Here is a 111,976-nt window from a genome sequence, read left to right on the forward strand (position 1 = left end):
GGTAGACCAACACCACGCCGGGCACGCTGAAGTTCCAGTAAGCCTCGGCGACGCCATTCACCGGATAACCGACGCCGCTATAGCCCTCCATGCTGCCCTGATTACCGAACAGCAGGGCGGCGGCGTAAGCGCCGGCGCCGCGGGGCTTGTCGGGCCAGATGGCGCGCGGCACCCAGAATGCGGCCGCCGAGACATAGGTCGCGCCCCACAGATGACCCTGGACGGTCGGCACCAGCGCCGCGACCGCGAGATCCGTGTCGCGATCGCGATTCTCCCGCTCTTGCGCGGACATCGCAAAAGCGGTGTCCGGATCGAATTGCGTCAGGGAGGAAAAGTCGACCTCGCCCTGGTTGCCGCTGCGCCGGATCTCGCCAAGCACGCCGAGCAGCAACAGGGCGGCGAGGCCAGCCAGCAGCGCACCTGTTTTGGGGAGCTTGTGATTGTGATAGATCCAGACGGCAAGCAGCATCGCGACCGGCGCGAAAAGCCCGGACCGGCTTCCCGTGGCGACGAACTGCATGACTGCCGCCAGCGCGAAGGCCGCGATGAACAGCGGCTTGCCCAACGTCTGCGGGCGATAGGCATACCACAGGATGAGGATGATCGGCAGAAAGGCGTTGAGCACCAGATAATGGCCGACTTCGGTCCGCATCCCGAAGCGGCCGCCCGCCAGCGTCGACATGTGCGCGACGATCCCGCCCTGCAACTGGAGGAACAGCAGAACGATCGCGAGACCCACACAGAACAGCAGGGCGATCTTCCACCCCTCGATGCGCAGCGGGGGGGACATGCGAGGCCGCTTCCCTTTCCGTGCCACCAGCGCAAAGCCGGCATAGGCACTGACGATACCCAGCAGCTGGAGGAGGCTGAGCTTTACCCGGGCTTCCATGACATGCGTGTCGGACCAGCCGACCAGCAGTGGATGATTCAGCGCCGTGATATCCGGAAACCACATGGCGACGGGCGCGAGCAGAGCCTCCGGACGGCCAAGTATCTCGAAGAGGATCATGACCGTTGCGGTGAGGACAAGCGGGTGCAGCCAGCCGACAGGCGTGCCGGCGAAGCGGCGCACCAGGAAGGGCAGGAGCATCAGGGCCTGGGTCAGGAAGTGCGCGAAGGCGATGGTCAGGGCGAGTGCGGGAAAAGCGATGCTCTGTCCGGCAGGCGCGGCGAGTGCGGGCAGCATCCGCCAGAAGATGAAATAGATCATCACGAGAAGCCGCGCCGTGTTGGAAATCGGCACGAACGGATTCTGCATGGGCGCATGTGCTGCCGCCCCCGGCATGGCCGGCATGGCGAGGCTCGTCATGCGCTCCGCACCGCCGGTTTGGCGATGCTCCAGGCCGCAAGGTCGAGGCCGGTCAGTGCCGCGAGGGCGGCGTTGTCAGCGGCGAGCCGGCCCCGCAGGGACTCGATCGCGCGCGCGTCTTCCGCCGGCATCCCGCGAGACGTGCGGTACTGAAGCGCACCATATCCGCGCTTGAGGACATCCCGGAGCGCAGCGGGCGGGCGTATCCGCGCGTTGAGATAGCGCGCCGTCGCCTGCAGCCGCGACATGCGGATGCTCTCGGTGCGATTGCGCGCGGCCTTCTCCATCCGTGGCATCGTCGAGGGATCGAGGCCCAGCCAGTCCAGCAGACCGTCCACCGTGCCATTCGGATCCCTGACCATGTCCTCCATGACCAGCAGCTTCAGCCGGTCCGGGCCGAGCGCTTCGAGCCATGGGGCGACGTGGAGGATGTAGCGGCTGTACGTCACCTCGCGCTCGAGCACATAGGCGCTGCCCGGGTGCCTGCACCAGTCCGGCATCAGGGGCGTGCCAGAATCCATCAGTTCCAGATAACGCGCAAAGGACAAGCCCGGGCGCAGCCGCGCGAGATTGTTCAGCGTATATTGGAAGGAGCTGTACACCCGCATCGCCGGCTCGCGCAGGACGATGATGGCGCGCGCGTCTGCCATCCCCGAGATGACGTCCCGTGCCATAGGATCGAAGACATAATGGGTGGTGCCTTCCATCCGGATCGGGGCGTCCGCGTCGGCGGGGGCGAACAGTGTCTGATAGGCCTCCAGGCCGTCCGCCGCCGCATTGGGCCGCCGGGACAGGGGATGGGCGGGATCCGTTAGGAAGAAGGGCTCCTTGACGCGGCTTCCGCGCACGTCGGGATGCCGGGCAAGCCAGTCGAAAAGCGAGCTGGTGCCGCATTTGGGCGCGCCCAGGATGAACAGGTTGGGCCTCATCTCGACGCTCCCTCTCGCCGCGCTCGCGCCGCGATGTCCCGGAACAGGCCGGCATAAGCCGCGCCGATCCGGGTCGCGGAGAAATCCTGCGCGCGCGCTTCGCCTGCGTTTCCGAGGCGAATGCGCAGGGCGGGATCGTCGACGAGGCGCTGAAGGGCAGCGGCGAGGGCCTCTGCATCGCCCGGCGGCACGAGCAGGCCGTTCCGACCGTCCGTGATGATTTCCGCCGGGCCGTGCGGGCAATCCGTCGACACCACCGGCATGCCCATCGCCATGGCTTCGACAAGGACATTGCCGAACCCTTCCCACCGCGAGGAGAGGACGAAGATGTCGGCCTGCCGCATGTGGATGAACGGGTCGCGTTGAAAACCGAGGAACGTCACCCGATCGGCGATCCCGAGCTCTCTCGCCATGTTTTCCAGGGTCGCGCGCAGCTCGCCCTGACCGAGCACGTTCAGCTGGATGCCTTCTCCCCGCAACTGCGCGAAAGCCTGCAGGAGCGTGGGATAATCCTTCTGCCGGGTCAGGCGCCCGCAGGCGAGAATGGTGCATACCGGCCCCGGCGCATGACGCGGCCAGGCCAGCGCGGACGCCATCTGCGCCGGCAGAGGCAAGCCCACATTTGGAACCACATCGATCTTCTGCGCGAGCTCCGGCACGATGCGTCGCAGCTCATCCGCAACGCCCTGCGACAGGGAGATGACGCCATCGAAAGCCGGGAAACGCCGCCGGATGAGCGCCAGCTCGAGCCGATCGCGCAAGGCAGCGTCCTGCTCGTGCGAGACGGCGAGGGAGTTCTGGATGGACAGCACGGCCGCCGGGCGATGCCGTGCCCGGCGCAACGCGGCGAGTGCGGACAGAGCAGGGCTGACCATGACCGGGCAGACGACATCGGGCCGCCGCCGGTCGATCAGGTCCGCCAGGGGCCTTGAAGCGCGCACGAGCCGCAAGGTCGAGGAATTGATCCGGCCGGTATCGAGCACGACCACCTCCGCGCCCTCCGGCAGGAACTCGGCATAGCTGCCGGGCCCACGCGCGACGGCATAGACCGGCCTGATGCCGGCCGCGAGCAGCCCGGGCGCGAGACGCACCGCGTTCATCTCCGCCCCGCCGCCGCCAAGCTGCGGAAGGAAGAACAGAACCTCGAAGGGGGTGGGTTGGTGGTTCATGGGGTGATTGCTGCCGTTAGCGGGCGAGGCCCAGGTAAAGCTGACGCCAGGCCTGTGCGACCTGAGCGGAGGAGAAGCGGGCTTCGGCTGTCGCGCGCCCCGCCCGGCCCATGGCCGTGCGCCTGTCGGGATCAGCGGCAAGCACGCGGAGCGCCTGCGCGAGGCCCTGCCAGTCGTCGGCACCGGTCACCAGGCCAGCGCCGGTCCGCAAGAGCATCTCGTGCGCCGAAGACACATCGACGGACACGACCGGAGTGCCGCAGGCCATCGCCTCGATCATGCAGCGGGCCAGGCCCTCGCGCTCCGAAGCGACCAGGACGATGTCGGCGGCCGCAAGCCAGTCGGCGACATCGGGCCTGAAGCCATGGAACAGGACGCGCTCCGAAAAGCCAAGCTCCTCCACCACCGCGGCGCAGGTCCGGGCGTAAAGCTCGGTTTCGGGCGCAAAGTCGCCGACCATGTGAAAGCGGACCGGAAGATCCAGCAGTTGCGGAGCGACGAGCCTTATCACTTCAAGCTGGCGCTTCTTTGCGAACACACCGGCCGCCATAACGATGGCGATCTCGCCCGGAGCGATGCCCAGCTTTGCTCGCAAGGCTTTCCGTTCCTGAACGGTGGGGGGACTGAACGCGTCGAGATCCACGATGCTACCGATCGTGTGGCGCCGATCCTGGGCAATCGGGAGCCGGTCGCCCACGAAGCGGGCCATGTCGTCCGAAAGGGTCACCAGCGCATCCAGCTTGCGCACGGCGCGATGCCAGTGGTCAGGATACTGTTCCTCGGGTGGCTTGGTATCGCGGAGCGTGAAAGCGAGGGGGCGGCGGGTCATTTGCGCGACCGGTCTCAATATGCGCAGCGCGCGGATATCGTTTGCATGCAGGACGTCCGCACGCCGGGCAGGCGCCACCGCGCGGGCAGTCGTCAAGCCGAGTTGCCACAGTCGACGGGAAGGCCGCGCTTCTTCATCGAACGCGAAAAGCTTCACCTCGGCCCGACCCGCGCGCCACCTTGCGGTCCGCGCGGTCTCGCGATTGGTGAGCAGGGTCCAGCGGAAATCGTTAGCCAGCGCTTCGAAGATGCGGGTGGCACTCTCCATGCCGCCGTTGGACCCGCGGCCGGATTGATACGCCGCGAACAGGATGTGGGGGGAACTCACGTCTTGCGGTCCGTTGTTCGGGATCAGATCCCGGCTTCATCCGGGCGCCGCAACACCGCGATGCTCACCTTGTATGGGCGGAACAACCAGAGGAACCGGTGGGCTCGGGAACGCCATTTCTTCGGGTGATAGAAAGGAAAGAGCGATTTCAGGAAGTTCTTCAGAAGGAGGGACATCTCCGCCTTGGATCGCAGGGATTCCTGGAGATAAGTCATCGACGAGACGATCTCTCCCTCCACGAGCGACAGTTCGGGAAACATCATGGCGATCTGCGCGGGGCTTGGCCGCAGACCGGTGTCGATCGGATCCTTATGGTGCGGGTAGCTATAGGGCACCGTTGCGATCAGATAGCCGCCGGGCGGAACGATGAGGCCACAGGCGCGCGAGAAGACAAGCGGGTCCGTCAGATGTTCGAGGATATTGCAGCAGAGCACCACGCTCGCACCCTCGGCCGCGATCTTCTCCCGGAAGGCCTCGGACAGCACGTCGCCGACCAGATCGACGCCGGGTGCCGCCTTCATGTCGCAATGAATGAACCGGAATCCCTTGGCTTCAAGGGGAGCAATCAGGGACTCGTGCACATGCGGCTGCATGACCCTGCGGAAATAGTCAGTGGACGATCCGATGTTTAGTATCGTCCGTTCGCCGACATTCGGGAGCGCTTCGATCAGAGCGCGGACACGGTCTGCTTCTTCCGGGCGCATGTCAGTGGTGCCCTTCCGGCGCTACAGTTCCGGGCATTGGCGGGCTGGCGTCCAGCACGACATTGAAGTTGTTGCGGCGCACGCTCATGGCGCGATGCGCAAGCCGCTGGAGGGGCGGCACAGGACTCAGGGCTTTCACCAGCCTCGATCCCGTCGGCATGGGGACCAACCGAACCTGGATATCCCGGTAGCCGGCGCGCTTTGCCAGATTGCCGAAATTCAGCGGAGTCCACGTATGAAGATGCTGGTAGTCATTCTCGCGCCACGACCGGTGCATCCTCGCGGTCGGCATCTCGCAGGGAACCACAAGCCGAATGAGCCCGTTCGGCTTCACCACCCGGGCAATGGCCACAAGCACGTCCAACGGATAATCCACATGCTCGATGGCATGGAAACTGATGGCCAGATCGAAGCTGCCGGGCGCCAGTTCATCCAGTGAGGAAACCACGTCAATTCCCCGTGATCGGGCAACTTCCGCGGCAGATTCGCCAATTTCCACACCGGCGCGGTAGGAGGCCGGCAGGCGTTCCAATATTCCGCCCGTGCCGCAGCCGAAATCGACCGTGCGCGCATCGGGGCGGGCGACATCGCCGAACAGGGTGGCGCGTTGCATCTGCACCCTGTCGGTCGCCGCTTCGCCGCGCTGTGCGAGAAAGTGATCCCCACCTTCGCCGGAATAATGTGCGTTCGTCATATCCATTCCCTTTCAGACCGGTGGTCCTTCAGGCCGCTGATCGGAAGCAGGCCCTGAGCACCAGCCAGCTGGCGCCCCAGATGATTACGGCAGAAATCGCTTGCGCCATCGCGGCCCCGACCATGCCGAGGGACGGCACGGCGACGATCAGGGTCAGCAGGAAGGCGCCGATCGCCCATAGGTAGATACCCAGCAGCCGCGTCGGAGAAATGAAGGCCTGGACGAAGCCGCCAAATGTGGCAGCCGAGAGCATGATGGTCGAGCCGATGACCAGGACCAGGAGCGCTGGCCCGCCAGCGGCGAATTCCGGACCGAAGGCCAGCCCCAGGAAAAAGCTGCCGAGCAGCCAGGTCCCCAGAATGATGACGCTGCCTGGCACGAGACCCATCAGGGCCAGCCGGGTCAGCAATGCGCGGGCGCGTGCCAGGTCTCCGGTTGCGGCCAGGCGAGAGGTCTCGGTGAAGGTCGCGCTGGAGATCGCGGCGATCACCTTGCTCATCGGCCCCACGACCTGACGGAGCACGCCGTAAACCCCGACTACGGCCGTGCTCCAGAAATAGCCGAGGACGAAAACGTCCATGCGCGTGCGCAGGCTGTTGATGGTCGAGGTGCCCCAGGTGGTCCAACTGTAGCTGATGAACTCCGCCATCATGGGGCTGCGCTGCAGGTCCTCGAGCCTGAAAGAGGGCAGGACACCGTTTCTCCGCAGGAGGCGAAAGCCCAGGAAAAAATGGAGGAGGTTGGTCAGGGCCAGATTGGCAGCGAAGGCGACCAGATAATGTTCCAGCGGCGCATCGTTCATGAAGAGAAGGCCCGAGGCGATCAGGTTCAGCGCGGCGCCGATCACCTGCAAGAGACTGACCTTCCCGAACGCATCGAACAGCCGAAACACGCCGTTCATGGCGGATATTCCCGAGAGAAACACGGTGAGCGTATAGGCTAGCAGGTAGGGCAGATAAGGCTTGAGCGCCGGATTGAGCGACACGAACCACGGCAGGGCGATCAGCGCGATGATGCCTCCGGCCGCACCAGCCAGAAGATCCAGCGCGATCGCGATTCCGGTCACGATGTTCAGCCGCTCCGGCATGCCATCGGACATCGCCTGCGTACATAGCCTGATGCAGGACTGCTGAGTGCCGAAGGAAACAAATCCGCCCAGGAATGCGACATAAGCCTGAATGAGGGTGAGAACCCCAAGGCCTTCCGCGCCGAGAGCCCGTGCATTCAGCCAGACGGTTGCGAAAGTGATCAGCGTGGCGGAGCCAGTGCCTCCGAGCAGTATGAGCAGATTGCGGCGGATCGTGCGGACGAGCGTCTCAACGGTCATTTGCGGTGTGGCCGGAGGCGTTCTCAGGCATTCTGCACCTCCATGATCCCGGCGAAATAGGCCACTGTGCGCGCCAGTCCTTCGTCCAGTGGGACGCCCGGTTCCCACTGCAGGGCCCGTCGGGCGAGGCCGATGTCCGGGCAGCGCTGGGTCGGGTCGTCCTGGGGCAGGGGATGGAAGGAAAGGGTGGAGCGGGAATTGGTGAGGGCGATCACTTTCTCGGCAAGCTCGATCATGGTGAACTCGCCCGGATTGCCGAGATTGACCGGGCCGGTGAAACCCTCGGGACTGTCCATGAGCCGCAGGAAGCCTTCGACCAGATCGTCCACATAGCAGAAGGAGCGGGTCTGGGTGCCGTCACCGTAGATGGTGATGTCCTGCCCGCGCAGGGCCTGCACGATGAAGTTCGAGACCACCCGCCCGTCATTGGGGTGCATGCGCGGGCCATAAGTGTTGAAGATGCGCGCGACCTTGATGTCGAGTCCGAGCTGGCGATGATAATCGAAGAACAGCGTCTCCGCGCAGCGCTTGCCTTCGTCATAGCAGGAGCGGATGCCGACCGAATTCACATTGCCCCAGTAATCTTCGCGCTGGGGATGGACGGTGGGGTCGCCATAGACTTCCGAGGTCGAGGCCTGGAAGATCCGGCAGCCGAGGCGCTTGGCCAGCCCCAGCATGTTGATGGCGCCATGGACGGACGTCTTCGTCGTCTGCACGGGGTCATGCTGGTAATGGATGGGCGCGGCGGGGCAGGCGAGATTGTAGATCTCGTCCACTTCCACATAGAGCGGGAAAGTGACGTCGTGCCGCAGGAACTCGAAGCGGGGATTGGCATGGAGATGCTCGATGTTCCGCTTGGTGCCGGTGAACAGATTGTCGACGCACAGCACCTCGTCGCCCCGTTCCAGCAGCCGGTCGATAAGATGCGAGCCGAGGAAACCGGCGCCGCCGGTCACGAGGATGCGCTTGCGGGAATCGTAAAGGCGTTTCTGGGACATGGCCTGCTCTTTGGTGCGGAGGATGATTGCGTGCGTGGGACGGCGCGGTCGCCGGGGGGCGAGCGCGACGGTCGTGACAATGACGGCCGGTCAGCAGGCGTTCAGCGGCCGATGCCTTCGTAGGCGCGGAAGCCGGCCGCGATCGCGTCTCCCGGCTCATAGATATTGCGAAGGTCGGCCATCAGCGGGGTGGCCATCGTGTCCGCCAGCCGCTTGAGATCCAGGGCGCGGAACTCGTTCCATTCGGTGAGGATCAGGAGGCAATCCGCCCCCGCCGCGGCGGCATAGGGATCATCGAACCAGGCCACGCCCGGGAGCATGGCCGCTCCTTCCTTGCGGCCGTGCGGGTCGACGATGCGCACCGATGCGCCCGCGCCGACGAGGGCCGGCACGATGGTGAGCGACGGCGCGTCGCGCATGTCGTCCGTTCCCGGCTTGAAGGTTACGCCCAGCACCGCCACCGTCTTGCCGTTCACCGAACCGCCGCACAGGTCGAGCACCTTGTCGATCATCCGCCGCTTGGTCAGGTCATTCACCGCGATCACCGTCTCGGTGATCCGCTGCGGGACGCCATGTTCCTGACCGATACGAGCGAGCGCCGAGGTGTCCTTGGGGAAGCAGGAGCCGCCATAGCCCGGCCCGGCATGGAGGAACTTGTTGCCGATCCGGCCGTCCAGGCCCATGCCCCGGGACACGGCTTTCACGTCCGCGCCGACCCGCTCGCAGAGCGCGGCGATCTCGTTGATGAAACTGATCTTCGCGGCCAGAAAGGCATTGGCGGCATATTTGATCATCTCGGCGGATTCGAGGTCGGTATAGACGATCGGGAAATCGCGCAGATAAAGGGGTCGGTAGATGTCGCCCATGATCGCCTGGGCCCGCTCGCTCTCCACGCCGACGACCACCCGATCGGGCTTCATGAAGTCCTCGATGGCGGCGCCCTCGCGAAGGAACTCCGGATTGGATGCCACGTCGAACGCGGCTTGCGGGTTCGCGGCGCGGATCGCTGCCTCGACCTTGCGGTTCGTCCCGACGGGAACGGTGGACTTGGTGACCACCACGGCATAGCCGGTCAGGGCACGCGCGATGTCCTGCGCCGCAGCCATCACATAAGTGAGGTCGGCATGGCCATCGCCGCGCCGGGTGGGGGTGCCCACCGCGATGAAGACGGCATCGGCGCCGTCCACCGCCTCATCGAGAGCCGTGGTGAAGCGCAGCCGCCCGGCGGCGACATTGCGGGCCATGACGGCATCGAGGCCAGGCTCGTAGATGGGGACTTCCCCATTCTCCAGCATGGCGATCTTTTCAGGAACCCGGTCCACGCAGACGACGTCGTGGCCGAAATCGGAGAAACATACCCCGGAAACGAGACCGACATATCCCGTTCCGATCATCGCAATTTTCATGTCTTACCCTTGTCGTGAAATTCGATGGCTTCCCGGCACCGGTCCGCCACGCCGCGCGGCGCAGCGTTCATCGGACCGGGCACGGAGCCGGTGCTGGAGAAACATGTCGTGGGGCGCTCCCGGGCAGGAGAGCCGGGCAGCGGGCTGCCGGAGGGATCGTCCGCCCCACGGGGGCGGTCTGGCAGGCGGAAAGTTCAGTCCCCGGAGGACGGGGGTTCGCCGAACTCGCCTTGCAATTGCTCAAGCTCGGCCTTGATCGCTTCATATTCGGTCATCTTGCGCTCGATGAAGCGGACCGCGAGGTTCGCGCGATGCGCGATCCCCTCGGGAGTCAGCACGTAGACGTAACCGAGCTTATTCTTCGACGCCTTGAAGTTGGCGAGCTTGACATGGCCTTTGTCGAGCAGGGCGCGAACGCAGTAATTGACCGCGCCGAGGCTGACACCCAGTTCCTCGGCGATCTCGCGTTGCGAAGCATCCGGCCGCTTCTCGATAAGGCGGAGAATCCGGAACTGCGCTTCGTCGCGTTGACGATCGGCTTTGCTATTTGGCATGGTGCGGATCAGCCAGGAGCGGAGCAAAGCTACCGCACGGCGGGTGAATGAGACCCTTCCGCAATCTGTTCGTAAAGCGAGCAGGCTGAGCCCTCTCGTTCATGCGTGAACGCTAATCGATTCGCGCGGATTCGGAAAGCCCTTTTTCGCTTGAGCGACATTTTCTGTCAGGCTGCCTCCCGTTTGCGGTCCTTGCGGTCGCGCGAGCCGGGAAAGGCGCCATACGTTGCGTCGCCAAAGCAAATTGCGGAAAGGGAGTCAGCGCCCCGTCCAGGTCGGCGGCCGTTTCTCGATGAAGGCGGACATGCCCTCGGCCTTGTCCTGCGTCGAGGCGAGCAACTGGAACAGGCGCCGCTCGTTCACAAGCCCTTGCGAAAGCGAGGTTTCGAAGGCGACATTGACCAGTTCCTTGTTCGCGATCGCCGCGAGCGGCGGCATGGCGGCGATGGCCTTCGCCGTCGACAGCGCCTCGCCCAGCAGATCGGCCGCCGGCACCACGCGGGCCACGAGACCGGCGCGCTCGGCTTCAGCCGCGTCCATGCGGCGGCCAGTCAGGCACATTTCCATCGCCTTGGCCTTGCCCAGCGCGCGCGTGAGGCGCTGCGAGCCGCCCATGCCCGGCGCGACGCCGAGCGTGATTTCCGGCTGGCCGAATTTCGCGGTGTCGGCGGCAATGATGAAGTCCGCCATCATTGCAAGCTCGCATCCGCCGCCGAGCGCGAAGCCGGCGACGGCGGCGATCCAGGGCTTGCGCGTCGCGCAAACGCGCGTGCTCCACTCCGCATAGAGTTCCGCAGAATACATGTCCGGGCCGGACTTGTCGGCCATCTCCTTGATGTCCGCGCCGGCTGCGAAGGCCTTCTCGCTGCCCGTGACGACCAGGCAGCGCTGCCCGGGATCGGCATCATAAGCCGCCATGACGTCGATCAGGTCGGCGAGAACCTGGCTGTTCAGGGCATTGAGGGCCTGCGGGCGATTGAGCGTGACCAGCGTGACAGCGTCGTGTCGTTCCACAATGATCGTTTCGTAGCTCATGACTGCATCTCCCTTGGTGGCATGGGCGACCATTTCCTACCGACGAGCAACTGACCGGTCTTGCCCGCCGATGCAAGGAATGGATCGGCAAGGCCGGGGCGGCAAGCCCGGGAATGGATGAGCCGCCGCTGTCCTTGCCCTTGATGGCCGGACCGCGAACGAGCGCCGCCCGGCCAGCCATGAGCCCGAGGAGGCGCCTCGTTACAGGATATATTTGGAGAGGTCAGTGTCCTTCGCGATGCCGGAAAGCTGGCGCTCGACATAATCGGCATCGATGCGGATGTTCTCCCCTGCGCGGCTGTCCGCCTCGAAGCTGACATCCTCGAACAGCTTTTCCATCACCGTCTGCAGGCGGCGGGCGCCGATATTCTCGACCTGCTCGTTCACGCTGGCGGCGATCCGTGCGATGGCCCGGATACCGTCCGGCGCAAGGTCGACCGTGACGCCCTCCGTCGCCAGCAACGCGGCATATTGCTCGGGCAGCGAGGCCTTGGTGTCGGAGAGGATCGCGATGAAATCCTCTTCGGTCAGGCCCTTCAGCTCGACACGGATGGGGAGGCGGCCCTGCAATTCCGGCAGGAGATCGCTCGGCTTGGCGACGTGGAAAGCGCCGGACGCGATGAACAGGATATGGTCCGTCTTGAGCGGGCCATATTTGGTGGCGACCGTCGTACCCTCGATGAGCGGCAGCAGGTCCCGCTGCACGCCCTCGCGGCTCACCGATCCGCCGCGTACGTCGCTGACCGCGATCTTGTCGATCTCGTCGAGGAACACGATGCCGTTCTGCTCGGCCGAGGCGATGGCGACGCGAGCGACGTCATCCTGGTCGAGGCGCTTGTCCTGCTCCTCCTCGACCAGCTTGTCCCAGGCATCGGCCACGCGCATCTTGCGGCGCTTGCGCTGCTGCTGGCCCAGCGCCTTGGACATCATGTCCGAGAGATTGATCATGCCGACATTGCCGCCCATGCCGGGGATTTCCATCGGCATGGAGGGGCTGTCGGCGACCTCGACCTCGACTTCCACGTCGTTCATCTGGTTGCTCTCGATGCGCTGGCGGAAGGAGAGGCGCGTGGCCTCGCTTGCTTCCTTGCCGGTGAGGGCATCGAGCAGGCGGGCCATCGCCGCTTCGGACGCGGCGTCGCGCACGGCCTCCCGGCGGCGCTCGCGCTCCAGGCGGACAGCTTCCTCGACGAGATCGCGCACGATCTGCTCGACGTCGCGGCCGACATAGCCGACCTCGGTGAACTTGGTGGCTTCGACCTTGATGAACGGCGCATCCGCCAGCTTGGCGAGCCGCCGGCTGATCTCGGTCTTGCCGCAGCCGGTGGGGCCGATCATCAGGATGTTCTTGGGCGTGACCTCGTCGCGCAGTTCGGGGGGCAGCTTCTGCCGGCGCCAGCGGTTGCGCAGGGCGACGGCCACGGCGCGCTTGGCGTCGGCCTGACCGATGATGTGGGAATCGAGCGCCGCGACGATGGCTTTGGGCGTGAGATTGTCGTTCATGTCTGTCTCTTGTCTGTCGTCATCCGACGGGTGCGGGGGGCGGGGCGGGGATCGCGAAGGCGGCGTCGCCCGGCCCGAAAGCCCGCGCACGGGGGAAGGAGGGAGGGGTCAGGTGGTGCTGTCCAGCGTCTCGATGGTCAGGCTGCCATTGGTGTAAACGCAGATGTCGGCGGCGATGCCCATGGCCTTGCGCGCCAGCGTCTCGGCATCCGGCTCATATTCCTTGAGCGCGCGGGCAGCGGCGAGCGCGTAGTTTCCGCCCGATCCGATGGCGGCGATGCCTTCGACGGGCTCGAGCACGTCGCCATTGCCGGTGAGGATCAGCGTCGTCTCCTTGTCCGCGACGATCATCATTGCCTCGAGATTGCGCAGGTAGCGGTCGGTCCGCCAGTCCTTGGCCAGCTCCACGGCCGAGCGCATGAGCTGGCCGCCATGGCGCTCCAGCTTGCTTTCCAGCCGCTCGAAGAGCGTGAAGGCATCGGCGGTGGCGCCCGCGAACCCGCCGATGACGCTGCCGTCATGCAGGCGGCGCACCTTGCGGGCGTTGGGCTTCATCACTGTCTGGCCCATCGAGACCTGGCCGTCGCCGATGACGACGACCTTGCCGGAAGAGCGGACGGAGAGGATGGTGGTGCCATGCCAGACCGGCATGGCGCGGTGGTCGGAAGCGGTCATGGTCGGCGATATGGGTGAGTGATCGCTCCAGCGCAAGCGGCCGGGTATCCGCGTTTGATTGCCGTGCCCGGCGACCCGGGGATATCGGGGCCAGCGAAATCGAGAGAGACGCTTCGAAGGGGATGACAGGCGCGCGCCCGCACCTTATGGGCCCCGGCCATGCCGCCCGCCGATCCCAATGCGCCTCTGCGCCCCCTGCCGTTCCTGATCTTCAGTTCCCGCTGGCTCCAGCTCCCGCTCTACCTCGGGCTGATCGTGGCGCAGTGCGTCTATGTGTTCCTGTTCCTGAAGGAATTGTGGCACCTGATCCTCCACGCCTTCGAGTTCACCGAGCAGCAGATCATGCTGGTCGTGCTCGGGCTGATCGACGTGGTGATGATCTCCAACCTGCTCATCATGGTGATCGTGGGCGGTTACGAAACCTTCGTCTCGCGGCTCGGCCTGCAGGGCCATCGCGACCAGCCGGAATGGCTCAGCCATGTCAATGCCGGCATCCTCAAGGTGAAGCTGGCGATGGCGATCATCGGCATTTCGTCGATCCACCTGCTGCGGACGTTCATCGAGGCCAATGCCATCGGAACCGCCAATGCACGGGTCACGCCGGAGGGCGTGATGTGGCAGACGATCATCCATGGCATGTTCATCGTCTCGGCGATCGGCATCGCCTATGTCGACCGGATGACCCAGCACAAACACTGAGACGCGACGCGGGGAGAGAGGAACGCTCTTCGCGAATCTTCTACTCAGGCAGGCGCCAGGACAGCCGGACGTCTGTGTTCGCCGCGCTTTCGATGACCAGCCGGTCGGCGGGCACCTGACGCAGGACCAGCGCATCGCGCACCGCTTCGGCCCGGCCGTTGCGGCCCGCGACGACGATGGTGAGCGCCTGCCTGCGCCCGGCCCAGCCTGCGAGATCGAGGTTGCGCGTGCCGGCTTCATCCGGCTCGTCGCCCGAGAAGCTGATGGCCGGGAGCGGAGCGGGCGGCGGGATAAGCGCCAGCGTCCAGTCGGGGATGTCGATCGTGGCGCGCCGCTCCAGCTCCCGATAGAGATCGAGCCCCGCGCCGGCCATCGGCTTAGCAACCGCCGTCGCCCGGCGATTCCCTTGATCGACTGTCACATCCTCGCGCGTGACCCCGGCGACGAGTGCCAGCCGGTCGGCGGCGAGGCTGGCGCTGCGATTGAGTGCCTGCGCCCGATCCCGCGCCTGGGCGGCCGCGACCTGGGCGGTCTCGGCATTTCCGGTGCCCACCCGCACCTGATCGATGTTGACGTCGAGATCCCGGCGCAGCCGCTCGTCGAGACTTTCGCGGACCTTCTTGTCGGCGTCGGTCGTGTACTCGGCGGTGAACACGGTCGCGACGACCTTCATGGGATGGGAGCGGAAATCGGTCTCAAGGTCGCTGATCCGCGCGGTGCTGGGAAACTGGCGCTGGATCGCATCGCGGATCTGGCGCTGGGCAAGCGTTTCCCAGGCGATCTGCCGGAGCGTGAGCGCCAGCGGCACGGCGAGCGCGGTCATGCCGACGATCACGAGGATGCTCTGCAGTCGGGTGTGCGCGGGCGAAAGATGCGATCCGAAGCCATAGAGCCGGGCCATGAAGGCGGCGGTGAGGGCAATGGCGACGAAGTTGGTCATGAAGAGAAGAAACGCACCGCCGGCGATGGTCCAGTTCTTCATCGCCAGGCCGAAGCCGACCACCGCGAGCGGTGGCATGAGGGCGATGGCGATGGCCACGCCAACCACCGTTTCCCCCCGTCCCCGGATCAGTGCGTAGCTGCCCGCAAGGGATGAGAGGACCGCAACCAGCAAATCGAACAGATTGGGTTGAGTGCGAATCGCGATCTCGTTGGTCACGGTCTGCAGCGGTGATAGCGAGACGAATATGGCGGACAGGAGGATGGCGATAAGGGAGCCAGCGGCCAGAGCCAGACCGGCCCGCCGCATCTCATAGAAATCGAAGGTTGCGAGGGAAAAGCCCAGCCCGATGATCGGCATCATCAGTGGCGAGATCAGCATGGCGCCGATCAGGACCGCGCTGGAGGGCAGGAGCAGCCCGAGGATGGATATACCCGCCGCGATGACCACCATGAAAGCATAGCGGGATGACCAGCCGGCTTCCCCGGCGATCCGCTGCACAATCGCGTCATGCTCGACCGTCGTGATTGCCCGCTCGCGCCACCATGCCCACAGGGGGTTGGTCGAAGTGGCATAGATGTTTGACATGCGGGAGAGGCTCCTTGCGGACAATTTTGGCATTCCTCTAGCAGTGGGGGCGGACATTTTGCCAGTGCAGGCATCGAGGCGCTGCCAATGGGGGGCATGCCAGACACTGCGCATGCAGAGCCGAGGACCCGCTTGACATGGCGAACGTCTCTCGCCAAAGCGCTCGCTCCCGCGGTCAAGCGCCGGGCGCGTAGCTCAGTGGTAGAGCACACCCTTCACACGGGTGGGGTCGTAGGTTCAATCCCTACCGCGCCCACCACTTTTCTTCCTGAAGCATATCCGGTTGGAACAGTGGTGCGATGAGCGACGGCGGATCGCCGCCCTTCCAGCCTGAACGCGTGCTTACGCCTGAAATCTCCGCTATCGCTCTCGCGAACCTCAGCGGCAGGACAGGAGAACTCATGCCCGACGACGTGCGACAGGCCCTTGAGCGGTTCCAGCGTTTCGTGGAGCGGTTTCCCGCCGGCAGCGTGATCGACCAGCAGAGCGGGTTTTCGGTCGCGGATGGCATGCTGCTCGCCGGTGAGATCGAGATGAACGCCCGACGTTGGCGGGAGCCGGACGAGAACCCGATCGACTGAAGCAGTCCGTCGCACCTGTCTGCACGGCTTCCCGCGTCGTTGCGCCTGACGCGGCGTCGTGCCATCACCGCCTGCACATTCCTTCCGGTCCATGAGGTTTCCATGCGTCGAATGCTCCTTGCCCTCGCGTTCACGCTCAGCAGTGCCTCGATGGCGCAGGCACAGGGCGTGCCGGCGGTGAAGGAAATCCTCATGCGCTCGGTCGCCGTGCCGACCGTGGAGGGGCGAGGCAAGGTGCCTGAACTCGCCGAATATTATGCGGGTGTGCTCAGGTCCGCAGGCTTTGCGGCGGGTGACCTTGCGTTCGTGCCGATGGGCGAAACCGGCTATTTTACGGCGACCTTGCGGGGCAAGCGCAGCGACAAGCCGACGATCCTGCTCGGACATATGGACGTGGTCGAGGCGAAGGCTGCGGACTGGGAGCGCGATCCCTTCGTGCCCGTGGAAGAGAATGGCTATATCTTCGGCCGGGGCGCCGAGGACAATAAATATGACGTCGCGATGATGGTGGCCACCATGGCGCGGCTGAAGCAGGAAAAGTTCCGCCCCGCGCAGGACATCGTGCTGGTGCTCACCGGCGACGAGGAAACGCAGATGGCGACGACGCGTGCGGCTGCCCAGGCCTATCGCCATGCGGGGCTGGTGCTGAACGGGGATGCCGGCGGCACGCTGATCGAAGAGGACCGGCGGCCCGGCATGGTCTTCCTGCAGGCGGGCGAGAAAAGCTATGTCGACTTTTCCGTCACCATGACCGATCCGGGCGGCCACTCGAGCGCACCGACCGCCACCAACCCGATCTACCGGATGGCGCGCGCGCTGGCCCGGCTGGACGCGTTCCGCTTCCCTGCGATGCAGAACGAACTGACGCGGGCCGTTCTGGCGGCGCGGGTGCCTGTCGAGGCGCCGGAGACCAGGGCTGCGATCGAGGCCTTTCTTGCGGACCCGAGCGATACGGCGGCGGCTGACCTGCTGTCGGCGCGGCCCGAACTGATCGGGCAGATCCGCACAACCTGCATCGCCACCATGATTGAGGGCGGCCATGCGCCCAATGCCCTGCCGCAGACAGCCAGGGCCAATGTGAATTGCCGTGTGTTCCCCGGCGTGGCGATTGAGACGGTCCACAAGACCCTCGTCGATGTGCTGGCCGAGCCTGCGATGGAGGTGACGGTGAGCGACGACGCCACGGCATCGGATGCGTCCCCGTTGCGGCCCGACGTCATGAAGGCGCTGACGGCGGCGGCAGGCCGCCGCTTCCCGGGCGTTCCGGTCGTCCCGGTGATGTCGGCGGGGGCGACGGACAGCCTGCACTTCCGGGCGCTGGGTATCCCGAGCTACGGCGTCGGCAGCCTCGCCATGCGCACCAGCGACAGTTTCGCGCATGGCCTCAACGAGCGGGTGCCCGTGGACGGCATGGAGAGCGCGCTCGTTTACTGGCACGACCTGCTGACCGCGCTGACGAAATGACGGTCGGGCCGTGCCCGCGTCGCGGCCGGAGCGAGACAGCGAGGCGAGCGCGACGATGCGAGGGATGAGCCCGGGGGGCGGGACATGAGCCGGCGTTACGATGCCGTCATCATCGGCGCCGGGCACAACGGACTCGTCTGCGCTTATTATCTGGCACGCGCCGGCCTTTCCGTGCGGATCGTGGAACGGCGTGGCGTGGTCGGCGGTGCGGCGGTGACGGAGGAATTCCATCCCGGTTTCCGCAATTCCGTGGCCAGCTACACGGTGGGCCTGCTCCAGCCCAGGGTGATCGCCGACATGGGGCTGGTGGCGCGCGGCTATCGCGTGGTGGAGCGGCCGATCTCCAATTTCCTGCCTCAGGAGGATGGCCGCTATCTCAAAGTGGGCGGCGGCCTCGCACGCACCCAAGCCGAGTTCGGCAAATTCTCGGCCAGGGATGCCGCGGCTCTGCCCGGCTATCAGGCGATGCTGGAAGGCGTCGCGCAGGTCATGCGGGACATGGCGCTGCGGCCGCCGCCCAATGTCGGCGGCGGATGGCGCGCGCTGGTGGACGCTGCGGTGCAGGGGCGTCGGCTGTCCGGCCTGGGACTGGCCCGGCAGCGGGACCTGCTGGCGCTGTTCACCCGGTCGGCGCGCGACATCCTCGACGAATGGTTCGACAGCGACGCGGTGAAAGCCGCATTCGGCTTCGACTCCGTCGTCGGCAACTATGCCTCGCCCGATACGCCGGGCAGCGCCTATGTCCTGCTGCATCATGTGTTCGGCGAGGTGAATGGCCAGAAGGGCGCCTGGGGCCATGTGATCGGCGGGATGGGGCGGATCACCCAGCTCATGGCAGAGGCTTGCCGCGAGGCGGGGGTGGAGATCAGCGTTGAAAGCCCCGTCGAGCGCGTGCTGGTCGAGAGCGACGGAAGGGGCGGCGAACGGATCGCCGGCGTGCGGCTGGAGGGCGGCGCGGAGATCCCGGCGAGGCGCGTCATCAGCAATGCCGGGCCGGCCCTGCTCTATAACCGGCTGATGGACCCGGGCGACCTGCCGCTCGATTTCGCGCGACGGATGAAGTGCTTCAGGACCGCCTCGGGCACGTTCCGGATGAATGTCGCGCTGTCTGCCCTGCCGCGCTTCGCCGCCTTGCCGGAGGAAGGCGAGCATCATCGCAGCGGCATCATCCTGGCGCCCACGCTCGATTACATGGACCGGGCCTTTGCGGACGCGCGGGCACATGGCTGGGCGCGCCGGCCGATCGTGGAGATGCTCATCCCTTCGACGGTGGACGATAGTCTCGCCCCGCCCGGCGCTCATGTCGCGAGCCTTTTCTGCCAGCAGTTCGCGCCGGTGCTGCCGGACGGGCGCCGATGGGACGATCCCGCCGAGGAGCAGGGCGCGATCGATGCCATCTTCGGGGTGATCGAGGCCTTCGCGCCCGGCTTCCGCGCATCGGTCCTCGGCCATGATGCGTTGTCCCCGCTGGGGCTGGAGCGCAGGCTCGGGCTCGTCGGCGGTGATATCATGCATGGCGTCATGTCGCTGGACCAGCTCTGGGCCGCGCGCCCTGTGCTGGGCCATGGCAATTATCGCGGGCCGGTGCGCGGTCTCTACATGTGCGGAGCAGGCACGCATCCCGGTGGCGGCGTCACCGGCGCGCCCGGCCACAACTGCGCCCGCGAAGTGCTGCGCGATGGCCGCATGCGCCGCTGGCGGTCCGGGGCCTGAACGTGACCGTTAGCTGGCGGGCCCAGCGCCCATGGTCGGGGTTTCGTCTGCGCCGAGGCCGATGAGGGCGGCAGGGCTGGACAGGCTGGTTCGGGCAGCCGTGGCGAGACCGATGGCCCAGGCGGACGGGGAGGAGCCACGAGAGGCGCGAGGGCTGTATGACGGCGCCGTGATGCCCGTCCAACATGGCGCTGCAGTCTGGAAGATTACAAAGATGACGATACGTCCGTGTCATCTTCCGCTTCCGTGAACTTCGCGGCGCCGCAAATCAGGCGGACGCCAGAGCCCGTCCCGGCAAGCCTTTGCGGCCTGACCGGACAATGAAGGTCCTCCAATGAGAAACAGCCGTGCCTGCACCTGTCGCTCTCGACGGAAGCAGGCGTCCGGCAGGGCTGCCATGGCAGAGGGGGTGTAGGACAGGGGGAAATGGAGGGAGGTAGAGGGGCGGGGGAGGGTCAAATAAACAGGCGCGCTATTGCCACCTATGGTGGGATACGCCAGCATGACAAGGTGAACAGATACCGGACCGCACTTACTGTCTTACTTGTGGGCCTGGTGACGGGGTGCAGCCGCGCGCCACAGACCTATGCTGCAGATTGTCCAATCCCGCTTCCACATTGGGGACGGGAAAAGGATGGCGTCGGTCATCTCATGATGGTGCAGCCGGTCTACCTAACTTCGGACGGCTCGATACTTTGGAATAAGACGATTATCTCGGATGACACGCTCCGGCGCTACATGATGCAGATGAGCGCCATGAAACCGCAGCCGCAGGTCGTTCTTGATGTCGCCCCTTCTGCTGCCTGCAGCCGTGTAGCGGCCGTCCGCGCGATAATGGATGCCGCTCCGATGTGCAAAGGACCATATTCGCTCTGCAGCGAAGGGTGGAACTGGGAACAATGGCCCGAATTTGGGATATTGGCCTGCTGCCGGTTTGGTGGACACCGAGATAGGCTCATTTAGGCTACCCCAGCTTCTCGCTCGAAGTCGATAGGGCTGAGGTAACCCAGGGTCGAGTGACGCCGGGTCGGATTGTAGAAGCACTCGATGTAATCGAACACGTCCGCCTTCGCCTGCGCCCTCGTGCGGTAGACCTTTTTCCCGATCCGCTCGGTCTTGAGCGAGGAGAAGAAGCTTTCCATCGCGGCGTTATCCCAGACGTTGCCGGACCTGCTCATCGAACAGGTGACGCCGTTGTCGGCCATGAGCCGCTGGAACTGCTCGCTGGTATATTGGCTACCCTGGTCCGAGTGATGCAGCAGGGCATCGGGCTTTCCGCGTCGCCAGATCGCCATGATGAGCGCATCGGTAACGAGCTGGGCGGTCATCGTGTCGCTCATCGACCAGCCCACCACCCTGCGCGAGAACAGGTCGATGACGGCGGCCACGTAGAGCCATCCTTCGGCAGTCCAGACGTAGGTAAAATCTGCCACCCACTTCTGGTTGGGCCTGTCGGCCGTGAACTGGCGACCCAGAACGTTGCCGGCGATGACCGAGCGTTCGCCCTGATCCTTGGGCAGTCCACGGCGGCGTGGCCTGGCCCGCAGCCCTTGCGCTCGCATGAGCCGTTCGACCCGATGCAGACCGCAGGAGATGCCTTCGGCGAGCAGGTCGTGCCAGACACGCCGGGCGCCATAGGTGCGATAGCTGCCAACATGGCTGGCCCTGACCCTCGAGCCGATCACCTCGTCGTCGCGGGCACGCTGTGACGGCGCCCGGGTGAGCCAGGCATGGAAGCCGCTCCGCGAGACACCGAGCGCCCCGCACATCCATGCCACCGGCCAGATCCCTCGGTGCTTCGCGATGAAGGCGAACCTCATATCGAGTCCTTCGCGAAGTAGGCGGCGGCTTTTTTTAGAATGTCGCGCTCTGCCTTCAGCTTGGCCACTTCCCGGCGCAGACGGTCGATCTCCAACTGCTCCGGCTTCATCTGACCCTGCCCGGGAAGGCATGGCCAGGATCAGCGGCCAACTCCTTTACCCATTTGCGCAGCAGGTTCTCGTGCACATCCAGATCGCGGGCCGCCTGCGCAACTGCCACACCGCGCTCACGGACCAACCTTACCGCCTCAAGCTTGAACTCGCGGCTGAACTTCCTTCGTTGCATTGTGGGCCTCCGATAGGTGAAAACACCCTATCTCGGTGTCCACCAAACCGGCAGCAGGCCATATGACCTGCTTCCGTATGGCGCCAAACACTGATTTAGTTCGCACATGAGTGATATCGCCACGCGCTAGGACGAACTCGCGGAGACCTTCCTTGCCATGGCCCAACAGGCCTCAGTGCGCCGTGCTTCCGCGCTTATGAGGCTAAGTCCTAGTGGCTCGAATGATCGCTTTCCGCATCGTCTCCCGCTTTCTGGATCACAGCGTCGGCAATCACCCGGTCGCCGTTGGAGAAAATGAAGGTGAAGCTCATCTTGCCCGCCTCCAGCGCCGTGGGATTGATGGACCAGAGCATGATATGCTTGCCGCCCGGCGCCAGGCTGACGGTGGAGCGGGCAGGGATTTCCATATTCTCGATCCGGCGCATGGAGGCCATGCCATCCTGAGTCACGCTTTCGTGGATCTCGAGCCGGACCGCCTGCTCGGTCATCACGCCGCGCAGGACGATCGGCTCGTTGCCGGCGTGGATCTTGAAATAGGCCGCCGATGGAGCCTGCGGATTGGGGTTCAGCCGGACATAACCGCCATCCACATAGACCGCGGGCGGTGCCTCGCAGCCGGCCAGTGCCAGAGGCATCGCCATTGCCGCCATCGCCAAGAAGCCCGCGCGCATTCTCTCTCTCCTGCTGTCCCGACCCGTAACGCTGTGCTTCATCTATGCTGCGCCATGCCTTGTGCCAAGCGAAAGCCGCCCTATATCCGCCAGCGAAACACGGTTCCCGGGTCGGCGCCATGCGCGGCACGGGACGTGTAGACCGCTGAACACATTTGGGGTTGAAGAGGGCTGATATGGGTAAGGTTATCGGGATCGATCTGGGCACGACGAACAGCTGCGTCGCCGTGATGGATGGTGGAAAGCCGAAAGTGATCGAAAATGCGGAAGGCGCGCGGACCACGCCTTCCATCGTCGCCTTCGCCAAGGATGGCGAGCGACTCATCGGCCAGCCGGCCAAGCGGCAGGCCGTGACCAATCCGGACAACACGATCTATGCCGTGAAGCGCCTCATCGGCCGCCGGTTCGACGATCCCATGACCAAGAAGGACATGGAGCTGGTCCCCTATTCGATCGCGAAGGGGCCGAATGGCGACGCATGGGTCGCTGCGGGCGGCAAGGAGTACAGCCCGTCGCAGATCAGCGCGTTCATCCTCCAGAAGATGAAGGAAACCGCCGAGGCCTATCTGGGCGAGACGGTCACGCAGGCGGTCATCACCGTGCCGGCCTATTTCAACGACGCCCAGCGCCAGGCGACCAAGGACGCCGGCCAGATCGCGGGCCTTGAAGTGCTGCGCATCATCAACGAGCCGACCGCGGCCGCGCTGGCCTATGGCCTTGAGAAGAGCGACGGCAAGACGATCGCCGTCTACGACCTTGGCGGCGGCACGTTCGACATCTCGATCCTCGAGATCGGCGACGGCGTGTTCGAAGTGAAGTCCACCAATGGCGACACGTTCCTGGGCGGCGAGGACTTCGACTCCAAGCTGGTCGAATATCTGGCCGAGGGCTTCCAGAAGGACGAGGGCATCGACCTCACCAAGGACAAGCTCGCACTGCAGCGCCTGAAGGAAGCGGCCGAGAAGGCCAAGATCGAGCTTTCCAGCGCGCAGACCACCGAAGTGAACCTGCCCTTCATCACGGCGGACCAGAACGGTCCCAAGCATCTGGTGAAGACCATCACGCGCGCCGATCTGGAGCGTCTGGTGGCCGACCTCATCAAGCGCACGATGGAGCCCTGCAAGAAGGCGCTGGCCGATGCCGGCGTGAGCGCGAGCGAGATCAGCGAAGTGGTGCTGGTGGGCGGCATGACCCGCATGCCCAAGGTGCGCGAGGCCGTGAAGGAATTCTTCGGCAAGGAGCCGCACACGGGCGTGAACCCCGATGAAGTCGTGGCCATGGGCGCCGCCATTCAGGCGGGCGTGCTGCAGGGCGACGTCAAGGACGTGCTGCTGCTCGACGTGACCCCGCTGAGCCTCGGCATCGAGACGCTGGGCGGCGTGTTCACCCGGATGATCGATCGCAACACCACGATCCCCGCGAAGAAGAGCCAGGTCTACTCGACCGCTGACGACAATCAGCAGGCGGTGACCATCCGCGTCTTCCAGGGCGAGCGCGAAATGGCGGCGGACAACAAGCTGCTCGGCCAGTTCGATCTGGTCGGCATTCCCCCGGCGCCGCGTGGCGTGCCGCAGATCGAAGTCACCTTCGACATCGACGCGAACGGCATCGTCAACGTGTCGGCGAAGGACAAGGGCACCGGCAAGGAGCAGCAGATCAAGATCCAGGCGTCGGGCGGCCTGTCCGACACGGATATCGACCAGATGGTCCGGGATGCCGAGAAGTTCGCCGAGGAAGACAAGAAGCGTCGTGAGGCGGCCGAGGCGAAGAACAATGCCGAGAGCCTGATCCACACCACCGAACGCCAGATCGCCGAACATGGCGACAAGGTCGACGCGGCGCTCAAGGGCGAGATCGAGGCAGCCGTCGCGGCCGCGAAGAGCGCGGTCGAGAGCGGTGACGTCGAGGCCATGAAGACCAAGACGCAGGAGCTTGCGCAGGTCTCGATGAAGCTCGGCCAGGCGATCTACGAGAAGGAGCAGGCCGCGGCCGCTTCCCCGGGCGCCGAAGGCCCCGCGCAGAGCGACGGCGACGATGTCGTCGACGCGGAGTTCTCCGAAGTCGACGAAGACAACAAGGCATAAGAACGAAACATGGAACCGGCCGGCGCATATGATGCCGGCCGGTTCCTGACTTGGGGTCGCTTCGGGGCATGAGTAGCGAAATCGATTATTACGAACTGCTCGAGGTCGAGCGGACGGCGGACGCGGGCACGCTCAAGGCCGCCTATCGCAAGATGGCGATGAAATATCACCCGGACCGTAACCCCGGGTGCCAGGACAGCGAAGCCAAGTTCAAGGCGATCAACGAAGCTTATGATTGCCTGAAGGACGACCAGAAGCGCGCGGCCTATGATCGCGTCGGCCATGAGGCCTATCGCCAGCATATGGGCGGCGGGGGCGGCGGCGCCGGCGGATTTGGCGGCGGCGCGGGCTTCTCCGATTTCAGTGATATTTTCGACACGATCTTCGGCGGCGGTTTCGGCGGCGGCGGGCGTCAGCAGACACGGCGCGGTGCGGATCTGCGCTATGACCTGGAGATCAGCCTCGAAGACGCTTTCCACGGCCGCGAGACGACGATCAACATCGACGTGTCGGCGCAGTGCGATGCGTGCGACGGCAGTGGCGCGGAACCCGGCACGAGCGCCGAAACCTGCCCGACCTGCGCCGGCCACGGCAAGGTGCGCGCGCAGCAGGGCTTCTTCGTCATCGAGCGGACCTGCCCGAGCTGCCACGGCGCGGGCCAGCGCATCAAGTCACCCTGCCGCACCTGCCGTGGCGAAGGACGCGTGGACAAGGCGCGCTCGCTCGACGTCAAGGTGCCGGCCGGCGTGGACGAAGGCACGCGCATCCGCCTTTCAGGGCAAGGCGAGGCAGGACCGCGCGGCGCACCGGCGGGCGACCTCTACATCTTCCTGCATGTGAAGCGGCACCCGATCTTCGAGCGGGAGGGCACGAACCTGTTCTGCCGCGTGCCGATCAGCTTCACCATGGCCGCGCTGGGCGGCGCGATCACCGTGCCAGGGCTCGATGGCGTCGAGCATGAAGTCAGGATCCCGGCCGGCATCCAGTCCGGCAAGCAGCTGCGCCAGCGCGGCGCGGGCATGCCCGTGCTCAACGGGCGCGGTCGCGGCGATCTCGTCATGCAGATCGAAGTCGAGACGCCGACGCGACTCTCTGCCCGCCAGAAGGAGCTGCTGGAGGAATTCCGCGCGACCGAGACGGGCGAGGAATGTCCGCAATCGAGCAGTTTCTTCAGCAAGATCAAGGAAGTCTGGAGCGACTTGACCGACTGATCGCAGCGTCGGCGCGGCATTGCCTTTCAGGGAGATGCCGCGCTGTCGTTCGATCACTGCGGCCAGGATCGGCGACCTTGAAGCGTTTTATCGAGGCAGCGTGACCCGCGCGCCGTCGGGCGTGTCGCTCGCGACCAGATCGGCAATCGCCCGGCCCACGACATCCGGCGTCTTGAGCGTGGCCGGATCCTCGCCCGGATAGGCGCGGGCGCGCATGACCGTGCGGGTTGGGCCCGGGTCGACGATATGGGTGCGGATGGCGCTCACATTGCGCACTTCCTGTCCGTAAGCCGCGATGAGCACGTCCAGCGCGGCCTTAGATGCGCCATAAGCGCCCCAGTAAGCCCGGGGCGCGGCAGCGGCCACACCGGTCGACAGCCCGATGACACGCGCGTCGCTGCTTGCCCGCAGCATCGGATCGAACGCGGCGATGAGTGCTTGGGGCACGGCGACGTTCAGGGTGAGCTGCCGTGCGAATTCCTTGGCGTCGATCGCGGGCACCGCCGCGAGCGTGCCGAGCGTGGCGGCATTGAGCACGAGGATATCGAGTGCCGGCCAGCGGCCGCTCACGGCCTGCGCCAGCCGACCGATGCTCTCGCCGTCGGTGAGGTCCAGCGGCGCGATGGTCGCGCTGCCGCCCTCGGCATGGATGCGCTCTTCCACGGCTTCGAGGTCCTGCCCGGTGCGGGCGACCAGCACGACATGAGCGCCATCATGCGCCAGCGCGAGGGCCGTGGCAGCCCCGATGCCCCGGCTCGCGCCGGTCACAAGGGCGATCCGCCCGGCGAGGGGGCGGGTATCGGTCTGTTCTGTCATGAAGATTCGCTCCGGTTCAGACCACGCGCTCGTGGAGCAGTTCGAGTTGGTCCACCTCGGCCTGATCGTCGAAATCGGTCAGGGTCGTGGGATAATCGCCCGTGAAGCAGGCATCGCAATATTGCGGGCTCTCGCTGTTGCGATTGCTCTCGCCGATGGCGCGGTAAAGGCCCTCGATGGAGACGAAAGCAAGGCTCTCGGCATGAATGAAGGCGCACATCTGCGCCACGTCCATCTTGTGCGCCAGCAGCTTGCCGCGCTCGGGCGTGTCGACGCCGTAGAAGCAGCTATGCCGCGTCGGCGGACTGGCGATGCGCATATGCACTTCCTTCGCGCCGGCCTCGCGCATCATCTGCACGATCTTGAGGCTCGTCGTGCCGCGGACGATGGAATCGTCGATCAACACGATCCGTTTGCCGTCGATCAAGGCCCTGTTCGCATTATGCTTTAGCTTGACGCCCAGATGCCGGACCTTGTCGCCCGGCTGGATGAAGGTGCGGCCGATATAATGCGAGCGGATGATGCCCAGTTCGAACGGGATGCCCGATTGCTGGGCATAGCCGATCGCGGCGGGCACGCCGCTGTCCGGCACGGGAATGACGAGATCCGCATTCACCGGGCTCTCGATGGCGAGCTGCGCGCCGATGCCCTTGCGGACCGAATAGACGCTGTTGCCGTCCATGATGGAATCGGGACGCGAGAAATAGACATGCTCGAAGATGCAGGGGCGCGGTCGCAGCGAATCCCCGAAGGGTCGGTGCGAGCGGATTTCGCCGCCCTGCGCCACCACGATCAGTTCGCCCGGCTCGACCTGGCGAATGAACTCGGCGCCGACCACATCGAACGCCACGGTCTCGGACGCAAAGATGATTGCCTCGCCCAGCCGGCCCATGACCAGCGGACGGATGCCCAGCGGATCGCGGCAGGCGATCAGCCCCTCGCGGGTGAGGCAGATGAGCGAATAGGCGCCTTCGACCTGCTTCAGGGCATCGATGAAGCGATCGAGCAGCGTGCGGTAGCGCGACTTGGCGAGAAGGTGGATGATGACTTCCGTGTCGCTGGTCGACTGGAAGATGGCGCCTTCGCGCACCAGCCGCTTGCGCAGGTTCATCGCATTGGAGATGTTGCCATTGTGGGCAATGGCAAAGCCGCCCGACGCCAGCTCGGCATAGAGCGGCTGCACATTGCGCAGGGCCGTCTCGCCAGTGGTGGAATATCGCACATGGCCGCAGGCAACACCCCCGGCCAACTTGCGGATGATCTCGTCATTGTCGAAATTGCCGGCGACATGGCCCATGGCCCGGTGCGTGTGGAACTCGAAGCCGTCCCAGCTTGTGATGCCGGCGGCTTCCTGCCCGCGGTGCTGGAGGGCGTGAAGCCCCAGCGCGACCATGGCGGAAGCGCCTTCAGCGCCATGAACACCGAAGATGCCGCACTCCTCGCGCAGCTTGTCGTCGTCGAACGGATGGGTGGTCAGCATGGGGGTACTCGTTGCCAACGGGAGAGGCCGCGGCGGCGCGACTCTCTTCGAACGGCCATATAGGGAGCATGGAGCCCTTTGTCGCCCCATTGTAATAAAATAATGCAGCCGATCCGTGCGGATACGCGTCGAGCCGGGCCATTTACGGCGCGGGAAGCAGCGTTTCCGGGAGCTGGTGGCCCGGCCGCTGACCACGGATCTCGTTTGAACCGAAACCGGCGCGGACGCTCTGGCCAGCCCGCACCGACCATTCTAAAGGGGCCGGATGCACGCCTTCGCCAACCCACGCCGATTCCTGGCCATCGCGATGCCCCTGACGCCCTGGTGCTTCTGGGGCGGGATCGCGTTGATCCTCGCCGGATGCTGGGCCGGCCTGTTCCAGGCTCCGGCGGACTATCTGCAGGGCGAGAGCTTCCGCATCATCTATATCCATGTGCCCACCGCCTGGCTGGGCATGGGCGGCTGGAGCGGCATGACCATCGCGGCGATCATGCAGCTGGTCTGGCGGCACCCGCTCGCCGGGGTCGCCGGACGGGCCATCGCCGTGCCGGGGGCCGTGGCGACGGCGCTGTGCCTTGCCACCGGATCGATCTGGGGCCGGCCGACCTGGGGAACATGGTGGGAATGGGACGGACGCATGACCTCCATGCTCCTGCTGCTCTTTCTCTATATCGGCTATATCGCTCTGGCCCGATCCAGCGCGGATCGCGGCGATGCGGGCGGGGTGAGCCGGGTCACGGCCATCTATGCGCTGGTCGGCGCGCTCAACCTGCCGATCATCCATTATTCGGTGGTCTGGTGGAACAGCCTGCATCAGGGGCGGAGCATCACTCTGTCCGGCAGCAGCATTGCAGGTTCGATGCTCTGGCCGCTGGGCCTGACAGTGCTCGGCTTCACGGCCTGGTTCGCGGCGATCGTGCTGCTGCGCATGCGCGCGATCCTCGCCGAGAACCGCATAGAGGCGCGGCTGCGCCGCATGTCCCGGAGTTGACGGCATGAATCCCTGGCCTTTCATCATCGCCGCTTATGGGCTGACGGCGCTAGCCCTCATCGGCACCAGCCTCTGGGCGTGGCTGTCCGCGCGCCGGCTCGAAGCCCGGGCCGCGCAGCTCTCGGGACGGGGAGAATAGCCATGGTCGCGATCGCATCGAACCGGCGCGGGCCGAAACGCAAGCATCAGCGGTTGGTGCTGGTGCTGCTGGCGCTTGCCGCCATGGTCGCCGGCGTGCTGCTGGCGATGTCCGCGCTGCGCGACCAGGCGGCTTATTTCTATACCCCGGCCGAGGCCCGCGCCGCCACGGTCGAGCCCGGCAAGGCGATCCGGCTGGGCGGCATGGTCGAGGCCGGCAGCCTGCAGCGCGACAAGGACGGCGTGACCGTCCACTTCAGGCTGACGGACGGAGAGGCGAGCGTGCCGGCCACGTTCAGCGGAATCACGCCCGAACTGTTCCGCGAGGGCTCCGGCGCAGTGGCGGAAGGCGCGTTCGATGCGCAGGGCGTGTTCCGCGCCACCAACATCCTCGCCAAGCATGACGAACGCTACATGCCGCGCGAGATGGAAGGCATCAGCTACAATCCCGAAACCCATGAGGCGAAGGCCGACAGTGCGGCCGCCGGCAAGGGCGACGCGGGCCAGCCATGATCGCCGAGACGGGCCTTGCCGCACTGTGGCTCGCGGCCACGCTGGCGGGCGTGCAGCTGCTGCTGGCCTGGGCCGTGGTGGCGCGGGGCAATGAGGATGCGCGCCGACTGATCCGGCCCGTCGCGGTGGCGCAGGGCGTGCTCGCCTGCCTCGCCATGGCGTTGCTCATCATCCTGTTCCTGCGGTCCGACATGTCGGTCTATCTGGTGGCGGCGAACAGCCACTCGATGAAGCCGTTCATCTACAAGTTCGCCGGCGCCTGGGGGAATCACGAGGGCTCGATGCTGCTCTGGGTCGCGGTGATGAGCGCCTCCGGGGCGGCGGTGGCGCTGTTCGAGCGCGCGCTCGACCGGGCCACCCATTATGCCACGCTCGGCGCGCAGGCGGCGATCAGCCTTGGCTTCTATGCCTTCCTGCTGCTGGCCTCCAATCCCTTCACGCGGCTCGATCCGCCAGCCGTGCAAGGGCAGGGGCTCAATCCGCTGTTGCAGGACCCCGGCCTCGCTTTCCATCCGCCGACGCTCTATTTCGGCTATGTCGGGCTCTCGGTGGCGTTCTCCTTCGCGGTGGGCGCGCTGCTGACGCATCAGGTCAATGCCCGTTTCGCCCGTGCCGTCCGGCCCTGGGTGCTGGGCGCCTGGGTGCTGCTGACCTTCGGCATCACGGCCGGCTCCTACTGGGCCTATTATGAGCTGGGCTGGGGCGGCTGGTGGTTCTGGGATCCCGTCGAGAATGCCTCGCTCATGCCCTGGCTGGCGGCGACGGCGCTGCTCCACAGCGCTTCCGTGCTGGCCGCGCGCGATGCGTTGCGTGCGTGGACGGTCATGCTCTCGGTGGTGGCCTTCGCCATGTCCATGATCGGCACCTTCCTCGTGCGGTCGGGCATCCTGACGAGCGTTCACGCCTTTGCCGTCGATCCGACACGGGGAAGCTTCATTCTCGCGCTGCTCGGCCTTTACATCGGCGGCGCGCTCGTCCTGTTCGCGCTGCGCGTCCACACGGTGAACGAAGGCGCGCGGTTCGAGCCGGTCAGTCGGGAATCGGCGCTGGTGGTCAACAACCTGCTGCTGTGCGTGATTCTCGGCCTCGTGCTGGTCGGCACGCTCTATCCGTTGCTGACCGAGATGATGGGCGTGCGGGTCTCGGTCGGCCCGCCTTATTTCAATGCGGTGATCGGTCCGGTCGCGCTGTTGCTGATGGCGCTGCTGGTGGTGGGGCCACTGCTCCGCTGGCGGCGGGACGATGCCGGCGCGGTGCTGCGGCGCGCCCTTCCGGCAGTCGGCCTGGGCGTGCTGGCGCTGATCGCGGCGGTCGCGCTGCCATCTCCGACGATCGACTGGCTGCCGACGCTCGGGCTCGGCCTGGCGGCCGCCGTTGGCCTCGCCAGCCTGGCACCGCTCTGGAAACGCAACCTGCTGCGCACGCCGCTTTTCACTTATGGCATGGTGATCGCGCATCTGGGGTGCGCGGTGAGCCTTGCCGGCATGGCGAGCGAAAGCGCCTTTTCCGTCGAGCGGCTCGCCGCCGCCAAACCGGGAGACCGTTTCGAGATCGCGGGCCAGACCGTGCGGTTCGACAGCGTGATGCCGGTCGCCGGGCCGAACTGGACCGCCATGGAGGCCACGCTGACGGTGAGCCGTGGCAACCGGGTGATCGGCGTCGCGCGTCCGCAGGCCCGCTTCTTCGCCGATCCGCCCACACCCACCAACGAATCCGTGCAGATGACGCGCTGGAACGGCCAGCTCTACCTCGTGCTCGGCGAGCAGTTGGAGGACGGGCGCTGGCAATTGCGCATCTGGTGGAAGCCGTTCGTCACGCTGATCTGGGCCGGCGGCGGGATGATCGCGCTGGGCGGCCTGCTCGCGCTTATCGGCCGTGTCCGCCGCGAGCGCAGGCAGGGGCGGGCGCAGGCCCGGGAGGTGCCGGCATGAAGAAGGCGATGAAGCGCTCCCTCATCCTCTGGATCCCGCTGGGCGGCTACCTCATTTTCCTGATCGTCGCCTCGCTGGGCCTCAATCGCGAGCAGCAGACAGTCATCCAGTCGCGCATGATCGGCAAGCCGGTGCCGGTCATCGACCTGCCCGAGGCATCCTCGAGCCATCCCGCCTTCTCGACCGGCGACATGGCGGACGGCAAGCCGCGTCTGCTCAACATCTTCGCGAGCTGGTGCGTGCCATGCGCGGCCGAGGCGCCGCAGCTCCTGCAGCTCGCCCAGCGCGGCGTGCGGATCGACGCGGTGGCGATCCGCGACGCGCGGCCCGACGTCGACGCTTTCCTGAAGCGCCATGGCGATCCCTTCCAGCGCATCGGGCTGGATGCCCGCAGTGCCCTGCAATTCCATCTCGGCTCCTCGGGCGTGCCCGAGACCTTCGTGATCGATGGCAAGGGCATCATCCGCTACCAGCATATCGGCTATATCGGCCCGCAGGACATGGAGACGATCCTGCAGAAGCTGAAGGATGCGGAATCATGAGGCGGTTGCTGCCGATGGCCCTGCTGCTGGCGATGGTGAGCGCGATGTCGATGCCGGCACCGTCATTCGCGCAGACGGCCCTGCCGCCCGCGCCTTACGCCAACCGGCAGCTCGACGATCCGGCGCTGGAAGCGAAGGCGACGGACCTCATGCACACGATTCGCTGCCTGACCTGCCAGAGCCAGTCGATCGCCGACAGCGACGCCAGCATGGCGGCGGACATGCGCTCGGAGATCCGCGAGCGCATCGCGCGCGGGGAAGATCCGGAAGCGATCCGCGCCTGGCTGATCGAGCGTTATGGCGACTGGATCAGCTACAAGCCGACCGCCGAACCGATTCTCTGGCCGCTCTGGGCAGCGCCGATATTGATGCTCGGCGCAGGCGGTTTGCTGGTGCGAAGCCGCATGAAGCGCCGCCGCGGGAGCCAGCCATGACCGGTCTCGTCATTGCCCTGCTGCTGGCGACGCTGACGGCCGCCGCGATCCTCCTGTCCGCCCGCATCCCGCTGCGCGCGATCGCGCCGGTGGCGGCAGCGCTGCTGCTCGGGCTCGCCGGCTATGCCTGGCAGGGTCATCCGGGCCTCTTCGGCAAGCCGGTGTCGGCCGACACCGGGCAAGCCAAGTTCGACGAGGCCCTTGCCGAGAAGCGGCGCGAGATCGGCGAGCGGATTTCCTCGGCGACGAAATGGCTGGTCGTCTCGGACGCGCTGGCGCGCAGCGGCAATACCAAGGATGCCGCCAATGTGTTGCAGTCCGGGCTGCGCGAGAACCCCAGGGATCCCAATCTCTGGGTTGGCTTGGGCAACGCGCTGCTCGCGCATGGCAATGGCACGCTGTCGCCCGCCAGCGACTATGCGTTCCGCCAAGCGCTGACGATCGACCCGCAAAGCGTTTCCGCGAACTATTTCTATGGGCTGGCGCTTGCCGAATCGGGGCAGTTCGAGCGTTCCAGGGACATGTGGCTGAAACTGGCCGCCCGCTTGCCGGAAGACATGGAACTGCGCGAGGAACTGATCCGCAACGTGGCGCTCATCAATGCCCTGATCGAGCGCCGCGAGGCGATGTCCCGGGGTGGCGAGCAGGCGCCGTGATTGTGCGTTGCACCATGGGATTCGAAATGGTAGGGCGCCGCGCGATCAGGCAGAGGCCTGACGAGGGGAATGACCGATGACTGCGGTTCAGGCGGGCCAGTGACCACGCCCGATCAAGCGACGCCGGCCGACGGCGCTGGCGCAGCTGCGCCGGCGGAGAGCAGTCATGCGACCGGCCACGCGCGCGACGGCCTGGGCAAGCTCGTCATCGCGGCGATGGGGATCGTGTTCGGCGACATCGGCACGAGCCCGATCTATGCGTTTCGCGAGACCTTTGCGGGCCATCATCCGCTCGATCCAGACAGGCTGCACATATTCGGCGTCCTCAGCCTGATCTTCTGGTCGCTGATGATCGTGGTGACGATCAAATATGTCAGCATCATCATGCGCGCCGACAATAAGGGGGAGGGCGGCAGCCTCGCGCTGCTTGCTCTCATCAGCCGCCAGAGCGGCCACAAACGCTGGACCGGCCCGATCGTCATGCTGGGCGTCTTCGCGACGGCGCTGTTCTATGGCGACTCGATGATTACCCCGGCCATGTCGGTGCTTTCGGCCTCGGAAGGCCTGACGACGGTCGATCCCCGATTTGGTCCGATCGTGCTGCCGCTGGCCGTCGCGATCCTCATCGGCCTCTTCGCCATCCAGTCGCGCGGGACGGCGAAGGTCGGTCAGCTCTTCGGCCCGATCATGGCGGTCTATTTCCTGACGCTGGCGACGCTCGGCATTCTGCATATCGCCGCCAATCCCTCGATCCTGCTCGCCCTCAATCCCTGGTATGCGCTGCAGTTCTTCCTGACGGACAAGCTGGTCGCTTTCCTGGCGCTGGGTTCGGTGGTCCTCGCGGTGACCGGCGCGGAAGCACTCTATACCGACATGGGGCACTTCGGACGTAACCCGATCCGTGTTTCCTGGCTCGCCATCGTCCTGCCCGCGCTGATGCTCAATTATCTGGGGCAGGGCGCGATGATCATGTCGCTCTCGCCCGGCGCAGCAGCCGAAACAATCAAGAATCCGTTCTTCCTGCTGGCCCCCGAAGCGCTGCGGCTGCCGCTTGTCATCCTCGTCATCCTCGCCTCAATCATCGCCAGCCAGGCCGTGATTTCAGGCGCCTTCTCGCTGACCCAGCAAGCGATCCAGCTCGGCTTCATGCCCCGTCTCAAGATCACCCACACCAGCGCCAGCGCGCAGGGGCAGATCTATATTCCGGTGATCAACTGGGGCCTGCTGGTCATCGTGATCCTGCTGGTGATGTCCTTCCGGACCTCCAGCAATCTGGCGGCGGCCTATGGCATCGCCGTCACCGGCGCGATGTTCATCGACAGCTGCCTGCTCGTCGTGCTGCTGTTCTCGCTCTGGAAATGGAACCGCCTGCTCTCCGTGGGCGCACTGGCGGTCTTCTTCCTGGTGGACAGCGCCTATTTCGCCGCCAATCTCACCAAGGTGCCCGATGGCGGCTGGTTCCCGCTGATGGTGGGGCTCGTCATCTTCACGCTGCTGACCACATGGTCGAAGGGCAGGGGGCTGATGATGGAGCGGCTGCGCGAATCGGCCATGCCGATCCCGGTGTTCGTCGCCTCCGCAGCGAACAGCGCGGTTCGCGTCCCGGGCACCGCCGTGTTCCTCACGTCCACGCCGGATGGCGTGCCGCACGCGCTGCTCCACAATCTCAAGCACAACAAGGTGCTGCACGAGCGGGTGGTGCTGCTCACCGTGAAGGTCGCTGACCTGCCGACCGTCGGCCCGGCCAAGCGCTATCAGGTGGAGGATCTCGGGCGCGGCTTCTTCCGCCTGATCCTGAACTACGGCTTCATGGAGGAAGTGGACGTGCCGGCCGCGCTGGCGGGGGCCTCCGGTTGCGGCGTGCCCTTCAAGATGATGGAGACGAGCTTCTTCCTCGCGCGCCAGACGCTCCTGCCGTCCGCGCGGCCGGGGATGCGCATCTGGCGGGAGAAGCTGTTCGCCTGGATGCTGCGCAACGCGGAAAGCGCGATGGAGTTCTTCCGCTTGCCGACCAACCGCGTGATCGAGCTGGGAAGCCAGGTCGAGATCTGAGCCCGTCCCCCGGGACCGAAATGGCGCGGGCCGAATCGCTGGCCAGCGCAGGTGCGCGGTGCCAGAGTGCCGACAGGCCGGCTTTCCCGGCGGGGGGCGGGGCATGACGGCTGGGCAGGGAATGATTGCGACGATTTCCGCGACGCTTGACCAGCGGCCCATCAGTACCCGGCAAATCGCGATCCTGCTCATCGTCCAGTTCATCCTGATGATCGACGGGCTGGACATCCAGCTCCTCGGGCTCGTCGCGCCGGTGATCCTCGCGGAATGGGGCATCGAGCGCGCCGCCTTCGGTCCGGCGCTGGCGGCATCCCTGCTCGGGCTCGCGCTCGGTGCGGGCGGCGGCGGGCGGCTCGGCGACCTGTTCGGCCGCAAGCGCGTCCTGTGCGTGGCGACCTTCCTGTTCGGTCTGGCGACGGTGGTTGCGGCCTTCGCGCAGGATGTCACGCAGATGACGATCATCCGCTTCATCAGTGGCCTCGGCTTCGGCGCGGCGACGCCCTCGTCCGTCGCGCTGGTCGCCGAATGGCTGCCGCGTCGGGCGCAGGCGAAAGCGATCGCGTTCCTGTCGGTCGGCACGCCGCTCGGCGGCATGGTCGGGGCGCTGGCGCTGCAGCTCTTCCTGCCCATGCTCGGCTGGCGAGGCTGCTTCGTCGCCTGCGGTCTCCTGACGCTCGCGGTTGCCTTCATCGTGCTGGTGGCGCTGCCGGAGTCCGCCGCTTATCTGGCCGGAAAGGGAGAGAGCGAGCGCGCCGCCGACCTGCTGAAGCGCCATGCGGGCATCGAGTCGATCGCGCTCGCGACGCCTGCGTCAGCGCGCGAGATGCCGACCTCGCGAGCCCGGCAGGACAGCATGTTCGCGCGCCATTATCTGCGCCTCAATGTGGGGGCGTGGCTACTGTTCTTCTCCGCCCAGCTCATTGTCTACGCCTTCATTTCATGGATGCCGACGATGCTCACCACGGCCGGCTTCCCGCTCGCGCAGGCGCTTCAGGCGATCTTCGCCTTCAATCTCCTGTCGGTCATGGCCGCGCTTCTCGCGGGCTTCCTCGTCAATGCGCTTGGCTCGCGGAGGGTGGTGATGTCCGCGGCCCTGCTGGCGGCGGGATGCATCCTGCTGCTGGGACTGCGGCTGCACGGCCTCAGCGGCTTGCCGGATGCCGCGACCTATTGGGTCGTCATGGGCGCGGTCGGGGGCGTCGGAATTTTCGCGAGTACCGCGATCGCGACCGGCTATTCCGTGATCGCGCTCGGCTATTCCGAACAGGTGCGCGCGACCGGCATCGGGGTCGGGCTGATGATCGGCCGTTCGGGCGGCGTGATCATGGGGCTGATCGGCGGCGTGCTGCTGAGCGTGGCCAATGACCAGAGCTGGCCTTTCTTCGCGGTTGTCCTGTTCTTCGCGCTCACCATCCTGGCCGCCGCGCTTGTCATCAACCGGCATATCCCGCCGCTGCGCTGAGAGCCTGTCCGGTCAGGTCTGCTCGCCTGGATCGAGTGCCCGAAGATAGTCTGCGGCACGGGCCAGATCCGCAGGCGTATCGATGTCGATCATGCGGTCTGCCTGTGTTTCGACGATGAGCGCATCCCCGGCCAAAGCCCGCGCGCCGCGATCGCCCTGCAAGGCCTCGATCATCGGCAGGAAGGCGGCGGGGAACAGTGCGGGGGGCTGAGGCGGTCCGCCCGGCCTGCGGGAGAAGAGGGGCTGGCTCCCGTCCCGATCCCACTGCGTGACCATAGCAGCCAGATGCCCCGCATCGACAAAGGGCATGTCCGCCAGCAGGACGAGCAGGGCCGTCGTCCCTAGGCCGCGCGCGGCGCCCGCCGCGATGCGCAGGGAGGACGCCAGACCGTCTTCGGGGTGCGGATTGGGGAGCAGGACATAGCCGGGACAAGCCGCCGCCAGCCGCGCGTCCGGACCCGAGACGAGAAGATGATGCGCCGCCGGAATGCCGAGCCCCGCCTGGGCCGCCCACGCGATCAGCGGGCGATCCCCAAGCATGGCCAGCAGCTTGTCCTCGCGCCCGAAGCGCGATGAACGACCGGCGCCGAGCAGCGCGATGACGAGGCCGTCATTGCCCGGCACGCAGCGCCTTCACGATGCCCGCCGCGATGGACAGGGCGATTTCCTGGGGCCCCATGCCGCCGATCGGGACACCCGCCGGGCCATCGATGCGCGCCAGCGCCGCCCGGTCGATGCCGAGGGCTTCGAGCCGTTCCAGCCGGCGCGCCTGATTGGCCTGCGAGCCCAGCGCGCCGACATAGCCGGTGGGATGAAGCAGGGCGGCGGCGAGGGCGGGATCGTCGATCTTGACGTCATGGCTGAGCGTCACCACCGCCGCGCTGGCATCCGGCGCGAAGGCGTGGACGGCCTCGTCGGGCCAAGCATCGGTCAGGGTGGCATCGGGGAAGCGCGCGGCGCTCAGGAAGCGCTCGCGGGGGTCGTTGACGGTCACGCTGAAGCCGGTCGCGCGGGCAATGGCGGACAGGGTCTGGGCGATCTGAACTCCGCCGACGATGAGCAGGCGGCGCGCCGGCTCATAGACATTCACGAAATGGCCGGGCAGGTCGCCCGCGACGGTGCGGCCGGTTGCGAGATCGGTGGAAAGAGCAAGAGGCCTTGCCGCCTTGCGCGCCGCCTCGATCGCGCCGAACAGGGCTGGCGGAAACCCGTCTTCGCTCACTGGCTGCACGAGGACGCCGATCTGCCCGCCGCATGGCAGGCCGGGCAGCCACACGCCCGGATCGCTGCTGCCATAATGATGAACGCTTGCCGGTGCGCCGGCGATCACGCCCTCGGCGATGGCGAACACTTCATATTCCACACAGCCGCCGGAGATCGATCCCGCGAAGCGCCCGTCGCCAGCCACGAGCAGATGCCCGCCCCGGGGGCGCGGGGCGGAGCCCGATGCCTCGATCACGGTGGCAAGCGCCATGGGCTGGCCGGCCCAGTCGCGGGCGGCCGCGACGATCTCGTCAATATCGTTCAATGTCTGTCCAGTGGCTCTCGGATTCAGGCGGGGTGTCGCGCTCCGGGGGTGGGCTGCAAAACAGATTATTGCAAGGCTATGGACATTGACAACCGCCCACGCGCATCGGCATTCTCAATCATCAGCAAGGACGGGCAGGAGAGCGGGCATGGCCACCACATTGTCGATCAACGGGGAGACGCGGGAAGTGGACACCGATCCGCGCAAGCCCCTGCTCTGGGTGCTGCGCGAGGACCTCGACATGCCCGGGACCAAGTTCGGCTGCGGCATGGCCCTGTGCGGTGCCTGCACCGTGCATGTCGACGGCAAGGCGGTGCGCTCCTGCACCACGCCGATCAGCACCGTGGCCGGCAAGCAGGTCACCACCATCGAGCATGTCGCGACTCTGCCGGTCGGCCGAAAAGTGAGCGAGGCCTGGACGGAGCTGGACGTGCCGCAATGCGGCTACTGCCAGGCCGGGCAGATCATGAGCGCGACTGCGCTGCTCAGCGCCAAGCCGTCGCCGAGCGATGAGGAGATCGATCAGGCCATGAGCGGCAACATCTGCCGTTGCGCGACCTATCTGCGAATTCGAGCGGCCATCAAGAAAGCCGCCGCCAGCGAAGGAGCGAGCGCATGACCGCCCCGCTCATGCTCGGCCGGCGGGCGCTGCTCAAGGCGACGCTGGTCGGCGGCGCCGTGCTTGCCTTCGACGCGCGGATCGCTTTTGCGGCCAATCCGGGAGACAAGGCCACGGTCATCAATGCCTATATCCGCGTCAACCCGGACAACAGCTTCATCATCGGGGCGAAGAATCCGGAGATCGGGCAGGGCGTCAAGACGATGCTGCCGATGCTCATCGCCGAGGAACTGGATGTCGACTGGGCGCAGGTGACGCCCGAGACGACGATTGCCGACGACAAGGTCTATGGCTTCCAGATCGCGGGCGGCAGCTTCACCACGCCGATGAACTACATCCCCATGCGCCAGGTGGGCGCGGCGGCGCGCGCGATGTTCGTGAAGGCGGCGGCGGCACAATGGAACGTGCCGGAGAATGCCCTTACCACGGCGGGCGGCACGGTCACGCATGCGGCCAGCAAGCGCAGCGCGACTTATGCGCAGCTCGCGGCGGCGGCGGCGAAAGTCGCCGCGCCCGCGCTGGACAAGGTGCCCCTCAAGGAACCGGCCGCGTTCCGTATCATCGGCCGGTCGAAAATCGGGATCGATACGCCCGCCATCGTCGCGGGCAAGCCGCTGTTCGGCATCGACGTGGCGAAGCCGGGGATGGTGCAGGCCGCGATCGAGGCCTGCCCGACTTATGGCGGCACGCTGGTAAGCTTCGACGAGGCGGCGGTGAAGGCGCTGCCGGGCATCATCGCGGTCATCCCGATGAACAGCAGCTATGACCTCAAGGGCGGCCATGACGCCGTCGCCATCGTGGCGGAAAGCTGGTGGGTGGCCAATCAGGCGCGCGCTGCGCTCAAGCCGGTCTGGTCGGTCGATGCGCAGAAGGGCTATTCCACTGCATCCTTCGCCCGGCAGGCGACGGAGAAGATGGACGGCAAGGCTGAGACCACGCTGTTCAGCAAGGGCGATGCGACGCGTGCGCTGGCAGGCGCCGCGAAGACCGTCTCGGCCCGCTATGATTATCCCTTCCTCGCCCATGCGACGCTGGAACCCCAGAACTGCACGGCGGAATTCAGGGACGGCAAGATCGAGTTCTGGGCGCCGACGCAGTTCCCTGCCGATGGCCGCAGGATCGTGGCCGAGGCAATCGGCATCGCGCCTGAGAACATCACGATCCACATGACGCGGATCGGCGGCGGTTTCGGGCGGCGGCTGTCCAACGATTATATGGCGCAGGTCGCGCAGATCGCGAAGGCGCTGCCGGGCCGTCCGGTCAAGCTCATCTGGAACCGCACGGACGATCTGCGGCATGATTTCTATCGGCCCGGGGGCTGGCACAGCCTGAGTGCCGGACTGGACGGCGAGGGCCGCCTGACGGCGCTCACGGATCATTTCGTGACCTATGGCAAGGACGGCAAGCCTGCCACCGGCGCGGGCATGCACGACACGGAATTCCCGGTGCGCTTGCTGGGCGACGTCGCTCTGGGCGTCTCGTTCATCGAGAGCAATGTGCCGACCGGCTATCTGCGCGCACCCACGTCCAATGCCATGGCCTTCGTCTTCCAGAGCTTCCTTGACGAAGTGGCGCTGGCGGCGGGCACGGATCTGCCGGAGATGCTCCGGCGCATCCTGGGCGAGCCGCGTGTGCTCAAGTTCGAGGGCGGCTCGCCGGACGGCAGCACGCCCGAGTTCAACACCGGCCGCGCCCGGGCGATCATCGACAAGGTCTGCCAGATGGCCGGCTGGAAAGGGCGCGAAGGCGGCAACGGCAAGGGTCGCGGCTTCGGCTTCTACTATAGCCACCGGGGCTATTTCGCGGAAGTGGTGGACATCTCGGTGAGCGAGAAGGGCGCGGTGCAGGTCGAGAAGGTCTGGGTCGCCGGCGATGTCGGCGCGCAGATCATCAATCCGATCAATGCCGTGCATCAGGTGCAGGGATCGGTGATCGACGGCATCGGCCAGATTCTCTCGGGGCAGAAAGTCGAGATCGTGAACGGGGCGGCGAACCGCACGAACTTCCACGATTATCCGCTGCCCCGCATCGGAGCGGCACCGGAGGATGTCGTGGTGGAATTCGTCCTGTCCGATGCGCCGGTGACGGGCCTTGGCGAACCGGCGCTTCCGCCGGTGGTGCCGGCCATCGCCAACGCGATCTTCGCGGCAACGGGCAAGCGGGTCCGCTCCCTCCCGGTGGTGCCGGCGGACCTGACGGCCTGAGGAACGGGCGGGGAAGGAGAGCCGTCATTCTCCTGCTCCCCGCCGCCGATCGAACCCGAGGAGAGGCAATATGGTCGAAGCCCGTTGGAATGGCGCCGTCATCGCCCGCAGCGATGATACGGTTGTCGTCGAAGGCAATCATTATTTCCCCGCCGACGCGGTCGATCCGGCGGTGCTGCGCCCCAGCGACACCACGACGATCTGCTCCTGGAAAGGCACGGCGCATTATTACGGCCTGCACGTCGACGGCGCCGACAACCCGGATGCGGCCTGGTACTATCCCGACCCCAAGCCCGAGGCGGAAGCCGTCCGGGGGCGGATTGCTTTCTGGAAGGGCGTCGAGGTCGGCTGAGGGGGCGGGTAGATCGGGCCTGCCCCGGCGTATGGATCATTGATCCTCGGGCCGGAGCATCCCCCGGCTCTTCAGAGGATTTCCCGCACTCGTTCCGGCGGACGGCCGAGGCGGACGCCCTTGTCGGTCGCGACCAGCGGGCGCTCGATCAGGATCGGGTCGGCGGCCATAGCGTCGAGGATCGCGTCGTCATCGGCCTCCTTGAGGGCCTTCGCGCCGTCCTCGCCTTTGCGCAGGCCATCGCGCGGCGTCATCCCGGCCCGGGCGTACAGTTCGGCCAGCGTCTCGCGACTCGGCGGGGTCTTGAGATATTCGACGATCTCGACGTCGACGCCGGGCGTGCTCTCGAGGATTGCCAGCGTCTCGCGCGATTTGGAGCAGCGCGGATTGTGATAGATCGTGGCTTTCATGGCTCGTCCTTCCGGTTTGGTTCGGGTCGATCGGCGGGCGCCTCGTCGCCCAATGCCCGCTGCATGTAGACGGTGTCCAGCCATTGCCCGAACTTGCGGCCGACTTTCTCCATCCGGCCCGCGTGGCGAAAGCCCAGCCGGCCGTGGAGCGCGACCGAGCCGGGCTCTCCGCCGCCGATTACGGCCAGCATCTGCGTGAAGCCGCGCGCGGCGGCCGCGGCGACCAGTGCGGCGAGCAGGGCGCGGCCAACACCCTGGCCGGTCCGGTCGGAGCGGACATAGATGCTGTCCTCGCAGGCATGGGCATAGGCCGGGCGATCGCGGAACTGCGTGGCATAGGCATAGCCCAGGATCGTGCCTGCCTCGTCAAGCGCCACGAGGAATGGCCACTGCCGCCCGAGACACTGGCCGATCTTCTCGTGCCATTGTTCCACGCCCGGCGGATCGGTGTCGAAGGTCGCCGTGCCGTGCAGGACGTGATGGGCATAGATGGCGGCGATCTGCCCCGCATCTGCGGGTTCGACGGGCCGGATGGCGATGAGGGGCGCGGCGCTCATCGTTCGGACGGAAAGCGGACGGTCCCGGCATTCGGGAGCCGGCCCGAGGCACGCGCTCCCGATGCCAGCCTCACGCCTCCTTCTGGCGCTCCAGCCATTCTTCCAGCCATTTGATGCTATAGTCCCCGTTCTGGACGTCCGGGTCCTCGATCAGCTTCTGGTGAAGGGGGATGGTCGTCTTCATGCCCTCGATGACATATTCCTCAAGCGCGCGCTTGAGGCGCATCAGGCAGCCCTCGCGGGTGCGGCCGTAGACGATCAGCTTGCCGATCATGCTGTCGTAATAAGGCGGGACATTGTAGCCCTGATAGAGCGCGCTCTCGACGCGGACATGCATGCCGCCCGGCACATGGAGCATCTGCACCTTGCCCGGCGAAGGCATGAAGGTGACCGGGTCTTCCGCGTTGATGCGGCACTCGATGGCATGGCCGTGGAATTCCAGCTCGTCCTGCGTGACGGACAGCGGAAGCCCCTCGGCGATGCGGATCTGCTCGCGCACGAGATCGAAGCCGGTGATCATCTCCGTGACGGGATGCTCGACCTGGATGCGCGTGTTCATCTCGATGAAGTAGAACTCGCCATTCTCGTAAAGGAACTCGATGGTGCCCGCGCCGCGATAGCCCATGTCGGCCATGGCCTTCGCGACGAGATTGCCCATCCGCGCCCGCTCGGCCGCCGAAATGACGGGGGAGGGGGCTTCCTCCAGCACTTTCTGGTGGCGGCGCTGGAGCGAGCAGTCCCGTTCGCCCAGATGGATGGCATTGCCATTGCCGTCGCCAAAGATCTGGAACTCGATATGGCGCGGATTGCCGAGATATTTCTCCATGTAGACGGTGTCGTCACCGAACGCCGCCTTGGCCTCGCTCTTGGCCTGGGACATGAGGCTGTCGAACTGGTCCTCGTCCGGCACCACTTTCATGCCGCGTCCGCCGCCGCCCGAGGCTGCCTTGATGAGCACGGGATAGCCGACCTCGCGCGCCAGGGCCTTGGCGGCGGCGACATCCTCGATCGCGCCGTCCGAGCCCGGCACCAGCGGCAGGCCGAGCGCGCCGGCGGTGCGCTTGGCTTCCACCTTGTCGCCCATGATGCGGATATGCTCGGGCTTGGGACCGACGAAGATCAGCCCGTGCGCTTCCACGATCTCGGCGAAGCGGGCATTTTCCGACAGGAAGCCGTAGCCCGGATGAATGGCGTCCGCGCCGGAGATCTCCGCTGCCGAGATGATGGCGGGAATGTTGAGATAGCTATCCTTGGCGGCGGGCGGCCCGATGCAGATCGCCTGATCGGCCAGGCGCACATGCATGGCCTCGGCATCGGCGGTGGAGTGGACCGCGACCGTCTTGATGCCCATCTCATGGCAGGCGCGATGGATGCGCAGGGCGATCTCGCCGCGATTGGCGATCAGCAGCTTCTCGATGCTCATGGGTGGGCCGCCTTCACGCGACCACGATCAGCGGCTGGTCATATTCGACCGGCTGGCCGCTCTCCACGAGCACGGCCTTGACCGTGCCGGCGCTGGCGGCCCGTGATCGGGTTCATGACCTTCATCGCTTCCACGATGAGCAGGGTCTGCCCCGCCTTCACGCTGTCGCCCACCTTCACGAAGGGCTCGGCCCCCGGCTCGGGCGAAAGATAGCATGTGCCCACCATGGGGGACTTGATCGTGCCGGGCTGCGCGCCCGCCGGGGCGGCCGCAGCCTCCACGAGCGGCGCGGCGGCGACCGGCGCGGCAGGCGCCGGGGCTGCGACGGGCGCGCCATAGCTCACTGTCTGCGCGGCGGGCTTGCGCACGACGCGGATGCGGCGCTCGCCGTCCTCGACCTCGATCTCGGTCAGATTGGTCGCATCGAGCATCTCGGCGAGTTCGCGCACGAGGTTGACGTCCACCTGCATCGCGCTTTCGCCACCGTTGGTCTTGTCGGCCATGATTGTCCTTGGAACCCTGTTATGTCTCGGAATGGGCGCAGGGCCTATTGCCCTTCGCCGCATAAGGCAACAGATTCAGTCCATCTCCAGCGCGGCTTCCAGCGCGAGCATGTAGGAAAGCGGGCCGAAACCCGCGATCGAGCCTTTTGCGGCCATGCCGACATAGCTGTGGCGGCGGAAGCTCTCCCGCGCCGCCGGATTCGAGATATGGACCTCGATCACCGGCACGGAGATCGACTTGATCGCGTCATGGAGCGCAAGGGACGTATGCGTGAGCGCGCCGGCATTGAGGATCACCGCCGTGGCGTTTTCGGCATTGGCCTCGTGCAGCCAGTCGACGAGATGACCTTCATGGTTCGACTGGCGGAAATCGATCTCGGTGTTCGCGCGGCGCGCCTCGTCCTCCATCCGGTCGGCGATATCGTCGAGCGTGTCGAAGCCATAAATCTCCGGCTCGCGAGTGCCGAGCAGGTTGAGATTCGGGCCGTTCAGAACATAGATTTTTCTCTGGGACGTCATCGGCCATCCGGTCCTTTTGGTTGCGAGCCTCTGACCCCTCCCTATATGGCGGCCTCAACGGCTCTCAAAGCGAAAGGTGCGCGATACTCATGAGCGTGGACGGGACGATCGGCATCGTGGTGAATGGCGAGCATCGCCGGGTGCGCGCGGGCCTGACGCTCGCGGGGCTGGCGGCGGAGCTCGGCCTCGTGCCGGAGAAAGTCGCTGTCGAGCGCAATCTGGAGGTCGTGCCCCGCGCGACGCTGGGGCAAGTGGTGCTGGAGGACGGCGACGAGCTGGAGATCGTCCATTTCGTCGGCGGGGGCGACGGCTCTCCGGTGCTGGCGGACGACAGCTGGAGCGTCGCAGGGCGGACCTTCCGTTCCCGCCTGATCGTGGGCACCGGCAAGTACAAGGACTTCGCGGAGAATGCCGCGGCGGTGGAAGCCTCCGGTGCGGAGATCGTCACCGTGGCGGTGCGCCGGGTGAACGTGTCCGATCCCAAGGCGCCGATGCTCACGGATTTCATCGATCCGAAGAAAGTCACTTATCTCCCCAATACCGCCGGCTGCTTCACGGCCGAGGACGCGATTCGCACGCTGCGCCTGGCGCGCGAGGCGGGCGGCTGGGACCTGGTGAAGCTGGAAGTGCTGGGCGAGGCGCGCACGCTCTACCCCAATATGATGGAAACCATCCGCGCGACCGAAGTGCTCGCGAAGGAAGGCTTCAAGCCGATGGTCTATTGCACGGACGACCCCATCGCCGCGCAGCAGCTGGAGAATGCCGGCGCGGTGGCGATCATGCCGCTGGGCGCGCCGATCGGCTCGGGCCTTGGCCTCCAGAACCGGGTGACGATCCGCCTGATCGTCGAGGGCACGAAGCTGCCGGTGCTGGTGGACGCGGGCGTGGGCACCGCTTCCGATGCCGCCGTGGCGATGGAACTGGGCTGCACCGGGGTTCTCATGAACACCGCCATTGCCGAGGCGAGGAACCCGCTGCTGATGGCCGGCGCGATGAAGGCGGCGGTGGAAGCCGGGCGCATGGCCTATCTGGCCGGGCGCATGGGCCGGCGCATGTATGCCGATCCGTCGAGCCCGCTGGCCGGCCTGATCTGACCTGATGCCGGCCCGCCGGTCATCGGACCAGCCGGTGATGCGGTGAACGGAGGCGCGGGGCGCCCCGTCCGCAGGAACCTGCCCCATGCTCATCCGTTCTCTCTTCGACGCGCCGGACAGGCCGGCGCCCCGACAGATGGAGAGCATGATGGGTGAATTCGTCGACAAGGCGAAAGGAACCGCCAACGAAGCCGCGGGCCGGGTCAAGCAGGGCATTGGCCGCGCGCGGAACGATCCCGACCAGGAAGCCGAAGGCGTGGGCCAGGAGCTGAAGGGCAAGGCCCAGAAGGTCGGCGGCGCCATCAAGGGCGCGCTCGGCGACAAGGTCTGATTTCTCGGCTTTCCGGTGGGGTAGACTGAACCACCCCACCGGAGGACCGGCCCCTACCAGAGGTTGGCGAAAAGCGAGCTTTTCCTCCGGAAAAACCGGACACTTTAGGACGCATAAAAACGCCGTTGCGAAACGAGGGGCCTTGCGGGCCCTTTTTTATTGTCGCGGACAGGCTACCCGAGCGTGACGCTTTCGATATAAAAGATAAATCATTGAAATATAATATTTTCTGATTCCGCCGGAACTTTCCCTCGTGCGGCTGGTTGCTTCCTTTTGACGAGAGCGACGGCAGGAGAATGCTGTGCCGGATCAGCAAATACAGGACAGTCGCGCCTGCTGGCCGCCAGTGCAGGGCGCGCGCGTCATGAAAGGCCCGGGACGCGTTCCGCCGCTGACCTGCGCCGTGATGGCCGCGCGCCGATGACCAGCGCGACCGGCTATGCCGCCGACCCCATTCGCCGAACACCGGCGCAAGGGTCCGGCGATGCACCGGCCGGCGCGCCCCGCAAGATCCTTTCCGACAGGCATGTGCTTGCGCTGACAATCGGCATCGTGGTCGGTGCCGGCATTTTCCGCACGCCCGCGCTGGTCGCCGAATTCTCCAGCAGCGAGGCAATGCTCATCGGCGCCTGGATCGCCGGCGGGCTGCTCTCGATCCTCGGTGCGCTCTGCTATGCGGAACTGGCCGCCTCCTACCCGCATTTCGGCGGCGACTATCATTTCCTCCAGCGTGCTTATGGGGTGCGCACGGCCTTCCTCTACGGATGGGCGCGCTTCTCGGTCATCCAGACCGGCTCGCTGGCGCTGCTGGCCTATGTGTTCGGCGATTATGTGGCGATGGTCGCGCCCATCGGTCCCTATTCCTCCGCCATCTATGCCGCGCTGGTCGTGATCGCGGTGAGCGGCGCCAACTGGGTCGGCGTGAAAGTGGGCGCGCAGGCGCAGACGCTGCTGACGATCGCCGAAGTGCTCGGCCTCGTCGCGGTGATCGCCGCCGCATTCCTGCTTGCCCCGGCGGCGCCCGTCGAGACGACGACGGCGGTAGCGGGCGGGGAAGGGGGCGGTGCGCTCGGCCTCGTCATGGTCTTCGTGCTCCTCACTTATGGCGGCTGGAACGAAGCGGTGTATCTTTCCGCCGAAGTGAAGGACGCGCCGCGCCGGCTCGGCCGGCTGATGGTGATCGGCCTCGGGATCGTGACGGTGCTTTACGTGCTGGCCAATCTGGCCTTCCTGCGCGTGCTCGGCCTTGCCGGCATGGCGAGCGCGGAAGCGGTGGCGGCCGAGGCGATGCAGCGCGCGCTGGGCGGCACCGGCGCAGTGTTCATCAGCGTGATCGTCGCGCTGGCCGCGCTCACCTCCGCCAATGCCACGGTCATCACCGGCGCGCGCAGCCTGTGTGCGCTGGCCCGGGCTTTCCCGGCACTGCGCTGGGCGGGGCGCTGGAGGACCGATCGCGATACGCCGGGCAATGCCATTCTCGCGCAGGGCGCGGTGGCGCTGCTGCTGGTGTTCGCCGGGGTCTTCGCGCTGGACGGCTTCCGCCTCGCGCTCGAATATACCGCCCCGGTCTTCTGGGTGTTCCTGTTCCTCGTCGGCCTCGCCCTGTTCGTGCTGCGCTGGCGGGAGCCGCAGCGCGCGCGGCCGTTCCGCGTGCCGCTCTATCCGCTGGTGCCCGCCATCTTCTGCGCCACCAGCCTCTACCTGCTCTATTCGAGCCTCGTCTACGCCGGGACCGGCGCCTGGGTCGGCGTCGCCGTCCTCGCGCTCGGGGGCATTCTCCTGGTCTTCCTGAAACCGCATGAAACAGAGGAGATGGACTGATGAAAAGCCTGATGATCGGTGCCGCCCTCGCGCTCGGCGCGAGCGTGACAATCGCGACGCTTCACGCGCAGGACACGGCGCAGCAAGGCACCCAACGCCCCGACGTGATCTACGTGCCCACGCCCCAGCCGGTGGTGGAAGCCATGCTGGCCATGGCCAAGGTGGGCGACGGGGACATTCTCTATGATCTCGGCTCGGGCGATGGCCGCATTCCCGTGACCGCCGCCAAGACCTTCAACATCCGCGCCGTGGGCATCGACATCGATCCCCAGCGCATCCGGGAAGCACGGGAGAACGCGCAGAAGGCCGGCGTGACCGACAAGGTGACCTTCAAGCAGGAGGACCTCTTCAAGACCGACTTCTCCGAGGCGACGGTCGTCACGCTCTACTTGCTGCCCACGCTCAACGAGAAGCTGCGGCCCCGGCTGCTGAAGGACCTCAAGCCCGGCACCCGGATCGTCAGCCATGATTTCCTCATGGGTGACTGGGAACCCGAGCGCAGCGAGGAAGTGGCCGGCAAGATGATCTATATGTGGACCGTGCCCGAGCGGGGATAAGCTGGAGAGGGAAGGTGGGGCCGGGTGATGTGCGAGGCCCCCGATCGGGGCCTGCCGGACTCGCGCGCCTTCGTTGAAAGACGGGCGAGGACAGTCCATCGCTTGGCGGTCGATCGACGTGCCGGCCCGTATCCCAACCCGACCTTTCCTCTGAAGGGAAGGGGCTTGGGGCGCGTGGACAGATTCGCGCCAAAGGCACGACAGCTATCCGTGCTTCGCGTCCCACATTGGGCGTTCCGGATACGACGACAAAGGAGACGTCACCTCGTCCCACATCGTCATTCCCGCGCATGCGGGAATCCAGTTGCACCCCGGCACTCGTACGCGATGTCTCAGCTGGATTCCCGCATGCGCGGGAATGACGAAAAGTGGAAATGTCCGCTCGCCACAACATTTCGGCCGTAGCAGGGCTGAGACACGGCTCCTGATAGCCGTCGGTCGTTCACGTTTGGAATTTCTTCACGCAGCCTAGGTTGTGAGCGTGGCGCTGCCTTGCGCATCCGTCGCCCCGGGCTTGCCCCGGGGGCCCGCTGTCTTCTGGGATCTGCGTGGCGGACGCGTGGGCTGCCTGTGCTGCCTTGGCTCTTTTGGGGATCGCTTGAAAGGAAGCGGGACCCCGGGGCAAGCCCGGGGTGACGACGGGGGAAATGGCTCGCGCGTGCGGGGAGGGGCTGCGCCTGAGCCGACCGACGCCTGGCCTTGCGGGAGTTGTTGCTTCCGGTCGGAATGCCCGTCCGCCCATTTTCGCGCTGCGGAATTTCCGTCTCCGTTTCATATTGCTGCCGCTTTCCGCAAGGCTGCGGGTTTGACCGGAAAGCGGGCGCATCTTATGGGCTGGCGTGCGCTGGTTCGGTTGCGGAGAGGGAGATACCGATGAAGAAACTCTACCCCGATGCGAAGGCTGCCCTGGACGGGCTGCTGTTCGACGGGATGTTGCTTTGCGCGGGCGGCTTTGGCCTTTGCGGAATTCCGGAGCGGCTGATCGACGCCATTCGCGATTCCGGCGTGAAGGACCTCACGGTCGCGTCCAACAATGCCGGCATCGACAATGAAGGGCTCGGCAAGCTGCTGCGCACGCGCCAGATCAGGAAGATGATCTCGTCCTATGTCGGCGAGAACAAGGAGTTCGAGCGGCAGTATCTCTCCGGCGAGCTGGAGGTGGAGTTCTGCCCGCAAGGCACGCTCGCCGAGCGCTGCCGGGCCGGCGGCGCGGGCATTCCCGGCTTCTATACCAAGACGGGCGTGGGCACGCAGGTGGCCGAGGGCAAGGAGACCAAGGTCTTCGACGGGCAGGACTATGTGCTCGAGCGCGGCATCTATGCGGACCTGTGCATCATCAAGGGCTGGAAGGCGGACGAGAGCGGCAACCTTATCTTCCGCAAGACCGCCCGCAACTTCAACCAGCCCATGGCGACCGCCGGCAAGATCTGCGTTGCGGAAGTGGAGGAAGTGGTGCCGACCGGCAGCCTCGACCCCGACTGCATCCATCTGCCGGGCATCTATGTGAAGCGCATGATCGTGGGCGCGCCCTACGACAAGAAGATCGAGTTCCGCACCGTTCGGCCGCGTGAAGAGAAGATGGGGGAGACCGCATAATGCCCTGGACCCGCGATGAAATGGCGGCGCGCGCCGCGAAGGAGCTGAAGGACGGCTTCTACGTCAATCTGGGCATCGGCATCCCGACGCTGGTGGCCAACCACATCCCGCCCGGCGTGGAAGTGACGCTGCAATCCGAGAACGGCATGCTCGGCATCGGCCCCTTCCCTTATGAGGACGAGGTCGACCCCGATCTCATCAATGCCGGCAAGCAGACGATCAGCGAGCTGCCCAGCTCGGTCTATTTCTCCAGCGCGGACAGTTTCGCGATGATCCGCGGTGGGCACATCGACCTGACCGTGCTCGGCGCGATGGAAGTCTCCGAGGGCGGCGACATCGCCAACTGGATGATCCCCGGCAAGATGATCAAGGGCATGGGCGGCGCCATGGACCTGGTCGCGGGCGTCAAGAAGATCATCGTGGTGATGGAGCACACCAGCAAGCATGGCGAGCCCAAGTTCATCCCCGCCTGCACGCTGCCACTGACGGGGAAGAATGTCGTCGACATGATCGTGACCGATATCGCCGTGTTCCAGCGGACGAGCCATGACGAGCCCTTCCGGCTCATCGAGCTTGCCCCGGGCGTGACGGCGGAGGAAGTCGCGCAGAAGACGACCGCGAAATATGAGGTCGCTCTGGCCACGGCCTGAGCGGACATCGCAGTCCTGTATAGGGCGGTCCGGCATTGCGCCGGGCCGCCTTTTTCGTGCGCCGCGTCTTTTCTGTTGCCCCGGCATGCGCAGGTCCGGCAAAGGGCGCGCAATAACAGGGGAGGGTGAATGGCCATCGGGACCATCAAGGAGCGGCCATATCTGGCGCTCGTGCTGCTGACGTCGATCGGCGTGGTCGGCTTTGTCGACCGGATCATCATGAATGTGCTGGCCGAGCCGCTCAAGCAGGAGTTTTCGCTCAGCGACACGCAGCTCGGCATCGTGACGGGCCTTGCCTTCGCGGTGCTGAATGTGGGCCTTGGCCTCGTCATCGCGCGGATCGCCGAGCGGCGGCGGCGGATCACGCTGATCTGGGTGGGCACGGTGCTCTGGTCCGCCGCTACCGCCGTCTGCGGGCTCGCGGCGAGCTATGTCCAGCTCCTGCTCGCGCGGATCGGCGTGGGCGTGGGCGAGGCGGTGGGACTCCCGGCCACCTATTCGGTCGTCTCCGATTATTTCCCGCGCGAGAAGCGGGCGACGATGATGGCGGCGCTCAATCTGGCGCCGCCGCTCGGCGCTTTCATCGGGGCCAGCGGCGGCGCGCTGATCGCGCAGCTCTATGGCTGGCGCGCGGCGCTGTTCGTGGCGGCGGTGCCGGGGCTGATCCTGGCCCTGCTGCTCGCGCTGTTCGTCGCCGAACCCCGGCGCGGGCGGCATGACGGCCCGGCGGGCGCGAGCGACACCGTGCCGCCGCTCGGCGCGGTGATCGGCCGCTATCTGCGCTGGCCGACCATGCGCAACATGCTGATGGGCTCCAGCCTCGCGGGGATGGTCGGCTTCGGGCTCAATGCCTTCCTGGCGGCCTATCTCATCCGGCGCTTCGGCTTCACGCTGGTGGAGGCGGGACTGGTCGCCGGGCTCGTCGCCAGCCTGCCGGCGACGCTCAGCATCCTGGGCTCGGGCTGGCTTGCCGACCGGCTGGCCTCGCGCGGCAATCCGCGGGCCTATGCGCTGATGCCGGCGATCACCCTGTGCCTCGTCGGGCCGCTCTATGCCTTCGCCATCACGCGTGACGAGCCGGCGCTGATCGTGGTGCTGGTGGGCCTGTGCGGCATCATCCAGTATACCTATCTGGGGCCGACGCAGGGCACGTTCCAGAACATGCTCAGCCCGCGCATGCGCGCGACAGGCACGGCCTTCACGTCGATGATCTATACGCTGGTCGGCGGCGGCTTCGGCCCGCTGCTGCTCGGCGCGGTGAGCGACGGCTATGCGGCGCGCGGCATCGACCCGGGACTGGCGCTGGGCTTTGCCATGGCAAGCATGGCGGCGGTCTATCTCTGGGCCTCGGCGCACTACTGGCTGGCATCCCGCACCATTGAAGCGGACCTCGCGCGGCCAATATAGGGCTTTCGCCGCGATGCCCGCGGCGCTAGGGAAGCGGCGAAATGACCGAGAAACCGCGCACGCTCTACGAGAAGATCTGGGACGCGCATGTCGTCGAGACACGCGACGACGGCACGTCCCTCATCTATATCGACCGCCATCTCGTCCATGAAGTGACGAGCCCCCAGGCCTTCGAGGGGCTTCGCCTCGCCGGGCGCAAGCTGCGCCGGCCCGGACCTGACGCTGGCGGTGCCGGACCATAATGTGCCGACCACGGCGCGCGTGGACGCGCAGGGCCATCGCCTGGCGATCGAGGACCCGCAGAGCGCCCAGCAGCTCGCGGCGCTGGAGCGCAACGCGCCGGAATTCGGCGTGCGCTACTTCGACGCGGTGGCGCCCGAGCAGGGCATCGTGCATGTCGTGGGCCCGGAACAGGGCTTCACGCTGCCCGGCACGACGCTGGTCTGCGGCGACAGCCACACGGCCGCGCACGGCGCACTCGGCGCGCTGGCCTTCGGCATCGGCACCAGCGAGGTCGAGCATGTGATGGCCACGCAGACGCTGCAGCTCAAGCGCTCGAAGACCTTCGCCATCGAGGTGGAAGGCACGCTCGGCTATGGCGTGACGCCCAAGGACGTGGTGCTGGCGATCATCGGCCGCACCGGCACGGCCGGGGGCACGGGGCATGTCGTGGAATATCGCGGCTCGACTTTCCGCGAGATGAGCATCGAGGGGCGCCTGACCGTCGCCAACATGGCGATCGAGGGCGGCGCGCGCTCCGGCCTGTTCGCGCCGGACGAGAAGACCTTCGCTTATCTCAAGGGCCGGCCGATGGCGCCGCACGGCGAGGACTGGGAACGCGCGCTGGCCTGGTGGCGCACGCTGGTGACCGACGAGGGCGCGAAATTCGACAAGACGCTGCGGCTCGCCGCCAGCGACATCGCGCCCAACGTCACCTGGGGCACGAGCCCCGAGGATGTCGTGCCGATCACCGGCATGGTGCCCGATCCCGAGAGCTTCGAGGACCCCGCCAAGCGCGCGGCCGCGGCGCGATCGCTGGAATATATGGGCCTCTCCGCCGGCCAGCGGATGGAGGATGTGAGCGTCGAGCATATCTTCATCGGCAGCTGCACGAACAGCCGGATCGAGGACCTGCGCGCCGCCGCGGCGGTGCTGAAGGGCCACAGGATCGCCGACCGCATCCGGCAGGCGCTGGTCGTCCCGGGCTCCGGGCTCGTCAAGCGGCAGGCCGAAGCGGAAGGGCTGGACCGCATCTTCATCGAGGCCGGGTTCGAGTGGCGCGAACCGGGCTGCTCGATGTGCCTGGGCATGAATCCCGACCGGGTGCCGAGCGGCGAGCGCTGCGCCTCGACCAGCAACCGCAACTTCATGGGGCGGCAGGGCCCCGGATCGCGCACCCACCTGGTCTCGCCCGTCATGGCCGCTGCCGCGGCGATTAAGGGTCGACTTGCCGACGTCCGTGACCTAATGGGGAACGAACAAGGTTAAGGGGCGCAATGAAAAAGATTTTCTGGATCCTGGTGCTCGGCGCCATCGGCAGTGCAGCCATGGCCGTCGGGCTCGGTAACGCCAAGCCGGAGGTCGGCACGCCCCGCTGACCTTCCGCATTCGGAAGGGAGAGGGACGATGCGCCACCGGACGTTGGCCGGACCCGCATGCGCCGCGATGGCGGCGCTGCTACTCATGACGCCCGCGATCGCGCAGGCGCAGACACAGACATCATCGCCCGCGAGCGCCAAGCCGCCCGCTTCGGCCCCCGCGGCCATCACGCTCACCCGGCTCGATTGCGGCGAATTTCGCCAGCCGCGCGATGTCAGCGCCTTCTCGGACGCGTACGTTTATACTGATCCGCCGCTCAGGATGCCGTTCGTCGCGAGCTGCTACCTCATCCGCCATGGCGATCGGTTCATGCTGTGGGACGCCGGCTTCGCGGGCTCCAACGATACCATCCTGCTGCGCCGCACGCTGCCCGAGCAGCTAGCCGAGATCGGCGTCGATCCGGCGAAGGTCGCGTTCGTCGGCATCAGCCATTATCATGGCGATCATATCGGGCAGGCAAGCCGCTTCCCGCAGGCCAAGCTGCTGATCGGCGCCGGCGACTGGGCGGTGCTGACCGCGACGCCGCCACGCTATGCCAATGCCGATCCCGCGCCGCTGGCGCACTGGATCAGCGGTGGCGGCACGGTTGAGCAGCTGACGGGCGACAAGGACGTGTTCGGCGATGGCAGCGTGACCATCCTGAACCTCCCGGGCCATACGCCGGGCCATCACGGCCTGCTGGTGCGCCTGCCGAAGACGGGGCCGGTGCTGATCTCCGGCGATGCCGTGCATTTCCGCGAGAATTACGAGCATGACCGGGTGCCGGGCTTCAATACCGATCGCGCGGATTCGCTGGCCTCGATCGACCGGCTCAAGGCCATCGCCAAGGCGCTGGGCGCGAAGCTCATCATCCAGCACGACCATCGCGATGTCGCCAGCCTGCCGGCCTTCCCCGAGGCGGCGGAATGAGCGGGCCGAATGCGCGGCGCGGGGGCGGCGGCCTTGACGGCTCGGGCCCGATCGGTCACCAGCGCGGCATCTGACGATTGGAGGCAGTTTCATGGAACCGGTCAAGGAGGTCGAGGGCCGCGCCTATCCCTTCGGCATGAAGAATGTCGACACCGACATCATCATTCCGGCCAAGTGGCTCAAGACGATCAGCCGCAGCGGGCTGGGGCAGGGCGCGTTCGAGGCATTGCGCAAGGAGCCGGACAATGTGTTCGACGATCCGCGCTATGCCGGCGCGCCGATCATCGTGGCGGGCGACAATTTCGGCTGCGGGTCGAGCCGCGAACATGCCGCCTGGGCGCTCATCGACATGGGCGTCACGGCCGTGATCGCGCCGAGCTTCTCGGACATCTTCTCGGGCAATGCCTTCAAGAACGGCATCCTGACCGTGGTGCTGCCGCAGGAGGCAGTCGACCGGCTGCTGGAGGTCGCGAAGACCGACACCATCACCATCGACCTGGAGAACCAGACCGTCACCACGCCGTTCCAGGATCGCTTCACCTTCGAGATCGATCCGTTCCGCAAGGCCTGCCTGCTCGGCGGGCTCGACGAGATCGGCCTTACCATCCGCAGCGACGACGCGATTGCCGCCTTCGAACGGATGGACGCGGCGCGGCGGCCCTGGCTGGTGCCGGCGGCGGCGTGAGACGATGACCGGGCGCCACCCTCCCGGGACCGGCGCGGCGAAGCGCGTTGCCATGAGCGTGGCGGGTTCCTAAACAGGCAGCGAATCCGCACGCTGCACAAGAGACACAAGAGACAAGGGCTTTTCATCCATGAATGGATTTGACGATCGCGAGAAGGCGTTCGAGACCAAGTTCGCCAAGGACCAGGAACTGGCATTCCGGGTGACGGCGCGCCGCAATCGCCTGCTGGGCGAATGGGCCGCGTCCCTGATGGGGCTGACCAAGGAAGAGACGGATGCCTATGCCAAGGCCGTCGTCCAGGCCGACTTCGAGGAAGCCGGCGACGAGGATGTGATCCGCAAGGTGCTGGGCGATCTGGTCTCGGCCGGCGTCGACATGGACGATGCCCGGATCCGCGCCGCGCTCGGCGACAAGATGGCCGAGGCGCGCCGCCAGTTCATGCAGGAAGGCTGAGGCACCTGTCATGGCGATGGCTGCCGACGAAATCGAGGCCCTGATTCGCGCGGCGATCCCCGACGCGACCGTCGAGATCACCGATCTGGCGGGCGATGGCGATCATTATGCCGCGCATGTCACGTCCGAGAGTTTCCGGGGCAAGACCCGCATCGCCCAGCAGCGCGCCGTCTATGACGCGCTCGGCGGGCGGATGGGCGGCGTGCTCCATGCCTTGCAACTGACGACTGCCGTCCCCAATTGACAGGTGAAGAGCGCGGGGCGCGCCATTCACCGCTGCCCGGAGACCGATGATGACCGAGACCATCCAGAACCGCATTGCCGATATCGTCAGCAAGAATGACGTCGTGCTGTTCATGAAGGGCACGCCGCTGTTTCCGCAGTGCGGCTTCTCCAGCCGCGCGGTGGCCATCCTGGAGCGCCTCGGCGCGCCGTTCGAGAGCGTGGACGTGCTGCAGGATCAGGAAATCCGGCAGGGCATCAAGAGCTTCTCCGACTGGCCGACCATTCCCCAGCTCTATGTGAAGGGCGAATTTCTCGGCGGCTCGGACATCATGATGGAAATGTACGAGGCCGGCGAACTGCAGCAGGTCCTCGTCGAGCGCGGCGTCATCGCCGCCTGATCCCGCCGGCCCGGATGTTCGGGCCGCGTCTTATCCAGCGTTATTTCCAGCAGGCGCGCCGTGCGCCTGCGAACCATGTGCCGTGACGGGGCAGGGCGGTCCTGTGATCGCCTCCCTCTGCCATGGATGGGATGATGCCGGACCGCGGCGAGCATGGCGACGTGGGAGCGCTCGCTTTTCCGGATCGGAAAAATGTGGGGGATGGGCGAGGAGACCAGCCGCATCCCCCAGTTTGCGGGTGCATCCTTTGATACGCAAGCGCCGTGCCAGCCTGGCCGACCGGGCTTTTCCGGCCGCATCCGGCAGTTAAGCGCGCGTTATCCATGGGTGCGGCTGTAAAGTTTCCCGACAGGGCAATCGTTCATCGGGCGTGCAGCTTTTCCTTCCTATTGACTACAGTCGTAGATGTCGATTACAGTTGTAATCAGTCGAGTCTGCCAAGGGAGGACAAGACATGGGTGAACGCATCAGTGATGCCGAACATGCGGTGATGGAGGTGCTCTGGCGCCGATCCCCGCTGACGGCGATCGAAGTCAGCGAGGCGCTGGCGGACGAGCGGGACTGGAGCCTGCAGACCGTGAAGACGCTGCTCGCGCGACTGGTCAGCAAGGACGTGATCGCGCATGAGGCCGACGGGCGGCGCTATCTCTATCGCCCGCTCGTCGAGCGCGAATCCTATGTGACGCATGAATCCCGGCGGCTCGTCGACCGGCTGTTCGGCGGCCAGATCTCGCCGCTGGTGGCGCATCTCGCCGAGACGCAGCAACTTTCCGACAAGGACATCGCCGAGATCGAGGCCCTGCTCAAGGCGCTCAAGCCATGATCGCCTGGCTCGTCGAAACGCTGATCGCCACCAGCGGCCTCATGCTGCTCGTGCTGATCATCCGCGATCCCGTGCGGCAGACGTTCGGGGCGCGGGTCGCTTATGCGCTCTGGTTGCTCCCGGCGCTGCGCATGGTCATGCCGCCCCTGTCCCTGCTGCCGATCTCCATGGTCGTGCCCGCGGACCTGCCGGTCGCCGGACTGGGCGCCACCGGAGCGCTCACCGAGCTGGTGCGCACCCGCATGACGGACCTGCAGGTCGCCCAGGCGCTGCCCGCGCAAGGAACGGACGGTTTCCCGGTCGTGGCGGCGCTTGCCGGGCTCTGGCTTGCCGGGGCGGCAGTGTTCGCGCTCTGGCAGATGCTGAGCTATCGCCGCTTCTGCCGGCAAGTGCTGGCCCATGCCGCCCGGCGGCGCTCGCCCGCGCGGGGCATCAACCTCATGGCCAGCCCGCATGTGCAGGGCCCGGTCGCCTTCGGGCTGCGGCGCCGCTTCATCGTCTTCCCCAAGGACGCGATGACGCGCTTCGACGTCGAGGAACATGCCATGGCGCTGGCGCACGAGCTGGCCCACCACCGGCGCGGCGACCTGATCGCCAACAGCCTCGCGCTCGGCTTCCTCGCGCTGCACTGGTGCAATCCCATTGCGTGGTATGCCTATCGCGCCTTCCGCGCCGACCAGGAAATGGCGTGCGACGCGGACGTCATCGGCGCCATTCGCGACCGGGGGCTGGGCCATGCCTATGGCCGCGCGCTGGTCAAATGCGCGAGCGGCGGGGCGCTCTCCGCCGTCTGCCATCTCAATAGCGTCAACCGACTGAAACGGAGACTATCCATGTTGTCCAGGAAAAGCCCCAGCATGCGCCGGCGCCTCGCGGGCGTCACACTGACCGGCGCGGTCATGATCGCGGGGCTTGCCCTTACGGCGTCCGGCGAAGGCATGGCCGCCCAGGTCGGAGCGAAGGTGAGCGAGGCTCTGCCGATCCCTCGCAACGCGGACCTTCTCCCTTCGCTTCCGGCCGTCTCGCAGGCCGTCGCGGCCGTCTCCCATGACGCTGCGCGGGAAGCCGCGAGCGCCGAGCAGGATGCGCGGGCAGCGCAGCTTGAGGCCCGCGCGGTCGCCCAGCAGGCCCGTGCGGCCAAGGTCGAGGCGCGCGCCGCCCAGGCCGAGGCCCGTGCCGCCGCCGCCGAGGCCCGCGCCGCCCGCGTCGCCATGGCGCCCGATATGCCGGAACCGCCGCTGCCGCCGGCCCCGCCCGAGCCGCCGCTGCCGCCCGCTCATTCCTCCATGCGCACGCCGCCGTCGCCCCCGACGCCGCCGTCTGTGGCGTACAGCTGGGGCGACAAATATCGCCACGTCCGGGTCACCACACCCACGCGGGCCGAGATCGACGCGACCGTCCCGATCGTGGAAGTGCGCCAGGGGTCGGGCTGCTCGGACAGCAAGAGCTATGTCGACACGCACGAAAGCACGGTGCGGGTGGACGGCCGCGAGCGCAAGAAGATCAGCATCCGCATCTGCGGGGAGGACATGGAGCGGCATGCGCGCATGAGCGCGGTGCGCGGGCTGCAGCAGGCCCGGGCCGACATCGCCCGCAACCCGAGCATCCCCGAGCAGTCCCGCGCGCGGATGATGCGTGATCTCGACCGACAGGTGGACCGCCTGCGGGCGCGCGACTAGGGCCAATCGACATCCAGCGCTGGCGGCCTGCAAATGGCGGTTTCCCGTGCTTCCGGTGCTCACGTACCTTGAGTACGCTGCGCTCCGGGTCCCGAGAAACCACCATTTTCGCCACGCCATCATCTGAATGTCGATCGCCCCTAAGAGATCGTCGGGCGCGGCGCCGGCCGCGCCCGACGGGACTTGCATTCGCGGCGCGGGGTGACACATGGGAAGCATGGCCGAGCCCGCTTCCCCCGTCATGTCCCAGCCCGAGCCGGGGAGCGCGCCGGAGGCCGCCCCGCAAGCCGGCGTCCTCAAGGCCCTTTCCCCGCTGGTGAGCCGGCTGCTCGCGCCCAATCCCTCGCCATTCACTTATGAGGGCACGCAGACCTATCTGGTGGGAACGGACGATCTGGCGATCATCGACCCCGGTCCGGCGGACGAGCGGCATCTCGCCGCGATCCTCGCCGCGATCGACGGCCGGCCGGTGCAGGCGATCCTGTGCACGCACACCCACCGCGACCACAGCCCGGCCGCCGCGCCACTGGCAGCGCTGACCGGCGCGCCCATCATCGGATGCGCGCCGCTCACGCTCGATGACGAGGGGCCGCGCGCCGACGCCGCCTTCGATGCCGATTATGCGCCCGACCGGGTACTGGCCGATGGCGAGCAACTCTCAGGCGAGGGCTGGACGCTCACCGCGCTGGCGACGCCGGGCCACACGTCCAATCATCTCTGCTTCGCGCTGGCGGAGGAAGCGGTGCTGTTCACCGGCGACCATGTGATGGGCTGGTCGACCAGCGTGGTCTCGCCGCCCGATGGCGACATGACCGCCTATCTCGCCTCGCTGGAGCGGCTGATGACGCGCGCTGACCGCTTCTATTATCCCGCCCATGGCGAGCCGGTCGCCGAGCCGCAGCGCTTCGTGCGGCATCTGCTGGGCCATCGCCGGATGCGCGAGGGGCAGATCCTGCGCCATCTCGGGCGGGAAGGGCCCAGCGCGATTCCCGCGATGGTCGCCGCCATGTATGCCGGGCTCGATCCGCGCCTGCACGGCGCCGCCGGGCGATCCGTGCTCGCGCATCTCATCGACCTGGAGCGCCGGGCACTCGTCCGGTCCGCAGGAGCCTTCTGGTCGGCGCGGGAGACCGGCGCGGCTGCTTGACGGCGCCTACCGCGCGGCGCATTCTCCCGTCATTCGAGGCATGCTGGGGGACGGTGGCATGGCGACGATACTGACTCCGGCTCCGGCCGGCATCGACAGGGAACGGACTTTCTTCCTCGCCATGGCCATTGCCATCGCCGTGACGGCGGTGGGCGGCTTCGGCTTCTTCATTGTCATCGGCCAGTCGAGCTTCGGCGCGCCATGGTGGGTGCATGTCCATGCGCTCACGATGATGGGCTGGGTGACGCTCTATCTCGTGCAGAACCTGCTCGTGTGGCAGGGCAATCTCGCGCTGCATCGGCGGCTCGGCATGGTCGGCGCGGCATGGAGCGTGTGGATGGTGCTGGTCGGCTTCACGGTCACCGCGCTCTCGCTGGCGGCGGGCCGCGCGCCGCCCTTCTTCGATCCGGTCTTCTTCCTCGCCATGGACTGGCTCAATATCCTCGCCTTCGCGGGGCTGGTCTGGGCCGGCATCCGCCTGCGCCGACGGACCGACTGGCATCGGCGACTGATGCTGGGCGGGACGCTGGTGGCGCTCGGCCCGGCCTGGGGGCGGCTGCTGCCCCTGCCGCTGCTGGGCGAAAGCGTGGTCTGGTGGATCGCGGGCGTGCTGCTGCTCTATTTCGCAGCGGGGATGATCTACGACTGGCGGACGCGCGGACGGGTCCACCCGGCCTATCGCTGGGGCGTGGGCGTGATGCTCGCCTTCGTGCTGCTCATCCGCCCGCTTGCCGGATTTCCGCCGTTCGTCGCGCTGGCCCGCTCGATTACAGGTTGAACCCGCGCGCTCCCGGGGCCATCTGCGAAAGGTGAGCAAGCGGGAGAATCGATGATGGACGCACGTGGCGGGATCGGCGGAAGCCTGGCGGGGATCGACCTGCTCGCCGAGATCAACCGGCTGCGCAAGGAGCGGAATGCCGTCATCCTGGGCCATTATTACCAGAGGCCGGAAATCCAGGACCTGGCCGATTTCGTCGGTGACAGCCTGGAACTCTCGCGCAAGGCGGCGGAAACGGACGCCGACGTGATCGCCTTTTGCGGCGTGCGCTTCATGGCCGAGACGGCCAAGATCCTCTCGCCCGAGAAAATCGTCGTGCTGCCGGACATGGACGCCGGCTGCTCGCTGGAGGACAGCTGCCCGCCCGCGCAGTTCAAGGCCTTCCGCGAGGCGCATCCCGATCACATCGCGCTCAGCTACATCAATTGCTCGGCGGAAGTGAAGGCGCTGAGCGACATCATCGTAACCAGCTCATCGGCCGAGACGATCCTGAGCCAGATTCCCCGGGAACAGAAAATCATCTTCGGCCCCGACAAGCATCTGGGCGGCTATCTGGCGCGCAAGTTCGATCGGGAAATGCTGCTCTGGCCGGGCGTGTGCATCGTCCATGAGAGCTTCAGCGAGACGGAGCTCATCAAGCTCAAGGCGCAGCATCCCGGCGCGCCCGTCGCCGCGCATCCCGAATGCCCGCCCTCGATCATCGACCATGCCGATTATGTCGGCTCGACCAGCGGCATCCTGCAATATGCCCGCACGATGGAAGGCGACACGCTGATCGTCGCCACCGAGCCGCATATCATCCACCAGATGGAACTGGCGGTGCCGGACAAGGCATTCATCGGCGCGCCCGGCGCGGACGGCAACTGCGCTTGCAACATCTGTCCCTATATGGCGCTCAACACTCTGGAAAAGCTGTATATTTCCCTGCGTGATCTGCAGCCGCGCATCGAGATGGACGAGACGCTGCGGCTCGCGGCCCGCAAGAGCCTCGACCGCATGCTGGAGATGGCGAGCGGCACGGTGGGGCAGGGCGACATCGGGGCTGTCGGCTCGCAGTAAAGGTCGAGCCGTCATGGCCAGGCTGCGCGCCTTCTGGTTCAGTCTCAACGCGAGCTACTGGTTCTTCCCGGCCCTCTTCTCGGTGCTGGCGGTGCTGACGGCCAGCGTCACCATCGCGCTCGATCATGCCGGCGGCAGCGACTGGATGGCGCGCACGGGCTGGATCGTGCCTGCCCGCCCGGAAGGCGCAAGCAACATCCTCACGGTCATCGCGGGATCGATGATCGGCGTGGCCTCGACCGTCTTCTCGATCACGATCGCCGCCGTCGCCTATGCCAGCGGGAATTACGGCCCCCGGCTGCTCACCAACTTCATGGAGGACAAGGGCAACCAGCTCGCCCTGGGCAGCTTCATCTCCACCTTCGTCTATGCCGTTCTGGTGCTTCGCGCGGTGCGCATGCCCGGCGAGGGCGCCGACGCACATGGCTTCGTGCCGCAGATATCCCTGTTCGTCGCCACTTTGCTCATGGCGCTGTCCGTCGCGGTGCTGGTCTATTTCCTGCATCATATTCCGGCGAGCATCCGCATCAACACCGTGCTGGAGCATGTCGGCAAGCGGCTGATCGCGCAGATCGAGGACCGCTTCCCGAAGGACGGGCAGGACGATGAGCCGGCGGCACCCGCAGGTGGCGCGCCGGTGCCGGCAAGGGCGACCGGCTATGTCACGCTGATCGATTTCGATCGGTTGCAATCCTTCGCTTCCGACCATGATCTCGTCCTCGCGCTCAGCCTGCGGACAGGGGATTTCGTCAATCCGGACGTGCCGCTGCTCAGGGTCCATGGCGCGCTTCCGGATGACGGCGCGGAGACCCTGCGGGGCGCGTTCATGTTCGGCGCGTTGCGCACGCCCGAGCAGGACCCCGATTTCCTGATCGACGAACTGGCGGAAATCGCCTTGCGGGCCCTCTCGCCGGGCATCAACGATCCGTTCACGGCCGTCACGGCGCTGCACTGGCTCGCCGCCGCGACGGCTTCGCTGGCGCGGCGCAATCTCGGGGTCAGCGCGCTGCTGCCGTCCGATGGCAGGCGCCGTGTCTATCCCTGGCCGGATGATTTCGCTCATTATCTGGGGCGCGGCTTCGGTGCCGTGCGCCTGGCCGCAGCCGGCAGCCCGATCGCGGCATGCAAGTTCCTCGAATGCCTGGCCAGCGTGGCGCATGGCTGCCGGGGACCGCGTCGTCGGGCGATGCTGGCGCGGGAAGCGGAGCAGTTGATGGAGCAGGCGCGCCTTGCCCTGGAAGGCCCGGCGCTGGCCCAAGTCGAGGCGGCGTTTTCCGCGATGCGCGAGACCTTCGACCGGCCATGAGCGGGGCAACGGCCCTGGCCGGTTGATGCGGGTCGGCGGCGCGTCTAATCGAGGGGCATGACCAACAGCCTGTCCATCGGAGTCGTGCGCTCCGCTTTCGCCGCCATCCTCCTCACCGGCACCGCCGGGACCGCGCTCCTCGCGCAGACCAGCGAGGCGGAGGACCCGTTTCTCTGGCTCGAGGAGATCGAGGGGCCGCGCGCCATCGCGCAGGTGGAGGCCTGGAATGCCGAGACCGACAAGCTGCTGCGCGCCACGCCGACCTTCGAGAGCGACCGGGCCCGTGCGAGGGCCATTCTCGACGATGAAGCGCAGATCGCGACGCCGGACCGGATCATGGGTGACCGGGTCGTCAACCTCTGGCGCGACGCGAAGAATCCGCGCGGCATCTGGCGCTCCAGCCCGCTCGACGCCTATGTCGCCGGCAAGCCGGTGTGGACGACGCTGATCGACGTCGATGCGCTGGGCAAGGCGGAAGGACAGAGCTGGGTCTGGCATGGCGCGGACTGCCTCGCGCCTGCCTACAAGCGCTGCCTCGTCTCGCTCTCGCCGGGCGGCACCGATGCCGATGTGGTGCGCGAATGGGACATGGAGACCCGCAGCTTCGTGAAGAACGGCTTCACGCTGCCGGAAGCCAAGAGCACCCTCGCCTGGGTGGATGCCGACACGCTGCTGGTCGGCACCGATTACGGCGCCGGATCGATGACCGATTCGGGCTATGCGCGGATCGTCAAGGAATGGAAGCGCGGCACGCCGCTGTCCGCCGCGCGCACCGTGCTGGAAGGCCAGAAGCAGGATGTGAGCATGAGCGCGGGCGCGCGCATGGACGGCGACCGGCGCTGGGTGTTCGGCTATCGCGCGAAGGACTTCTACACTTCCGACATGCTGCTGCGGCGGGCGGACGGGCGCTTCGTGCCGATGCCCATTCCCGACAGCGCCGACATGCGCGGCATCATAGGCGGGCGCGCGGTCGTCTTCCTCAACCGGCCGCTCGGCGACATTCCGGCGGGATCGCTGGTGGCCTGGTCGCTGGCCGACATCGAGGCCGGGCGCGAGACGAAGCCGGAGCTGATCTTCACGCCGACCGCCGCGCAGGCCGTCCAGGATGTCGAGACGACCGACAATCTGGTGTGGATCAGCCTGCTGGACGATGTGCAGGGCCGGTTGCTCGCCCTGACGCGCGACGCGAAGACGGGGCGCTGGGCGAGCCGGGCCGTGCCGCTCGCGGAGAACGCGACCGTCCACCTGCTCAATGGCGCGGGCAAGCGCGATCTCGCCTTCGTCACCGTCGAGGGCATGCTCCAGCCGCCTACGCTGATGGCCGTGCCCGCCAGCGGCGCGCCGGTGCGGGTGCAGAGCCTGCCCGACCGGTTCGACGCCAGCCAGTTCACCGTGGAGCAGCGCTTCGCGACATCGAAGGACCGCACGCGCGTGCCCTATTTCCTCGTGCGCAAGAAAGGCACGAGTGGACCGGTGCCCGCGCTCATCCATGCCTATGGCGGGTTCCGCGCGGCACAGTTGCCGGGCTATCTCACCGGCCAGCCCTATCGCGCCGGGCCGCTCGGCCTGTTCTGGGTGGAGGACGGCAATGCCTATGTGCTCGCCAATATCCGCGGCGGCGGCGAATATGGCCCGGCCTGGCATGATGCGGCACTGCGCGAGAAGCGCCAGAACAGCTTCGATGACCTCCATGCCGTTGCGGAGGATCTGGTGAAGGCCGGGATCAGCCCCAAGGGGAAGATCGGCATTTCCGGCCGCTCCAATGGCGGCGTGCTGGTCGGCGCGGCGCTCACGCAGCGGCCGGACCTCTATGGCGCGGTGATTTCCGGATCGCCGCTCCATGACATGAAGCGCTATTCGAAGCTGCTGGCGGGCGCATCCTGGATGGCGGAATATGGCGACCCGGACAAGCCGGAGGACTGGGCCTTCATCAAGCTCTATTCGCCCTACCAGAATGTGAAGCGGGGCGTGACCTATCCGCCGACCTTCTTCTATCTCTCGACCAAGGACGACCGCGTGCATCCGGGCCATGCCCGCAAGCTGGCGGCGCGGCTGCGCGATTATGGCAACACCGTCTATTATCACGAATATCGCGAGGGCGGCCATTCGGTGGGCGCCGACCATGCCGAGGACGCGATCCGCGCCGCGATGCTCCATGCCTTCCTCAAGCGGGAACTGATGGGCGAAGGCCAGTGAGCGTCGCGACATTCTCGGCGCATGACGCCTTCGCCATCGAGGGGTTCGACCTCGCGGGCTTCGTCGCGGCCACGCTGGCCGAGGACCTCGGGCCCACGGGGCGCGACGTGACGTCCGAGAGCGTGATCCCCGCCGATGCGATGTTCGAGGGCGTGATGGACAGCCGGGACGCGGTGAGCGTCGCGGGCCTGCCGATCGCGGCGGCCTTCTTCCGCGCGTTGGACCCGCAGGTGGAGATCGAGATCCTGGTGGCGGAAGGCGCGCAGGTGACGCCGGGCACTGACCTCATGCGGCTGCGCGGCAAGGCCCGGGCGATGCTCACTGCCGAGCGATCCGCGCTCAACACCGTGCAGCATCTCACCGGCATCGCCACGCTGACGCGCAGCTATGTCGACCGGATCGCCGGCACGGGCGCCATCCTGCTGGATACCCGCAAGACCATCCCGGGCCTGCGCCTGCTGGACAAATATGCCACGCGCATGGGCGGCGCGCAGAACCATCGCATGGGCCTGTGGGATGCGGGGATGATCAAGGACAACCACATCGCCGTCGCCGGCTCGGTCGACGCGGCAGTGGGCGCGGCGAAGGCGGCGGGCGTGGCGCGCATCATCGTGGAAGTCGACCGGATCGACCAGATCGAGCCCGCCATCGCCGCGGGGGCGACGCATCTGCTGCTCGACAATATGAGCCCCGCCGTGCTGCGCGGGGCCGTGACGCTGGTCGGCAAGCGCGTGCCCACCGAGGCGTCGGGTGGCATCCGGCTCGAGAATATCCGCGACTTCGCCGTGACGGGGGTGGACTTCATCAGCGTCGGGCGGCTGACGCAATCGGCCCCGGCGGCGGATATCGGCCTCGATTTTCGGGCATGACCGGCCGGGTGCAGGCAGGCGTCCGGGGACTGGCCTTTGTCCTGCCGGCTCTGGGCGCGCTGCATCTCGCCAGCGCGCCGGCGCAGGCCCAGCTGGCCGCCTGCGCGCTGCCCGAGCAGATCGAGGCGCCACGCCAGGACATCCGGGAGCAGGCGAAGCCCCGGATCATGCCGATCGGCGGCTATCTGCTCGCGCTGAGCTGGTCGCCGCAGCATTGCGCGGAGGCGCGGGATTCGACGAGTTTTCAGTGCGCGGGCAAGGACAATCGCTTCGGCTTCGTGCTGCACGGGCTCTGGCCGCAGGGCACCGGGCGGGACTGGCCGCAATATTGCCGCCCTGCCGAGCGGCTGAGCACGCCGGTGCTACGCGCCAGCCTGTGCGCGACGCCCTCGGTGGACCTGCTCCAGCATGAATGGGCGCGGCACGGCACCTGCATGGCGCGCACGCCCGAGCCCTATTTCGCGGCTGCCCGGCGGCATTATGCGCGGGTACGCTTCCCCGACATGGCGCGTCTGGCGGCGGACGGGACGCTGACGGTCGCGCGCTTCACGCAAGCCTTCATGGCGGCCAACCGGGCACGGCTGCCGGCGCTCGACGCGCGCGCGATTCGCGTGCGGATGACGCAGGACGGGTGGCTCGACGAACTATGGCTGTGCATGGACCGGCAGCAGCGCTTCGCGGCCTGCCGACCCGACTGGAACAAGGGCGCGGCGCCCGGACGGCGGCTGCGCATCCGCCAGCGCTGAAGGCCGATCAGCGCTCGCGCGCGCTCAGCCCTCGATGATCGCCGCCTGCGGGTGATGCCGGTCCAGATGCTTGCGGATGATCCGCAGGTTGCGCGTGTTGGACCGGAAGAACAGATCGAAGGCATCGCCGACCAGCGGGATCGCGCCGATCGCGGTGTCGATGCCGACATTGGCGCTCATGCGCATGAGTTGCCAGCGCGACATGCCCAGATTGCGCGCTTCCCAGACGATCCAGGCGCCCATCGCGGCCGCCAGCAGATCGCCCACGATCGGGACGACGCCGAGGACGGCATCCAGCCCGACGCGCATGCGCGTACCGGGCAGGGTGAAGACGTTCTCGAGGATCTGCTCCATCGCTTCCACGCGCTGGCGCACCGCGCGCGGATCGCGGCCGAGACCGGGCATGCGGTCCAGCCCGGACATCATGTCTTCGAAACGGGGATTGCTGCCAGCCATGGGCACAGATGATCCTCACAAGATGCCGGCAAGGGGTGCCGGCATCTCATTAGTTGGGGATGGCGATCAGCCGGTTCAATGGATGGATGCCGCGCGGCGAGGGCTGGAAGCCGGTGAGGCGGCGCGCCGCCATTGCCCAGCGGATGGGCTGGCCAAGCGGGATATAGCCGGCATGGGCCACGATCAGCGCTTCCGCCTCGGCCAGCAGGCGGGCCTGCTCGCCGGGATCGCTCGCTTCGCGCGCGCCCGAGAGCAGCTTGGTCGAGCGGGGATCGCAAGCGATGCGGGCCGGGCAATCGAGCCGGCTCAGATACCACAAGGCACTGTCGAACGGCGCGACCTCGTCGATGAGGCGCAGATCGGCCGAGGCATCCAGCGCCACCCGGTCAAGCCGCACGCCAAGCTGCCCCAGATCGCGCGCAAGGGCGATGAACAGCACCGAGCCACCGGGGCCCTCGGGCAGGGCGATGCGCAGCACCGGCGGATCGTCGTCATCATGGGCCGCGCGCCACGCCTCGATCACGCGTCGCGCCGAGGCGAGGCGCTCCTCGACCGGGCGGTCATGCCAGCCGGGCGCGCTGGGCTGTCGCCCCAGATCGAGCGGGCCGGGCAGGGGGAAGACCGCCGTGCGCCAGCCGGGAGGCCCCAGCGTCGCGGCCAGCCTCTCCCGGTCGATCACGCGCGAGAGCGCATCGCGGACGGACAGATCCGCCAGGAAGTCCGACTTGCCCACAAAAGCCAGGCCGAACAGGCCCGTGACGGGATCGGCGCGCAGATCCCGCATCTCGAAGCCCGCGGCGGACACGAGCGGCAGATGCTGGAAGCGGCCGCCAAGGACCAGATCGGTCCTGCCCTCGCGAAACCGGACCAGCGCGAGGGCGGCGCGATGGACTCGCAGGCTGCGCTGCAGGATCGGGGCGGGCGCCGGCTCGGGTTCGGCCTCGGGGTCCGTCACGGCCGGCATCGGTTCGAGCGCGATGACGCCATTGGCACGCGTGGCGCGATAGGGGCCGGTGCCGCCGGCGCGCGAGAAAATGGCGAATTGCGGCTGCGCGAGCAATTGCAGGAAGACCGGGAGCGGCGCGTCCAGCCGGATCTCGATCACCCGGTCGGTCATGGCACGCAGGCGCGGGCTCAGGCCTGCCAGCGAGAGCGGGTTGGCGCGCATCCGCTCCTGCAGCAGGCGGACGACCTGATCCGCCTTCACCGGCTCGCCATCCGGCCAGCTGGTGCGCCTCAGGCGGAAGATGTAGCTCTGCCCGCCATCCTCGACGATCCAGCTCTCCGCGAGCGCGCTCACCACCTCGCCGCGCGCGTCATAGGCAAGCAGGCCCTGCGCAGTCGCGCCCAGAATGGCCTTGGCGGCGGGGGAGACGCTGTCGCGCAGCGGATTGACCGTCTGTTCGGGCTCGCCGATCACATCGACCCGGACGGCACTGTCGTCGCCTTGGCCACGGCCGCAGGAAACGAGCGCCAGCATGAGGCACGCCAGCGCCAGATGCGGCTTTCGCCTCCGGGCAGGGACGCGCCGCTTCGGCCTTGCGGGCGGGAGAGGGGCGTGGAGCATGGCAGAGGCTCTAGAGATTTTCCGGCCGGGAGGAAACATCTCGTGGCCCGGGAAATGCGCCGGATCGGAAAGAATGCGCGGCGCGGGGTTGGGGCGTCGAAGGGGCCGGGCCTGCCGGACAGCGCGTCATCGCGCTGCGGGCGGGAACCGGCCGGCAGGAACTGGTGCGGACGGCGGGACTCGAACCCGCACTCTCACAGGAGAAGCAGATTTTAAGTCTGCTGCGTCTACCGATTTCGCCACGTCCGCGCGGCCCGGCCGGCTATGGCGCGCCCGGGCGGCGTCGTCCATGGCCTTTTGCGCCATTTTGCGTGGGCCAGGGCCTGCGCCGGGCGCCCGGAGGATGGACGCGGGCTCAGTCGGAAGTGTTGAGGCGCGTGCGCATTTCCTTGCCGGGCTTGAAGTGCGGCACCCGCTTGGCCGGAACGACCACGGCGGCGCCGGTGCGGGGATTGCGGCCGGTGCGTCCCTGACGCCCGCGCGTGGTGAAGGCGCCGAATCCGCGCAGTTCCACCCGGCCGCCTTCGGCGAGGCGCGTGCCAATCGATTCGAAGACGATGTCGACGATCCGGTCGACTTCCTGAAGACTGAGATCGGGATGAAGTACGGCGAGTTTCTGCACGAGCTGCGAACGAATCATCTGCGCGGTCTTTCCGATGTAGGCCGAAGCCTTCCCCTTATCATCGCGGTTCGCTGTCCGTGCCCCGAATTCTGCGCCCCCGCAATCGCCCGGATTTGCCACAGGCCATGCCCAAATCAAGAAGAATCGCGGAAAAGCCGATGGAATGACGAAAACGGCCGGCCGATACGAGATCGGCCGGCCGGCTTTTCAGCGCCAGGGGCGCCGTGTTTTGTCAGGCTGGATCAGTTCTTGGCCTTCAGCGCCTCGCCCAGGATGTCGCCCAGCGACGCACCGCTGTCGGACGAGCCATACTGCGCGACCGCCGCCTTTTCCTCGGCGATCTGGAGAGCCTTGACCGAGAAGTTCGGCTTCTTCGAACGATCGAAGCCGATGACCAGGGCATCGAACTTCTGGCCGGGCTGGAAACGCTCCGGACGCTGCTCGTCGCGGTCGCGGCCAAGGTCGCTGCGCTTGATGAAGCCGGTGACGCCATCGTCGCCCGCCTGCACTTCCAGGCCGCCATCGCGAACCTCGAGCACAGTCACGGTGACGGTCTCGTTCTTGTTGAGGCCCGAGCCGCCACGCGAGGCACCGCTGGTGGGCGCGCCCTTCTCAAGCTGCTTCATGCCGAGGCTGATGCGCTCCTTCTCGACATCGACATCGAGCACCACGGCCTGAACGACCTCGCCCTTGCGATGCAGGTTGAGCGCGTCCTCGCCGGAAATGCCCCAGGCGATGTCCGACATGTGAACCATGCCGTCCACATCGCCGTCGAGGCCGATGAACAGGCCGAACTCGGTGGCGTTCTTGACTTCGCCCTCGACCGTCGAACCGACCGGGTGACGCTCCGCGAAGCTCTCCCAGGGATTGGACTGCGCCTGCTTGAGGCCCAGCGAGATGCGACGCTTCTCGGCATCGACCTCGAGCACGATGACGTCCACTTCCTGCGAGGTGGAGACGATCTTGCCGGGATGGACGTTCTTCTTGGTCCAGCTCATCTCGGAGACGTGGACGAGACCCTCGATGCCCGGCTCCAGCTCGACGAACGCACCATATTCGGTGATGTTCGTGACGCGGCCGGTCAGCTTCGCGCCGATCGGATACTTGGCGGCTGCGCCTTCCCACGGATCGCTCTCGAGCTGCTTCATGCCGAGGCTGATGCGCTGCGTGTCGCGATTGATGCGGATGATCTGGACACGGACGGTGTCGCCGATGTTGATCATCTCGCTCGGGTGGTTGATGCGCTTGTAGCTCAGATCCGTGACGTGCAGCAGGCCGTCGATGCCGCCCAGGTCAACGAACGCACCATAATCGGTGATGTTCTTGACGACGCCGTCGATGATCTGGCCTTCCGACAGGGTCTGGATGAGGCCGCTGCGCTGCTCGGCGCGGGTCTCTTCCAGGATGGCGCGGCGCGACACGACGATGTTGCCGCGGCGACGATCCATCTTGAGGATCTGGAAAGGCTGGGGGATGTCCATGAGCGGCGTGACGTCGCGGACGGGGCGGATGTCGACCTGCGAGCCGGGCAGGAACGCCACGGCGCCATCGAGATCGACCGTGAAGCCACCCTTGACGCGGCCGAAGATGACGCCTTCGACGCGGGCGCTCTCGGAGAACTCGGCTTCCAGCTTGTCCCACGCGGCTTCGCGGCGGGCGCGGTCGCGGCTGAGCATGGCCTCGCCATTGCTGTTCTCGACGCGATCGACAAAGACCTCGACTTCGTCACCGACCTTGAGATCGGCCTTCTGGCCCGGCGCGGCGAATTCACGCAGCGGCACGCGGCCTTCGCTCTTGAGGCCGACGTCGATGACGGCGAGATCATTTTCGATGCCGGTGACGGTGCCCTTGACGACGCGGCCTTCGAAGCCGCCGTCGGCGCCGCCGAGAGATTCATTGAGAAGCGCGGCGAAATCGTCGCGCGAGGGGTTTGCCGTTGAGGCCATGAATAAGGTTCCTTCGGTTCGTTGCTGGCCAGCCGGTTGTCTCCGGCGGTCTTTGGCCATAGTGCCCGGACGGCCTCATGCCGGACCGGGCATCCGGCGCGTGCCGTGCCGATGGATACAAGAGCTTCGAAAAAGCAAAAGGGCGCCTCGCGAAGCGAAGCGCCTCGTCCGGGCCGCTATGCGCGGTCCTTCAGGCGAGCATCCACCAGCGCGATCGCGCGCTGAACGGACGCGCCTATACTCAAATCGCTCGTGTCGAGCAAGTCCGCATCGTCGGCCTGCCGGAGCGGGGCATCCGCCCGCGCCATGTCCCGCGCGTCGCGCGCCTCGAGTTCCGCCGCGATCTCCGCGAGCGAGACCGGCTCGCCCCGCGCGACCAGCTCCCGGTGGCGCCGCTCGGCACGCACCGCGACGCTGGCGGTGACGAACAGCTTGGCATCCGCATCCGGCGCGATCACCGTGCCGATATCCCGCCCGTCCAGCACGGCGCCGCCGGCCTGCCGGGCGAAGGCGCGCTGGCGCTCGAACAGGGCGGCGCGCACTTGCGGATGGCGCGAGGCACGGCTCGCCAGCGGCCCCGCCTCCTCCGAGCGGAGGGCGAGATCGTCCAGCAGGCTGTCCGGAAAGACGCAGGCGGCGGCGGCATCGGCGGGATCGTCGGGATCGCCGCCGTTGCGCGCGACCGTTACGCCCACGGCGCGGTAGAGCAGCCCGGTATCGAGATGGGGCAGGCCATAATGCGCAGCGAGCGCGCGCGCGATGGTGCCCTTGCCCGAGGCGGCGGGGCCGTCGACGGCGATGATCATGCGCGTCTCCTCATGGCGCGCGCGAGCCCGAGCGCGGCGATGATCGCCCAGACGACTTCGAGCGTCATGGCAGCGAGATTGAAATGGACGGTCAGCGAGGCAATGAGCAGCAGCGCGCCGGCCAGGTTGAGCCCATTGAACAGCCGGAAATCCATGGCCCGCGCGACATTGGAATAGCCATAAGCGCCGACCACCAGCGCGCTGCCGAGCAGGCCGACGATGTTCGCCAGCATGTCCTGCGTCATGCCGCGCCTCGCAGCGTCGCCAGCATGTCCGCGAAGCCGGGGAAGCTGGTCGCCACGGGGCTCATGTCGTCGATGACGAGGCCCCCGCGCGTGTTGAGCCCCGCAATGGCGAAGCTCATCGCGATGCGATGATCGAGCTCGGCGTCGATGACGGGCGCGCCATTGCCGCCGCCCAGCGGATCGCCGCCGCTGCCGGTGATGACCAGCCCGTCCTCCTGCTCCTCCACGATGGCGCCGATGCGGGTGAGGCCGCGCGCCATGAGGGCCAGCCGGTCCGATTCCTTGACGCGCAGCTCGTCCAGCCCGCTGGTGCGAGTGATGCCCTGCGCATGAGCGGCGGCGACGAAGAAGACCGGGAACTCGTCGATCATGCTGGGCGCCACGTCCGGCGGCACGTCGATACCGGTGAGCGCGCTATGCCGCGCCACCAGATCGGCGACCGGCTCGCCGCCCACTTCGCGCTCATTGGTGATCGCGAGATCCGCGCCCATCGCCTGGAGCATGCGGAAGAGCCCGGCGCGCGTGGGGTTCATGCCGACATTGGTGACGGTCACCTCCGAACCGGGGGTGATGAGTGCCGCGACGACGGGGAAGGCGGCGGAGGACGGATCGCCCGGCACGACGAGCGTCTGCGGGTTCAGCTCGGCCTCGCCGTGGATGCTGATGATCCGCGCGCCGTCGGGGTCCGCCTCCACGGTCAGGGTCGCGCCGAAGCCCCGGAGCATCCGCTCGCTGTGATCGCGCGTGGGCACCGGCTCGATGACGCGGGTGATGCCTGGCGCATTGAGCCCGGCGAGCAGCACGGCCGACTTCACCTGCGCGGACGCGACAGGCAGGCGATATTCGATCGGCACCGCCGGGACGATGCCGCGCATGGTGAGCGGCAGGCAGATGCTTCCGCCGGCGCCGGACGTGCCCATGAACTGCGCGCCCATGAGGCCGAGTGGGGTGGTGACGCGGCCCATCGGACGCTTGCTGAGGCTGGCGTCGCCCACGAAGGTGGCAGTGAGCGCGTGGCTGGCGAGCAGACCCATCAGCAGGCGCGTCGAGGTGCCGCTGTTGCCCATTTCGAGCGCCGTCGCGGGCTGGACGAGGCTGCCCACGCCGACACCATGGACGCGCCACACGCCATCCGCGCCGCGCTCGATCTGCGCGCCGAGCGCCCGCATGGCGGCGGCTGTCGCGAGCACGTCCTCGCCTTCGAGCAGGCCGGAGATGCGGCTCTCGCCCACGGCCAGCGCCGAAAGCATGAGCGCGCGATGGGAGATGCTCTTGTCGCCCGGCACCGTGACGGTGCCGCGCAGCGGGGCCCCAGGCTCGAAGAGCGTGTTGCGCGCATGATCTGTCATTATGCAAACCCGGAATTCTGGCCGGGGCGCATGGCGCTCGACCGGCGGACGGAAAAAAATGGCGCGCCGCTTTTGACAGCGCCGATCTGCTATGGCAAGGCGCGCGGCACTTCGCGGCGACATTGCTTCGCTGCGCACGATTTTCATCTCATCTGGAAGGACAGAGGCGGCACATGGTGAAGCCTGAATGGGGAACGAAGCGGACCTGCCCCAAATGCGCCACGCGTTTCTACGACCTGGGCAATAGCGAGCCCGTGACCTGCATCGAGTGCGGCAACGTCTGGACGCCCGAGCCGGTGCTCAAGTCCAAGCAGCCGCTGCCCTTCGAGGAACTGCCGCAGAAGGCCGCCGCTGGCGCTGAAGCCGAGACGGGTGCCGATGACGATCTCGACATCGACGTGGACGTCGATGAAGAGGAAGGCTCGCCCGACAATGATGTCGACCTTGGCGGCGACGACGATCTCGGCGTCGAAGCCGGGGACGATGGCGACGAGGAAAACTGAGCCATTCCGCCGCGCGCATTTTTACTGACGCGCGGCAATAAATTGGACTTGCAGCGGGGCGAAGCCTGACATAAAGGCAGCGCCTCGCAGCGACGGACCCACCCGTCGCACCGCAGAATCGGGGCCGTAGCTCAGCTGGGAGAGCGCTACACTGGCAGTGTAGAGGTCAGGGGTTCGATCCCCCTCGGCTCCACCATTTTTCCTGCCTTTCCTGGTGAATGTGAGCAGGGGGGCTTCTCGTTAGTAAGCGCCGCGTGAGGTTTGGAATTATTTTCCAACATAGGTGCGCGCATCAACAATACGAAGCAGATGCGATGCCAGCAGCACCATTTCCTGAGCTTCGGCTGGATCAGTCAACTCAACCGTCCGATGGGAATGCGGGTTCTTATAAGAACCGATCGCTCCCGCGAACAAAGACATCAATGCTTCGCGTTCGGCCTCGGGATCGGTGTCACGGCTGAGAGGGCCGGAGTCCTTATGGAACGCCCGCCGTATCATCGCTACACCGTGCTCATGGCTGGCGAATCCTGCAGCATTTCTCACAGCCTCCTCAACGGCCCGAAACGCCATAAAGACCGCGACGGCGTGCTCGCCCTGCGCAAGCTGCCCCCAGACCTGGTCAGCGATGGATGGATGAAGGAGGTGTCTAGGAAACCGGGTTGCAGCAAGGAAGTCCTTCATTCGGATACCATTGTTGGCTAACTCACGTCCCCGCCGTGTGAGCCGGTGAAATGTTGCATTGGGCTGCGCGGCTGGCATAATCAGCCCATTATTCTGCAGCCATAGCCACGCCTCCGCCACGGCAAGCTCGACTTCGGCCGCTTGGCTTCGAGAGTAGGTCGGTCCTGCCATGGGAGAGAACCCATTCCCGAACAATCGGTCGGGTCCAGCGATCCCCCCGAGCGAGAACATGCCATTCTGCTGGTTTTGCGCGGCTAATTTAAGCAGGTGCGTTCCAATCTCTTCCGGAGGGAGAGTTAAAAGTAGATCCTCGTCGGGAATAAGGGATGCAAGTGTCGTCATCGGTATGCCCCGTCTCGCTGCAAATCAGTCGTTCATCATAGCTTGGGACACACTGCTCACGCCATGGTTCGATCACGATGCTGCTGTGCTTCCTTCCTCTGAACGCGACCGGGTACTTAATCATAGGCGCCGCGGGGAAGCGGGTTGAGGACCGCCGATGAAAGAGCTGAGATCGAAGACAAGTTCATCGCCTTTATCGACCTCCTAGGCCGGCGAAGCGCGGTCGGACGGCCGGGCGCGTTCAGCTTTTGGTGGAAATCGGGTGGCGCATGACCTATTGAATCCTCAACAACTTGTCGCATCCTGCGACCGGATGAAGGAGAGCGATTCGTGACCAGGCTCAGCGCCCTCATCGACAGTCGGCCGGACGAGGGCATCTTCCGCGTCAACCGCGCCATGTTCGATGATCCCGCTGTCTTCGAGCTGGAGATGCGGCATATTTTCGAGGCCGGATGGCTGTTTCTCGGGCTCGCGGCGCAGGCGCCTGAGGCGCACGACTATTTCACCGTGAATGCCGGGCGCGTGCCCGTGCTGGTGATGCGCGGCGGGGATGGCGTGCTGCGCGGCTTCGTGAATTCCTGCCCCCACAAGGGCGCGCGCGTGGCGCATGCGGGCTGCGGCCATGCCCGCCAGCTCATCTGCCCCTATCATAGCTGGAGCTTCGACAGCTCGGGCAAGAACAAGGCGGTGAAGTGGAAAGCCGGCGGCGCCTATACGCCCGGCTTCGATGCGGACAGCCACGACCTGCCGGCGCTGCCGGCCTTCGGCGTCTACAAGGGCTTCGTGTTCGGCAGCGTGAGCGCGGACGTCCCGCCGCTGCTCGACTGGCTGGGCGATGCCGCGAAGCTGCTCGATCTGGTCGCGGACCAGAGCGAGGACGGCGTGGAGATGATCCCGGGCGGCGTGAGCTTCACTTATGACGCGAACTGGAAGCTGCAGCTGGAGAATTGCTCGGACAATTATCACTTCACGTCCGCGCACCCCTCCTACATCCGGCTTCTGGAGCGGCGCAAGGCGGCGGAAGCGGCCTCCGGCAAGGCCTTCACCTCCGCGATGGATTCGCAGCGGCACTGGAGCGGCGAGGATGACGAGATCGTCTCGGGCACGTTCAGCTTCCCTTATGGCCATGTGCTCAATTTCGGGCTCGGCGCGCCGACCCCGGCCTCGCCGCTGTTCGACCGTGCCGACCTGCTCGCGCAGCGGCTCGGCGCGGCGAAGCGGGACTGGATCTTCAACATGCGCAACCTGACGATCTTCCCCAATCTCCAGGTGGCCGAGAATGCCTCCAGCCAGTTGCGGGTGATCGAGCCGCTCAGCGCGGGGCGCACCCGCATGCGCACATGGTGCATCGGCCCCAAGGGCGAAGCGCCGGCGGCGCGGCGCCAGCGCATCCGGCAATATGAGGATTTCTTCAATCCCTCGGGCATGGCGACGCCCGACGACACGGTCGCTTATGAGGATTGCCAGCGCGGCTTCGCCGGCAAGGTAGAACCCTGGCTGCAGGGCTATGCGCGCGGCATGGATCGCAGGCAGGCGGGGCCCAACGACCTCGCCGGGGAGATCGGCCTTGAGCCCGAGTTCAGCGTGGCCGGCAATTCGCGCCTGTGCGACGAGACGATCTACCAGAGCTATTATCGCGAATGGGCGCGGCGGATGGCCGGCGCGCTGGAGACGGCGGCATGAGCACCATCATCGAGCGCGCGATGACGCGGAGCGACGCGGAAGACCTGCTGTATCGCGAGGCGCGGCTGCTGGACGAGCGGCGGTTCGACGACTGGCTGGCGATGTATCATGACGATGTCGTGTTCTGGATGCCTGCCTGGCGCGACGAGACGACGCTCACGACCGACCCCGACAGCGAGCTTTCGCTAATCTACTATGAGGGCAAGCAGAACCTGGCCGACCGCGTCTGGCGCCTGGGATCGGGGCTCTCCAATGCCTCGGTGATTCCGGCGCGTGTGTCGCATCTGGTCGGCAATGTCATCGTCGACTCCTGCACGGGCGAGGAAGCCGTGGTGCTCGCGGCATTCACCGCCCATCATCACGACCCGCGCAGTGACCGGACGCATGTCTTCTTCGGCCATTACCGGCATGTGTTCCGCCGGTCGGGCGATGAGTGGCTGATCGCGGCCAAGACGATCAACCTGATGAACGACTGCATTCCGACGGTGGCCGACCTCTACATGCTCTGAGCAGGGCGGCCCCGGGGGAGCGGGGCAGCAGCCCTGAGCCCGGGAGCCTGCCGGAAAAATCGACGCAGGCAGCGCCTGCCGTGGTCCGGTTTTCCTGATTGTCGCGCTTAAGGAAGTGAAGACGATCATGAACCACCGGATCGAGGGGGGCGTCCGGTCATTCCGCAGCAGGCCTCGGGGGCTTTCGGGGCACCGGCCATTGCCCTGCCGCGGAAGGACGACCTGTCTCCCGCCTCTTCCGGACTGGTGCCGCAGGTGTTTCGTGCGACCCGTGCCTGCGGACCTCGAGCGGCGGCGGCCCTGTGGCCACCGCCGCTTTTTTTCGGGTGATGCGAGAGGTGAGGGGCGGGGCTCGGGGGCCCCGTCCCGCTCGCCCGATCAGGCCTGCGTGTCGTCGGCGAGCGGCGCGCCGCCTTCCGCGTCCGGATCGTCCTCCGTGCTTTCCTCGATCCGCGCCGCGCCCACGACATGCTCGTCCTGCGCCACGTCGAACAGGCGGACGCCCGCCGAGCCGCGGCCGATGACGCGCAGGCTGTCGAGCCCGATGCGGATCAGCTTGGCCTGATCAGTCACCAGCATGAGCTGATGGCGGCGCGTCGCGGGGAAGCTCGCCACGACCGGACCATTGCGCTCGATATTGTCGATATTGGTGATGCCCTGGCCGCCGCGCCCGGTCCGCCGATATTCATAAGCGGACGAGAGCTTGCCATAGCCGTTCGCGCAGACGGTGAGGATGAACTGCTCGCGCGCCTTGAGCTCCTCGTAGCGTGCCGGGTCCAGCGAGCTGGTGGCGCCATCCTCGCGCTCGCCCTTCCAGGGCGCAAAGCGGAGATAATCCTCCCGCTCGTCCTGGCCGGTGCCGACGCGATGGAGGATGGAGAGGGAAATCACCTCGTCGCCTTCGCGCAGCGTCATGCCGCGCACGCCGGTGGAATTGCGGCTCTGGAAAGCGCGCACGTCGTCCGCCCGGAAGCGGATCGCCTTGCCCTGGCGGGAGGCGAGCAGCACGTCGTCATCCTCGGTGAGAAGCGCGACGCCGATGAGCCGGTCGTCGGCATCCTCGCCCTCGAACTTCATGGCGATCTTGCCGTTCGACGGGATGTTCGAGAAGGCATCCATGGCGTTGCGGCGCACATTGCCGCGCGCCGTGGCGAACATGACGTGCAGGTTCGCCCATTCCGCCTCGTCTTCCGGCAGCGGGAGAACGGTCTGGATCGCCTCGCCATTGGCGAGCGGGAGCAGATTGACCATCGGCCGCCCGCGCGTCGCCGGCCCGCCCTCGGGCAGACGCCAGACCTTGAGGCGATAGACCTTGCCATGGGTCGAGAAGAACAGCACCGGCGTGTGCGTGCTCGTCACGAACAGCTCGGTGATGACGTCCTCTTCTTTCGTCGCCATGCCCGCGCGGCCCTTGCCGCCCCGGTTCTGTGCGCGGAAAGTGTCGAGCGGGGTGCGCTTGATATAGCCCTGCATGGTCACGGTGACGACCATGTCCTCGCGCTCGATCAGGTCCTCGTCCTCGATGCCGTCGGCGGCAGGCGCGATGATGGACCGGCGCGGCGTGGCGAACTCCGCCTCGATCGCGTCGAATTCCTCGCGCATGACTTCATAGAGCCGCACGCGACTGCCGAGAATCTCGAGGAAGCCCTCGATCGCGGTGGCGAGGCCTTGGAGCTCGCTGCCCACCTCGTCCCGGCCAAGCGCGGTCAGGCGATGCAGGCGCAGGTCGAGGATGGCGCGCACCTGCGCGTCCGAGAGGCGATAGCTGTCGCCGGTCGGGTCGGCTTCCGCCGCTTCGACGAGCCGCAGATACGGCGCGATGTCGGCGATCGGCCACTCGCGGGCGAGCAGCGCCTCGCGCGCGGCGGCCGGGCTGGCCGAAGCACGAATGGTTCGCACCACCTCGTCGAGATGGGAGACGGCGATGACGAGCCCGAGCAGGATGTGCGCCCGCTCGCGCGCCTTCGCGAGCTCGAACTTGGTGCGCCGCGTGATGACTTCCTCGCGGAAGCGCACGAACGCCTCGATGATCTCGCGCAGGTTGAGCAGTTCCGGCCGGCCGCCACGGATGGCGAGCATGTTGGCCGGGAAGCTCGACTGGGCAGGGGTGTGGCGCCAGAGCTGGTTCAGCACCACGTCCGCCGTCGCGTCGCGCTTGAGCTCCATGACGATGCGCACGCCTTCACGGTTCGATTCGTCGCGGATGTCGCTGATGCCCTCGATCCGCTTGTCCTTCGCGGCCTCGGCGATCTTCTCGACCAGCCCGGACTTGCCGACCTGATAGGGAATTTCGGTGAGGACGATCTGCTGCCGGTCGCCCCGCAGCGTCTCGATCTCGTGGCGCGAGCGCATGATGATCGAGCCGCGCCCGGTGGTGTAGGCATTGCGCGCCCCGCCCTGGCCCAGGATCAGCGCGCCGGTCGGGAAATCCGGGCCGGGGATATACTCCATGAGCTCTTCGGTGGTGATGGCGCCATTGTCCATATAGGCCTTGCAGGCGCGCAGCACCTCGCCGAGATTGTGCGGCGGGATGTTGGTGGCCATGCCCACGGCGATGCCGCCCGCGCCGTTGACCAGCAGGTTCGGGAAGCGGGCGGGCAGCACGGTCGGCTCGCGATGCGCGCCGTCATAATTGTCCTGGAAGTCGACGGTGTCCTTGTCGATATCGGCCAGCAGCGCCGTCGTCGCCACCTTGGCGAGCCGCGCTTCGGTATAACGCATGGAGGCGGGCGGATCCGGGTCCATCGATCCGAAATTGCCCTGGCCGTCGATCAGCATGACGCGCATCGACCAGTCCTGCGCCAGGCGGGCGAGGGCATCGTAGATGGCGGAGTCGCCGTGCGGGTGGTAATTACCCATCACGTCGCCGACGATCTTGGCCGACTTGCGGTACGGCCGCCCGGCCACGAAGCCGCCTTCGTGGCTCGCCCACAGGATGCGGCGATGCACGGGCTTGAGGCCATCGCGCACGTCCGGCAGGGCGCGGGAAACGATGACCGACATGGCGTAGTCGAGATAGCTCGACTTCATCTCGTCGACGATGCTGATCGGGCTGATATCCGAGGGTTCGGCGAGGAGTGTCTCGTCGCTGCTCAATTATGTTCTCTTATGTCTGTTGCATGGAAAAGGGAGTTCCCGAGCCTAGCCGCCGGGGCGTCCGAATGCCAGAAAAAAGGGGTGGCGCGATGGCGCCTGACGACGCCTCCGGCCAGGCAGGCCGCTCGGGTTCGCAGCGCCGGAATCGCAAGCGTCCATCGACATGGCGGGCATGAGCTGCGATGATCCGCTTGCGGACCGATGACAAGCTGCGCTAGCCAGTTTATACCGCATTCAAACCCGGTTAACACTCACATTGCCATGGAACCATCCGGGACACATGCCGGTTTTTCCGTTCCCCGGCGAGCCGATCATGAGCCTAGTCTTTGGAGGAAGTTTTGATGCGTCTGTTGAGAACTACTGCCCTGTCGATCGCGCTTGCGGCCGTTTCGGCCGGCATGATGATGCCGTCGGCCGCGGTAGCGCAGAAGAAGAACGACAAGAAAGCCGACGACGGCAAGATGAAGCTTTCGCCGAGCAAGGAATTCACGCCGGGCGCTCAGGCCCTGCAGGAAATGCTCGCCAAGAGCGACTTCGAAGGCGCCAAGGCGAAGCTCGCCGAAATCGAGCCGACCGCCACCAAGCCGGACGACAAATATTTCCTCGGCAATTTCTACCTGAACACCGGCATCGGCCTGAAGGACGAGAGCCTGCAGCGCAAGGGCGTGGAAACCATGCTCGCTTCGGGCATGACGCCGGCTGCCGACGTTCCCAAATTCCATTATTTCGCCGGCCAGTTCGCGCTGAACGCCAAGGATCACGCGGCCGCGCGCCAGCATCTGCAGCAGGCCGCGCAGGCCGGCTATGAAGGCGCCAACCCGGAAATCTACCTGGCCGAGAGCTATTTCGGCGAGGCCTACAACAATGTGAACGGCAACCAGTTCAACCCGGCCGGCAAGGCGCTGGTGCAGCAGGGCCTGCCGCACCTGAAGAAGGCCATCGAGCTGCGGCAGTCGGCCGGCGAGGCGGTTGATGCGAGCTGGTATACGCGCGGCCTCAAGATGTCGGTTCTGGCCGATGATCCCTCGCAGATCGAGTGGTCCAAGCTCGCGCTCGCCCATGCCGGGACCCCGGACAACTGGCGCGTGGTGCTGCGCTCGCTTCAGGACGCCAATGACAACATGACCCGGGATGAAACCCTGGACCTCATGCGTCTGATGGACAGCAGCAAATCGCTGCAGAATGCCTACAGCTACAGCGAATATGCCGAATCCGCCTGGAAAGCGGGCCTGCCGGGCGAAGTGAAGGCCGTGATCGAGACCGGCCGCGCCCGGGGTGAGATCGATAACAACAGCCTTTCCGACCTGTATCGCCTCGCCACGGAAAGCGCCGCGAAGGACAAGGCGACGCTCGCCTCCTCCGCGACCAGCGCCGCCTCCGCCGCGACCGGCAAGCCGGCCTCTTCGACCGCTAGCGCCTATATGGGCTTTGGCGATTATGCCAAGGCGGCCGAGCTTTACCGGCTGGCGCTGCAGAAGGGCGGCGTGGACGCGGACGAGGTCAACACGCGGCTCGGCATCGCGCTGGCACGCAGCGGCGACAAGGCCGGGGCGGTGGAAGCTTTCGGCAAGGTCGGCAACGGTGGCACCAACGGCGTGCGCCGCAAGATCGCCGATCTCTGGACGGTGTGGGTGAACAATCCCACCGCCTGATCGGCTCTCGCTATCGGGAAACAGTAAAAACGCCGGCGGAGTTTTCCGTCGGCGTTTTCATTTGAGGGTGCTGCGTTTTCAGGGAGCGGCGCGGCGCTCAGATCTCGACCGGAACCCCCGGGAGATTCTTCGAGGTTCGAATGGTGAGGGAGGTCTTGACGCTTGCTACGTTGGGCGCCTGCGTCAGGCGCGAGGTGAGGAACTGCTGGAAGCTCCGCAGATCCCGCGCCACCACTTTCAGGATGAAATCGATCTCGCCGTTCAGCATGTGGCACTCGCGCACTTCCGGCAGGTCAGCGACGTAGCTCTCGAAGGCGCGCAGGTCATTCTCCGCCTGGCTCTTGAGGCTCACCATCGCGAAGACGGTGATCGTGTAGCCCAGCGAAACCGGATCGAGATGCGCGTGATAGGAGCCGATATAGCCGCGCTCTTCCAGCGTGCGCACGCGACGCAGGCAGGGTGGCGCGGTGAGGCCCACTTTCGCGGCCAGGTCCACATTCGTCATGCGCCCGTCCGCCTGCAGCGCATCGAGAATCTTGAGGTCGATTTCGTCTATGGCCGCACCCGGCATGAGCTGACATTTCCTTTCGCAATGATGCTCTATACCACAAGATAATGTCTCGACAATGCAATTGTCCCACAATGCGACGTCCCGTTTTTTGCAGCTAGGCGTCCGCTGAAACGAAGGTTACCCGTCGCTTAACCACGAAGGGTCTCCGGGCAATGCGTTTCAATGATATCTTGCGGACGGTGCTCGCCAACCCGGGCGAGGGCGCCACCGCGACCGTGACGCGATGGCGGCAATGCATCGACCTCATCGCGCAGCATGACGTCTCCGGCGCGCAGCCGCCGCGCATCCTGGACGAGGAAGACCGCGATCTCGTCCTCGGGATCATTGCGCGCCTGAGCCCGCAAGTGCCGCTGGAGAAGCGCATCGCATCCATCGTGGAGCTGGGCGGGCGGCTGCGCTCACCGGGGCTCGTGCGCATTCTCGCGCAGGATCATCCCTCGCTGGTCGCCGCGTTGATGAGCCATGTCCGCCTCGCTGACGCGGACTGGGCCGCGCTGATTCCCGACCTCGGCCCGCTGGCGCGCAGCGTCTTGCGCCGCCGGACCGACCTGGGGCCGCGCGCGGACGCGACGCTGCGCCAGTTCGGACCGAACGACATGGCGCTTCCCTCGCTGGTGGACGCGAGCATCCTTACGCTGGCGGACGCGGATCGCGTGCCCGCCTTCGCGGGCGATCCCGGCGATGGGCTGGACGAGGGGCTACGAGACGGCCCGGACGATGGGCCGAGCCAGTTCGAGCGCATCGTCGCTCGGATCGAGCGCTTCAAGGAAAGCCGTGCCCCCTCCGAGCCTGAAGAGATGATGAAGGTGCAGGATCTGGCGCCCACGGAGGGCGCACCGGCCATCGCGGAAGCCGCGCCCGATCACCGGGACGAGGCCATGGTCGCAGCGCCGGCGGCGATCGACCAGTTCACCTTCGAGACCGACGCTTCGGGGCTCATCAGGCTGGTGAGCGCGGCACCGCGCGGCGCCGCTTTCGGCCTCAGCATCGCCGTGGCGGACCTCGACAATCGCCATGGCGCCGACGGCACGGCGCTGGGCGCGTTCCGGCGGCGCGCGGCCTTCGACAATGCGCGCTTCTCCGTCGGGGAAGGTGCGCTGGCGGGGGAATGGCGGATCTCGGCGACGCCCCGCTTCGACAGGGCGAGCGGTCGGTTCCTGGGCTATGCCGGCTCGGCCAGACGCGAATTGCCGCATGAAGGGCTGGTGCGCTCGACGGCGCCGGACGACGGGCAGGGATGGGCAGGCCTTTCCGCCCAGAGCACCCGCCAGCTCATCCATGAACTGCGCACGCCGCTCAATGCCATCCAGGGCTATGCCGAGATGATCCAGGCCCAGCTCGTGGGGCCGGTGCCCGGCGAGTATCGGGACATGGCGCAACATATTCTCTCCGATGCCCATGTGCTGCTGACGACATTCGACGATCTCGATCTGGCGAGCCGCATCGCGCGGGGCGACGACCGGACGCGGCCCGAGCCCCTCGATATCGAGGCGCTGCTGCGCGCGATCATGAGCAGCGTGGCCCCCGAGGGCGTGGTGGCGCTGTCCGTCGAGGACGGCCTGCCCTCCGTCACCGGCGACCGCCAGCAGGTGGAGCGGATGCTGCGCCATCTCGTGCGGGCCGGCTGTGCCGCGCTCGAACCCGGGGAGCCGCTGACCCTGCGCCTGCAGCAGGACGGAACCGGGGCGAAGGTCCGTTTCCTCATGGCGCGGCCCGGTGCGCTGCAATCCCTGTCCGAGCGGGACCTGCTCGATCATGGCGGGCCGGGGGAACAGAAATTCCACGACGTGCCGCCGCTCGGCCTCGCCTTCACGCTCAGGCTGGTGAGGGGCATTGCCGCGCATCTGGGTGGTGGGTTCAGCATCACGAGCGAGCATTTCTGCATCCTCATGCCGGTCGCGGCCTCGCTGGAGAGTGGGCAGGAGAGCCAGCGCTGACGCCGGTCCGCGGCGCGCGCATGCTTAATCCACCGGCAGGGATTTCGTGCTAGGGCGGCGAACGCACATCCCGCTCAAGACGAGGTCCCCATCATCGTGGCCGCCTTTGCCGCCAATCTGATCGAGCCGCCGCCCTCCACGGCGGCCATCGACTGGCCCGAGCGCCTCGGCCGGCGCTTCATGCTGTGGATCGATACCGAGGAAGAGTTCGACTGGGCGGCGCCGTTCAGCCGGAGCGCGACGCAGGTCAGCGTCGTCGCCGGCATGGAGCGGTTCCAGCGCTTCATCGGGTCGGCCGGGGTGCGCCCGGTCTATGTGACGGACTATCCCGTCATCGAGGATGCGGCGGCCAGCGCCCTGCTGCGGGGCTGGGTGGAGGACGGCGCGGCGGACGTGGGCGTCCACCTGCATCCATGGGTCAATCCGCCGCATCAGGAGGTAGTGAACCTCTTCAACAGCTATGCGGGCAACCTTCCGCGCTCGCTGGAGCGCGCCAAGCTGACCGCGCTGCGCAACCGCATCGAGCAGCGCATCGGCGTGAAGCCGGTCGCTTACCGGGCGGGGCGCTATGGCGTGGGGCCGCATACCGCCGCTTTGCTTGAGGATGCCGGCTTCCGGATCGACAGCTCGGTGCGGAGTCGCTTTGACTATCGCGGCCAGCTCGGGCCGGATTTTTCCGGGATGCCGCTGCGGCCCTGGCGCGTGGGACCGACGGGCGGGCTCATCGAAGTGCCGCTCTCGACAGCCTATGTCGGCGCCCTGAGGCGCGGCGGCGAACGGCTCCATCCCCTTCTGGCGCGCACCGGGCGCGTTGCCGGTGCGTTCTCCCGCTTCGGGCTGCTCGCGCGGGTGCCGCTGACGCCGGAGGGCGTGGATCTCGCCGCATGTCGCGCGGCAATCGACGCGCTGATCGAGGAAGGCGCGCCTTTGCTCAATTTCTCCTTCCATTCGCCGACGCTGGAGCCCGGACACACGCTCTACACGCACAGCGCAGCCGACGTGGAGCATTTCTACCGCTGGTGGGACGGCGTGCTGGATCATCTGGACAAGCGCGGCATCGCGCCGATCAGCCAGGCCGAGCTGCTCGCCGCGATATAGCGCCGGGCGCATGAGGATACTTGCCTTGCGGGGCTGGGGCGGGCTAACGCGTGGCTCGATACCCCTTGTCCGGGCGTCTGATGGACATCGGGGCCTGTAGCTCAATGGTTAGAGCTGGCCGCTCATAACGGCTAGGTTGCGGGTTCGAGTCCTGCCGGGCCCACCATCCCCTCCCGCCGCATTCGTCCATTCCTGTTTCCGATTGTCCGCCGCTGACTGGCCGGTGAGGATGCGAGCCTTCGGCTACAGGATTTTGCCGCATAACCCGCGCGGGTGATGTGGGATGTCGCGAGGTTCATTACTCGGCCCCTCCGAACGTCAGGTTCAGGGGGTATCTATATGAACTATCGTGCGACGAGTGCGGCTCTGCTGCTCGCTCTCTCTCTTTCGGCCTGCGCCAGCTCCGGCGGCGTGCAGGATGTGGCCCGCATTTCCGATCCGGTCCAGCGGGAGCAGGCGATCGCCGCGCTCCGCGCCGCCGCGCCCAAGCCGATCGAGGGCAATGGCGGCGCCTTCATGTCGCCCTTCACCTCGGATGGCGTGACGGCCGAGTGGGTCACCAATGCCATGGGCGTGCAGAATGCCGGCGACATCGCGGGGGCCGCAGGACAGGTCGCCGCTGACCAGCTGCTCAGCAACATTCCCTTCGCCGGCCTGTTCGCGGGCCAGGCGACCAAGAAGCTGGCGCGCGCCGCGGCGCTGAAGTCGATCGGCGGCGAGGAATTCCTCAAAAGCTCGAGCGACCAGTCGTTCAACACGCTCGAGGACATGGCAGCCAACATGTACGCCTTCCATTCCGGCCATGCCGAATATGCGCGCATCGTGAAGGCCGTGACGGCGATCTATCCGGATTTCGGCAATATCTATGCCCGTTATCCGCGCACGCCGGTCGTGAGCGAAGCCACCACTTCGGCCTCGCTCTGAACATTTTCGGGCCTGCGGGCGAGGCTCCATGCCCGCAGGCCAGATCCCGTACTCCAAGGAAAGGCCGGAAAATCATGGTCGCCAGATTCGGCAGGGCGTTCGTCGCGCTCGCAGTGATCGGTTGCATGCCCGCAGTGGCGGACGCCAAGACGAAGTCCCGGCAGCCAAGTCTCTACCAGTCTCCGGATTCGCCGGGCGCGGTGCGGGGCGTGGGCGTCGAATCGCAGGACATCGTCTCGATGAGCGACGCGATGATGCGTGACCTGCTGACCGTGCCGGCGATCATGAACGCGGCCACAGCGCCGCGCGTCATCATCGATTCCGCGCATTTCCGCAACGAGAGCTCCGAGATCATCGACAAGGCCATGATCACCGATCGCATCCGCGTGCTGCTGAGCCGCGCGGCGAGCGGGCGGGTGCGCTTCGTCGGCCGTGAATATGCCGATGCCGTGCAGATGGAGCGCGACCTCAAGGATGCCGGGCAGGTCGACGTGGGAACGACCGGACGCACGCGTGCGATGGCCGGAGCGGACTATCGCCTCGTCGGCCGCATCGGGACGCGTGACGCGGTGGACACCCGCACCGGCGTCAAGGAGCGCTACAGCACCTATACTTTCGAGCTTCTCGACCTCGAATATGGCGACCTCATCTGGTCGAACATCTACGAGTTCAAGAAGGCCGCGCAGGACAATGTGGTCTATCGCTGAGCCGGGCTCCGACGATGTCCAGCAAGCTCCTCGCAGGTCTCCTCATCCTGGCCCAGGGCGCGCCCGCGCTCGCGCTGGCCGACGCGGACCCGGCGCCCTATCTCGCGAAGCTGGATTCCGAGGGTGACCGCAACCGCGTGCTCAACCAGATGGAGATCGGCACGCGCTATTTCTGGTCGCAGGACTTCCAGGGTGCCGGCCGCAGCTTCGACGACTGCATCCAGAACATCGAGCTGGTCTTCCTCAACGATCCCAGCGTCGTGAAGGCGCGCAGCCTCTGGTACGAGGAGGGGGCCAAGACGTTCAAGGGTGAGCCCTATGAACGGGCGATGGTCTATTATTATCGCGGCCTCGTGTTCCTCGCGCAGGGGGACTATGAGAATGCGCGCGCCGCTTTCCGGCAAGGTACGTTCCAGGATGCCTTCGCGGAGGAAGAGCAGAACCAGGCCGACTTCGCGGTTCTTTACTTCCTGGAGGCGTGGGCATCCCATCTGAACGGCGACAAGGACCTGCGCGACGAGGCGCTGGCGAAGGTCCACGCGCTGCGGCCCGATTTCCCGGGAATCGGGGAGAGCGACGACACGCTCGCACTGGTCGAGACCGGCACGGCGCCGCGCAAGCTGGGCGACGGGCTCGACCACAGCTATTTCGTCTTCCGGCGGGGCAAGGGCTTCACCGAGAACCGCGCCGAGCTGGTTACGGCGGGCGAGCAGCTTCCGCTCTATGCCATGGAGGACGTCTACCGTCAGGCGGCGACGCGCGGCGGACGCGAGATCGATCAGATCATCAAGGGCCAGGTCAAGTTCAAGCGTGCGGCCAACGACGTTGGCTCGACATTGACGGACACCGCCCAGGTCGTCTCCGCGCTGGGGGGCGACGGGACCGTGTCCGGCGCGCTGGCCGGGGTGGGGGCGCTGGCCTCGATTCTCTCCGGCAAGGCCAAGGTGAAGGCCGACACCCGGACCTGGAGTTCGCTGCCCGATCGCGTCCACGTCTCCACTTTCGCGTCGGGGAAGCTCGGGATGCAGGATCTCGCCGTCCAGTTCCTGACGGACGGCACCCCGACCGACCAGCCGACCCAACAGCTCATCACCATCAAGGACCCGAGGGGCCGCCAGCTGGCGCTGGCCCGCTCTCGCTAGGAAAGAAGGACGTGCAGATGACAGTTCACCGGATTGCGGCGCTTGCCGCCACGGCAGCCGCAGCAGCGATGCTGGCGGGATGCTCCGCGACCATGCCCGAGGGCGGCGTGCGCATCGACAACCAGAATTATGTGCGTCCCACGCTCAACACCGTGCGGGTGATCGACGAGAGCCTGGCGCGCTACAAGAACCGCAAGTGGGAAGCGAACTCGGTGCTCGATGTCGAGAATGTCGTGCTGAGCGATACCGGCACCGGCTTCAAGCGGATCAGCGTCGAGCTGCGCAACAAGACGGGCGTGGAAATCCCGCTCGAGGTGCGCAACAGCTGGTACGATCCCAATGGCCGCCCGGTCGACGCCGCATCCTCCTGGACGCGCCTTTTCGTGAAGCCCCAGTCCATGGTGCTCTTCGAGCAGGTGGCGAGCAATGGCTCGGCTTCGCAATATTATGTCGAAGTTCGCGCGGCGCAGTGAGCGCGGCACGCGGGGAGATCTGCCATGCGAGCTTTCATCATTCCGGCTCTGGCTGCCAGCGCGCTGGCCTGCGGCGGGGCCCAGGCGCAGGAACGCACGGGCATGCCGGCGGTCGCCGGTGCGGAGCGCGGCGGCATGCCCGCCGTCAATCCGCGCCGCGCGACAGCCGATCCGGATGCGGCCATGTATCGCACCCAGGACGAATTCCGCTCCTGGTCGCGCAAGGCGGGCAACCCGCGCATCCTGCTCTTCTGGAACGTGGCGCTGACGGACGAATCCTCGTCACGCTACCGCCTGCGCGCGCAGGAGGACGTGACTGTCGAGGCGTATCGTGGCACCGTGACGCGCTCCACCGACGCAGTGATCGAGGCCGAGCGCACCACCGGCGGGCCCAGTGCCTGGCTCGACAGGGATGATGAAGGCGATCTCGAAAGCGCCTATGTCACGGCCTTCGTGCGCGCGGGCGCCAATCTGGTCGATCGCGCCGCACTGATGCGCAAGGTCTCCGCCGCGCGGAACCAGGACGACCGGGTCGACCAGCAGTTCATGGAGACGCTCGCGGTCGAGGAAGGCATCGATTATCTGGTCGAGGTGCTGCCGGAATATCGCAGCGGCAGCGCCACCGGCATGATCTTCGGCATCCGGGTGCTGCACGTGCCAAGCTCCCGCGTGGTGGCGACTTTCCGGACCGAGGCGCGCCCGGCGGCCGGCCCCGAGCGCCTCGTGGCACGCCCAGGCGGTTTCCAGCGCGAGCGGGATGAGCGCATCACGCCCGATCTCGTCGCCGAGACGCTGGCCTCGGAGACGATGCGCGGCTTCCTCTGATCAGCCGAGCAGCTCGGCGAGCAGCAGGACGAGCTCGGCCTCGCGGTTGCAGCCTGTCTTGGCATAGATGTTGCGGACCTGAACGCGCAGCGTCTCGTTGGAGACGTTGCGGACGGCCGTGATCTGCTCACGCGTATGTCCCCTGGCCAGCAGCAGCGCCACCGAGGCTTCGGCCGTGGTCAGGCCGAAGGCGAGGCCGAGGAGCCTGGCATCCTCATCGCGCTCGCCGGGCAGGCCTTGGTCGCGAATGACGACGGCGGCGGCAGGAACGAAGCCAAGGGACCATTCGCGCTGCTGGAGCCGGAAGAAGTCCACCCGGAACGGCCGCGTTTCACCATGTCCGTCATCGTCCTCCGGCCGCGCCAGGAGAAGGCGGCGGTGCGTGCTGCCGCCTTTGTCGATCACATCGCCGAGCGCGCGATCAATCTCGCGCGTGGCATGCTGCGTGACGCCGAACAGCCGGCCACCGATGGCGCGAAGCACGCCGGCACGGTCCGCCATATGCCGCTCGGCTCCCTCGGTCATCGCACCGACCCGGCCGGTCCGGTCGAGGAGGATGCAGTTCACGGACATATCGCCAAGCATGCCGCCGACGAGGCTCAACCCCTGCTTTTCCAGCGCGATCTGCATGCGGACACCGGTGCGCGCGGCACGATCGGCCAGGGCGAATGTGCGCCGCGATTCCTCGGTGGTCCTGCCGTCCCGCTCGGTCCGCAGCAGGGCGAAACCGATCATCTGCCCGGTTTCCTGAAGGAGCACCGACTGGCAGCCATAAGGTATCTGATACTTCTCGCAGAATTCGAGATAGATGTCGCTGCGCAGCGCCGATTTGGCTTCATCATAATCGGCTTCGAAGAGAATTCTGCGATTGCCGTTTATTCGCTCCGCGGCAATGCGGAAGTTGATGTCCGCATGGCCGCCGTCGATCTGCTCGAAATCCTCCAGCATCCATGGATCGGCATGAGTCACCCAGTTGAAGGAAATGGCTTTGTCGCCGAGGCCGATCAGCTGGGCTCGGGCAGAGCCGGTGTGATCGGCGAGGTCCGCGAGCGTATTGGCCCACAGCGATGGATCGAGCGCAGCATCCTGAAAGCTGCGCTCCCAATGGTGCGCTTCGTCCAAAATTCCCCCTGAATTTTCCGTCCGTCAGAAGTCGCGATAGTGCAGCATGGTTAAAAGGCAGCTAATCCCGTGCACAGCGACCAGCACGCCCGGCATGAAGACCGGCTGCGTCGTCGATGATCTGTCTATTGGCCCCCCCGGGTCATGAGCGCCCGGAATATCCGCACGCACCTAGTCTCCATAGCGAGTAAGAATGCTTCCCGCTACTGGGCTTTTACTGCCGGGATAGGGGATTGGTTGGGCAGGCCTCGGGCGCGGCGGCGGTCAGATGGCTCTTCGCGCCGGCGAGGAAGCTGCAAGGCGATCCTGAAGCAACTGCCAGAACGGGGGTAGGGCGGGGCTAGGGCGGCGGCGTGTGCGTTTATCACCAACGATGGCCGGGCCAGGGCGCGACACGCATATAAGAGCCCGGCTCAGTCGTAAGAGCCCGGCTCAGTCGGGACTGGAAACCGGGCTCTCATCGATGACCGGAGGTCGACGACAGTCCTCAGAACGGGACGGGTCGCTGAACCTTCAGGGGCAAATCCGCTGCGGGGGGATTTTGCCGGCCAACGGCATCAGCCGTTGAGCTTGTCCTTCACCGCCTTGGCAGGCGCGAAGCTCAGCTTCTTCGAAGCCGCGATCTGGATCGTGGCGCCGGTGGAGGGATTGCGGCCCTCGCGAGCGGGCGTGTCCTTGACCTTGAACTTGCCGAAGCCGTTCAGCGAGATTTCCTCACCCTTGGCAGCGGCGTCGGCGATCGAAGCGAACACCGCGTCGACAACGGCGCGGGCGTCCGTCTTGGTGAGATCGTGCTTGGCGGCAATGGTATCGGCGAGATCGTTATTGTTCATGGCACATCCTTTCTCTGTTTTCGGTCGGGCGCGCTTAGCGGCACCGCTCATGACAGTCTACCGCCGTCATGTCCTCTCCGCTTGTCCGCTGCGTCTTTGCGTTCGTTTGCAACGCGCCGGATCGTAACCAGCGCCAAGCCGGGCTTTGATATCGGGCGTTCGGGGAAAAGCCAACGGCATCGTCCGAAAAGACCGAATTTGCCTGAAAAACGGGGGTGTGGCGGCCTCCTTCAAGACAGGCGGCGTTCAGTTCCGTCATGTCATCGGGTGACGCTGGACGTTATCCGGACACTCAGGACCAAAGGGCATCTTCATGAATTTCCGTCATCTTGTCCTGCTCCCGCATATGGCTCTCGCCGGTCTCGCTCTCTCCCTTGCGGGGTGCGCGGCCATCGATGCGCCGGCGACGGGGGTGCCCGCGAGCGAAGGGCCTGCCGAGTCCATTGCCTATGAAGTGGGCCCGTGCTTCGGCTTTTGCCCCGTCTACAATGCGCGCATCGCGTCGAATGGCACAGTCGCTTTCGAGGGGATTCGGCATACGATGACGATCGGAAAACAGGCAGTGACGAAGGATGCCGCCACCTATCGCGCGTTCGCCGAGGCCCTTGCGCCTTTCCGTCCGGCGGACGGCACGACGGCCAGCACCACATGCGATGCGCGCATCAGCGATCAGCAGCATTATCGAATTACCTGGACATCGGCCGATGGCAAGACGACCGTCCTGGAGCATGACCGCGGGTGCCGGTCGCCGCGGAACGACCGGCTGAACGCAGTCCTCGAAGCCGCCCCGGAGAGGCTGGGCATTGCCGACCTTGCAAGACAGACGACCCGGCCCGGCGCCTCGCGGGGCTGAGCGTGAACGATCAGGGAGTGAATGATGTTACCCGCGCGAAGTTTCAGCGTCTCGATCGCCATGGACGCCAGGGCGCTCTACGAGCTCATCTGGCAGCCGGAGTTTTTCCCGAAATGGGCGCTGGGGCTGGCCGAATCGGACCTGCGGATGGAGGACGGCCGCTGGCAGGCCGATGGCCCCGAGGGACCGATCCATATCCGCTTCACGCCCCATAACGCGTTCGGCGTGATGGATCATTTCGTCGACACCGGGGAGGGGCCGGAGATCCATGTCCCGCTTCGCGTGGTCGAGAACGGCGCGGGGGCCGAAGTGATCATCACGCTCTTTCGTCAGCCGGACATGGACGAGGAGCGATTTGCGGGGGATATCAAGCTGGTGAACCGGGATTTGAGGGCCCTCAAGAAGCTCGTCGAAGGCTGAATAACCGGGATATCTTCAAGCGCCGGTCAGCCGGTCGGGCGTGAGCGGCCTGCCGCGCATGGCGCGGTAGCGGCTGGGGCTCATGTCGAACCGGCGGCGGAAGGATCGACAGAAGCTGCTGAGATCATTGAAGCCGACATCGAAGGCGATCTCGGTGATGGTCACGTCGCTGCTTGCCTTGCTGAGCCGCGAGGCCGCGCGCTCCAGCCTGCGCCGCTGGATATAGGCGGACGGCGTCGTCGCCATGCCCGCGAAGAGGAGCTGGACATAACGGGCGCTCACCCCGACGCCGGCCGCGATTCGGTGCGTGTCGAGCGCGGCGTCGCACAGATTGGCCTCGATGAGATCGAGCACGGCGCGGCGGCGCAGATCCCGCCTGTTGGCCTGCTGCACATCGGGACAGGCCGGGCTGTAGGCAAGGTCGAGCAATGGCCAGATGACATCGCTGATCGCATCGCCCCAGTCATTCTCGCCCGCTTCGAGCTGGCTCCACGCCGAGCGAAGGAAGCGCGAGAAGAGCGCGCCCGCGCCACTGTCTCCGCGCACGGGAATGCCGACCATCTGGCGCAGACGGGGCAGGCGCGCCTCGACATAGGCGACCGGCAGCCGCAGCACGATGGTCTGGGTCGGCTCGGCAAAGGTGAGCTCAAGGGAGCGGGAGGGATCGAAGAGCAGGAAATCGCCCTCGTTCAGCCGGCTTGTCCGCCCGCCCGTGTGATTGACGCTGCTGCCGACATGCTGAAGCTGAAGATTGAGGGCGCCCACGTCCAGCCCCGGCTGATTGTAGATCCGGGCGGGCGAGGAGCAGGGCGAGATGATGTCGCAGTCCCGAAGCGACGCGCGATACATGCGGGCCTCGAAAGGGCGATCGTCCGGCACCTCGATGGTGAGCGGCGCAATGAACCTGTCTGCCAGTTCCGTCCAGAAAGGCAGCCGATCGCGCGCGGCCACACTGCTGGTGTCGATTGCCTGGAGCATCATGTCCACGCCTCTCCTCATATGGTCCTGCCCTCTGTGCGGAGCGTTTTCCGGACGATGGCCGCAGGCTATGCGCAAATGACTCCCGCAGCAAGGCGATAGCACCGGCGGGACCGACGGTCCGTTCTTCGACGCGCGAGTCAGCGCATGGGGAAATCGATCGGGCCGCCGTTCGCGCAGGCTTTCACATGCGCCTCGATGCCGGGGATGAAGCCCTGGTGGAAGCCGATGATCTTCTCCGCCTTCTCGGCCGTGCGCAGGCTGGCGAGCGCATCGCGCCAGGCCGCGCAGGCTAGCGGGCGCTGTCCGCCATCGCGCGCGACGACGCCGAGGACCATCTGCGAGAAGCCGAGATTGCCGAGGTCATTGGTCGTGCCGGCCTTGCCTGCCTTTTCGGCGGCAGCCTTGCGCAGCGCGACCACCTGTTGCGCGGCCGCGATCGCCTCCTCGAATGCGCCCGCATCGCGCAGATTCTGGGACAGCGCTTCCTTGATGTTCATCTGCAGGGCGCGGACCGCATCGTCGCGGTCGTCGATGAGGGCGAGCCGGTCGATGACCTGCGCGGCGCGACGGATGAGCCGGTCCGAAACATGCTCGATGCCCGCCCGCGAGCCCGCTGCGAAGCCATCGAGGCCGTTCCACGCCGCGCGATAAAGCAGCAGGGGATCGTCGCGCCGTTCCTCCAGCAGGGCATCATAGCGCTTCTCCGCCTCGAGATGCACGGCCAGCGCCTTCTCATAATCCGTGTCGCCCAGGCTCAGGCCTTCATAATAGAGCAGCATGGCCTCGTCGGCCCGGGCGCTGAAGCTGTCGCGCTGGGCCGGCGTCCAGCCCTGCCGCTCCTTCCGTGCCCGCTCGATGAGGCTTGCCAGCCCGGCGCGCTCTCCCGCCACATCCAGGAATTCGAGCTGTGCGATCCGCAACGCGCTCATGGCGCGCACCCATTCATCGTCGCGGCCTGCCGGGGCGACGCTCGCGAGGCTGGCTTCGGCTTGGGCGAGCGAGGCGCGCGCGGCCTTCTGGTCGGCCTTGCCATGCACTTCTATGAGGCCGCGATAGAGGGCCGAAAGGCCGCGATAGATAGCCGCGTGCGCATCCTCGCCGGGGCGGGACGTGAGCAGCTGGTCGGCCCTGCGCAGATTGGCGAGGGCATTGTCCCGCTCGCCGAGATTGGGCTCGTTGGGCACGCCCTGGATCTGGGCGAGGCGCAGGAGACCGCGCGCCGTCTCGAGCTGAAGGTCCGCAGAAGCGCCGGGCGTGGCGGCGAGGGAGGCGAGATAGCGCTGCGCCTGATCGGCCAATGCCGCTCGCGCGGCGGTATTGCCCGGCACGCGGGCCAGCTGTCCGTTGAGATCGAAGAGCATGTAATTGGCGAGGGCGCGAACGTCATTGAACCGGGTTTCCGCATCGGCCCGCGCGATCTGGGCGCGGTGGTTCGCGACGAGCGCATAGACGAGCGCGGCCAGCAGCAGGGCGATCGTCAGGGCCGCCGCGGCAATGGGCAGACGATTGCGGCCGACGAACTTGGCGAAGATGTAGCCCGGCCCGCGCCGGACCGCGGAGACCGGATAGCCCGTCGCCCAGGCCTCGACATCCTCGGCCAGCGATTCGGCCGTCGCGTAACGGTCGTTGGGATCGTCCGCCGTGGCCTTGGCGATGATGGCCCGCAATTCGCTGCTCTTGTCGTCGACCAGCCAGCCGAGCAGCTTGCCCAGCGAATAGATGTCCGTGCTGGTCGAGACGGCGGCACTGGTCATGCGCTCGGGGGCCGCATAGCCCGGCGTAAGGCTGAGGCTGCCGATGGAGGGCGCCCTGGCACCGTCAGTCGACGGCGCGAGATCGGGCGCGCGGGCAATGCCGAAATCGATAAGCTTGGGCGAGCCGTCGGGCGTGACCAGCACGTTGGAGGGCGTGAGATCACGGTGCACCACGAGGCTGCGATGCGCAAAGCCGACCGCACGGCAGATCGCGCCGAACATGCGCAATCGCTCCGCCCGGGACGGCGCCGTCTCCTCGACCCAGCGCAGCAGCGAAAAGCCGGGCACGAACTCCATGACGATGTAAGGCGCGCCTTCATCGGTCTCGCCGCCATCGAACAGCTGGGCGATGTGCGGATGGGAGAGCTGCGCCAGCGTCTGCCGCTCGCGGCGGAAACGCTCGGCCAGCGCATCGCTCAGAAGGCCGGGCTTGATGACCTTGACCGCGACCACATGATCGAAGTCGCCGGAATCGCGCTCGCCCCGGTACACCGTGCCCATGCCGCCGCGCCCGATGAGGCCGGTGATCCGATAGGCGCCGATGCGCGCCGGGAGCTCGGCCGTGTCCTCGCTCAGCCATGCGCCGCCCGTGCTCAGGCTGGCGCGCCGTTCGGCCGCGAGCAGGGAGCGCAGCCGCCCGGCCAGTGCTTCGTTGCCTGCGGTCCGGGCGGCGATCCAGCCTTCGCGGTCCGCCTCGGGAATGTCGGTCAGCGCCTCGAACAGGCGCAGTGCCTCGCGCTCCAGCGCGACGTCATCCATTGTCGATCGTTTCCGCCATGGCGTCGGCAAGCCAGGCCCGCGCCGTGCGCCAGCGCCGCTTCACCGTGGCGGGAGACTGATCCGTGGCGATCGCCACATCCTCGATGCTCATCGCTCCGAAATAACGCATCTCGACAAGCTCCATCAGCGCCGGATCGATGGCGCCCAGCCTGATAAGCGCGAAATTGAGGGATTCGAGATCAATGCGCTGCCCGCCGTCGACGCGGGTGTTCAGCTCGATCTTGTGATGCTGGCGCTTGTCCGCCGCTTTCGCCCGCGCATGGTCGGTCAGCACGTTGCGCATGATGCGCGAAGCCAGCGCGATGAAATGCGCCCGGTCGGCAAGGTCGATCGCGGACAGGCGCATGAAGCGGACGACGGCATCGTTGATCAGATCGTCCGTGGACAGGGAGCTGTTCAGCTCATTGCGCAGCCGCGCCGCGGCGATCTGGCGCAGTTCCGGAAGCATCCGGCCGATCAGTTCGTCCCGCGCAACCCGGTCCCCGGACCGCCACCGTTCGACAAGATGGGCAAAGCCCCCATCGGACCGATCCATGTCATTCGACCCCCACCGTCCTTGACCGCGCGATCTTCGATGGCCGGGCGTGGCCTGTCCAGCCCTAATGATGCCGTGGGTGCCGAACGGAGCTAGAGCCAAGGGAAAGCAGGAGGGGACGACACCCGGGAGACGCTGCCCCCCGGGGACGCAAATGTCCTGAACCGGGACGAAGCCGGTGCGACGCCGTGACCCGATCGAAGCCATTTTCACGCTGTTCGTGATGGGAGGTCGCGTTCCGCATCTCCCGGATCGACGATGTGGGAGAAAATGAATGACCAGGACGATGAAGCGGGTCCGGTCGGGCGTGATGGCCCTGACCATACCGACCCTGACCATGATCGCGGCGCCGCCGGCCCTTGCGGCCGAGGTGCCTGTCGACCTCTCCACCTGGACGGCGGAAGGATATGGCAACAGCTACAACTGGGTTCTCGAAAACGGCAACGACACGGTCCGCCAGACAGTGAACGGGTCCCCGACGGTTTTCTACAGCGACTTCAACGCGTTCGGGAACCAGCTCTCCGGAACCATCCGGGTGAACACGACCAGCGACGACGACTTCGTGGGCTTCGTGATCGGCTTCAACCCCGGAGATCTGGCGGCCGATTCGACCGATTTCCTGCTGATCGACTGGAAGCAGCTCAACCAGAACTTCTATGGCTTTGCTCCGGCCGGCCTTGCGATATCGCATGTGACCGGCGGGCTGGCCGACAATGCCGGCGCCTGGTCGCATGACCCGGCCCTGGGCGTGACGGAACTGGCCCGCGGGGCGACGCTGGGCAGCACCGGCTGGGGCGATAACGTCACATATAATTTCGACATCGCATTCACCGCGAGCAACATCAAGGTCTGGGTGGACGATGTCCTCCAGTTCGATCTGGATGGCACGTTCAGCGATGGACGGTTCGGGTTCTACAATTACTCGCAGGCGCAGGTCATTTATGCCGGCATCACCAACGAGGTTCTGCCGCCGCCGCCGGCCGTGCCGGAGCCCGCGACCTGGGGCATGATGATCGGCGGGCTGGCGCTGGTCGGCTCGGTCCTGCGCCGTCAGCGTGGATACCGGGTGCACTTCGCCTGAGGTTGCAGGGCAGCGGCGCACGGAAGCCGGGCAGGGGAGAACCCCTTGCCCGGCTTCTGGCTGCGTGCTGCAAACCCAAGCGCATCAGCGGCTCCCGGAGGAGCGGAGGGGATTTTTCGACGCCGTCGCAGGCGCGGGGACAAAGTCTGAGCTGAACCAGCGGCGGCTGTCGGAGCTTCCGAGAGAGAGCTTCAATGATAGCGATGTTGGGCGAGCGGCCGTAACCCTCTCCCCTTCAGGGGAGAGGGTTAGGAGAGGGGAGGTCGCACGCCGGCTGCTCGCCCCCTCTCAACTTCGGCTAGTCAGCACGCTGACAAGCCTCCGTTTCTCTCCCCCTCAAGGGGAGAGAGCAACAGCAGCTTTGTCGTCGTGTCCCCGGCGGGCTATTTTCGGACCGAAATCCCGGCTAACCGCCATCCCGCAGAGCCATCCAATGTGGCCACGCGCCTAAAGCGGCAGGCCTACATAGTTTTCCGCGATGGTGGTCTGGGCGGCCGTCGAGGAAGCGATATAGTCGAGTTCGGCCATCTGCATCCGGCGCGCGAAGGGATCCGTGTCCGGGAAGCGATGCATGAGCGTGGTCAGCTGCCAGGAGAAACGCTCCGCTTTCCACACGCGCGCCAGGGCTCTTGGTCCGTAAGCGGCGATCCCGTCGCTGTCGCTCTGCTGGAAGTAGCGGATCAGCGCCTCGGAAAGATAAGCGACGTCCGACGCTGCGAGGTTGAGGCCCTTGGCACCGGTGGGCGGGACGATATGTGCGGCATCGCCAGCGAGCATCAGGCGGCCGTGGCGCATCGGCTCGAACACGAAGGAGCGAAGCGGCGCGATCGATTTCTCGATGGCGGGGCCGCGCGTCATCGAAGCCGCGGCGTCGGGCCCGAGCCGGACGGCAAGCTCGTCCCACAGCCGGTCATCGGGCCAGTCCTCCACCTGATCGGTGAGGGGAACCTGGATATAGTAGCGGCTGCGCGTCTTCGAGCGCATGGACGCCAGGGCAAATCCATTCTCGTGATTGGCGTAGATCAGCTCATGATTGCAGGGAGGCACATCGGCGAGGATGCCGAGCCACCCGAAGGGATAGACCTTCTCGAAGGCCTGTCCGGCTGAAGCGGGGATCGCCTGACGGGACGGGCCATGGAAGCCGTCGCATCCGCAGATGAAATCCGCCTCGATCCGATGGACGCTGCCATCCTTCTGAAATGTGACGGAGGGACGATCGCTCTCGATGTCGTGCAGGGCCACGTCGGCGGCTTCGTAGACGATCTCCAGCCCTCGTCCCGGCGCGGCATCCATCAGGTCGCGGGTCAGCTCGGTCTGGCCGTAGACCATGACCTGCTTGCCGGTGAGCGCCGCGATATCGATGCGGATCAGCCGTTCCCCATCGGCGAGGTTGAAGCCATCATGGGGCAATCCTTCCGCGTTCATCCGATCGCTGAGGCCAAGCCGGTCAAGCAGGTCGGTCGTCGTGCGTTCCAGCACGCCCGCGCGGATGCGGCCCAGCACATAATCGGGCGATGCGCGCTCTATGACGAGCGCCTCGATCCCTTCCGCCCGCAGAAGATGCCCCAGGAGCAGGCCCGCGGGCCCGGCTCCGATGATCGCGACCTGTACCTTGGTCTTCATGACCTCTCCTGCCTGGCGTGAAATTCGTACCTGCCACCTTCATGCCGCGAATCGGCCTTGCCTCCCATGGCCGGATCAACCAGACATCTGGACGATTCAGTCTCCGGCCGGGCGTCACCAGATGTCTCCAGTGTCTTCCACCAATGTCGTTCCTGCTTACTCTCTCTACGGCGAAGAGCAGCGGGGGATCACCGAAGGCTTCGTCCATGTCGAAACGCTGGACGAACGGTCGCGGCCCGAGGAATGGACGATCAAGCCACATGTCCATGGCCATCTCGATCATGCCATCCTCATCGCGCGGGGCGGCGGAACCATCCATGCCGAGGGCCAGTGCACCGATTTCGAGGCGCCGGCCCTGCTGCTGATTCCAGCAGGGGTTATCCACGGCTTTTCCTGGCATCGCGAATCGAGCGGATGGGTTTTGACGACCGCGGATTCCTATCTGCGCCAGCTCCTCTCCAGAGATCCGGACATCGCCTCCCTGTTCAGGGAAGCGACCGCCGTGCCGCTGGACGCCGGGGACGGACAGGCTGCCGAGCAGTGGATGATCGCGATCCGGCGCGAGCTGGACGAAGCGGCAAAAGGCTTTCGCGTGGGCGTGGAGGCATCGCTCCTCGCCTTGCTGGTGCTTGCGCTTCGCCGGTCGGCGGTTCTGCCGGAGCCATCGGCAGGGCAGGCCTATGCCGCCGATCTCATGCCGCGTTGGCGCGCCCGCATCGAGCAGCGGTTCCGGCTGCGGGAGCCCGTCAGCGTTCATGCCCGTGCGCTCGGCGTCAGCGAGACGACATTGCGGCGCGCATGCCTGAGTGTCGCCGGCCTGTCGCCCGCCGCGATGATCGACCAGCGCGCCTTGCTGGAAGCGCGACGCCTGCTGTTCTATTCGCAACTGAGCGTCGCCGAAGTCGCTTATGCGATCGGGTTCGAAGACCCCGGCTATTTCTCCCGCTTCTTCTCCCGCCACACGGGCGAAGCGCCCAGCGTCTATCGGGCGAGGTGGGAGAAAGGCAGCTGAGGCTTGCCTGCCCGGTGCCCGAGACCGGTGCAGGCGCGCCCGGTCAGCCCCCAGCGGCCGATTTCTCCGCTTGCGCGATGACGGCGCTGGTCCGCACGAAACTGTCCGGATTGAGCGAGATCGAGTCGATGCCCTCGCCGACCAGGAAGGCGGCGAAATCCGCATGGTTGCTGGGCGCCTGCCCGCATATCCCGATCTTGATGCCGGCCTCATGAGCCGCGCGAATGGCTTGGGCGATGGAGAGCTTCACGGCCGGGTCCCGCTCGTCGAACATCGTGGCCAGCAGATCGGAGTCCCGATCGACGCCCAGGATGAGCTGGGTCAGGTCGTTCGAGCCGATGGAAAAGCCATCGAAGCGCCTGGCGAATTCGCGCGCGAGGATGACGTTCGAGGGAATCTCGCACATCATGTAGACCTGCAGCCCATCCACGCCGCGCTGCAGGCCATTCTCTGCCATCACCGCCAGCACGCGATCGGCCTCCGCCAGCGTGCGGCAGAAGGGGACCATGACGATGATGTTCGAGAAGCCCATGGCTTCCCGCGCCATTTTGAGGGCCCTGCATTCGAGGGCGAAGCCTTCCCGATAGCGATCGTCATAATAACGGGACGCGCCACGAAAGCCGAGCATCGGGTTTTCCTCGCTCGGCTCGAAGGCGCTGCCGCCGATGAGATGGGCATATTCGTTGGTCTTGAAATCGCTGAGGCGGACAATGGCGGGATGCGGGAAGAAGGGCGCGGCCAGCCGCGCGATGCCGCGTGCGAGCGTCTCGACGAAGAAGTCGGGCGGGCTGGCGAAGCCCTTTGCGAGCGCATCGATCTGGCGCCGGTGGGCATCGGAGATCCGCTCTGGATGCAGCAACGCCATGGGATGGGCCTTGATGAGATTGTTGATGATGAATTCCATCCGGGCGAGGCCGACGCCCTGTGCCGGCAAGGGCCACCACTGAAACGCGGCGGACGGCTCGGCGATGTTCAGCATGACGGCCGTGTCCGTCTTCGGAATGGCCGTCAGATCGATATCCTCGACGATGAAATCGAGGAGGCCATCATAGACCAGGCCCTTGTCGCCCGACGCGCAGGACAGGGTGACCTGCTGGCCATCGCGGAGGATCGAGGTGCCCGAGCCGGTGCCCACGATGGCGGGCACGCCCAGTTCCCGGCTGACGATGGCGGCATGACTGGTGCTGCCGCCCCGATCAGTGATGATGCCGGCGGCGCGTTTCATCACCGGCACCCAGTCCGGATCGGTATTGCCGGTGACGAGGATCGCGCCATCCGTGAAGCGGGCGATGTCCGAGGCATCCTGGATGAGGCAGATTTGTCCGCTGGCGATCGCGCTGCCGACGGCCACGCCGGAGAGCAGGGGGCTTACTTGCGTCTTCAGCTCATAGCGGCGGAACGTCTTCTGCTGCCCGGTCCCGTGGACTGTCTCGGGGCGTGCCTGGACCAGATAGAGAAGGCCGTTGCTGCCGTCCTTCGCCCATTCGAGGTCCATGGGCCGGCCGTAATGGGCTTCGACGGCGACCGCCCAGCGGCCGAGCTCGAGGATCTCCGCGTCGGCCAGCACGAAGGCCAGCCGCTTGTCCGGATCGGTCGGGATCACGCGGGTCTGGTGCGCGGCATCCTGCGCATAGACCATGGTGATGGCTTTCTCGCCCCGGCTCTTCTCGATGATCGGGGCGGCGCCGGGCTTCTCCAGCAAGGCCTTGAAGACGACATAGCGATCCGGATTGACCGCTCCCTGGACGACGGTCTCTCCCAGTCCCCAGGCAGCGCTGATCGTCGCGACGCCGGGAAAGCCGGATTCGGGGTCGATCGTGAAGATGACGCCCGAGCCGGCGAGATCCGAGCGAACCATCTGCTGGATGCCCACCGAGAGCGCCACCGAGAAATGATCGAAGCCCTTCGCCTCGCGATAGCTGATCGCGCGATCCGTGAAGAGCGAGGCGAAGCAGCGCAGGCAAGCATCCAGCAGCGCCTTTTCGCCCCGGATGTTGAGGAAGCTCTCGTGCTGCCCGGCAAAGCTCGCATCGGGCAGGTCCTCGGCCGTCGCACTGCTGCGCACCGCGACGGCGGGGTCGCGCGTCTGCGTGATCTCGGACAGGCGCGCATAGGCGGTGCGGATCTGGCTGACGAGATCGTCCGGGAGGTGGCAGGCGAGGATGAGCGTGCGGATCGCGTGGCCCGCGTCCTGCAGGCTTTCCTCCCCGGCACGAAAGCGAGCGATATGCGCTTCCATCGCCGGTCGGATGCCGCCCGCTGCGACGAAATCCCGATAAGCCTGCGCCGTCGTGGCGAAACCGGCGGGAACGCGGACGCCGGCGGTTCCAAGCTGACGCACCAGTTCGCCCAGGGAAGCGTTCTTCCCGCCAACGGACGGAACGTCGCCAATGGACAGGTCCTGAAACCATATGACGGCCGGATCGGTGGGTTGATGCGCCATTTTTCTCTCCCTTCGAATGCGACGGGTTGATTCGCTGCCGGACAGACATGGACAACCAAAAGGGGGCTGCGGCAGGGACGGGGTCATGACTAGGAGGGCAGGAGCGCCTGTGCCTTGATCGAGGTCAGGCCGGGGAAATCGCGCGGGAGGAAAGGGGGAGCCGGAATACAGCCCTAAGCGCCGGATTTGATTGCACATCGCGAACCATGCTGACACTGAGGCGGAGCGGAGGACAGGATTGCTACTGCTGCTACTGATCGCCTTGCCCTTTCTGGGCACCTTGCTCCTTGCGTCGCTCGGAAGAGCCGGACGCACGGTCCAGGCGAGCGCTGCAGGTGCCATGACTGGCGCGGCGCTGCTCATTCTGGTCAGTCTGGCGCCGTCCGTGCTGCAGGGCGGGGTGCCGGCAGCGCATCTCGACTGGGTCCCCGGCCTCGGCCTCGCGTTCAGCCTGTTCCTCGATCCGCTCGGCCTCATGTTCGCCGGGCTGATCCTGGGCATCGGCCTGCTCATCATCATCTATGCGCGCTTCTATCTCTCCGCGGCCGACTCCATGGGGCGCTTCCTTTCCTATCTGCTGCTGTTCCAGGGCGCGATGCTGGGCATCGTGATCTCGGACAACCTGCTGCTGCTGCTCGTCTTCTGGGAACTCACCAGCCTGTCCTCCTTCCTGCTGATCGGCTTCTGGCGCGACGAGCCGGAAGCGCGGCAGGGCGCCCGCATGGCGCTGCTGGTGACGGGCGGCGGCGGCCTTGCGCTGATGGCGGGCCTGCTGCTGCTCGGGCAGGCGGCCGGCAGCTACGAGCTGTCCAGCATCCTCGCGAGTGGCGACGCCATCCGCCATTCGAGCCTCTATCCCGTGGCGCTCGTGCTGATCCTGATCGGCTGCTTCGCCAAGTCGGCCCAGTTCCCGTTCCACTTCTGGCTGCCCCACGCCATGGCCGCGCCGACGCCGGTGAGCGCCTATCTGCACTCGGCGACGATGGTGAAGGCAGGCATATTCCTGCTGGCGCGCCTCTGGCCGGTGCTGGCCGGGACGGAACTGTGGTTCTATCTGGTCGCCACCACCGGCCTCGTCACCATGCTGATCGGCGCGAGCGTGGCGCTGTTCCGGCACGATCTCAAATCGATCCTCGCTTATTCGACGATCAGCCAGCTCGGCATGCTGACGATGCTCTTCGGCTTCGGCACGCCGGCCGCCGCGATCGTCGGCCTGTTCCACATCCTCAATCACGCGACCTTCAAGGCGGCGCTGTTCATGAATGCCGGCATCGTCGACCATGAGGCAGGTACCCGCGACATCCGTGCGCTGGGCGGACTGGCCACGCTCATGCCCATCACGGCGACGCTGGGCATCGTCGCGGCGGCCTCCATGGCCGGCATTCCGCCCCTCAACGGCTTCCTTTCCAAGGAAATGATGCTGGAGGAGGCGACGCATTTCCAGTGGCTTGGATCGTCATGGCTGATCCCGGCGCTGGCGACGCTCGGCGCGCTGCTCTCGGTGGCCTATTCGCTGCGCTACATCGTGCAGGTCTATCTCGGGCCACGCCGGGCGAGCTATCCCGGCAAGCCGCACGATCCGCCCTTCGGCCTGTGGGGACCATCCGGCCTGCTCGTGCTGCTGGTGGTCGCCATCGGCCTGTGGCCAGTCACCATCGCCGCGCCGCTGATCCTCCCCGTCGCACAGGCGGTCACGGGCGATGCTGCCGTCAGCTTCGCGCCCAAGCTCTGGCATGGCTTCACGCCGGCCCTGTACATGAGCCTGCTGGCGATCGGCGGCGGCGCCATCCTGCTGGCGCGGCACGCCGGCCTGCTCTCGATCTGGGAGCGGCTGCCGCTGCCATATGCCAAGCCGCTGTTCGAGCGCGGGGTGGAGATGGTCGTCCACGCCAGCCGGACAATGACGCTGTTCATTCACAACCAGTCGCTCCAGCGGCAGATGGCGTTCCTGTTCCTCGTCGCCATTCTCCTGGGTGTCGAAGGCGTGATGACGGGCGGGCTGCCGGCAGGGACAGGCCCCACGCTGCCCGCGCCGCCGCTCGCCGTGGTGGCCTGGCTGCTGCTGATCGGCGCGACGCTGGCCGTGGTGCGCGCCCAGCGGCAACGCTACCTGACGCTGATCTTCATCAGCGTCATCGGCCTGATCGTCTCGCTCGCATTCATCTACCTCTCGGCGCCCGACCTCGCGCTCACGCAGATCTCCGTGGAAGTGGTGACGATCCTGCTGCTGCTGCTGGCGCTCAATCTCCTGCCGAAGACGCCGCCACGCCTGTCCGGCAACGCGCTGCGCGTGCGCGATGCCGTGCTGGGCGGGGCAGGGGGGCTTGCGGCGGGCGTGGCGGCCTATGCGGTCATGACCCGGCAACCCAATGACCCGATCTCGCAATATCATTGGGCGAACAGCTATTCGGGCGGTGGCGGCACCAATGTCGTCAACGTGACGCTGGTGGATTTCCGCGCCTTCGACACCTTCGGCGAGATCATCGTGCTCGGCATCGCCGCGCTCACTATCTTCGCGCTGCTCCAGACCGCGATCATGGGCGCCTCGGGACGGCGGCTGCTCGCCTGGATCCCGGACATCGTCCGCTCCCCCGAGCGCCACCCGATGATGTTCGTCGTGGCGACGCGCCTGCTGTTCCCGCTGGCCGTGCTGGTCGGCCTCTACATCTTCCTGCGCGGGCACAACATGCCGGGCGGTGGCTTCATCGCCGGGCTTGTCATCTCCATCGCGATGCTGATGCAATATATGGCGTCCGGCTTCGAATGGGCCGAGCAGCGCCGGCAAGTGGACGAGCATCTGATGATCGGCCTCGGCGTCATTATCGCGGCGCTGACGGGCCTGGGATCGCTGGCGTTCGGCCTGCCCGTCTTCACCAGCGCATTCGGCTATTTCACCTTGCCGGTCGTCGGCACGTTCGAGCTGGCGACGGCCATGCTGTTCGACATCGGCGTGGCCATGACCGTGATCGGCGCGGTGATGCTCGCGCTCGCCGAGCTCAGCAACATCGCCCAGCGCGCGCAGAAGGAAGTGTTCCCGGACAGCGGCCCGATGGACATCGACCCGGCCCGGATCAGGAAGGAGCTGTCATGAGCATGGAATTCCTGATCGCCAGCGCCATCGCGGTGCTCACGGCGGCGGGCATTTATCTGTGCCTGCGCGCGCGGACCTTCCAGCTCGTGCTCGGTCTCGCCATGCTCTCTTATGCCATCAACCTGTTCCTGTTCTCCATGGGCCGGCTGACAGTGGATCGCCCGCCGATCTACGAGAAAGGGCTCACGGATTATACGGACCCGCTGCCGCAGGCGCTGGTGCTCACCGCGATCGTCATCGCGTTCGGCATGACGGCGCTGGTGGTGGTGCTTTCACTGCGCTCCTATCTCGAAAGCGGGACGGACCAGGTGGACGGCAAGCCCGACCCGGACGAGCGTGGGGAGCCGTGATGGATCAGCTGATCGTCGCGCCTCTTCTCCTGCCGGCCATCGCGGCCGCCGCCTCGCTGCTCTTCATGCGGCGCCGGCGCTGGATCGGCGCGGCCCTGTCGCTGGGCAGCGTGCTGCTGCTGATCGCCCTCGCGCTCCACATGCTGCTCACCGCCAGCACGGGCGCGGTCAACGCTTATGCGCTCGGGAACTGGCCCGCCCCGTTCGGCATCGTGCTGGTGCTGGACCGGCTCGCCGCGCTCATGCTGCTGTTGACCGCGCTGCTGGCGCTGCCGGTGCTGGCCCATGCCGTCATCTCGGGGCTCGACCGGAAGGGCTGGCACTTCCACCCGCTCTTCCAGTTCCAGCTTCTCGGGCTGAACGGCGCTTTCCTGACCGGCGACCTCTTCAACCTGTTCGTCTTCTTCGAAGTGCTGCTGATCGCCTCCTATGGCCTGATGCTCCACGGCCAGGGACCCGAGCGCCTGAAAGCGGGCGTCCAGTATGTCGTCATCAACCTCGTCGGCTCGACCCTGTTCCTCATCGCGCTCGGGATCCTCTATGGCGTGACGGGCACGCTCAACATGGCGGACATGGCAGTGCGCATTCCCGCCCTGCCAGCAAGCGACGGCGGGCTCGTCCGAGCGGGGGCGCTGATCCTGCTGTGCGTCTTTGCGCTCAAGGCGGCGCTGCTGCCGCTGCACCTCTGGCTGCCGCGCACTTATGCCGCCACATCGCCGGCCGTGGCGGCCTTCTTCGCCATCATGACCAAAGTCGGCATCTACGCGATCATCCGCACCGTGCCGCTGATCTTCGGCGCGCAGGCGGGCGCGGCGGCCTGGGCGCCGATGCCGTGGATGCTGCCGAGCGCGCTGGCCACGACCATCATCGGGTTCCTGGGGCTGCTCGCCGCGCGGGGCCTGCGCGATCTCGCCGCCTTCGCCCTCATCGGATCGACCGGCACGCTGTTGATCTCCGTCTCGCGCTTCGACCCCGGCGCGATGGCAGCGGGCCTCTATTATCTCCCGCATACGACGCTGACGGCGGCCCTGCTGTTCATCCTCGTCGATATCATCGCGCGCCGGCGCGGGAGCTATGGCGACGCTGTGGTGCCGGGCGTGCGCTTCGCCGGGCTGGAACGCCTTTCCCTGCTTTACCTGCTGGCGGCCATGGCGCTGGTGGGGATGCCGCCGCTCTCCGGCTTCATCGGCAAGCTGCTGATCCTGCAGGCGACCCTGACCGACCCGTGGGGTCCCTGGATCTGGGCGACCATCCTTGGCACGACGCTGCTCGGCATGCTCGGCATGGCCCGGGCGGGAAGCGCGATTTTCTGGAAAAGCGCCTCGGCAACGCCGCAACCTTCCTTCCGCACCGCGGCGCCCTCGCCGCCGGGTTTCACGGAGCTGCTGCCGGTGCTTTTCCTGCTTCTCCTCCTTGGCGGCCTGACCGTGGGGGCCGGCGTGGCGAGCCGTTTTGCGCAGGAGACCGCCAGCCAGATCTTCGCGCCGGCCGCCTATATCGAGGCGGTGCTCGGGCCGGCAGTGGGGGAGCGATAACATGCTGCGACGGCTTTTTCCGCATCCCGGCCTCTTCGTCCTGCTGGTGATCGTCTGGATGCTGATGCTCAACAGCCTCACGCCGGGCGGCCTGCTGCTCGGGCTCGTCTTCGCCACGCTCGTGCCGATCTTCACCGGGCCGTTCTGGCCGGACCGGCCGCTGCTGCGCTTCGGCTGGCCGATGATAGCCTATCTCGGCATCGTGCTGTGGGACATCGTGGTGGCGAATTTCCAGGTCGCCGCGCTGATCCTGTTCCGGCGCAACCGCGATCTGCGCTCGCATTGGCTGTTCGTGCCGCTGGACCTCACCTCCGCCGAGGCGATCACGACGCTGGCCGGGACGATCAGCCTGACGCCGGGGACGGTCTCGGCGGACGTCTCGACCGACGGGCGCCATCTCCTGGTCCATGCGCTGGACGTGCAGGACGAGGCGGCCGAAGTGGCGCGGATCAAGTCCCGCTACGAAGCCCGGCTGAAGGGGATCTTCCCATGATCGGCATCGCGCTCATCATCGCTCTGGGCTGCGTGGGGCTGGCCATGCTGCTCAACCTCTACCGGCTGCTCAAGGGGCCGAACAGCAGCGACCGCATCCTCGCGCTCGACACGATGGTGATCAACGCGATCGCGCTCATCATCCTGTTCGGCATCTACGAGACCAGCACGACCTATTTCGAGGCGGCGCTCCTGCTGGCAATGGTCGGCTTCGTGGGGACTGTCGCCTATTGCAAGTTCCTGCTGCGGGGAGACATCGTGGAATGAGCCTGCACGTGATCGCCGAGGCGTTCATCGCCTTCCTCATCCTGCTGGGGGGCGCCTTCGCGCTCATCGGCAGCTGGGGCCTCACGCGGCTGCCGACGCTCATGAGCCGCCTGCACGGGCCGACCAAGGCGACGACGCTGGGCGTGGGAAGCTGCCTCATCTCCTCCATGATCTACTTTCCGCTCAAGGCGGGCAGCTGGTCGGCGCACGAACTGCTCATCACGCTCTTCCTCTTCATCACCGCGCCCGTCTCGGCGAACATGATCGCCAAGGCGCATCTCCACCGGCGGCGCAGCGGCAATGACGGGGAAGGGGGGAAGGCCATCCACGACCCCCTGCCACCGCCGCCGCCCGATGCCCATTGGGCAAGCTTCGGCAGCGAGGACGGCCCGAGGATGCCGTAGCGGCGGGGGCAGCGTGATCCCGCGAAAAGCTGGCGCGCGAGGGATGACTTTGAATTTCCGCTCGGCTAAGGACCGGCCCGGATGCTGCCGCTTCGTGCCCTTTTCCTGCGTCATCGCGCAATCGCCCTGCTGCTGGTGCTCGCCGCGCTGTGCATGAAGGCGCTGGTGCCGGGCGGCTATATGATCGGGCAGAGCAGCAAGGTGCTGACCGTCCAGATCTGCCATGACGGGCTCGGCGAGCCGATCACCAGGCAAATCGTCATCCCGATGAACGGCGAACCCGGCGATCACGGCAGCAAGCAGGGGAAAAGCGACTGCGCTTTCTCCTCCCTCTCCATGGCTTCGCTGGCCGGGGCGGGGCCGGCGCTGCTCGCCATCGCGCTCGCCTTCATCATCGCGCTCGGCTTCGCGCCGGTGCGGCTGCCGCATCCCCAGCGCATCTTCCATCTCCGTCCGCCGCTGCGCGGGCCACCGGCGTTCGCCTGACAAAACCGCATTTTGTCGGACCGGCCGGTCTGAGCGCCTGATCGCGCGCATGCACCGGCCCTGCCGGAGCATTTTCCTATGTATCAGTTACTGCGCCGTTCACCCGAACGGCCCTGGGGCGCGCCCCGCCACGAGCTGCCGCCCGGTTCACGTCGAGACGACACGACCGACCATCCCCTCATCCTGCACATGCGGGAGAACCGCTCGCACCTGACCCGCGCGGCGCGGGCGTGCGTCGGGATGATCGCCCTGCTGTTCATGCTGACTACCCTTGGTCCCGCGATGGAGGGGCAATGGCCGGTGCCGGTCTTCTCGATGATCACCATCGCGGCGCTGACCTTCGCGCTGGAGCGGCATGCACGGTCCCGGCCCGCCAGCGAGACGCTCGAGCTCGGTGACGGGCCGCGTGCGGCACCGCGACAGCGCCGGGCGGAGCGCGGACTATCCCGCCTGCTGGGTGCGGCTCGCCACGGAAGGGCGAAGCGCGGCCGAATTGCGCCTGCTCTTGCGGTGCCGGGAGGGCGTGATCGAGTTCGGGCGCTGCCTGAGCCTCGACGAGAAGCGAGAGGTGGCGCCGCTGGTGGCGCGCGCCCTCGCCGCCGCGCGGGGGCGTTGAGAATGCGCTGGCTCGCTCTTCCCGAGAGGCGCGCGCGGCAACTGCGCCGCTTCCGCCGCCGCACCTGGCTGCTGGTCGCGCTGTGCTTCGTCGCGCGCGGCGCGGACGCGGCACTGGGGCTCGACCTCATCGAACATATCCCGCCGGTCGCCGCCCAGGACGCGGCGACCTGCCCGCATGACGCCCGCCATTCCGGCGCCGGCGCCTGACCAGACCATATCCAGACAGGAACACAGACCATGAAGACGTCCATCATCGCGCTTGGCGCAGCTCTTGCCGCGACCGTGCCGGCGCAGGCCCAGACCGGAGCCCCGACCGGGACCGGAACGAGAAGCTCTGCACCGGATGACATCCTCGTCATCGGCACACTCAATACCGATCAGGCCCGCACCGAGATCGAGAGAACGCCCGGTGGGGTGGAGGTGGTCCCGGATACGGCGTTCAAGAATACGCCGGTCCAGCATATCAAGGACATTTTGGGCTATGTGCCGGGCGTCATCACGCAGCCGCGCATGGGCGACGATGCGCGCGTCTCGGTGCGCGGATCGGGGCTGTCGCGGGCTTACGGCGCGCGCGGCATTTCCCTGCTGCTCGACGGTGTGCCGATGAACACGGCGGATGGCCTCGTCGACTTCTTCGAGGTCGATCCCAGCGCCTATCGCTATGTCGAGATATTCAAGGGTGGCAATGCCCTGCGCTACGGCGCCAATGCGCTCGGCGGCGCGATCAATCTCGTTACGCCGACCGGACGCGATGCCGCGCCGCTCGATGCGCGCATCGACGTTGGCAGCTTTGGCTATGTGAAGGGGCAGGCCAGCACAGGCGGTGTTTCAGGCGCGCTCGACTATTTCGCGACCGTCTCGGCGCAGCGGATCGGCGGCTATCGCGACCATAGCGACGGCAATGCCATTCGCGGCAACATGAATGTCGGCTACCGAATCTCGCCCAATGTCGAGACGCGCTTCTATCTGACCGGCGCCTCCACCAATCAGCGCATTCCGGGCGAGGTCTCGAAAGCGCAGGCGCTGGACAATCCACGGGCCGCGAACCCGGGCTGGGTCGATCAGGACCAGCAGCGCAATGTCGATTCCATCCGCATCTCGAACAAGACGACGGTCCGGCTCGACCAGACAGTGCTGGAGTTCGGCGCCTTCTACAACTGGCGCCATGTCGATCACCCCATCTACCA

The 111,976-nt window shown here is 66.5% G+C and carries 104 protein-coding genes, 4 tRNA genes and 4 pseudogenes (2 of these 112 running past the window's edge); 69 read left to right on the forward strand and 43 right to left on the reverse strand.

The window, feature by feature from the left end:
• The 13 genes from HNP60_RS07965 to hslV form a co-directional block, all read right to left on the reverse strand.
• A protein-coding gene (locus HNP60_RS07965; RefSeq protein ID WP_184152275.1) for a hypothetical protein crosses the window boundary here: on the reverse strand, nucleotides 1-1,309 show its 5' portion. It extends 194 nt beyond the left edge of the window; 1,309 of the gene's 1,503 nt are visible here — the first part of the coding sequence; the start codon lies at nucleotides 1,307-1,309; the stop codon falls past the left edge of the window.
• Nucleotides 1,306-2,238 carry a sulfotransferase domain-containing protein gene (locus tag HNP60_RS07970; RefSeq protein WP_184152278.1) on the reverse strand — a complete coding sequence of 311 codons (933 nt, stop codon included), beginning with the start codon at nucleotides 2,236-2,238 and terminating at the stop codon, nucleotides 1,306-1,308. Before HNP60_RS07970 ends, HNP60_RS07965 begins: the two co-directional genes overlap by 4 nt.
• On the reverse strand, nucleotides 2,235-3,407 hold the full coding sequence (locus tag HNP60_RS07975; protein WP_184152281.1) for a glycosyltransferase: 1,173 nt from the start codon (nucleotides 3,405-3,407) through the stop codon (nucleotides 2,235-2,237). Before HNP60_RS07975 ends, HNP60_RS07970 begins: the two co-directional genes overlap by 4 nt.
• A gap of 16 nt (nucleotides 3,408-3,423) precedes the next feature.
• On the reverse strand, nucleotides 3,424-4,563 hold the full coding sequence (locus HNP60_RS07980; RefSeq protein ID WP_184152283.1) for a glycosyltransferase: 1,140 nt from the start codon (nucleotides 4,561-4,563) through the stop codon (nucleotides 3,424-3,426).
• A 23-nt stretch (nucleotides 4,564-4,586) separates the two neighbouring features.
• Entirely contained in the window at nucleotides 4,587-5,084 is a 498-nt protein-coding gene (locus HNP60_RS07985; RefSeq protein ID WP_184152286.1) for a class I SAM-dependent methyltransferase, read from the reverse strand.
• 184 nt (nucleotides 5,085-5,268) lie between these two features.
• Nucleotides 5,269-5,961: a class I SAM-dependent methyltransferase gene (locus HNP60_RS07990; RefSeq protein WP_184152289.1), complete on the reverse strand. Its 693-nt coding sequence runs from the start codon at nucleotides 5,959-5,961 to the stop codon at nucleotides 5,269-5,271.
• Nucleotides 5,962-5,989: 28 nt separating this feature from the next.
• Entirely contained in the window at nucleotides 5,990-7,288 is a 1,299-nt protein-coding gene (locus HNP60_RS07995; RefSeq protein ID WP_184152292.1) for an oligosaccharide flippase family protein, read from the reverse strand.
• 23 nt (nucleotides 7,289-7,311) lie between these two features.
• Nucleotides 7,312-8,286, reverse strand: coding sequence for a UDP-glucuronic acid decarboxylase family protein (locus tag HNP60_RS08000; protein ID WP_184152295.1), 975 nt, complete (start codon nucleotides 8,284-8,286; stop codon nucleotides 7,312-7,314).
• A gap of 101 nt (nucleotides 8,287-8,387) precedes the next feature.
• Nucleotides 8,388-9,692, reverse strand: coding sequence for a UDP-glucose dehydrogenase family protein (locus HNP60_RS08005; RefSeq protein WP_184152298.1), 1,305 nt, complete (start codon nucleotides 9,690-9,692; stop codon nucleotides 8,388-8,390).
• A gap of 194 nt (nucleotides 9,693-9,886) precedes the next feature.
• On the reverse strand, nucleotides 9,887-10,246 hold the full coding sequence (locus tag HNP60_RS08010; RefSeq protein ID WP_014075923.1) for a MarR family EPS-associated transcriptional regulator: 360 nt from the start codon (nucleotides 10,244-10,246) through the stop codon (nucleotides 9,887-9,889).
• Nucleotides 10,247-10,504: 258 nt separating this feature from the next.
• Complete coding sequence (locus HNP60_RS08015) at nucleotides 10,505-11,281, reverse strand: enoyl-CoA hydratase-related protein (protein ID WP_184152301.1); 777 nt, start codon at nucleotides 11,279-11,281, stop codon at nucleotides 10,505-10,507.
• A gap of 201 nt (nucleotides 11,282-11,482) precedes the next feature.
• Entirely contained in the window at nucleotides 11,483-12,784 is a 1,302-nt protein-coding gene (gene hslU, locus HNP60_RS08020; protein WP_184152304.1) for an ATP-dependent protease ATPase subunit HslU, read from the reverse strand.
• Between the two features lie 108 nt (nucleotides 12,785-12,892).
• Complete coding sequence (hslV, locus tag HNP60_RS08025) at nucleotides 12,893-13,435, reverse strand: ATP-dependent protease subunit HslV (RefSeq protein WP_148276706.1); 543 nt, start codon at nucleotides 13,433-13,435, stop codon at nucleotides 12,893-12,895.
• Between the two features lie 183 nt (nucleotides 13,436-13,618).
• On the opposite strand from hslV, the gene HNP60_RS08030 reads away from it, so the two are divergent.
• Nucleotides 13,619-14,158, forward strand: a complete 540-nt coding sequence (locus HNP60_RS08030; protein ID WP_014075927.1) for a TIGR00645 family protein — start codon at nucleotides 13,619-13,621, stop codon at nucleotides 14,156-14,158.
• 40 nt (nucleotides 14,159-14,198) lie between these two features.
• On the opposite strand, the gene HNP60_RS08035 is transcribed toward HNP60_RS08030, so the two are convergent.
• Nucleotides 14,199-15,686 (reverse strand): DUF389 domain-containing protein, encoded by a 1,488-nt coding sequence (locus HNP60_RS08035; RefSeq protein ID WP_184152307.1) that lies wholly within the window; start codon nucleotides 15,684-15,686, stop codon nucleotides 14,199-14,201.
• 184 nt (nucleotides 15,687-15,870) lie between these two features.
• On the opposite strand from HNP60_RS08035, the gene HNP60_RS08040 reads away from it, so the two are divergent.
• The 4 genes from HNP60_RS08040 to HNP60_RS08055 all read left to right on the forward strand — a co-directional run bounded on the left by HNP60_RS08040 (nucleotide 15,871) and on the right by HNP60_RS08055 (nucleotide 19,444).
• Nucleotides 15,871-15,945, forward strand: a tRNA-Val gene (locus HNP60_RS08040).
• Nucleotides 15,946-15,985: 40 nt separating this feature from the next.
• On the forward strand, nucleotides 15,986-16,267 hold the full coding sequence (locus HNP60_RS19940) for a hypothetical protein (protein ID WP_260394785.1): 282 nt from the start codon (nucleotides 15,986-15,988) through the stop codon (nucleotides 16,265-16,267).
• A 102-nt stretch (nucleotides 16,268-16,369) separates the two neighbouring features.
• Complete coding sequence (locus tag HNP60_RS08050) at nucleotides 16,370-17,731, forward strand: M20/M25/M40 family metallo-hydrolase (RefSeq protein ID WP_184152310.1); 1,362 nt, start codon at nucleotides 16,370-16,372, stop codon at nucleotides 17,729-17,731.
• 84 nt (nucleotides 17,732-17,815) lie between these two features.
• Entirely contained in the window at nucleotides 17,816-19,444 is a 1,629-nt protein-coding gene (locus tag HNP60_RS08055; protein ID WP_184152313.1) for a phytoene desaturase family protein, read from the forward strand.
• Between the two features lie 959 nt (nucleotides 19,445-20,403).
• Here HNP60_RS08055 and HNP60_RS08060 read toward each other — a convergent pair.
• Both HNP60_RS08060 and HNP60_RS08065 read right to left on the reverse strand, forming a co-directional pair.
• A pseudogene (locus tag HNP60_RS08060) lies at nucleotides 20,404-21,550 on the reverse strand (IS3 family transposase).
• A 209-nt stretch (nucleotides 21,551-21,759) separates the two neighbouring features.
• Entirely contained in the window at nucleotides 21,760-22,221 is a 462-nt protein-coding gene (locus HNP60_RS08065; protein ID WP_184152318.1) for a copper chaperone PCu(A)C, read from the reverse strand.
• A gap of 176 nt (nucleotides 22,222-22,397) precedes the next feature.
• Here HNP60_RS08065 and dnaK point away from each other — a divergent pair, with 176 nt between their 5' ends.
• Both dnaK and dnaJ read left to right on the forward strand, forming a co-directional pair.
• Complete coding sequence (gene dnaK, locus HNP60_RS08070) at nucleotides 22,398-24,305, forward strand: molecular chaperone DnaK (protein ID WP_184152321.1); 1,908 nt, start codon at nucleotides 22,398-22,400, stop codon at nucleotides 24,303-24,305.
• Between the two features lie 68 nt (nucleotides 24,306-24,373).
• Nucleotides 24,374-25,516 carry a molecular chaperone DnaJ gene (dnaJ, locus tag HNP60_RS08075; protein WP_184049412.1) on the forward strand — a complete coding sequence of 381 codons (1,143 nt, stop codon included), beginning with the start codon at nucleotides 24,374-24,376 and terminating at the stop codon, nucleotides 25,514-25,516.
• 87 nt (nucleotides 25,517-25,603) lie between these two features.
• Here the strand turns inward: dnaJ and HNP60_RS08080 are convergent, their stop codons facing one another.
• Together HNP60_RS08080 and purF are read right to left on the reverse strand one after the other, a co-directional pair.
• On the reverse strand, nucleotides 25,604-26,332 hold the full coding sequence (locus HNP60_RS08080) for an SDR family NAD(P)-dependent oxidoreductase (RefSeq protein WP_184152324.1): 729 nt from the start codon (nucleotides 26,330-26,332) through the stop codon (nucleotides 25,604-25,606).
• Nucleotides 26,333-26,348: 16 nt separating this feature from the next.
• Complete coding sequence (gene purF / locus HNP60_RS08085) at nucleotides 26,349-27,812, reverse strand: amidophosphoribosyltransferase (RefSeq protein WP_184049408.1); 1,464 nt, start codon at nucleotides 27,810-27,812, stop codon at nucleotides 26,349-26,351.
• 265 nt (nucleotides 27,813-28,077) lie between these two features.
• Here purF and ccmC point away from each other — a divergent pair, with 265 nt between their 5' ends.
• The 9 genes from ccmC (at nucleotide 28,078) to HNP60_RS08130 (ending at nucleotide 36,531) form a co-directional block, all read left to right on the forward strand.
• The gene (gene ccmC / locus HNP60_RS08090; protein WP_184152327.1) at nucleotides 28,078-28,803 is read left to right on the forward strand and encodes a heme ABC transporter permease CcmC; all 726 of its coding nucleotides are present in this window, start codon (nucleotides 28,078-28,080) and stop codon (nucleotides 28,801-28,803) included.
• A 4-nt stretch (nucleotides 28,804-28,807) separates the two neighbouring features.
• Complete coding sequence (locus tag HNP60_RS08095; protein ID WP_083853346.1) at nucleotides 28,808-28,942, forward strand: heme exporter protein CcmD; 135 nt, start codon at nucleotides 28,808-28,810, stop codon at nucleotides 28,940-28,942.
• A gap of 2 nt (nucleotides 28,943-28,944) precedes the next feature.
• Nucleotides 28,945-29,454 (forward strand): cytochrome c maturation protein CcmE, encoded by a 510-nt coding sequence (gene ccmE, locus HNP60_RS08100; protein WP_014075939.1) that lies wholly within the window; start codon nucleotides 28,945-28,947, stop codon nucleotides 29,452-29,454.
• Nucleotides 29,451-31,385: a heme lyase CcmF/NrfE family subunit gene (locus HNP60_RS08105; protein ID WP_184152330.1), complete on the forward strand. Its 1,935-nt coding sequence runs from the start codon at nucleotides 29,451-29,453 to the stop codon at nucleotides 31,383-31,385. Before ccmE ends, HNP60_RS08105 begins: the two co-directional genes overlap by 4 nt.
• Nucleotides 31,382-31,927: a DsbE family thiol:disulfide interchange protein gene (locus HNP60_RS08110; protein WP_184152333.1), complete on the forward strand. Its 546-nt coding sequence runs from the start codon at nucleotides 31,382-31,384 to the stop codon at nucleotides 31,925-31,927. The genes HNP60_RS08105 and HNP60_RS08110 overlap by 4 nt, the downstream gene beginning before the upstream one ends.
• Nucleotides 31,924-32,361, forward strand: a complete 438-nt coding sequence (locus HNP60_RS08115; protein WP_260394786.1) for a cytochrome c-type biogenesis protein — start codon at nucleotides 31,924-31,926, stop codon at nucleotides 32,359-32,361. The genes HNP60_RS08110 and HNP60_RS08115 overlap by 4 nt, the downstream gene beginning before the upstream one ends.
• A complete protein-coding gene (locus HNP60_RS08120) occupies nucleotides 32,358-33,017 on the forward strand; it encodes a tetratricopeptide repeat protein (RefSeq protein ID WP_184152336.1) in 660 nt (219 codons plus the stop codon). The genes HNP60_RS08115 and HNP60_RS08120 overlap by 4 nt, the downstream gene beginning before the upstream one ends.
• A 69-nt stretch (nucleotides 33,018-33,086) precedes the next feature.
• Nucleotides 33,087-35,069, forward strand: a complete 1,983-nt coding sequence (locus HNP60_RS08125; protein ID WP_184152339.1) for a potassium transporter Kup — start codon at nucleotides 33,087-33,089, stop codon at nucleotides 35,067-35,069.
• A 103-nt stretch (nucleotides 35,070-35,172) separates the two neighbouring features.
• A complete protein-coding gene (locus HNP60_RS08130; protein WP_184152342.1) occupies nucleotides 35,173-36,531 on the forward strand; it encodes an MFS transporter in 1,359 nt (452 codons plus the stop codon).
• 12 nt (nucleotides 36,532-36,543) lie between these two features.
• On the opposite strand, the gene HNP60_RS08135 is transcribed toward HNP60_RS08130, so the two are convergent.
• Both HNP60_RS08135 and HNP60_RS08140 read right to left on the reverse strand, forming a co-directional pair.
• Nucleotides 36,544-37,155: an NTP transferase domain-containing protein gene (locus tag HNP60_RS08135; protein WP_184152345.1), complete on the reverse strand. Its 612-nt coding sequence runs from the start codon at nucleotides 37,153-37,155 to the stop codon at nucleotides 36,544-36,546.
• Complete coding sequence (locus HNP60_RS08140; protein WP_184152347.1) at nucleotides 37,142-38,059, reverse strand: XdhC family protein; 918 nt, start codon at nucleotides 38,057-38,059, stop codon at nucleotides 37,142-37,144. Before HNP60_RS08140 ends, HNP60_RS08135 begins: the two co-directional genes overlap by 14 nt.
• 148 nt (nucleotides 38,060-38,207) lie before the next feature.
• On the opposite strand from HNP60_RS08140, the gene HNP60_RS08145 reads away from it, so the two are divergent.
• The 3 genes from HNP60_RS08145 to HNP60_RS08155 all read left to right on the forward strand — a co-directional run bounded on the left by HNP60_RS08145 (nucleotide 38,208) and on the right by HNP60_RS08155 (nucleotide 41,234).
• On the forward strand, nucleotides 38,208-38,678 hold the full coding sequence (locus tag HNP60_RS08145) for a (2Fe-2S)-binding protein (RefSeq protein WP_014075948.1): 471 nt from the start codon (nucleotides 38,208-38,210) through the stop codon (nucleotides 38,676-38,678).
• Complete coding sequence (locus HNP60_RS08150) at nucleotides 38,675-40,882, forward strand: xanthine dehydrogenase family protein molybdopterin-binding subunit (RefSeq protein WP_184152350.1); 2,208 nt, start codon at nucleotides 38,675-38,677, stop codon at nucleotides 40,880-40,882. The genes HNP60_RS08145 and HNP60_RS08150 overlap by 4 nt, the downstream gene beginning before the upstream one ends.
• Nucleotides 40,883-40,952: 70 nt before the next feature.
• Nucleotides 40,953-41,234, forward strand: coding sequence for a DUF427 domain-containing protein (locus HNP60_RS08155; protein WP_184152354.1), 282 nt, complete (start codon nucleotides 40,953-40,955; stop codon nucleotides 41,232-41,234).
• A gap of 71 nt (nucleotides 41,235-41,305) precedes the next feature.
• Here HNP60_RS08155 and arsC read toward each other — a convergent pair whose 3' ends face one another.
• The 5 genes and pseudogenes from arsC to aroQ all read right to left on the reverse strand — a co-directional run bounded on the left by arsC (nucleotide 41,306) and on the right by aroQ (nucleotide 44,646).
• A complete protein-coding gene (arsC, locus tag HNP60_RS08160) occupies nucleotides 41,306-41,644 on the reverse strand; it encodes an arsenate reductase (glutaredoxin) (RefSeq protein ID WP_184152357.1) in 339 nt (112 codons plus the stop codon).
• A complete protein-coding gene (locus HNP60_RS08165) occupies nucleotides 41,641-42,201 on the reverse strand; it encodes a GNAT family N-acetyltransferase (RefSeq protein WP_184152360.1) in 561 nt (186 codons plus the stop codon). The genes arsC and HNP60_RS08165 overlap by 4 nt, the downstream gene beginning before the upstream one ends.
• A gap of 70 nt (nucleotides 42,202-42,271) precedes the next feature.
• A complete protein-coding gene (gene accC, locus HNP60_RS08170; protein WP_184152363.1) occupies nucleotides 42,272-43,624 on the reverse strand; it encodes an acetyl-CoA carboxylase biotin carboxylase subunit in 1,353 nt (450 codons plus the stop codon).
• 13 nt (nucleotides 43,625-43,637) lie between these two features.
• Nucleotides 43,638-44,127, reverse strand: a pseudogene (gene accB / locus HNP60_RS08175) (acetyl-CoA carboxylase biotin carboxyl carrier protein).
• Nucleotides 44,128-44,202: 75 nt separating this feature from the next.
• Complete coding sequence (aroQ, locus tag HNP60_RS08180) at nucleotides 44,203-44,646, reverse strand: type II 3-dehydroquinate dehydratase (RefSeq protein ID WP_184152366.1); 444 nt, start codon at nucleotides 44,644-44,646, stop codon at nucleotides 44,203-44,205.
• An 89-nt stretch (nucleotides 44,647-44,735) separates the two neighbouring features.
• On the opposite strand from aroQ, the gene thiS reads away from it, so the two are divergent.
• The 22 genes and pseudogenes from thiS to HNP60_RS08290 all read left to right on the forward strand — a co-directional run bounded on the left by thiS (nucleotide 44,736) and on the right by HNP60_RS08290 (nucleotide 66,975).
• Complete coding sequence (gene thiS / locus HNP60_RS08185; protein ID WP_184152369.1) at nucleotides 44,736-45,740, forward strand: sulfur carrier protein ThiS; 1,005 nt, start codon at nucleotides 44,736-44,738, stop codon at nucleotides 45,738-45,740.
• Between the two features lie 148 nt (nucleotides 45,741-45,888).
• Nucleotides 45,889-46,071, forward strand: coding sequence for a CsbD family protein (locus HNP60_RS08190; protein WP_184156955.1), 183 nt, complete (start codon nucleotides 45,889-45,891; stop codon nucleotides 46,069-46,071).
• 420 nt (nucleotides 46,072-46,491) lie between these two features.
• Entirely contained in the window at nucleotides 46,492-47,892 is a 1,401-nt protein-coding gene (locus HNP60_RS08195) for an APC family permease (protein ID WP_184152372.1), read from the forward strand.
• Nucleotides 47,892-48,449: an SAM-dependent methyltransferase gene (locus HNP60_RS08200; protein WP_184152375.1), complete on the forward strand. Its 558-nt coding sequence runs from the start codon at nucleotides 47,892-47,894 to the stop codon at nucleotides 48,447-48,449. The genes HNP60_RS08195 and HNP60_RS08200 overlap by 1 nt, the downstream gene beginning before the upstream one ends.
• A gap of 873 nt (nucleotides 48,450-49,322) precedes the next feature.
• On the forward strand, nucleotides 49,323-50,045 hold the full coding sequence (locus HNP60_RS08205) for a CoA transferase subunit A (RefSeq protein ID WP_014075961.1): 723 nt from the start codon (nucleotides 49,323-49,325) through the stop codon (nucleotides 50,043-50,045).
• Nucleotides 50,045-50,695, forward strand: a complete 651-nt coding sequence (locus HNP60_RS08210; protein WP_184049366.1) for a CoA transferase subunit B — start codon at nucleotides 50,045-50,047, stop codon at nucleotides 50,693-50,695. Before HNP60_RS08205 ends, HNP60_RS08210 begins: the two co-directional genes overlap by 1 nt.
• A 129-nt stretch (nucleotides 50,696-50,824) precedes the next feature.
• On the forward strand, nucleotides 50,825-52,102 hold the full coding sequence (locus HNP60_RS08215) for an MFS transporter (protein WP_184152379.1): 1,278 nt from the start codon (nucleotides 50,825-50,827) through the stop codon (nucleotides 52,100-52,102).
• Between the two features lie 41 nt (nucleotides 52,103-52,143).
• Nucleotides 52,144-53,590, forward strand: a pseudogene (gene leuC, locus HNP60_RS08220) (3-isopropylmalate dehydratase large subunit).
• Nucleotides 53,591-53,728: 138 nt separating this feature from the next.
• Nucleotides 53,729-54,610 carry an N-acyl homoserine lactonase family protein gene (locus tag HNP60_RS08225; protein ID WP_184152382.1) on the forward strand — a complete coding sequence of 294 codons (882 nt, stop codon included), beginning with the start codon at nucleotides 53,729-53,731 and terminating at the stop codon, nucleotides 54,608-54,610.
• Between the two features lie 91 nt (nucleotides 54,611-54,701).
• A complete protein-coding gene (leuD, locus tag HNP60_RS08230; RefSeq protein ID WP_184152386.1) occupies nucleotides 54,702-55,295 on the forward strand; it encodes a 3-isopropylmalate dehydratase small subunit in 594 nt (197 codons plus the stop codon).
• A gap of 130 nt (nucleotides 55,296-55,425) precedes the next feature.
• Entirely contained in the window at nucleotides 55,426-55,749 is a 324-nt protein-coding gene (locus tag HNP60_RS08235; protein WP_014075967.1) for a DUF1476 domain-containing protein, read from the forward strand.
• Nucleotides 55,750-55,759: 10 nt separating this feature from the next.
• Nucleotides 55,760-55,993, forward strand: a complete 234-nt coding sequence (locus HNP60_RS08240) for a BolA/IbaG family iron-sulfur metabolism protein (RefSeq protein ID WP_014075968.1) — start codon at nucleotides 55,760-55,762, stop codon at nucleotides 55,991-55,993.
• Between the two features lie 49 nt (nucleotides 55,994-56,042).
• Entirely contained in the window at nucleotides 56,043-56,372 is a 330-nt protein-coding gene (gene grxD, locus HNP60_RS08245) for a Grx4 family monothiol glutaredoxin (RefSeq protein WP_184152389.1), read from the forward strand.
• Nucleotides 56,373-56,826: 454 nt separating this feature from the next.
• A complete protein-coding gene (locus tag HNP60_RS08250; protein ID WP_014075970.1) occupies nucleotides 56,827-57,195 on the forward strand; it encodes a BlaI/MecI/CopY family transcriptional regulator in 369 nt (122 codons plus the stop codon).
• Entirely contained in the window at nucleotides 57,192-58,874 is a 1,683-nt protein-coding gene (locus tag HNP60_RS08255) for a M56 family metallopeptidase (RefSeq protein ID WP_184152392.1), read from the forward strand. Before HNP60_RS08250 ends, HNP60_RS08255 begins: the two co-directional genes overlap by 4 nt.
• 241 nt (nucleotides 58,875-59,115) lie before the next feature.
• Nucleotides 59,116-60,021 carry an MBL fold metallo-hydrolase gene (locus HNP60_RS08260; protein ID WP_184156957.1) on the forward strand — a complete coding sequence of 302 codons (906 nt, stop codon included), beginning with the start codon at nucleotides 59,116-59,118 and terminating at the stop codon, nucleotides 60,019-60,021.
• A 58-nt stretch (nucleotides 60,022-60,079) separates the two neighbouring features.
• Nucleotides 60,080-60,799 carry a hypothetical protein gene (locus HNP60_RS08265; RefSeq protein ID WP_184152395.1) on the forward strand — a complete coding sequence of 240 codons (720 nt, stop codon included), beginning with the start codon at nucleotides 60,080-60,082 and terminating at the stop codon, nucleotides 60,797-60,799.
• A gap of 54 nt (nucleotides 60,800-60,853) precedes the next feature.
• Entirely contained in the window at nucleotides 60,854-61,858 is a 1,005-nt protein-coding gene (gene nadA, locus HNP60_RS08270) for a quinolinate synthase NadA (RefSeq protein WP_184156959.1), read from the forward strand.
• Nucleotides 61,859-61,871: 13 nt separating this feature from the next.
• Nucleotides 61,872-63,164 (forward strand): DUF2254 domain-containing protein, encoded by a 1,293-nt coding sequence (locus HNP60_RS08275; RefSeq protein WP_184152398.1) that lies wholly within the window; start codon nucleotides 61,872-61,874, stop codon nucleotides 63,162-63,164.
• A 57-nt stretch (nucleotides 63,165-63,221) separates the two neighbouring features.
• Complete coding sequence (locus tag HNP60_RS08280) at nucleotides 63,222-65,360, forward strand: prolyl oligopeptidase family serine peptidase (RefSeq protein WP_184152401.1); 2,139 nt, start codon at nucleotides 63,222-63,224, stop codon at nucleotides 65,358-65,360.
• Complete coding sequence (nadC, locus tag HNP60_RS08285; protein ID WP_184152403.1) at nucleotides 65,357-66,229, forward strand: carboxylating nicotinate-nucleotide diphosphorylase; 873 nt, start codon at nucleotides 65,357-65,359, stop codon at nucleotides 66,227-66,229. Before HNP60_RS08280 ends, nadC begins: the two co-directional genes overlap by 4 nt.
• Nucleotides 66,226-66,975 (forward strand): ribonuclease T2 family protein, encoded by a 750-nt coding sequence (locus HNP60_RS08290; RefSeq protein ID WP_184152406.1) that lies wholly within the window; start codon nucleotides 66,226-66,228, stop codon nucleotides 66,973-66,975. Before nadC ends, HNP60_RS08290 begins: the two co-directional genes overlap by 4 nt.
• A 24-nt stretch (nucleotides 66,976-66,999) precedes the next feature.
• On the opposite strand, the gene HNP60_RS08295 is transcribed toward HNP60_RS08290, so the two are convergent.
• From HNP60_RS08295 to aroA, 8 genes are all read right to left on the reverse strand, one after another.
• Complete coding sequence (locus tag HNP60_RS08295) at nucleotides 67,000-67,431, reverse strand: DUF4112 domain-containing protein (RefSeq protein WP_014075979.1); 432 nt, start codon at nucleotides 67,429-67,431, stop codon at nucleotides 67,000-67,002.
• Nucleotides 67,432-67,480: 49 nt separating this feature from the next.
• A complete protein-coding gene (locus HNP60_RS08300) occupies nucleotides 67,481-68,911 on the reverse strand; it encodes an ABC transporter substrate-binding protein (RefSeq protein WP_184152409.1) in 1,431 nt (476 codons plus the stop codon).
• A gap of 249 nt (nucleotides 68,912-69,160) precedes the next feature.
• A tRNA-Leu gene (locus tag HNP60_RS08305) sits at nucleotides 69,161-69,247 on the reverse strand.
• A gap of 106 nt (nucleotides 69,248-69,353) precedes the next feature.
• A complete protein-coding gene (locus HNP60_RS08310) occupies nucleotides 69,354-69,638 on the reverse strand; it encodes an integration host factor subunit beta (protein ID WP_184049340.1) in 285 nt (94 codons plus the stop codon).
• 224 nt (nucleotides 69,639-69,862) lie between these two features.
• Nucleotides 69,863-71,566 carry a 30S ribosomal protein S1 gene (gene rpsA, locus HNP60_RS08315; protein ID WP_184049338.1) on the reverse strand — a complete coding sequence of 568 codons (1,704 nt, stop codon included), beginning with the start codon at nucleotides 71,564-71,566 and terminating at the stop codon, nucleotides 69,863-69,865.
• Nucleotides 71,567-71,742: 176 nt separating this feature from the next.
• Nucleotides 71,743-72,372 (reverse strand): (d)CMP kinase, encoded by a 630-nt coding sequence (locus HNP60_RS08320; protein WP_184152412.1) that lies wholly within the window; start codon nucleotides 72,370-72,372, stop codon nucleotides 71,743-71,745.
• A complete protein-coding gene (locus HNP60_RS08325) occupies nucleotides 72,369-72,617 on the reverse strand; it encodes a CBU_0592 family membrane protein (RefSeq protein ID WP_184152415.1) in 249 nt (82 codons plus the stop codon). Before HNP60_RS08325 ends, HNP60_RS08320 begins: the two co-directional genes overlap by 4 nt.
• Nucleotides 72,614-73,966 (reverse strand): 3-phosphoshikimate 1-carboxyvinyltransferase, encoded by a 1,353-nt coding sequence (aroA, locus tag HNP60_RS08330; RefSeq protein WP_184152418.1) that lies wholly within the window; start codon nucleotides 73,964-73,966, stop codon nucleotides 72,614-72,616. The genes HNP60_RS08325 and aroA overlap by 4 nt, the downstream gene beginning before the upstream one ends.
• Nucleotides 73,967-74,139: 173 nt before the next feature.
• On the opposite strand from aroA, the gene HNP60_RS08335 reads away from it, so the two are divergent.
• Both HNP60_RS08335 and HNP60_RS08340 read left to right on the forward strand, forming a co-directional pair.
• Nucleotides 74,140-74,469 (forward strand): TIGR02300 family protein, encoded by a 330-nt coding sequence (locus HNP60_RS08335; protein ID WP_014075987.1) that lies wholly within the window; start codon nucleotides 74,140-74,142, stop codon nucleotides 74,467-74,469.
• 120 nt (nucleotides 74,470-74,589) lie between these two features.
• Nucleotides 74,590-74,665, forward strand: a tRNA-Ala gene (locus HNP60_RS08340).
• 71 nt (nucleotides 74,666-74,736) lie between these two features.
• Here the strand turns inward: HNP60_RS08340 and HNP60_RS08345 are convergent.
• Complete coding sequence (locus HNP60_RS08345) at nucleotides 74,737-75,492, reverse strand: TIGR02391 family protein (RefSeq protein ID WP_184152421.1); 756 nt, start codon at nucleotides 75,490-75,492, stop codon at nucleotides 74,737-74,739.
• A 330-nt stretch (nucleotides 75,493-75,822) separates the two neighbouring features.
• Here HNP60_RS08345 and HNP60_RS08350 point away from each other — a divergent pair, with 330 nt between their 5' ends.
• Both HNP60_RS08350 and HNP60_RS08355 read left to right on the forward strand, forming a co-directional pair.
• Nucleotides 75,823-77,175 carry an SRPBCC family protein gene (locus HNP60_RS08350; protein WP_184152424.1) on the forward strand — a complete coding sequence of 451 codons (1,353 nt, stop codon included), beginning with the start codon at nucleotides 75,823-75,825 and terminating at the stop codon, nucleotides 77,173-77,175.
• Nucleotides 77,172-77,684 carry an aromatic-ring-hydroxylating dioxygenase subunit beta gene (locus HNP60_RS08355; protein ID WP_184152427.1) on the forward strand — a complete coding sequence of 171 codons (513 nt, stop codon included), beginning with the start codon at nucleotides 77,172-77,174 and terminating at the stop codon, nucleotides 77,682-77,684. Before HNP60_RS08350 ends, HNP60_RS08355 begins: the two co-directional genes overlap by 4 nt.
• Before the next feature lie 378 nt (nucleotides 77,685-78,062).
• Here HNP60_RS08355 and gyrA read toward each other — a convergent pair whose 3' ends face one another.
• Nucleotides 78,063-80,780, reverse strand: coding sequence for a DNA gyrase subunit A (gene gyrA / locus HNP60_RS08360; RefSeq protein ID WP_184152430.1), 2,718 nt, complete (start codon nucleotides 80,778-80,780; stop codon nucleotides 78,063-78,065).
• Nucleotides 80,781-81,121: 341 nt separating this feature from the next.
• On the opposite strand from gyrA, the gene HNP60_RS08365 reads away from it, so the two are divergent.
• Nucleotides 81,122-82,432, forward strand: a complete 1,311-nt coding sequence (locus HNP60_RS08365) for a hypothetical protein (RefSeq protein ID WP_184152433.1) — start codon at nucleotides 81,122-81,124, stop codon at nucleotides 82,430-82,432.
• Nucleotides 82,433-82,529: 97 nt separating this feature from the next.
• Here the strand turns inward: HNP60_RS08365 and HNP60_RS08370 are convergent, their stop codons facing one another.
• Entirely contained in the window at nucleotides 82,530-83,003 is a 474-nt protein-coding gene (locus tag HNP60_RS08370; RefSeq protein ID WP_184152436.1) for an Lrp/AsnC family transcriptional regulator, read from the reverse strand.
• Nucleotides 83,004-83,155: 152 nt separating this feature from the next.
• Here HNP60_RS08370 and HNP60_RS08375 point away from each other — a divergent pair, with 152 nt between their 5' ends.
• The 8 genes from HNP60_RS08375 to HNP60_RS08410 all read left to right on the forward strand — a co-directional run bounded on the left by HNP60_RS08375 (nucleotide 83,156) and on the right by HNP60_RS08410 (nucleotide 90,109).
• Nucleotides 83,156-84,940, forward strand: coding sequence for a sensor histidine kinase (locus HNP60_RS08375; RefSeq protein ID WP_184152439.1), 1,785 nt, complete (start codon nucleotides 83,156-83,158; stop codon nucleotides 84,938-84,940).
• 90 nt (nucleotides 84,941-85,030) lie between these two features.
• Nucleotides 85,031-86,038 carry a polysaccharide deacetylase family protein gene (locus HNP60_RS08380; protein ID WP_338056755.1) on the forward strand — a complete coding sequence of 336 codons (1,008 nt, stop codon included), beginning with the start codon at nucleotides 85,031-85,033 and terminating at the stop codon, nucleotides 86,036-86,038.
• Between the two features lie 90 nt (nucleotides 86,039-86,128).
• Nucleotides 86,129-86,204 (forward strand) — tRNA-Ile (locus HNP60_RS08385).
• Nucleotides 86,205-86,377: 173 nt separating this feature from the next.
• A complete protein-coding gene (locus tag HNP60_RS08390) occupies nucleotides 86,378-86,962 on the forward strand; it encodes a hypothetical protein (protein ID WP_184152446.1) in 585 nt (194 codons plus the stop codon).
• A 74-nt stretch (nucleotides 86,963-87,036) separates the two neighbouring features.
• On the forward strand, nucleotides 87,037-87,669 hold the full coding sequence (locus tag HNP60_RS08395) for a hypothetical protein (protein WP_014075999.1): 633 nt from the start codon (nucleotides 87,037-87,039) through the stop codon (nucleotides 87,667-87,669).
• Between the two features lie 14 nt (nucleotides 87,670-87,683).
• Nucleotides 87,684-88,811: a COG3014 family protein gene (locus HNP60_RS08400; protein ID WP_184152449.1), complete on the forward strand. Its 1,128-nt coding sequence runs from the start codon at nucleotides 87,684-87,686 to the stop codon at nucleotides 88,809-88,811.
• Between the two features lie 17 nt (nucleotides 88,812-88,828).
• Nucleotides 88,829-89,284, forward strand: coding sequence for a DUF1425 domain-containing protein (locus HNP60_RS08405; RefSeq protein ID WP_014076001.1), 456 nt, complete (start codon nucleotides 88,829-88,831; stop codon nucleotides 89,282-89,284).
• Nucleotides 89,285-89,308: 24 nt separating this feature from the next.
• Nucleotides 89,309-90,109, forward strand: coding sequence for a hypothetical protein (locus tag HNP60_RS08410; protein ID WP_184152452.1), 801 nt, complete (start codon nucleotides 89,309-89,311; stop codon nucleotides 90,107-90,109).
• On the opposite strand, the gene HNP60_RS08415 is transcribed toward HNP60_RS08410, so the two are convergent.
• Together HNP60_RS08415 and HNP60_RS08420 are read right to left on the reverse strand one after the other, a co-directional pair.
• On the reverse strand, nucleotides 90,110-91,231 hold the full coding sequence (locus HNP60_RS08415; protein WP_184152456.1) for a helix-turn-helix transcriptional regulator: 1,122 nt from the start codon (nucleotides 91,229-91,231) through the stop codon (nucleotides 90,110-90,112). It lies immediately after the preceding gene.
• Between the two features lie 557 nt (nucleotides 91,232-91,788).
• Complete coding sequence (locus HNP60_RS08420; protein ID WP_158512695.1) at nucleotides 91,789-92,115, reverse strand: HU family DNA-binding protein; 327 nt, start codon at nucleotides 92,113-92,115, stop codon at nucleotides 91,789-91,791.
• 262 nt (nucleotides 92,116-92,377) lie between these two features.
• Here HNP60_RS08420 and HNP60_RS08425 point away from each other — a divergent pair, with 262 nt between their 5' ends.
• A complete protein-coding gene (locus HNP60_RS08425; RefSeq protein ID WP_184152458.1) occupies nucleotides 92,378-92,917 on the forward strand; it encodes a DUF6438 domain-containing protein in 540 nt (179 codons plus the stop codon).
• A gap of 21 nt (nucleotides 92,918-92,938) precedes the next feature.
• A complete protein-coding gene (locus HNP60_RS08430) occupies nucleotides 92,939-93,337 on the forward strand; it encodes a polyketide cyclase (RefSeq protein WP_260394790.1) in 399 nt (132 codons plus the stop codon).
• Between the two features lie 15 nt (nucleotides 93,338-93,352).
• On the opposite strand, the gene HNP60_RS08435 is transcribed toward HNP60_RS08430, so the two are convergent.
• The 3 genes from HNP60_RS08435 to HNP60_RS08445 form a co-directional block, all read right to left on the reverse strand.
• Nucleotides 93,353-94,318: an AraC-like ligand-binding domain-containing protein gene (locus tag HNP60_RS08435; protein WP_184152461.1), complete on the reverse strand. Its 966-nt coding sequence runs from the start codon at nucleotides 94,316-94,318 to the stop codon at nucleotides 93,353-93,355.
• 137 nt (nucleotides 94,319-94,455) lie between these two features.
• Complete coding sequence (locus HNP60_RS08440) at nucleotides 94,456-96,831, reverse strand: serine/threonine-protein kinase (protein WP_184152464.1); 2,376 nt, start codon at nucleotides 96,829-96,831, stop codon at nucleotides 94,456-94,458.
• Nucleotides 96,824-97,387: an ECF-type sigma factor gene (locus HNP60_RS08445; RefSeq protein WP_184152467.1), complete on the reverse strand. Its 564-nt coding sequence runs from the start codon at nucleotides 97,385-97,387 to the stop codon at nucleotides 96,824-96,826. Before HNP60_RS08445 ends, HNP60_RS08440 begins: the two co-directional genes overlap by 8 nt.
• 274 nt (nucleotides 97,388-97,661) lie before the next feature.
• Here HNP60_RS08445 and HNP60_RS08450 point away from each other — a divergent pair, with 274 nt between their 5' ends.
• Nucleotides 97,662-98,468, forward strand: coding sequence for a PEPxxWA-CTERM sorting domain-containing protein (locus HNP60_RS08450; protein WP_260394791.1), 807 nt, complete (start codon nucleotides 97,662-97,664; stop codon nucleotides 98,466-98,468).
• Between the two features lie 447 nt (nucleotides 98,469-98,915).
• On the opposite strand, the gene pobA is transcribed toward HNP60_RS08450, so the two are convergent.
• Nucleotides 98,916-100,091 (reverse strand): 4-hydroxybenzoate 3-monooxygenase, encoded by a 1,176-nt coding sequence (gene pobA, locus HNP60_RS08455; RefSeq protein ID WP_184152469.1) that lies wholly within the window; start codon nucleotides 100,089-100,091, stop codon nucleotides 98,916-98,918.
• Between the two features lie 121 nt (nucleotides 100,092-100,212).
• On the opposite strand from pobA, the gene HNP60_RS08460 reads away from it, so the two are divergent.
• Nucleotides 100,213-101,103 (forward strand): helix-turn-helix domain-containing protein, encoded by an 891-nt coding sequence (locus HNP60_RS08460; protein ID WP_184152472.1) that lies wholly within the window; start codon nucleotides 100,213-100,215, stop codon nucleotides 101,101-101,103.
• Nucleotides 101,104-101,146: 43 nt separating this feature from the next.
• Here HNP60_RS08460 and ppsA read toward each other — a convergent pair whose 3' ends face one another.
• Nucleotides 101,147-103,546 (reverse strand): phosphoenolpyruvate synthase, encoded by a 2,400-nt coding sequence (ppsA, locus tag HNP60_RS08465; RefSeq protein ID WP_184152475.1) that lies wholly within the window; start codon nucleotides 103,544-103,546, stop codon nucleotides 101,147-101,149.
• Nucleotides 103,547-103,784: 238 nt separating this feature from the next.
• Between ppsA and HNP60_RS08470 the strand changes: the two genes are divergently transcribed.
• From HNP60_RS08470 to HNP60_RS08510, 11 genes and pseudogenes are all read left to right on the forward strand, one after another.
• The gene (locus HNP60_RS08470; protein ID WP_184152478.1) at nucleotides 103,785-106,637 is read left to right on the forward strand and encodes a monovalent cation/H+ antiporter subunit A; all 2,853 of its coding nucleotides are present in this window, start codon (nucleotides 103,785-103,787) and stop codon (nucleotides 106,635-106,637) included.
• Nucleotides 106,634-106,987, forward strand: coding sequence for a Na+/H+ antiporter subunit C (locus tag HNP60_RS08475; protein ID WP_184152481.1), 354 nt, complete (start codon nucleotides 106,634-106,636; stop codon nucleotides 106,985-106,987). The genes HNP60_RS08470 and HNP60_RS08475 overlap by 4 nt, the downstream gene beginning before the upstream one ends.
• Nucleotides 106,987-108,522: a monovalent cation/H+ antiporter subunit D gene (locus tag HNP60_RS08480; protein ID WP_184152484.1), complete on the forward strand. Its 1,536-nt coding sequence runs from the start codon at nucleotides 106,987-106,989 to the stop codon at nucleotides 108,520-108,522. Before HNP60_RS08475 ends, HNP60_RS08480 begins: the two co-directional genes overlap by 1 nt.
• A 1-nt stretch (nucleotide 108,523) precedes the next feature.
• Complete coding sequence (locus tag HNP60_RS08485) at nucleotides 108,524-109,015, forward strand: Na+/H+ antiporter subunit E (RefSeq protein WP_184152487.1); 492 nt, start codon at nucleotides 108,524-108,526, stop codon at nucleotides 109,013-109,015.
• The gene (locus HNP60_RS08490; protein ID WP_014076019.1) at nucleotides 109,012-109,281 is read left to right on the forward strand and encodes a K+/H+ antiporter subunit F; all 270 of its coding nucleotides are present in this window, start codon (nucleotides 109,012-109,014) and stop codon (nucleotides 109,279-109,281) included. Before HNP60_RS08485 ends, HNP60_RS08490 begins: the two co-directional genes overlap by 4 nt.
• Nucleotides 109,278-109,685: a Na+/H+ antiporter subunit G gene (locus HNP60_RS08495; protein ID WP_184152490.1), complete on the forward strand. Its 408-nt coding sequence runs from the start codon at nucleotides 109,278-109,280 to the stop codon at nucleotides 109,683-109,685. The genes HNP60_RS08490 and HNP60_RS08495 overlap by 4 nt, the downstream gene beginning before the upstream one ends.
• 81 nt (nucleotides 109,686-109,766) lie before the next feature.
• Nucleotides 109,767-110,171, forward strand: coding sequence for a DUF2946 family protein (locus tag HNP60_RS08500; protein ID WP_184152493.1), 405 nt, complete (start codon nucleotides 109,767-109,769; stop codon nucleotides 110,169-110,171).
• 240 nt (nucleotides 110,172-110,411) lie between these two features.
• Nucleotides 110,412-110,510, forward strand: a pseudogene (locus HNP60_RS20300) (hypothetical protein); the annotation flags it as partial.
• Nucleotides 110,511-110,565: 55 nt separating this feature from the next.
• Nucleotides 110,566-110,787, forward strand: a complete 222-nt coding sequence (locus HNP60_RS19745) for a DUF2244 domain-containing protein (RefSeq protein ID WP_338056700.1) — start codon at nucleotides 110,566-110,568, stop codon at nucleotides 110,785-110,787.
• 2 nt (nucleotides 110,788-110,789) lie between these two features.
• Entirely contained in the window at nucleotides 110,790-110,996 is a 207-nt protein-coding gene (locus HNP60_RS19750; RefSeq protein WP_184215011.1) for a hypothetical protein, read from the forward strand.
• 30 nt (nucleotides 110,997-111,026) lie between these two features.
• Nucleotides 111,027-111,976 carry the beginning of a TonB-dependent receptor family protein gene (locus tag HNP60_RS08510; protein ID WP_184152499.1) on the forward strand. Its footprint extends 1,081 nt past the window's final position, so 950 of the gene's 2,031 nt are visible here — the first part of the coding sequence; the start codon lies at nucleotides 111,027-111,029; the stop codon falls past the right edge of the window.

Source organism: Sphingobium lignivorans, assembly GCF_014203955.1.
Taxonomy (GTDB): Bacteria; Pseudomonadota; Alphaproteobacteria; order Sphingomonadales; family Sphingomonadaceae; genus Sphingobium; species Sphingobium lignivorans.

What these genes read in the sequence shown, in the direction of transcription:
- HNP60_RS07970 (WP_184152278.1), bottom strand. Translation starts at nt 2,238, where the DNA reads ATGAGGCCCAACCTGTTCATCCTGGGCGCGCCCAAATGCGGCACCAGC.
- HNP60_RS07975 (WP_184152281.1), bottom strand. Translation starts at nt 3,407, where the DNA reads ATGAACCACCAACCCACCCCCTTCGAGGTTCTGTTCTTCCTTCCGCAG.
- HNP60_RS07985 (WP_184152286.1), bottom strand. Translation starts at nt 5,084, where the DNA reads ATGAAGGCGGCACCCGGCGTCGATCTGGTCGGCGACGTGCTGTCCGAG.
- HNP60_RS07990 (WP_184152289.1), bottom strand. Translation starts at nt 5,961, where the DNA reads ATGACGAACGCACATTATTCCGGCGAAGGTGGGGATCACTTTCTCGCA.
- HNP60_RS07995 (WP_184152292.1), bottom strand. Translation starts at nt 7,288, where the DNA reads ATGACCGTTGAGACGCTCGTCCGCACGATCCGCCGCAATCTGCTCATA.
- HNP60_RS08000 (WP_184152295.1), bottom strand. Translation starts at nt 8,286, where the DNA reads ATGTCCCAGAAACGCCTTTACGATTCCCGCAAGCGCATCCTCGTGACC.
- HNP60_RS08005 (WP_184152298.1), bottom strand. Translation starts at nt 9,692, where the DNA reads ATGAAAATTGCGATGATCGGAACGGGATATGTCGGTCTCGTTTCCGGG.
- HNP60_RS08010 (WP_014075923.1), bottom strand. Translation starts at nt 10,246, where the DNA reads ATGCCAAATAGCAAAGCCGATCGTCAACGCGACGAAGCGCAGTTCCGG.
- HNP60_RS08015 (WP_184152301.1), bottom strand. Translation starts at nt 11,281, where the DNA reads ATGAGCTACGAAACGATCATTGTGGAACGACACGACGCTGTCACGCTG.
- hslU (WP_184152304.1), bottom strand. Translation starts at nt 12,784, where the DNA reads ATGAACGACAATCTCACGCCCAAAGCCATCGTCGCGGCGCTCGATTCC.
- hslV (WP_148276706.1), bottom strand. Translation starts at nt 13,435, where the DNA reads ATGCCGGTCTGGCATGGCACCACCATCCTCTCCGTCCGCTCTTCCGGC.
- HNP60_RS08030 (WP_014075927.1), top strand. Translation starts at nt 13,619, where the DNA reads ATGCCGCCCGCCGATCCCAATGCGCCTCTGCGCCCCCTGCCGTTCCTG.
- HNP60_RS08035 (WP_184152307.1), bottom strand. Translation starts at nt 15,686, where the DNA reads ATGTCAAACATCTATGCCACTTCGACCAACCCCCTGTGGGCATGGTGG.
- HNP60_RS19940 (WP_260394785.1), top strand. Translation starts at nt 15,986, where the DNA reads ATGAGCGACGGCGGATCGCCGCCCTTCCAGCCTGAACGCGTGCTTACG.
- HNP60_RS08050 (WP_184152310.1), top strand. Translation starts at nt 16,370, where the DNA reads ATGCGTCGAATGCTCCTTGCCCTCGCGTTCACGCTCAGCAGTGCCTCG.
- HNP60_RS08055 (WP_184152313.1), top strand. Translation starts at nt 17,816, where the DNA reads ATGAGCCGGCGTTACGATGCCGTCATCATCGGCGCCGGGCACAACGGA.
- HNP60_RS08065 (WP_184152318.1), bottom strand. Translation starts at nt 22,221, where the DNA reads ATGCGCGCGGGCTTCTTGGCGATGGCGGCAATGGCGATGCCTCTGGCA.
- dnaK (WP_184152321.1), top strand. Translation starts at nt 22,398, where the DNA reads ATGGGTAAGGTTATCGGGATCGATCTGGGCACGACGAACAGCTGCGTC.
- dnaJ (WP_184049412.1), top strand. Translation starts at nt 24,374, where the DNA reads ATGAGTAGCGAAATCGATTATTACGAACTGCTCGAGGTCGAGCGGACG.
- HNP60_RS08080 (WP_184152324.1), bottom strand. Translation starts at nt 26,332, where the DNA reads ATGACAGAACAGACCGATACCCGCCCCCTCGCCGGGCGGATCGCCCTT.
- purF (WP_184049408.1), bottom strand. Translation starts at nt 27,812, where the DNA reads ATGCTGACCACCCATCCGTTCGACGACGACAAGCTGCGCGAGGAGTGC.
- ccmC (WP_184152327.1), top strand. Translation starts at nt 28,078, where the DNA reads ATGCACGCCTTCGCCAACCCACGCCGATTCCTGGCCATCGCGATGCCC.
- HNP60_RS08095 (WP_083853346.1), top strand. Translation starts at nt 28,808, where the DNA reads ATGAATCCCTGGCCTTTCATCATCGCCGCTTATGGGCTGACGGCGCTA.
- ccmE (WP_014075939.1), top strand. Translation starts at nt 28,945, where the DNA reads ATGGTCGCGATCGCATCGAACCGGCGCGGGCCGAAACGCAAGCATCAG.
- HNP60_RS08105 (WP_184152330.1), top strand. Translation starts at nt 29,451, where the DNA reads ATGATCGCCGAGACGGGCCTTGCCGCACTGTGGCTCGCGGCCACGCTG.
- HNP60_RS08110 (WP_184152333.1), top strand. Translation starts at nt 31,382, where the DNA reads ATGAAGAAGGCGATGAAGCGCTCCCTCATCCTCTGGATCCCGCTGGGC.
- HNP60_RS08115 (WP_260394786.1), top strand. Translation starts at nt 31,924, where the DNA reads ATGAGGCGGTTGCTGCCGATGGCCCTGCTGCTGGCGATGGTGAGCGCG.
- HNP60_RS08120 (WP_184152336.1), top strand. Translation starts at nt 32,358, where the DNA reads ATGACCGGTCTCGTCATTGCCCTGCTGCTGGCGACGCTGACGGCCGCC.
- HNP60_RS08125 (WP_184152339.1), top strand. Translation starts at nt 33,087, where the DNA reads ATGACCGATGACTGCGGTTCAGGCGGGCCAGTGACCACGCCCGATCAA.
- HNP60_RS08130 (WP_184152342.1), top strand. Translation starts at nt 35,173, where the DNA reads ATGACGGCTGGGCAGGGAATGATTGCGACGATTTCCGCGACGCTTGAC.
- HNP60_RS08145 (WP_014075948.1), top strand. Translation starts at nt 38,208, where the DNA reads ATGGCCACCACATTGTCGATCAACGGGGAGACGCGGGAAGTGGACACC.
- HNP60_RS08150 (WP_184152350.1), top strand. Translation starts at nt 38,675, where the DNA reads ATGACCGCCCCGCTCATGCTCGGCCGGCGGGCGCTGCTCAAGGCGACG.
- HNP60_RS08155 (WP_184152354.1), top strand. Translation starts at nt 40,953, where the DNA reads ATGGTCGAAGCCCGTTGGAATGGCGCCGTCATCGCCCGCAGCGATGAT.
- arsC (WP_184152357.1), bottom strand. Translation starts at nt 41,644, where the DNA reads ATGAAAGCCACGATCTATCACAATCCGCGCTGCTCCAAATCGCGCGAG.
- HNP60_RS08165 (WP_184152360.1), bottom strand. Translation starts at nt 42,201, where the DNA reads ATGAGCGCCGCGCCCCTCATCGCCATCCGGCCCGTCGAACCCGCAGAT.
- accC (WP_184152363.1), bottom strand. Translation starts at nt 43,624, where the DNA reads ATGAGCATCGAGAAGCTGCTGATCGCCAATCGCGGCGAGATCGCCCTG.
- aroQ (WP_184152366.1), bottom strand. Translation starts at nt 44,646, where the DNA reads ATGACGTCCCAGAGAAAAATCTATGTTCTGAACGGCCCGAATCTCAAC.
- thiS (WP_184152369.1), top strand. Translation starts at nt 44,736, where the DNA reads ATGAGCGTGGACGGGACGATCGGCATCGTGGTGAATGGCGAGCATCGC.
- HNP60_RS08190 (WP_184156955.1), top strand. Translation starts at nt 45,889, where the DNA reads ATGGGTGAATTCGTCGACAAGGCGAAAGGAACCGCCAACGAAGCCGCG.
- HNP60_RS08195 (WP_184152372.1), top strand. Translation starts at nt 46,492, where the DNA reads ATGACCAGCGCGACCGGCTATGCCGCCGACCCCATTCGCCGAACACCG.
- HNP60_RS08200 (WP_184152375.1), top strand. Translation starts at nt 47,892, where the DNA reads ATGAAAAGCCTGATGATCGGTGCCGCCCTCGCGCTCGGCGCGAGCGTG.
- HNP60_RS08205 (WP_014075961.1), top strand. Translation starts at nt 49,323, where the DNA reads ATGAAGAAACTCTACCCCGATGCGAAGGCTGCCCTGGACGGGCTGCTG.
- HNP60_RS08210 (WP_184049366.1), top strand. Translation starts at nt 50,045, where the DNA reads ATGCCCTGGACCCGCGATGAAATGGCGGCGCGCGCCGCGAAGGAGCTG.
- HNP60_RS08215 (WP_184152379.1), top strand. Translation starts at nt 50,825, where the DNA reads ATGGCCATCGGGACCATCAAGGAGCGGCCATATCTGGCGCTCGTGCTG.
- HNP60_RS08225 (WP_184152382.1), top strand. Translation starts at nt 53,729, where the DNA reads ATGCGCCACCGGACGTTGGCCGGACCCGCATGCGCCGCGATGGCGGCG.
- leuD (WP_184152386.1), top strand. Translation starts at nt 54,702, where the DNA reads ATGGAACCGGTCAAGGAGGTCGAGGGCCGCGCCTATCCCTTCGGCATG.
- HNP60_RS08235 (WP_014075967.1), top strand. Translation starts at nt 55,426, where the DNA reads ATGAATGGATTTGACGATCGCGAGAAGGCGTTCGAGACCAAGTTCGCC.
- HNP60_RS08240 (WP_014075968.1), top strand. Translation starts at nt 55,760, where the DNA reads ATGGCGATGGCTGCCGACGAAATCGAGGCCCTGATTCGCGCGGCGATC.
- grxD (WP_184152389.1), top strand. Translation starts at nt 56,043, where the DNA reads ATGACCGAGACCATCCAGAACCGCATTGCCGATATCGTCAGCAAGAAT.
- HNP60_RS08250 (WP_014075970.1), top strand. Translation starts at nt 56,827, where the DNA reads ATGGGTGAACGCATCAGTGATGCCGAACATGCGGTGATGGAGGTGCTC.
- HNP60_RS08255 (WP_184152392.1), top strand. Translation starts at nt 57,192, where the DNA reads ATGATCGCCTGGCTCGTCGAAACGCTGATCGCCACCAGCGGCCTCATG.
- HNP60_RS08260 (WP_184156957.1), top strand. Translation starts at nt 59,116, where the DNA reads ATGTCCCAGCCCGAGCCGGGGAGCGCGCCGGAGGCCGCCCCGCAAGCC.
- HNP60_RS08265 (WP_184152395.1), top strand. Translation starts at nt 60,080, where the DNA reads ATGGCGACGATACTGACTCCGGCTCCGGCCGGCATCGACAGGGAACGG.
- nadA (WP_184156959.1), top strand. Translation starts at nt 60,854, where the DNA reads ATGGACGCACGTGGCGGGATCGGCGGAAGCCTGGCGGGGATCGACCTG.
- HNP60_RS08275 (WP_184152398.1), top strand. Translation starts at nt 61,872, where the DNA reads ATGGCCAGGCTGCGCGCCTTCTGGTTCAGTCTCAACGCGAGCTACTGG.
- HNP60_RS08280 (WP_184152401.1), top strand. Translation starts at nt 63,222, where the DNA reads ATGACCAACAGCCTGTCCATCGGAGTCGTGCGCTCCGCTTTCGCCGCC.
- HNP60_RS08290 (WP_184152406.1), top strand. Translation starts at nt 66,226, where the DNA reads ATGACCGGCCGGGTGCAGGCAGGCGTCCGGGGACTGGCCTTTGTCCTG.
- HNP60_RS08295 (WP_014075979.1), bottom strand. Translation starts at nt 67,431, where the DNA reads ATGGCTGGCAGCAATCCCCGTTTCGAAGACATGATGTCCGGGCTGGAC.
- HNP60_RS08300 (WP_184152409.1), bottom strand. Translation starts at nt 68,911, where the DNA reads ATGCTGGCGCTCGTTTCCTGCGGCCGTGGCCAAGGCGACGACAGTGCC.
- HNP60_RS08310 (WP_184049340.1), bottom strand. Translation starts at nt 69,638, where the DNA reads ATGATTCGTTCGCAGCTCGTGCAGAAACTCGCCGTACTTCATCCCGAT.
- rpsA (WP_184049338.1), bottom strand. Translation starts at nt 71,566, where the DNA reads ATGGCCTCAACGGCAAACCCCTCGCGCGACGATTTCGCCGCGCTTCTC.
- HNP60_RS08320 (WP_184152412.1), bottom strand. Translation starts at nt 72,372, where the DNA reads ATGATCATCGCCGTCGACGGCCCCGCCGCCTCGGGCAAGGGCACCATC.
- HNP60_RS08325 (WP_184152415.1), bottom strand. Translation starts at nt 72,617, where the DNA reads ATGACGCAGGACATGCTGGCGAACATCGTCGGCCTGCTCGGCAGCGCG.
- aroA (WP_184152418.1), bottom strand. Translation starts at nt 73,966, where the DNA reads ATGACAGATCATGCGCGCAACACGCTCTTCGAGCCTGGGGCCCCGCTG.
- HNP60_RS08335 (WP_014075987.1), top strand. Translation starts at nt 74,140, where the DNA reads ATGGTGAAGCCTGAATGGGGAACGAAGCGGACCTGCCCCAAATGCGCC.
- HNP60_RS08345 (WP_184152421.1), bottom strand. Translation starts at nt 75,492, where the DNA reads ATGACGACACTTGCATCCCTTATTCCCGACGAGGATCTACTTTTAACT.
- HNP60_RS08355 (WP_184152427.1), top strand. Translation starts at nt 77,172, where the DNA reads ATGAGCACCATCATCGAGCGCGCGATGACGCGGAGCGACGCGGAAGAC.
- HNP60_RS08365 (WP_184152433.1), top strand. Translation starts at nt 81,122, where the DNA reads ATGCGTCTGTTGAGAACTACTGCCCTGTCGATCGCGCTTGCGGCCGTT.
- HNP60_RS08370 (WP_184152436.1), bottom strand. Translation starts at nt 83,003, where the DNA reads ATGCCGGGTGCGGCCATAGACGAAATCGACCTCAAGATTCTCGATGCG.
- HNP60_RS08375 (WP_184152439.1), top strand. Translation starts at nt 83,156, where the DNA reads ATGCGTTTCAATGATATCTTGCGGACGGTGCTCGCCAACCCGGGCGAG.
- HNP60_RS08390 (WP_184152446.1), top strand. Translation starts at nt 86,378, where the DNA reads ATGAACTATCGTGCGACGAGTGCGGCTCTGCTGCTCGCTCTCTCTCTT.
- HNP60_RS08395 (WP_014075999.1), top strand. Translation starts at nt 87,037, where the DNA reads ATGGTCGCCAGATTCGGCAGGGCGTTCGTCGCGCTCGCAGTGATCGGT.
- HNP60_RS08400 (WP_184152449.1), top strand. Translation starts at nt 87,684, where the DNA reads ATGTCCAGCAAGCTCCTCGCAGGTCTCCTCATCCTGGCCCAGGGCGCG.
- HNP60_RS08405 (WP_014076001.1), top strand. Translation starts at nt 88,829, where the DNA reads ATGACAGTTCACCGGATTGCGGCGCTTGCCGCCACGGCAGCCGCAGCA.
- HNP60_RS08410 (WP_184152452.1), top strand. Translation starts at nt 89,309, where the DNA reads ATGCGAGCTTTCATCATTCCGGCTCTGGCTGCCAGCGCGCTGGCCTGC.
- HNP60_RS08420 (WP_158512695.1), bottom strand. Translation starts at nt 92,115, where the DNA reads ATGAGCGGTGCCGCTAAGCGCGCCCGACCGAAAACAGAGAAAGGATGT.
- HNP60_RS08425 (WP_184152458.1), top strand. Translation starts at nt 92,378, where the DNA reads ATGAATTTCCGTCATCTTGTCCTGCTCCCGCATATGGCTCTCGCCGGT.
- HNP60_RS08430 (WP_260394790.1), top strand. Translation starts at nt 92,939, where the DNA reads ATGATGTTACCCGCGCGAAGTTTCAGCGTCTCGATCGCCATGGACGCC.
- HNP60_RS08435 (WP_184152461.1), bottom strand. Translation starts at nt 94,318, where the DNA reads ATGATGCTCCAGGCAATCGACACCAGCAGTGTGGCCGCGCGCGATCGG.
- HNP60_RS08440 (WP_184152464.1), bottom strand. Translation starts at nt 96,831, where the DNA reads ATGGATGACGTCGCGCTGGAGCGCGAGGCACTGCGCCTGTTCGAGGCG.
- HNP60_RS08445 (WP_184152467.1), bottom strand. Translation starts at nt 97,387, where the DNA reads ATGGATCGGTCCGATGGGGGCTTTGCCCATCTTGTCGAACGGTGGCGG.
- HNP60_RS08450 (WP_260394791.1), top strand. Translation starts at nt 97,662, where the DNA reads ATGACCAGGACGATGAAGCGGGTCCGGTCGGGCGTGATGGCCCTGACC.
- pobA (WP_184152469.1), bottom strand. Translation starts at nt 100,091, where the DNA reads ATGAAGACCAAGGTACAGGTCGCGATCATCGGAGCCGGGCCCGCGGGC.
- HNP60_RS08460 (WP_184152472.1), top strand. Translation starts at nt 100,213, where the DNA reads ATGTCTCCAGTGTCTTCCACCAATGTCGTTCCTGCTTACTCTCTCTAC.
- ppsA (WP_184152475.1), bottom strand. Translation starts at nt 103,546, where the DNA reads ATGGCGCATCAACCCACCGATCCGGCCGTCATATGGTTTCAGGACCTG.
- HNP60_RS08475 (WP_184152481.1), top strand. Translation starts at nt 106,634, where the DNA reads ATGAGCATGGAATTCCTGATCGCCAGCGCCATCGCGGTGCTCACGGCG.
- HNP60_RS08480 (WP_184152484.1), top strand. Translation starts at nt 106,987, where the DNA reads ATGGATCAGCTGATCGTCGCGCCTCTTCTCCTGCCGGCCATCGCGGCC.
- HNP60_RS08485 (WP_184152487.1), top strand. Translation starts at nt 108,524, where the DNA reads ATGCTGCGACGGCTTTTTCCGCATCCCGGCCTCTTCGTCCTGCTGGTG.
- HNP60_RS08490 (WP_014076019.1), top strand. Translation starts at nt 109,012, where the DNA reads ATGATCGGCATCGCGCTCATCATCGCTCTGGGCTGCGTGGGGCTGGCC.
- HNP60_RS08495 (WP_184152490.1), top strand. Translation starts at nt 109,278, where the DNA reads ATGAGCCTGCACGTGATCGCCGAGGCGTTCATCGCCTTCCTCATCCTG.
- HNP60_RS08500 (WP_184152493.1), top strand. Translation starts at nt 109,767, where the DNA reads ATGCTGCCGCTTCGTGCCCTTTTCCTGCGTCATCGCGCAATCGCCCTG.
- HNP60_RS19750 (WP_184215011.1), top strand. Translation starts at nt 110,790, where the DNA reads ATGCGCTGGCTCGCTCTTCCCGAGAGGCGCGCGCGGCAACTGCGCCGC.